The sequence below is a fragment of the Kosakonia sp. SOY2 genome (genome assembly GCF_027109175.1).
Classification (GTDB): Bacteria; Pseudomonadota; Gammaproteobacteria; order Enterobacterales; family Enterobacteriaceae; genus Kosakonia.
The window spans coordinates 1-115,343 of record NZ_JAPVXH010000001.1; the positions used below are offsets into that span (position 1 = coordinate 1).

Genomic DNA, 115,343 nt, shown 5'->3' on the forward strand with positions numbered 1-115,343 from the left:
CGTAGCGCCGATGGTAGTGTGGGGTCTCCCCATGCGAGAGTAGGGAACTGCCAGGCATTAATTAAGTGAAGAGGCCATCCTGACGGATGGCCTTTTTGCGTTTTTACGCTTCGAACTCACGCCCTGCGATGCCGGATGCCGGATGCTGATTGCCGGTCACCGGTTTTCAGCAGTCCTCTGTGCGTGGCGGAAAAAGCAGCCTGCCTCCGGAGCCAGCGCACAACAGGCGTGACTGCCTGATCAAACAAAGCCTCATGCGAAAGCGCGGGGCTTTTTCAAATTCGCACATGCCTTATTCTGAATTGCTTACCTTGCTAAGTTGAAATGTGATGTGCATCACTTCTGCAATATAACAAATGTGTAACATTTTGATCTTTGCGCTGAGTGGATATGGATATTCACAAGGTTCATATCTCCAAAATCTTTAGCAGGAGTATCAGAAGAATGGCAGAAAGCAGTGTGACAACACGAGACTCGCTCACCAGTAGCGATACCCGACGCAGGGTATGGGCGATCATTGGCGCTTCATCAGGTAACCTGGTGGAGTGGTTTGATTTCTATGTCTACTCCTTTTGCTCCCTCTATTTCGCGCACATCTTTTTCCCCGCAGGCAACACGACAACTCAGTTATTACAAACCGCCGGTGTTTTTGCTGCAGGCTTTCTGATGCGACCGATCGGAGGCTGGTTATTTGGCCGTATCGCTGACAGGCGCGGACGTAAGGCATCGATGCTCATCTCGGTGTGTATGATGTGCCTGGGATCGCTGGTCATCGCCTGCCTGCCCGGTTATGACTCCATCGGTACCTGGGCACCAGCATTATTACTGCTGGCGCGCCTGTTCCAGGGACTATCAGTGGGGGGTGAATATGGCACAAGCGCGACTTATATGAGCGAAGTTGCAGTGGAAGGGCGTAAAGGATTTTACGCATCATTTCAGTATGTCACGTTGATCGGCGGGCAATTACTGGCTCTATTGGTTGTGGTTGTATTACAGCAGGTTCTGAGCGACGAAGATTTACGTGCCTGGGGATGGCGTATTCCGTTTGCGCTCGGTGCCGCACTGGCTATTGTTGCGCTGTGGCTACGCCGACAACTTGATGAAACCTCACGGCAGGAGGTACGGGCCCTGAAAGAAGCGGGATCGCTAACAGGGCTGTGGCGTAATCGCAAGGCTTTCATTATGGTGCTTGGCTTTACGGCTGGCGGCTCACTGGCGTTCTACACCTTTACCACCTATATGCAAAAATATCTGGTAAATACCGCCGGAATGCATGCCAACGTTGCCAGCGTCATTATGACAGTTGCGTTATTTGTCTTTATGCTGATTCAACCCGTTATCGGCGCGCTGTCGGACAAGATAGGCCGCCGTTCCTCAATGTTGCTGTTCGGCGGCCTTGCCACGCTCTGTACTGTCCCGATTCTCAGCGCACTGCACAGTGTCACTTCGCCTTATGCCGCGTTCGCGCTGGTCATGCTGGCATTAGTGATTGTCAGTTTCTACACCTCAATCAGTGGGATCCTGAAAGCCGAGATGTTCCCGGCGCAGGTTCGTGCGCTAGGTGTTGGGTTATCTTATGCCGTGGCGAATGCGCTGTTTGGTGGTTCGGCAGAGTATGTTGCGCTGTCGCTCAAATCGGCCGGTTTTGAGAGCAGCTTTTTCTGGTACGTTACGGTGATGGGCGCATTGGCATTTCTGGTTTCCCTGATGCTGCATCGTAAAGGGAAAGGCATCCGGCTTTAGTGTCTATCTTGCCAGTTGCCACACGGCAAAACCGGTTGTGGCACCGGCAACATCCCATGCGAAATCTTTCCAGCTCCAGCCGCTCCCTGCCGGGCGGCTATCCCATAACTCTTTCGATGCCCCAAGGCTGACAGAAAACATCAGGCCGTATACCGCACTTCGGTCACGGCTGATGCCCTGACGTTGCGCGTATTCATTCCCGGCTGCGGAAAGCATGGCCGAACCAAGAAAATGTTGTGCTTTATCCTGCCCGCTCCAGCTATCGTTCGCCATATGGCTACAGCCTGTCAGCAGCAGTGTTGTTGCCAGCAAGGTGTATTTCATTGGAAGACCTGAAAAAAAGCCCCATCGCAGAGACGGGGCTTAAGGTTAAAGAATGCGGCTAATCAGCTTATCAATGCGGATACGGCGCAGGCGGCGTATCAGCTTACGTACTTTCACCGGGTAATCCGCAATGCTCTGCAAATCGCGGTAATGATTTACCACTGTGGTGTGCGTGCGAATAAGCTCCAGCTCTTTATCGCGCTGTGCGGCCAGCTCATGTTTTGGATCGTGGATGAGCACCGCGTTTTCCAGATCCAGACGCCAGGCGCGCGGGTTCAGGTTGTTCCCGGTGAGCAGGATCCACTCATCGTCGACCCACATTCCTTTCAGGTGGTAACTGTTATCGTCATCTTTCCACAGGCGAACGACAAGTTGGTCGGTATTCACATAATATTGCAGGCGGCTTAAGAAACGACGCAGGTTTATCTCATACAGATAAGGCAACGCGCCAATAATCTTAAACGGCTCATCTTCAGGAATGAAAAAGTCATTGGCCGTCTTATCGCCAACGATGATTTCGACTTTTTTCCCCTCGCGCAGCAATTGAATAATATTGCGTACCAGTACCGCAGGCAGGTTGAAATAGGGTGTACAAATCGTCAGCTTGTGCTCTGCGCACGGCATCAGATGGAAAATCGTCTTATTCAGCAGGCTGGATTTACCCAGACCAACCAGCGGAGTCACTGCCAGCTGTTCGTTATCTGCATCGCCCTGGAAATGGTACGACGCATCGCGCAATTCCTGGCGGAACAGGCGGATATCATTTTTGATTTCCGGGCTTTTAGGACGCAGCGGATCGTCAAGGCGGTTCACGCCACGACCCTGAATCAGATTCTGCTCAACCCAGCCTTGCATGACGTCTGCCATCTGCGGATTGCGGATCAACTGATAACGGTCATAGCGGTATTTATCGTGCTGATGCAGGTAAACATCGTTAAGGCTCGCGCCGCTATACAGCACGCAGTCATCAATAATAAAGCCTTTGAAGTGGAGCACGCCAAGCGCTTCGCGGGTATTAACCGGCACGCCGTAAACGGGAACGACAACGCCAGGGTTTTCCTGCGCCAGACGGCAGTACCAGTCCGCATTGGTATTCGACGCTGCTGCGCCAATACGGCCGCGCTGAGCGCGATGCCAGTCAACGAGGACGCGAACATCCAGCTCCGGGCGCTGGCGTTTTGCTTCATACAGCGCGTTCAGAATTCCTTTCCCGCCATCATCCTGCTCAAGATACAGGGCAATGATATAGATCCGGCGCGTTGCGGTGGCTATCTTCGCAAGCAGCGTCTCCCTGAAATCAGCAGGAGCATAGAAGAACTCTATATCATCAGCTGACTGAGAAATCTTGGGTAATTGGGCAAGGTGTTGTTGATGTTTATTACGCTTAAATTTTGACAACATCACAGTGCGTTTCTTCTCTGTTTATTGAAGGGTCTTCTGTTGCATGCAGACGACATAAGCGGGCAATAATAACACCGAGCCTGCTAAAGTGGTCAACATTTCCAGTACCTTACTCGGGATTACTCTGTCTGTGTCAGATGGAGCGACAAACCGACTATGCCATCTTCCAGTTGGATATCGACATCGAATCCCAGTTTACGCGCCAGTGTCACCATGCCGCGATTGTTGGGCATAGTAATACCATTCAAGCGCTTAAGTCCGTGATCCCGGGTATAACTGATGAGCTTTTCAAGTAAACGTCGTCCGAGCCCGAGCCCTTTCAAATCGGATCGCACCAGCACGGCAAATTCAGCGTCGATATTATCCGGATCGGAAATAGCGCGGGTTACGCCCAAAATCTCTTCGCCCTGATCGGTGCTGCGCACGGCCACGAAGGCCATTTCCCGATCGTAGTCGATCTGCGTCATATTCGCTAAATCATCGTGGGTAAATTCGTTGATCTCGCTAAAGTAGCGATAATAGAGATCTTCTTTTGTCACCCTGGCAATAAATGCCTGCAACTGAGGTTCGTCCTCGGGAAGAATCGGGCGGAACAAGCACTGTTCGCCATTTCTCATCTCAACATGTTCTTCCAGATGCTGCGGATAGGGGCGAATCGCAAGACGCGTCTCACCGTTCCCGGCGCTGGGCGCAATAGACATTGTGACATCCAGCGCCGTGAATTCGCTGCCGGAAGCCAGCAAAGGGTGAATGTCGAGCCGTTCGATTTCCGGGCAATCGACAATCAAATTTGAGACCTGAACTAAAAACTGGCTCAGGCCAGCGATATCCAGCGTGCGTAATGCGCTGCGCCCGCGGATCTTTTTACTTTTGATCGCCTGAATGACCAGGTAGCGCGCCAGATTCATGTTCAGTGGCGGAAGCGCTACAGCGGCTTGATCCTCTGCCCGCCACTCAACGCCGCCTTCACCTAACATGATCAGCGGGCCAAAAACCGGATCGTGTTCTACCACGACACGCAGTTCCTGTGCGCCAGCACGGTTCGCCATGCTCTGCACTTGCAAACCGTGGATGCGCGCCTGCGGCCAGTTCATTTTGACGCGATCGATAATCGCATCAGCAGCCTGCTGCACCTCTTTCGCGGTACGCAGATAAAGCATTACCCCCTGGACTTCCGACTTATGCGGGATATCGGGAGAGCGTAATTTCAGCGCGACCGGGTAGCCAATCTGTTCGGCAATATGCACGGCTTCCGCACTGTCGCTGGCAATCCAGGTCGGCAGCGTTTGCAGCCCCCAGGCGCGTAAAATTGGCTGCACTTCATGGGTATCCAGCGTTGATGCGCCATCGGCCAGTGCCTGTTGCAGAAGGTTGTGTGCTGCGGCGGTATCTGCTGTCAGGCTCACTGAGATCGCTGGCGTTTCACGTAGCTGTTTCTGGTTTCGCCGATATTCCACCATATGCATAAAGGCCGTGATGGTGCCTTCAGGCGTTCGGTAAGTTGGCAACCCGGCTTCGCTGAACAGACGCCGCGCTTCCTGCGAGGAAAACTCTCCGCACCAGTTGGTCAATACGGTAACGTATTTCCCGCGTGGATGTTTTTTCAGTGCGTCAATTAACGCCACCGCGCTTTCGCTGCCGGGCGCTGCGGCGCTGGGCGCGTGGATGACCATCAGCGCATCGTAATCCTGGCTGTCGAGCAGAATATTCAACGCGGCGATGTAACGCTCGCTGCTGGCGTCATCGCGCAAGTCCAGCGGGTTAGCGGGTTCCACATACTCCGGCAGCACGTCGCGCAACTGCGTTATCGTCTCTTCACTCAGTGTGGCCAGCTTACCGTTGCGTGACCACAATTCGTCCAGTGCCAGCGCGGCGGGGGCCGCGCCATTACTGATGATCATCAACCGTTCGCCGCGCAACGGGCGCATATGACTGAGCGTTTCGACGGCGGAAAAAAGTTCATGGGTATCCTGTACCCGCAATAAACCGGCGCGCTGAATTGCCGCATCCCAGGCCGGATCGAGTCCCGCATGGGAATGCAGCAGACGCTGCGCTTCCGGGCTGCGACCGCTTTTTATGACCAGAATCGGTTTATTACGTGATGCGCTACGTGCGGCGGAAACAAAGCGACGGGCGTCACTTAGCTGTTCCAGATAGAGCAGGATAGCGCTGGTTTTACTGTCGCGCGCCAGGAAATCGAGCAGTTCATCAACATCAATATCGAGGCTATCGCCGAGGGCGATGAAATAAGAAAACCCCATTTCCCGCTGCTGCGCCCAGTCGAGGATGGTATTGGAGACGGCGGCAGACTGGGAAATAAACGCCAGTTTGCCGCGTGTAATCGGCACCGGCGAAAAACTGGCGTTAAGGCCTTGCCAGGGGGCGAGCAAGCCCAGGCTGTTCGGGCCAAGCAACCGCATCTGATAGCGGCCAGCGCAGGCCAGCAAATCGGCATGCTGCTCGGGCGGAGCGGAAAGAATAATGCAGGTTTTACACCCCTTTTGGCCGAGCGCCTCAAGCAGCGTCAAATTACGTTTAGCGTGGGTACACAACACCGCAAGATCGGGCGTGAAAGGCAGACTGGCGACATCCGGCCACGCCAGAACACCCTGAACTGCTTTATAGGCGGGCGTTACCGGTAAGACAGGACCGGCGAAACCGCCTGCCAGTAAATTGCGCATCATTAAAAAACCCGCGCGATCCGGCTTCATGGATGCACCCACCACCGCAATCGATCGGGGACGTAATAACGCTTCCAGCCCTCGTTGGCTCATACCGGCCTCCGCAAAAGAGTGACCCGATGATATTAAACGTTTTCTACGGCGTTTGCTGTGATGGTGGATGGATGATGCGGTTTCCCCGCCAGGTAACGCTCGCGGAACAGGGTGAAGTGATCGCTGAGCGCTTGCGCTGCGGTGCTGTCGCCAGCGAGATCCAACAGGGCAATGGCCACTTCCGCCGTGCAGTATTGATCGTCTGCATGCGCTTCCCTTAAACGATAGGCAGACACGCGTGACAGATCGACGGAGATAACCGGTAATGCATCCAGATAGGGACTTTTGCGAAACATTTTACGCGCTTCGGTCCAGGTGCCATCCAGCATAATAAACAGTGGCGGTTTGCCGGCGGCGGGAGCGCTCAACACCTGACGTTCGCTGCCCGCATAAGACGCCGGGAAGACAACCATCGGTTGGTATTCGTCACTGGTACATAAATCAATAAGCGCTTGCGGTGGTTCGGTACGCGACCATTGAAAAGCCTGCGTATCGGGCAGGATATCGGCAATCAAACGCCCGGTGTTACTGGGTTTCATTGGCTCGGTGTCGAACATGACCAGGCAAAAACGGCTATTGGCGCAAGCCGGTTTTAAGGTATCACACAGACAGTTTTTCAGCGGCAGCAAGCAGCGCTGGCAGCGGCGAATACGGTTGCCACGCGCCAGAAACGGGCGCGTCGAGCGGGCAAGGCGCTCAGCACGGAGTTGGAGAACAGCGTTATTGGTCATGAAGGTCGCGCAAGAAAAACGCCATTGTCGCAGAGCTGAAAACGGGGCACAAGATGCGCCCCGAAAGGATTACAGTGATTCGTTAAGCCAGCTGTCGAACGGCGCTTTTGGCATCGCGCCACTTAGCATGTCCACCACTTCGCCATTTTTGAACAGCATAATGGTTGGAATACTGCGAATGCGGAAACGCGCACTGAGCTCGCGCTCGGCTTCGGTGTTAACTTTTACAAAGCGTACTTTACCGCTGCGTTCTTCTGCGACATCTTCGAAAATCGGCGCGAAGTTGCGGCACGGGCCGCACCATGGCGCCCAGAAATCGACAACCACAGGCAGGTCATCTTTCAGCAGCTTATCCAGGGTTTCGCCAGTCGCATTGATTACATCTCCATCGAACAGCTCATGTCCACAGCGCCCACATTTCGCGCCGTCGTTCATTCTTTCTTCAGGAATGCGGTTCAGCGCCTGACAGCTTGCACATACGGTATTCATAACTAACCTCAGGGAAGCGATGGTACAAAGCGGCGTTTCGCCGGTATGTTTCTTCAATGTTACATATTATTGATAAGAAGGTTTTAAACGACAACGCGTTTTATTCAATGAGTACAATAGCCGATAACTTTTGAACGAATTAATGGCTAAGCGCCAGCACATCAGGTAATCTGCGCGCTTCGCGCAGCGCTGGTGGAGAAAAGCATGAACGATGAATTAAAGAATAAAAGCGGCAAGGTCAAAGTGATGTATGTCCGCAGTGATGATGATTCCGATAAACGTGGCTATAACCCGCGCACCGGGAAAGGGCCAGCGCGTAGCGGAACGTCTTCGCGCGGTGGCGATGACCGTCGCACCTCCCGCGATGATAAAGGTCGTGCTGGCCGTGACGACAGAAGTCGTTCTGCTCGCGATGACCGGGGCCGCCCTGCTCGTGATGACAGAAGCCGCCCGCAGCGAGACAATTTCAGTAACCAGAGTGATTCGCCGTGGCGTACCGTTTCCCGTGCGCCGGGCGACGAAACGCCGGAAAAACCGGATCACGGTGGTATTAGCGGTAAAAGTTTTATCGATCCGGAAGTGCTGCGCCGTCAGCGCGCGGAAGAGACGCGCGTCTATGGCGAAAATGCCTGCCAGGCACTGTTCAGCAGCCGTCCTGAATCGATTGTCCGCGCCTGGTTTGTGCAGAGCGTGACCCCGCGTTTTAAAGAAGCTCTGCGCTGGATGGCCGCGAACCGTAAAGCGTATCATGTGGTTGATGAAGACGAACTGGCGAAAGCCTCCGGTACAGAACATCACGGCGGCGTATGCTTCCTGATCAAAAAGCGTAATGGTCTTAGCGTCCAGAAATGGGTGGCGAATGCCGCAGAAGAAGATTGCGTGCTGGCGCTGGAAGATGTGGGCAACCCGCACAACCTCGGCGCAATTATGCGTAGCTGCGCACATTTCGGTGTGAAAGGCGTGGTATTGCAGGATGCGGCAGTGGTTGAATCTGGCGCGGCTGTCCGTACGGCTGAAGGCGGCGCGGAACACGTTCAGCCGATCACCGGCGATAGCTTTGTCGATGCGCTGGAAGAGTTCCGCCAGGCGGGTTACGCGCTGGTGACGACTTCCAGCCACAACGGAACGCCGCTGTTTAAAGCTGAGTTGCCGAAAAAGATGGTGCTGGTGCTGGGTCAGGAGCGTGATGGTTTGTCTGATGTGACGCTGTCTCGTTCAGATTTAAGCGTCTCAATTGAAGGCACCGGCAACGTTGAAAGCCTCAACGTGTCTGTCGCAACCGGTGTGTTGCTGGCAGAGTGGTGGCGTCAAAATAAAGCCTGATAGCGCAACGCCATATGCAATAAAAAATGCCAGCGTAATGCTGGCATTTTTTTATTCTACTCGCTGAAAATCACACCCTGTGGGTATGGTCATCAACACCTTTTGGGCTCTGCTTTATTGCTGTTGGATTTCAATTTCACAAGCCTGGCAGAGGCTTTTTTCAAGTCCTTCCAGGGGGCAATTAACGCCGTCTTTTCTGGAGGCTGATTTTTACTTACTCTCTGCCGGGAGTGTCGGCATCCAGTCGATTGGCGTTTCGCCCTGTTTTTCCAGCCATTGATTCGCCAGGACAAAATGGTTACAGCCGAAAAATCCACGGTGCGCGGAGAGCGGTGACGGATGCGGTGCTTTCAGAACATGATGGCGTTTTGTGTCGATAATCGCCCCTTTTTTCTGTGCGTGCGAACCCCAAAGCAGAAAGACCACGCCTTCGCGGTGCTCATTAATCAGGCTAATCACTTTATCGGTGAAGGTTTCCCAGCCGAGGCTTGCGTGCGAGTGCGCCTGACCGGCGCGTACGGTGAGTACGGTATTAAGTAGCAGCACGCCCTGACGCGCCCAGCTTTCGAGATAACCATGTTGCGGGCGCACAAAACCCGGGATGCTGGCTTCCAGCTCTTTATACATATTCAGCAGAGAAGGGGGAGGTGCAATGCCCGGAAGAACAGAAAACGCCAAACCGTGAGCTTGTCCCGGGCCGTGGTAGGGATCCTGGCCGAGGATCACAACTTTGACATCGCCAAGCTCAGTGAAACGAAAGGCGTTGAACACATCTTTCTGCGGCGGATAGATGGTTATTCCGGACTGACGTTCAGCCGCCACCGTGCTAAGGGTATTAATAAAGTACGGCTGCTGTTTTTCTTCTGCCAGCACATCATGCCATGTTAATGAAGTGGTCATCCCGCTCTCCTGCGAAGTTCGTTCCCCGTAGCTTAACTGCTTATTTCCCCGGAACAAAATTCACTGTCGCCCGTGAACGAAAATCCTAAAAATATTTTTAAAATTTACAAAAATTTTAAGTTGGTGTGACTGGCGTAACTTGATATAAAACAAGTATATTCCCCAATAGCCATTTTTACTGTGTGGTTTTTATTGATTTAAATCAAAGAATGCCGCATGTCGGACTGGTATATAAACAATCAGACAACAATGGTTTTACCAATTGGCCGGAAAGAATCCGGCTAATCAAATAATGTGCCTAAGGGAGGCTATTCATGATTACTGGTATCCAGATTACTAAAGCTGCCAATGACAACCTGCTGAATTCGTTCTGGCTGCTCGATAACGACAAAGGCGAAGCTCGTTGCGTATGTGCCAAAGCGGGTTATGCAGAAGATGAAGTGGTTGCGGTTAGCAAACTCGGCGATATCGAATACCGTGAAATTCCGATGGAAGTGAAACCGGAAGTGCGCGTTGAAGGCGGCCAGCACCTGAACGTTAACGTGCTGCGTCGCGAAACACTGCTTGATGCCGTTGAACACCCGGAAAAATACCCACAGCTGACGATTCGTGTCTCCGGTTATGCTGTGCGTTTTAACTCTCTGACGCCAGAACAGCAGCGCGACGTTATTGCTCGTACCTTTACTGAAAGCCTGTAATTTCAGGCACACATAAAAACGCCGGGATACCCCGGCGTTTTTTTACTCTTCTGTATTTTGCGGCGCAGTACTTGCAGCGCTCGGCTTACGTCGTTTACCAATGTTTTTGGTGTCACGATGGCGTTGCTTCACGCGCGGTTTCTCTTTTTCTTTCTCTTTTTTCTTCTCTGCGCGCTTCGCCAGCACTTTCTTCGACGGTTTGCCTGTCAGCTTTTCACTGGGAGCGCGCGTTTTCGCACGCAATTCATCTATTACGCGCGGCTTCAGCGGCTCTTCAACATAACGGCCAATTTTACCCAGCAGCAGATGATCGTGCGCCTCGACCAGCGAAATCGCGGTGCCTTTACGACCCGCGCGGCCTGTACGACCGATGCGGTGCAGGTAGGTATCGCCGCTGCGCGGCAGATCGAAGTTAAAGACGTGGCTGACATCATCGATATCAATGCCGCGAGCGGCGACATCGGTGGCGACCAGCACATTCACACGACCTTCTGTCAGGCGTTTGATCGCTTCGTTACGCTTCGCCTGTACCATCTCACCTTCGAGATAGCAGTTGTTGATACCCGCTTCACGCAGCCAGTTCGCCAGCTCATGCACACGTTCGCGTTTGCGCACAAACACGATAGAGCGGCTAACTTCAGGTTGCTTGAGCAGATGTACCAGCAGCGCGGTTTTATGGGCGACGTCATCGGCACGGTAGTACCACTGGTGAATTTTCTTGCGCTCACGCGTTGATGGCGTGGCGGAAACTTCGACAGGATCTTCCAGCAGGCGCTCAGCAAAATTTTTAATGGCCTCGCCTTCCAGCGTCGCGGAGAACAGCATGGTCTGCTTACGCCAGCGGGTTTCACCGGCAATATGCTCGATATCTTGTGCGAAGCCCATGTCCAGCATGCGGTCTGCTTCGTCAAGGATCAGCGTTTCTACCGCGCGGCAGTCGAAGTTCTCTTCTTTAATATATTGCAGCAGGCGGCCAGTGGTCGCGACCACGATATCCTGGTTTTCGCTGAACACTTCCGCGTGGTTCATATACGCTACACCGCCGGTAATGGTGGCGATATCCAGATGCGTGTTCGCGGCAAGTTCACGCGCGTGATCGGCAACCTGCATCGCCAGTTCGCGGGTCGGCGTTAGGATCAGGATACGCGGCGGGCCGGATTTTTTACGCGGGAAGTCCAGAAGGTGCTGCAACGCAGGCAGCAGATATGCCGCCGTTTTACCGGTGCCGGTAGGGGCGGAACCGAGGACATCACGCCCTTCAAGCGCAGGCGGAATGGCGGCGGCCTGGATGGCGGTCGGGCGTGTAAAGCCTTTACTCTGGAGCGCGTCCAGCAGGCTGTCGTCAAGTTCGAGTTCGGAAAAAGTCGTTACAGTCATGATCTACCTCTGTGTGGGGCGCCGATTATAGACGTTACGGCTGCAATCTTCATCTGTTGTCTGCTTATTGCTTTTCCGGCGCTTTGCTTTCCCCTATGCTACACCGGTTTCCGAATCGAGGTTGTAAAGATGTCCCAGTCAAAGGCTCAGTTGCGCCGTGACGGCTTCACGTTTAAAGAATTCTTTGTTGCGCACGATCGCTGTGCCATGAAAGTGGGCACCGATGGGGTGATGTTAGGCGCGTGGGCACCAGTTTCCAAAGCGCGGCATGTGCTGGACATTGGTACCGGCAGTGGGCTGCTGGCGCTGATGCTGGCGCAACGCACATCGCCAGAAGTAACAATTGATGCCGTCGAGCTGGATGAGCAAGCTGCGGGGCAGGCGCAGGAAAATGTCCAGGCCTCGCCGTGGGCGGAGCGCATTACCGTACATCAGGCGGATATCTGCCAGTGGAGCACGGAAAACACCGCGCGCTACGATCTGATTGTCAGCAATCCCCCCTATTTTGACGAAGGGGTGCAATGCGCCACGCCAGAGCGCGATAAAGCGCGCTATACCACAACGCTTGATCATCAGTCCTTGCTGGAAATTGGCGCAACGCTGATTACGGAAGAGGGATTTTTCTGCGTCGTTCTGCCGATTGAAATCAGCGAAGCCTTTGTCAGCAAAGCGCAAACGCTGGGCTGGCATCTGCGTTTGCGTACGGATGTGACTGAAACAGAAAGCCGCTTGCCGCATCGGGTCCTGCTGGCTTTCTCACCGCGAGATGGCGAAATGTTTGCCGATCGTCTGGTGATCCGTGGGCCAGATCAGCGTTACTCAGAGAGCTACACTGCGCTGACCCAGGCGTTTTATCTGTTTATGTAGTTTTGTGGCGAGAGCACTGTCGGGCCGGATTCCGGCAGTAAATCGGGGTAATCCAGCGTGAAATGCAACCCGCGGCTCTCTTTGCGCGCCATCGCACAGCGGACAATTAACTCCGCGACTTGCACCAGGTTGCGCAATTCCAGCAGGTTATTCGAAACACGGAAGTTCGCGTAGTATTCATCGATTTCCTGCTGCAACAACGTAATACGGCGCTGCGCCCGTTCAAGGCGTTTAGTGGTGCGCACAATGCCGACGTAATCCCACATAAACAGCCGTAATTCGTGCCAGTTGTGTTGCAGAATCACCCGTTCATCGGCATCGTCCACGCGGCTTTCATCCCATGCTGGCAACGTCGTGACCGCCTGGGCATGCGGTATCCGGTGGGCGATATCTTCCGCTGCAGACCAGCCATAGACCAGGCACTCCAGTAGCGAGTTCGACGCCATGCGGTTTGCTCCGTGCAAACCGCTATAGCTCACTTCCCCAATGGCATACAGCCCGTCGACGTCGGTACGCCCGCGATCGTCAATCATGACGCCGCCGCAGGTGTAATGTGCCGCGGGGACAATCGGAACAGGCTCTTTGGTTAAATCAATGCCAAGCCCGAGCAACTTTTCATAAATCATCGGGAAATGGTGACGGATAAATTCAGCCGGTTTATGGCTGATATCGAGATACATGCAATCGACGCCGAGGCGTTTCATTTCATGATCGATCGCACGGGCGACCACATCGCGTGGCGCTAACTCGCCCCGCGCGTCAAAATCTGGCATGAAACGGGTGCCGTCCGGGCGTTTCAAATGTGCGCCTTCACCGCGTAACGCTTCCGTGAGCAGGAAGTTGCGCGCCTGCGGGTGGAACAGGGCGGTAGGGTGAAATTGATTAAACTCCAGGTTCGCCACCCGACAGCCCGCACGCCAGGCCATGGCGATACCGTCCCCGGAGGCGATATCCGGATTGGTGGTGTACTGATAGACCTTCGAGGCACCACCGGTTGCCAGTACCACGGCTTTTGCCTGGCAGGTTTCCACCTGTTCTTTATTACGGTTCCACACCCACGCGCCCACCACACGGCGCGTTCCGGCCAGGCCAATTTTGTCGGAGATAATCAGATCTACCGCATTGCAGCGCTCAAGCACGCGAATGTTCGGATGGTTAATCGCCTGGGTAACCAGCGTGTTTTCGACCTCTTTGCCGGTCGCGTCGGCGCTATGCAGAATGCGGCGGTGGCTATGCCCGCCTTCGCGCGTGAGGTGGTAACTGGCTTCGCCGTTGGCAGCGACTTCGGTATCAAACAACACGCCTTGATCAATAAGCCACTGGACACACTGGCGCGCGTTGCTGGCGACAAACTCGGCGGCGTGGCGCTCCACAATCCCGGCACCGGCAATCAGCGTGTCTTCCACATGCGATTCGATGCTATCGGTTTCATCAAATACCGCAGCGATACCGCCCTGCGCATAAAATGTCGAACCTTCGCTAATGGGACCCTTGCTTAAAACAATGACCTTATGTTTGTCTGCAAGCCGTAAAGCCACCGAAAGACCGGCCGCGCCGCTGCCGATGACCAGTACATCACAGGAGAGTTCAGGAGTCGTTTTCATGGTTTGTTTAATTTACTAAACAGTGTTTGCGCAGCATAGCACCGTAAGCGGCAATTGATCACTGTTTTTTGTTTCTCTTGTATTAACGGCTAAACATGTCTGCGAGGATGAAAAGAGGTAACCGGAAAAAAAAGCTATTAATAAGCAGTTTGTTAGCGAGGGCGTATTAGAGATGAAAAAAAAGCGGTATTGCGTTACTCTCTGGCGGTCTTAAGGTCTTTTCTTTGAGAAAACACATTGTTCAAAGTTTGCAGACTTATAATGAGTGAGAATGAAAAGTCTGTGGAACGATGCACAAAAACAAAGGCGTAACGGAACTTTATCACATACTGCCCCTCTAACTGGCTGCTTGCTCATATAGTGCAGTATTGGAGTGGCGTTCTGGATACGCGTGGAAATTGGTTTTGGGGAGACTTTACCTCGGATGAGCGAGCAGTTAACGGATCAGGTCCTGGTCGAAAGGGTCCAGAAAGGAGATCAGAAAGCGTTTAACTTACTGGTGGTGCGCTACCAGCATAAAGTGGCGAGTCTGGTTTCCCGTTATGTCCCTTCGGGCGATGTGCCTGATGTCGTACAAGAGTCATTTATAAAAGCCTATCGCGCGCTTGATTCATTCAGGGGGGATAGCGCTTTTTATACCTGGCTGTACCGAATTGCGGTTAATACAGCGAAAAATTACCTGGTTGCCCAAGGGCGCAGGCCGCCATCCAGTGATGTCGACGCAATTGAAGCAGAAAACTTCGAAAGTGGCGGTGCACTGAAAGAAATTTCGAACCCTGAGAACTTAATGTTGTCAGAAGAACTGCGACAAATAGTTTTTCGTACCATTGAGTCACTCCCGGAAGATTTACGTATGGCAATTACGTTGCGGGAGCTGGATGGCCTGAGTTATGAAGAGATTGCGGCCATAATGGATTGTCCGGTAGGTACCGTTCGTTCGCGTATCTTCCGTGCGCGGGAAGCTATTGATAATAAAGTTCAACCGCTTATCAGGCGTTGACGATAGCGGGATACTGAAAAAGGTATTAGGCATGCAGAAAGAACAACTTTCCGCTTTAATGGATGGTGAAACGCTGGATAGTGAGCTGCTCGTTGAGTTGTCTCAGGATCCGGAAATGCAGAAAACCTGGGAGAGCTACCATCTCATCCGCGATTCCATGCGTGGTGATACCGCCGGTCTCCTCCATTTCGATATCTCAGCCCGAGTAATGGCCGCGATTGAGAATGACGCTGTTCAGGCGCCGGCGCCATTGATTCCTGAAGCTCAGCCCGCTCCTCACCAATGGCAGAAAATGCCGTTCTGGCACAAAGTTCGTCCGTGGGCCAGCCAGCTTACCCAGATGGGCGTTGCGGCATGCGTATCGCTTGCTGTAATTGTTGGCGTCCAGCACTATAATGGCTCGGCTGAATCAACCCAACAGCCCGAAGCGCCAGTGTTTAATACGCTGCCGATGATGGGCAAAGCCAGTCCGGTGAGTTTGGGTGTTCCGTCTGATGCGACGGCAAATGCCGGTCAGCAACAGCAGGTGCAGGAACAACGTCGTCGCATTAATGCGATGCTGCAGGATTACGAACTGCAACGCCGTCTGCACTCCGAACAGCTTCAGTTTGAGCAGGCGCAAACACAGCAAGCAGCTGTTCAGGTGCCAGGAAATCAAACTTTAGGAACGCAATCGCAGTAATGAAGCAACTTTGGTGTGCCATGTCTTTTGTGGCTACTGGCTTGTTCTTCTCTGTCAACGCCTCGGCTGATGTTTCGTCCGGGGCGTTGCTGCAGCAAATGAACGTGGCGAGCCAGTCGCTCAACTATGAACTCTCTTTTGTCAGCATCAATAAGCAGGGTGTTGAATCGTTACGCTACCGCCATGTGCGTCTTAACGATCAGCCGCTTGCACAGTTGTTGCAAATGGACGGCCCCCGCCGCGAAGTGGTACAGCGTGGCAATGAGATCAGCTACTTCGAACCGGGCCTTGAGCCTTTCACGCTCAACGGCAACTTCATCGTTGATTCACTGCCGTCGCTGGTTTATACCGACTTCAAACGTCTTTCTCCCTATTACGATTTCATCTCCGTGGGACGCACGCGCATTGCTGACCGGCTGTGCGAAGTGATCCGCGTTGTGGCGCGTGATGGCACCCGTTACAGCTATATTGTGTGGATGGATGAAGAAACCCGCCTGCCGATGCGCGTTGATTTGCTTGATCGTGATGGTGAAACCCTTGAACAGTTCCGCGTTATTGCTGTCACCGTCAACGGCCAGGTGACCAACAGCATGCAAACACTGGCGAAAGCCAGTTTGCCGCCGCTGCTTTCACTTCCGGCTGGCGATAACGTCGTGTTTAACTGGGAACCGGCCTGGTTGCCACAAGGGTTTAGCGAAGTCTCCAGCAGCCGTCGCCAACTGCCAACCATGGATATGCCCGTTGAATCCCGCCTCTATTCCGACGGCTTGTTCAGCTTCTCCGTTAACGTTAACCGTGCTAATCAGAATAGCGCCGATCAGATGCTGCGCACCGGTCGACGTACCGTGAGCACGACGGTTCGTGATAACGCTGAAATCACGGTTGTCGGTGAATTGCCGCCGCAAACCGCAAAACGTATTGCGGACAGTCTCAAATTTAAGGCCGCACAATGATAAAAGAGTGGGCGACCGTCGTTTCCTGGCAAAATGGTAACGCGCTGGTCGAATGTGATGTCAAAGCTTCCTGTAGCAGTTGCGCTTCGCGTGCCGGTTGCGGCAGCCGTGTGCTGAATAAACTCGGTCCGCAAACCACGCATACCATTGCCGTGCCCAGTGCCGAGCCGTTAGTTGCCGGGCAGAAAGTTGAATTAGGCATCGCCGAGAGCAGCCTGCTGGGCTCCGCGGTACTGGTCTATATGTCGCCGCTGGTAGGCCTGTTTGTCATGGGCGCCATTTTCCAGGCGCTCTTCGGCCAGGATCTCGCAGCGCTTTGCGGCGCAGTGCTTGGCGGCGTTGGCGGTTTTTTACTGGCCCGTGGTTTGTCGCCAAAGCTTGCCACGCGCAGCGAATGGCAGCCGGTTATTCTCAGCGTCGGCCTGCCTCCGGATCTTATCCGCGTCGACAACGCATCCGCTGAACGCCAGCCGTAATATCCTCTTTAAGTCTTACGATAATAGCGATACTTTTCTGCCTGGTATCAGCATTTCCCCGCATTGTTGTTGTAGTGTAGAATGCGGCGTTTCAGTACATTGACGTCAGGCGCGTACAGGCCTCTTAGTTACTCGTAAGGCATAAAAACTCACTATATGAAGAATATTCGTAACTTTTCGATCATCGCTCACATCGACCACGGTAAGTCGACGCTGTCTGACCGTATCATCCAGATTTGCGGTGGTCTTTCCGATCGCGAAATGGAAGCCCAGGTTCTTGATTCCATGGATCTTGAACGTGAGCGCGGCATTACCATTAAAGCGCAAAGCGTCACGCTGGATTACAAAGCCAACAATGGCGAAACCTACCAGCTGAACTTTATCGATACCCCCGGTCACGTTGACTTCTCCTACGAGGTTTCCCGTTCGCTCGCCGCCTGCGAAGGCGCACTGCTGGTGGTGGATGCGGGCCAGGGCGTGGAAGCGCAGACGCTGGCAAACTGCTATACCGCCATCGAGATGGATCTGGAAGTCGTACCGGTACTGAATAAGATCGATCTGCCAGCCGCCGATCCTGAGCGTGTTGCAGAAGAAATTGAAGACATTGTTGGCATCGACGCCACCGATGCGGTGCGCTGCTCGGCGAAAACCGGCGTGGGCGTGCCCGATGTGCTGGAACGCCTGGTGCGTGACATTCCGCCGCCGGAAGGCGATCCGGAGGCGCCGTTGCAGGCACTGATCATCGACTCCTGGTTCGATAACTACCTTGGCGTGGTTTCTCTGGTGCGTATCAAAAATGGCACCATGCGCAAAGGCGACAAAATTAAGGTGATGAGTACCGGGCAGGTTTATAACGCCGACCGCCTGGGGATTTTCACGCCGAAACAGGTTGATCGCACCGAACTGAAGTGTGGCGAAGTAGGCTGGCTGGTTTGTGCGATTAAAGACATTCTCGGCGCGCCAGTGGGCGATACCCTGACTTCCTCCCGCAACCCGGCAGATAAAGCGCTGCCAGGCTTTAAGAAGGTCAAACCGCAGGTTTATGCCGGTCTGTTCCCGGTCAGCTCTGACGATTACGAAAACTTCCGCGATGCGCTCGGCAAACTGAGCCTCAACGACGCCTCGTTGTTCTATGAACCGGAAAGCTCCACCGCGTTGGGCTTTGGTTTCCGCTGCGGCTTCCTCGGTCTGCTGCATATGGAGATCATCCAGGAGCGTCTTGAGCGTGAATACGATCTGGATCTGATCACAACCGCACCGACCGTGGTCTACGAAGTGCAGACCACCAATAAAGAAGTGGTTTACGTCGATAGCCCGTCTAAGCTGCCGCCGCTGAACAACATTGACGAACTGCGCGAGCCTATCGCCGAGTGTCACATGCTGCTGCCGCAGGAGTACCTTGGCAACGTTATCACGCTGTGCGTAGAGAAACGTGGTGTGCAGACCAACATGGTTTACCACGGCAACCAGGTTGCGCTGACTTACGAAATTCCGATGGCGGAAGTGGTGCTGGACTTCTTCGATCGTCTGAAGTCAACGTCGCGCGGTTATGCGTCACTCGATTACAACTTCAAGCGTTTCCAGGCCTCTAACATGGTGCGTGTGGACGTGCTGATCAACGGTGAGCGCGTGGATGCGCTGGCGCTGATCACCCATAACGATAACGCCCCGTACCGTGGCCGTGAGCTGGTCGAGAAAATGAAAGAACTGATCCCGCGTCAGCAGTTTGATATCGCGATTCAGGCGGCGATCGGTAACCACATTATTGCCCGTTCGACAGTCAAACAGCTGCGTAAAAACGTGCTGGCGAAATGCTACGGCGGTGACGTGAGCCGTAAGAAAAAGCTGCTGCAGAAACAGAAAGAAGGTAAGAAACGCATGAAGCAGGTCGGCAACGTCGAACTGCCGCAGGAAGCGTTCCTTGCCATTCTGCATGTGGGCAAAGATAGCAAATAATCCTAAGGAGTTGGCATGGCGAACATGTTTGCCCTGATCCTGGTGATCGCGACACTGGTGACGGGTTTTTTATGGTGCCTGGATAAATTTATTTTTGCACCAAAACGCCGGGAACGTCAGGCCGCTGCGCAAGTTGCGACAGGCGATGCGCTTGATGCAAAAACGCTGAAGAAGATCGGTCCGAAGCCTGGCTGGCTGGAAACCGGTGCGTCCGTATTCCCGGTGCTGGCTATTGTGCTGGTGGTGCGTTCGTTTATTTACGAACCGTTCCAGATCCCATCTGGTTCAATGATGCCAACGCTGCTTATCGGTGATTTCATTCTGGTGGAGAAGTTCGCCTATGGAATTAAAGATCCGATCTACCAGAAAACGCTGATTGAAACCGGTCATCCGAAACGTGGTGACATTGCGGTATTTAAATACCCGGACGATCCGCGTCTGGATTACATCAAGCGTGTGGTTGGCGTACCGGGCGATAAAGTGACCTACGATCCGGTGACTAAACAAGTGACCGTGCAGCCGAACTGCAGCTCTGGTCAGGCTTGCGGTAGCGCTTTGCCTATCACTTACAGCAACGTTGAAGAGAGCGATTTTGTGCAGACCTTCGGACGTCGCTCCGGTGGTGAGGCAAGCAGCGGTTTCTTCCAGTTACCGAAAGGCCAGTCCCTGCCGGATGGCGTACGTTTAACCGAGCGTAAAGAGACGCTGGGGGATGTGACGCACCGCATTCTGACCGTGCCTATCGCGCAGGATCAACTGGGGATCTACTATCGTCAGCAGAGCCAGCCGCTGGCTACCTGGATTGTGCCGCCGGGTCATTACTTTATGATGGGCGACAACCGCGATAACAGCGCAGACAGCCGCTACTGGGGCTTTGTGCCGGAAGCGAACCTGGTTGGCCGTGCCACGGCAATCTGGATGAGTTTCGAAAAACAAGAAGGTGAATGGCCGACAGGCGTGCGCCTGAATCGTATCGGCGGAATTCATTAATTAACCAGGGCGCAATCACCGCGATTGCGCCCTTAATTATTTCCAATATTATTCCCACCAGACTAACGACAACCCCGGTCGTTGCGTATAGAATATTCCCCCGAAGTTTAAGGCTGGTTCCCCCGGGCGCCACAGCACACGAAACCGCGTTGGTTTTCTCAGGTCGGTTTCGTGTGCTGCATTGTTGACGCATTTATTTATTGGTATCGCATGAACCCCATCGTAATTAATCGGCTTCAACGGAAGCTGGGCTACACTTTTCAACATCAGGATCTGTTGCAGCAGGCATTAACCCACCGCAGCGCCAGTAGCAAACATAACGAGCGTCTCGAATTTCTCGGTGACTCTATTTTAAGTTATGTGATTGCTAACGCGCTCTATCATCGTTTCCCGCGTGTGGACGAAGGTGATATGAGCCGCATGCGCGCGACGCTGGTGCGTGGAAATACGCTGGCGGAGATTGCCCGCGAATTCGAACTGGGTGAATGTCTGCGCTTAGGACCGGGCGAACTGAAAAGCGGCGGTTTTCGCCGTGAATCCATTCTGGCAGACACCGTTGAGGCGTTAATTGGCGGGGTGTTTCTTGATAGCGATATTCAGACCGTCGAACAATTAATTCTGAGCTGGTATCAAACGCGCCTTGATGAAATCAGTCCTGGCGATAAACAAAAAGATCCGAAAACGCGCCTGCAGGAATTTCTGCAGGGTCGTCATCTGCCGCTGCCGTCTTATCTGGTGGTGCAGGTGCGCGGCGAAGCGCACGATCAGGAATTTACTATCCACTGCCAGGTCAGCGGCCTGAGTGAACCGGTGGTTGGCACAGGTTCCAGCCGTCGCAAGGCGGAGCAGGCTGCCGCCGAACAGGCGCTGAAAAAACTGGAGCTGGAATGAGCGAAGAAAAAACCTATTGCGGATTTATTGCCATCGTCGGACGTCCCAACGTTGGCAAATCCACCTTGTTGAATAATCTGCTTGGGCAGAAGATTTCCATCACCTCTCGTAAGGCGCAGACCACGCGCCACCGCATCGTCGGTATCCATACTGAGGGCGCGTATCAGGCGATTTACGTCGATACCCCAGGCCTGCACATGGAAGAGAAACGTGCCATCAACCGTCTGATGAACAAAGCTGCCAGCAGCTCCATCGGCGACGTTGAACTGGTCATTTTCGTTGTGGAAGGCACCCGCTGGACGCCGGATGACGAAATGGTGCTGAACAAGCTGCGTGACGGCAAAACGCCGGTGATCCTCGCGGTCAACAAAGTGGACAACGTGCAGGAGAAAGCCGATCTGCTGCCGCACCTGCAGTGGCTGGGCAGCCAGATGAATTTCCTCGATATCGTGCCGCTGTCTGCCGAGACCGGTCTGAACGTTGATACCATCGCGGGCATCGTGCGTAAGCATCTGCCGGAAGCGGTGCATCACTTCCCGGAAGATTACGTGACCGACCGCTCACAGCGCTTTATGGCCTCGGAAATCATCCGCGAAAAACTGATGCGTTTCCTCGGTGCGGAACTGCCGTACTCGGTCACCGTGGAGATCGAACAGTTCGTGACCAACGAACGCGGCGGTTACGACATCAACGGGTTGATCCTTGTTGAGCGCGAAGGGCAGAAGAAGATGGTGATTGGCAACAAAGGTGCCAAAATCAAAACCATCGGTATTGAAGCCCGTAAAGATATAGAAGAGATGTTCGAAGCCAAAGTTCACCTGGAACTGTGGGTGAAAGTGAAATCCGGCTGGGCCGACGACGAACGCGCGTTGCGTAGTCTCGGTTACGTAGACGATCTCTAAGAGCCTGCTCTCTATGGCTCCCGGGTTGCAGGCAAACTGCCAGGCTTTGAGTGTTCAGGTGCTTGCCCGAATAAACGCTCTGGATGCGCGGATGAAGCCAGCGCTGCTGCGGCCTGAAAGACGACGAGAATAATATGGAAGGCTGGCAGCGCGCTTTTGTTCTGCATAGTCGCCCGTGGAGCGAAACCAGCCTGATGCTGGACGTCTTCACGGAAGAGTCTGGTCGTGTGCGCCTTGTCGCCAAAGGCGCACGTTCCAAACGTTCTAATCTGAAGGGCGCATTACAGCCTTTTACTCCTCTGCTGGTGCGCTTTGGCGGGCGTGGCGAAGTCAAAACGCTGCGCAGTGCGGAAGCGGTATCGCTGGCACTGCCGCTCAGCGGCATCACGCTCTACAGCGGTCTCTACGTTAACGAACTTATCTCCCGCGTGCTTGAACACGAGACGCGCTTTTCTGAACTGTTTTTTGATTACCTGCACTGTATCCAGGCCCTGGCGGGCGTCACCAGCACGCCGGAACCGGTGTTGCGCCGTTTTGAGCTGGCGCTGCTCGGGCATCTGGGTTATGGCGTTGATTTTCTCCACTGCGCCGGCAGCGGCGAGCCGGTCGATGATGTAATGACTTATCGTTACCGGGAAGAAAAGGGCTTTATTGCCAGTGTCGTGATAGATAACAGCACCTTTACCGGGCGGCATTTACGCGCACTGGCGGAGAGGGAGTTCCCGGATGCCGACACGCTCCGCGCTGCAAAGCGCTTTACCCGTATCGCGTTAAAGCCGTATCTTGGAGGCAAACCGCTGAAAAGCAGGGAGCTGTTCCGGCAGTTCGTGCCAAAAAGATAGCAGAATAACAACCGGACTGACGCGGCGAAGCGCGCGTCAGTGCCTTTGAGAACATTGAGGATTGTCATGGCTGAATTACTGTTGGGCGTCAACATCGATCACATCGCCACACTGCGTAACGCGCGCGGGACGGCCTATCCGGACCCGGTGCAGGCCGCTTTTATCGCCGAGCAAGCAGGCGCTGATGGCATCACGGTGCATTTGCGTGAAGATCGTCGTCATATTACTGACCGCGACGTGCGCATTCTGCGCCAGACTTTGCACACCCGAATGAATCTGGAAATGGCGGTGACCGAAGAGATGCTGGCGATTGCCTGTGAAACCAAACCGCATTTTTGCTGCCTGGTGCCGGAAAAACGCCAGGAAGTCACCACCGAAGGTGGGCTGGATGTGGCCGGGCAACGCGAGAAAATGCGCGACGCCTGCCAGCGTCTGGCGCAGGCGGGCATCCTGGTGTCGTTGTTTATCGATGCTGATGCTGAGCAGATCAAAGCGGCGGCAGAGGTTGGCGCACCGTACATCGAAATTCACACTGGTTGCTACGCGGATGCTAAAAGCGATGCCGATCAGGCAAAAGAGCTCGAACGCATTGCTAAAGCGGCGACCTACGCAGCAAGCCTTGGCCTGAAAGTTAACGCCGGACACGGCCTGACCTATCACAACGTCAAAGCCATTGCCGCGCTGCCGGAAATGCACGAGCTGAACATCGGCCACGCCATTATTGGCCGCGCGGTGATGAGCGGCCTGAAAGAGGCGGTAGCAGAGATGAAACGGTTGATGCTGGAAGCGCGCGCGTAATGGCGATTCTGGGATTAGGTACGGATATCGTCGAGATAGCCCGCATCGAAGCGGTGGTCGCCCGCAGTGGCGATCGCCTGGCTAAACGGGTGCTGAGCGACAACGAGTGGGTGCTGTATCAGGCGCATCAGCAGCCGGTGCGGTTTCTGGCGAAACGCTTTGCGGTCAAAGAAGCGGCGGCAAAAGCCTTAGGCACGGGGATCCGTAACGGGCTGGCGTTTAATCAGTTCGAAGTGTTTAACGATGCGCTGGGCAAACCGAGCCTGCGCCTTTGGGATGAAGCACTGCGGATGGCGGAGCAGATGGGCGTGCGCGCAATGCACGTGACGCTGGCGGATGAACGCCATTACGCCTGCGCGACAGTGATTATCGAGAGCTAAATCTTATCTGCGTGGTGCATCAGGACAAACTTGTCCCACAGCTGTTCTTCAGTTTCCACATGCGCCGGATCTTTGAGGATGGTATTGGGTATCGGGCACACTTTCTGGCAAGTCGGGGTTTCGTAATGGCCGACGCACTCGGTACACCGATCGCTGTTGATTTCATAAATGCTGTCGCCCATCGAAATGGCTTCGTTCGGACATTCCGGTTCGCACATGTCGCAATTGATGCAGCGTTTTGTAATGAGTAAAGCCATTTCAAAGAATTACCGTCAAATCTGGATGCTATCTGGAAACTACTGGATGTTAACCGGCGCACTTTACCACAGAAACCGGATAGCCCCAATCACGATGATCTTTTTGCGCACAAAAGTGGCGCGGGACAATCTTTCTACTCCCTCCTGAGACGTTTTGGCGAATGTTCTTAATCAAACATAAGAAAAGCGTCATTGACCGGAGAATATTTCTGCGCTGAAAATATAAATAACACACGGGCAGAATAGAGTGCGGTGTCTTTTTATTGATTAAGAATGATCACCACGTCTCTGATATATGAATGTTGCTCTATTTTAGCGCGGCCTGGCAGGGATAATTAATAAGGGATTATAATGAAAAGAGCGAAATTATATATCGCATTAATTGCCAGTATCACAAGCGGGCTGGCGAATGCGGCGAATGAGTATATCTATACAACGCCGGTACCGCCTGCGTATGAATCCTCCGCAAACCAGCGTGCGTTGCGGACAAACGACGAGACGTCAACCTATATCAAATGTGTGTATAACATCGATAATCAGGATCAAAGTAATCCTGCCTCATCCTGGATATGGGCACGTGACGGGAGTAACTACCTGAAGCTGCGCGGATATTGGTATAGCACCACGCCGCTGGCAAATATGTTTTATAGCGAATCATCCTACGCAAACCTGGTAAATATCTGCCGGAGCACGTTGAAGGCCAGCAATATTAATGCGCAGACCGTTATTCCTTATGCTTCCGATTACGCGCTCTCCTGGTATTATATGATTTGGCATCAGGGGCAGGCGCAGCCGGCGATACTGTTTGGCAATAATAAAATTGATCGCATGGTCATATTTGGCGATAGCCTTAGCGATACGATTAATGTTTATAACGGCTCATACGGCACGGTTCCAAATCACGCATCGTGGTTTCTTGGTCATTTTTCTAATGGCAAAGTCTGGCACGAATATCTGGCCGGTTCACTTAATTTACCGGGCTATGTATGGGCGACAGCCAATGCGGAAAGCGGTGAGAAACCGTTATTTAACGGTTTTGATAAGCAGCTGGATTCTTTCAGCGCTTATCTGAGTAAAACAGAGAATTATGACATCGCGCAGACCCTGTTTACGGTGCTGTTTGGCGGTAATGATTTTATCACTGGCGCAAAAACGCCGGACGATATCATCGCTACTTACCGCATACAGCTGGCGCGTCTGGCGGCACTGGGAGCGCAGCATATCGCGATATTCAGGCTGCCTGATTTCTCTGTCATTCCTGGTGTCGCTACCTGGACACCAGCGGAAAAAGAGGCGCTAAAAAACAAATCAGAGAAGTTTAACCAGCAGCTGGACCGCCTGCTCGGCGAATTACGCACCGCGTATCCGAAAGCGAATTTTTTCACCGTCAAACTGGATAGCGCATTTAATGATCTGCTCAGTGAAAGCGGTAAATATGGCTTTGTTAATACCAGCGAAACTTGCCTGAATATCTCCGCTTCCGGCATCTCTTACGCCACAGGTGTCGCGGTGAAGCAGGCATGTAAAACGGCGAACGGGGCGTTTGTTTTCTGGGACAATATGCACCCGACCACCAAAACCCATGCTCTGCTCGCAGAAATGATACGCGAGGAGATAGTGCAACATCTGACCAGCGACGGCGAGTAACCGCGCTAAGGCACCTCGTCCGTCAGGACGGGAGGCTACACCAGTTTTTTCACCAGTTCTTCGCTATGGCGAATACGCTCCGGCGCATGCTCAAGATCCTGCTGTACCAGCGCCATAAACAGTAAATCCGTGAGCATCATTTGCGCGCTGGTGGAAGAAATCGCCGCGCTGCGTGTCGCTTGCTCTTCCGCGATGGTGTACAGGCAGTGCGTGGCCCGCTGCTGTAATGCGTTCGGCGTGAAGCCGGTTATGGCGAGGATCTTGCCGCCAACGCGCAGTGTCTCATCGGCCGCCATGTTGATTTCTCGGCGTTCGCCGCTATAAGAGACCGGCAGCAACAGATCGCCCGGCTCCATCGCCTGCACGGTTGCCAGCAGCGCGTGCATATCCTGCTCGACCACGGCGTTAACGCCGATTTTCATCAGTTTCCAGCCAAAATTACGGGCGACCAGCCCGGAAGCGCCGATACCCGTCAGGATAATACGCCGCGCTTCGCGCAGCAGCCGCACGCTCTCCAGCAGTTTCTCCTCGCTGTTAACATCGAGCGAGGCATGCATGGCGCTCTGGTACTCTTTAATCAGCTTTTCGCCCACCACCCGCAGCGGATCATCACCACGGATCTGGTTATGTACCGGCACAGACCACGGATTGCTATTGCTGGCTAACGCTTCGCTGATCGCCAGTTTCATCGCCGGAAAGCCTTTGAAATCCATCTTCTGGGCAAATTTCACCACGCTGGACTGGCTGACGCCTGCTTCGGCGGCCAGCTGTTGCGAACTCAAATGACGGGCGCGATCGGGATTTTCCAGCAGAAATTCCGCCAGCTTTTTATCGCTCTGCGCAAGGCCTGGGTAGCGCTGGCGAATGCGGATTAGACAATTCATAAGATCTCCGGGAGCAAACCCATCCGCGATATTTTGCCGATGAATGAATTTAATATTCCAGTAATAGATTGCGATTATGAATTAAAAATTCTTTTAGCACAAAATATCCCTGAATGGGTTTTGACAGCGATCAAGAGGATCCGCTGAGGCTGCGTTGTTTAACCTTCGGTGAATTATCGAGCAGACGAATTGCCGGAATAAAACTGGCACCTGCGCAGGCAATGACCACCGCGATTGCCGAGGCGATCAGCACGTTGCTGCTACCAAAGTGCGTCGCCAGTGGCCCGGCGGCCAGCTCACCAACCGGAATAGCGATAAATGACCCCATTGCATCGTAGGCATAAACACGCGCCAGCTTCTCTGGCGGAATATGTGTTTGTAATGACTGCGCCCACGCCACACCGAACAGGCCGAAACTGACGCCAGCGAGGAAAAACGCCGCCAGCAACCACGTTGTAGAAACATTTTGGCTGAGGAGATAGATCGGCACCGCGCATACGGCAACCAGCATCACGCCGATAAACAGGTCGCGTCGCGGACGCCAGCGCAGCGCGAGGAATGAACCGACAATCAAGCCCACGCTCTGCGCGGCGACAATCATTCCCCAGCGCGTGCGGCCAAACGAGGTATCGGCAATGATCGGGCCGAGTACCATCACCACGCCGCTGAACGCGGCATTAATAATGGTGAACTGCACGACAATAGCCCACACCCAGGCGCGGCTGATGAACTCTTTCCAGCCATCGCGCAGATCTTGCAGGATATTGCTTTGCGCCGCTGTCTCCTGAATAGCGCCCATGCGAATGGCGAGATAAAGCGGAGCCGAGGCGGCAAAGCCCAGTGCGTCAATCGCCAGCCCCCAGCCAGGCCCGACAGCGCTGGTGAGGATGCCACCGAGCGACGCGCCGACGACCGTTCCGCTATAAATACCAAGCTGGATAAAGGCATTGGCTTCGCGCAGGTTATGCGCTGGCACCGTTTGCGGCACCAGCGCGGACGAAGCCGGCAGCGCGATCCCCGCCGCCGCGCCGTTAATGGTGCCGAGTATCGCGAGGTGCAGCACCGTCGCTGAACCGTCCAGCACCAGCCAGGCGACAACGCCTTGCGAACAGGCGGCGACCAGCGACGACAGCACCAGCACCTGGCTGCGTGAATAGCGATCGGCCAGCACACCGCCGACCAGCAAAAACCCCACGTTAAACAGTGAGCGAGCGGCCACCACAATACCGAGTTCGGTGGCGGAACCGCCAATGTCCAGCACCGCAAAAGCCAGCGCAATGGGGGCAATGCCGTTACCGAGCACCGTCAGCAGACGGGCAAAAAACAGATGGCGAAACGGGGTAAAATGAAAGGCGCGCGTATGTTGTGTTGTCATCAGGATCGCGGTGAAGTAAAGGTTCGGGCCAGTGTAAAGCATCCCGGCCTTGCCAACATAGCCGCTGATTATTACAGGTATCGGTGACCGATTGTTACCGGAAAAGTGAGGGGCTATCTGTTAGGCTATTGAAAGAGCGATCGCCAGAAGGAGAGGCCCGGCGGTCGAAGGTTAACCAACAGAGGACTCCCATTTGGCTAACAGCGAGCGCCGCGTCGTCTTTTTTGATCTGGATGGTACCCTGCATCAGCAGGATATGTTTGGCACGTTTCTGCGTTACGTTTTGCGTCATCAGCCGTTAAATGCGTTGCTGGTGCTGCCTTTGTTGCCGGTGATTGCGGGCGGATTATTACTCAAAGGACGCGCCGCGCGCTGGCCAATGAGCTTGCTGCTGTGGGGCTGTACGTTTGGCCATAGCGAACGGCACCTGAATGCGTTGCAGCAGAAATTTGTCAGCTGGTTTCGTGAGCATGTTACCGCCTTCCCGGTCGTGCAAACGCGGTTAACCAACTATCTGGCGGCGTCCGATGCGGATATCTGGCTGATTACCGGCTCGCCGCAGCCGCTGGTGGAGCAGGTCTATTATGATACCCCGTGGCTCCCGCGCGTTAATCTGATAGCCAGCCAAATCAGCCGCCGCTACGGTGGCTGGGTGCTGACTATGCGCTGTCTCGGTCATGAAAAAGTCGCCCAGCTTGAACGCAAAATCGGTACCCCGTTGCGCCTCTACAGCGGTTACAGCGACAGCAAGCAAGACAACCCGTTGCTCTATTTTTGCCAGCACCGCTGGCGCGTGACGCCGCGTGGCGACTTGCAACAGCTCGAGTAGTGTCGAACCGATAACGGCTGTGTATAATGCGCTCCGCCTGAATTACTGGAGTATCTCGCTTTGTCCATTCCTGAACTGAATCACGACGTCTGGATGCGTCATGCGCTCACGCTGGCGAAACGTGCCTGGGAAGAGGGCGAAGTGCCGGTAGGCGCGGTGCTGGTGCATAACGGTCAGGTGATCGGCGAAGGCTGGAACCGGCCGATTGGCCGCCACGATCCTACCGCGCATGCGGAAATTATGGCGTTGCGCCAGGGTGGGCTGGTGCTGCAAAACTACCGTCTTATTGATACCACTTTATATGTCACGCTGGAGCCATGCGTTATGTGCGCGGGTGCCATGGTGCACAGCCGTATCGGTCAACTGGTTTTTGGTGCGCGGGATGCGAAAACCGGCGCGGCGGGATCGCTGATTGATGTGTTGCACCATCCGGGCATGAACCATCGGGTGGAGATAACCGAAGGCGTGTTACGCGATGAATGTGCCGCGATGCTGAGCGATTTCTTCCGCCAGCGTCGGCTGGAGAAGAAAGCCCTGAAAAAACCGGCTGGCGATCTTACTGCTTTCTAGGGCGTAGTGGCGTTAAGCGCTAGCGGTTAACTTTTAGCGGGTTTTGCACCAGCGCGTCGGACACCAGCAGCGGGTTACGCGGGAAGGCTTCATTAGCGGTTAATGCGCTAAAGGGCAGCACGCCGTAAGCCGGGCGATTTAATTCTTCTGTCGATACCGCCGGGTAACTCCTGGCCAGCTTCACTGCTTTTGCGGCCTCTTTCTCTTTTTCCAGCAAATAACCGACCAGGCTAATTTCATACTTACGAATATTTTCTACATAGGCATAGGCTTCGTGTCCGCGAGCGTAGCCGTACGTCAGCTTGCTGTAGTACTGTTTCTGACTTAATAACGGCAGGCGCTGTTTCACGTCTGCCCAACTGTCCGGGTTGCCTTTGGTTTTCGCCGTTAACGCGCGGGCATCCAGCATGTGCGCGTAGCCCATATTGTAAGCCGCCAGCGCGAACCAGATTTTTTCATCCTGCGGTACGGTGTCCGGCACTTTGCTCATCATGTCCACCAGGTAACGCGCGCCGCCGCTGATGCTTTGCTCGGCGTCAGTGCGATCGCTTAAACCTAAGCTCTGCGCCGTATTACGCGTCAGCATCATCAAGCCGCGAACGCCGGTGGGTGAAGTGGCCTGGGAGTCCCAGTGTGACTCCTGATAAGAGATGGCCGCTAACAGTCGCCAGTCGATCGCCTGGGCGTATTTTTCAAACAGCGGTTGCAGATCCGGCAGCACGCTATCGACGGCGCGTAAAAAGGTACGCGTGTCGACATAGTCAAAATCCTCGCCATGGCCGAGATATTTCTCCTCCAGCCGCGCAAGTGTGCCGTCTTCATTCATATAATTGAAAAAATCGAGCATCGCGGCCGACAGCGTATTATCGTCATCGCGCTTGCTAAACCAGGTGACGGGTTGCTCATCGGTAATATCCAGCGCCACCGCCAGCTCGGGGTGCACGCGCTGGAACAGGCTAATGGCGACCGAATCAGCGACGGTGTAGCTCAGTTTCCCGTCGACCACTTGTTGCAGCAACGCGGTCGTGCCGAGCTTTTCATCCACCGTCCAGCTTAACTCCGGGTACTTCTTCTCTTTTAATTCACGCAGATCGTCCAGGGCGACATGACCGGGAGCGATGGTTAACTGGCTGGCATTAACGGATTCCAGCGTACGGGGGCGGTAGCTGCCCACGCGGTACACCAGTTGCTGAGAAACCGAGTAGTAGACCGGCCCGGTTTGATAGTTCTTCACCCGTTCGCTGTTGTAGACCAACCCGGCGGCGAGCATATCGGCGTCGTCATTATCAAGGTCATCAAACAGTTGGCTGATATTCTGGCGCACCGTGACTTTCAGTTTGACGCCAAGGTAATCGGCGAAATGCTGCGCGAGATCGTAATCCAGCCCATACGTTTTGCCATCAACGGTGTTGTAAGTGAGCGGTGTGGCAACCGTACTGACGCGCAGCTCCCCACGAGCTTTGATCGCCGCGATGCGATTGTCGGCTTTGCCGAACCAGGGGATAGAAGGCCACAGGGCCGCTGCCAGCAGCAGGGTGACAATGCCGATGAGCAGATAATTAATCTTAAATTTTTTCAAGGAGTTAATTCTCTGCGCCGTGCTTTGCCTCAGAAGATTCTCGTGATGATAACAGTAAGGTTTGTCGGTGATTGAGCGGCATTCTGCGCAACAAAACGCCAGTTGGCAACTAATTAGAGCATTCGGCGACAGCTATTGTTAAAAATTGACGGCGATTTTATTTCGACGCAAACGGTTTCGTCGGCGCGCAGGATTCTCTATAATGACGCCCGTTTTCCCCTGGTGCACACTTAAAGCGTCCCCGACGCTTCGTAATCGAAGACGAGAGACTTATGATGGAAATTCTGCGTGGTTCGCCTGCATTGTCCGCTTTCCGTATCAACAAACTGCTGGCACGTTTTCAGGCCGCCAACCTCCCGGTAAGCAACATTTACGCCGAATACGCTCACTTCGCCGATCTCAATGATGGGCTGACAGAAGATGAATACGCGCGGCTCCAGCGCTTGCTGAAATACGGCCCGAGCCTTAGCAGCCATACCCCGACCGGAAAATTACTGCTCGTCACTCCTCGTCCCGGCACCATCTCTCCCTGGTCTTCTAAAGCTACCGATATTGCTCACAACTGCGGCCTCAACAAAATCAATCGCCTTGAGCGCGGCGTCGCCTATTACGTTGACGCAGCCGGGCTGACTGACGCCCAGTGGAACGACGTTGCCGCAGAGCTGCATGACCGCATGATGGAGAGCGTATTCACGTCACAAGCCGACGCCGAACGCCTGTTTGAGCACCATCAGCCTGCGCCGGTACAGAGCGTGGATCTGCTGGGTGAAGGCCGTCAGGCGCTGATTGATGCCAACCTGCGTCTGGGGCTGGCGCTGGCGGAAGACGAAATCGACTATCTGCAAGAGGCGTTTACCCGCCTGGGGCGCAATCCGAACGACATCGAGCTTTATATGTTCGCGCAGGCGAACTCTGAGCACTGCCGCCACAAAATTTTCAACGCCGACTGGGTGATTGATGGCAAGCAGCAGCCGAAGTCGCTGTTCAAAATGATCAAAAACACCTTCGAGCAAACGCCGGATTTCGTGCTGTCGGCCTATAAAGATAATGCCGCAGTGATGGAAGGTTCCGAAGTGGGTCGCTTCTTCGCCGATCGCGGGGAAGGGCGTTACGACTACCATCAGGAACCGGCGCATATTCTGATGAAGGTGGAAACTCACAACCACCCGACGGCGATTTCGCCGTGGCCGGGGGCGGCGACAGGTTCCGGCGGCGAGATCCGCGACGAAGGCGCAACCGGCCGTGGCGCGAAGCCAAAAGCGGGGCTGGTGGGCTTTTCCGTTTCTAACCTGCGTATTCCTGGCTTTGAACAGCCGTGGGAAGAGGATTTCGGTAAACCGGATCGTATCGTTACTGCGCTGGACATTATGACCGACGGCCCGCTGGGCGGCGCGGCGTTCAATAATGAATTTGGTCGTCCGGCGCTGAATGGTTACTTCCGTACTTATGAAGAGAAAGTGAACAGCCACAATGGCGAAGAGCTGCGCGGCTACCACAAACCGATCATGCTGGCGGGCGGCATCGGCAACATCCGTGCCGATCACGTGCAGAAAGGTGAAATCACCGTTGGCGCGAAACTGATCGTGCTGGGCGGTCCGGCGATGAATATCGGTCTGGGCGGCGGCGCGGCCTCTTCAATGGCATCCGGTCAGTCCGACGCGGATCTTGATTTTGCCTCCGTACAGCGTGACAACCCGGAGATGGAACGTCGTTGCCAGGAAGTTATCGACCGCTGCTGGCAGCTGGGTGATGCCAACCCGATCCTCTTTATTCACGACGTTGGCGCGGGCGGCCTTTCTAACGCCATGCCGGAGCTGGTGAGCGACGGCGGTCGCGGCGGTCGTTTCGAGCTGCGCGATATTCTGAGCGATGAGCCGGGAATGAGCCCGCTTGAGATCTGGTGTAACGAATCGCAAGAGCGCTACGTGCTGGCGGTTGCCGCCGATCAACTGGCGCTGTTTGACGAGCTGTGCCGCCGCGAGCGCGCGCCGTACGCGGTGATTGGTGAAGCGACGGAAGCTCAACATCTGACGCTTAACGACAGCCACTTTAACAACCAGCCGATCGATATGCCGCTGGATGTGCTGCTGGGTAAAACGCCGAAGATGACCCGCGATGTCGCGTCTCGTCAGGCGGCTGGCGAAGCGCTGAACGTGCAGGGCATTTCCATTGCCGATGCGGTTAACCGCGTGCTGCACCTGCCGACCGTGGCGGAAAAAACTTTCCTTGTGACCATCGGCGACCGCACGGTGACCGGCATGGTTGCGCGCGATCAGATGGTTGGCCCGTGGCAGATTCCGGTGGCGAACTGTGCAGTCACCACCGCCAGCCTTGATAGCTACTACGGTGAGGCGATGGCGCTGGGCGAACGCGCGCCGGTGGCGCTGCTGGGCTTCGCCGCTTCCGCCCGCCTGGCGGTGGGGGAAGCGCTCACTAACATCGCTGCAACGCAGATTGGCGATATCAAACGTATTAAGCTGTCGGCGAACTGGATGGCCGCCGCCGGGCACCCGGGTGAAGACGCCGGGCTGTATGCCGCAGTGAAAGCGGTGGGTGAAGAGCTTTGTCCGGCGCTCGGTTTAACTATTCCGGTGGGTAAAGACTCCATGTCGATGAAAACCCGCTGGCAGGAAGGCAGCGAGCAGCGCGAAATGACCTCGCCGCTGTCACTGGTGATCACCGCGTTTGCCCGTGTTGAAGATGTTCGCCGCACGGTTACCCCACAGCTTTCCACGGAAGATAACGCCCTGCTGCTGATTGACCTGGGTAATGGCAATAACGCACTGGGCGCCACAGCGCTGGCACAGGTTTACCGCCAGCTTGGGGACAAACCGGCTGATGTGCGTAACGTTGAGCAACTGAAAGGTTTCTTTGATGCTATCCAGGCGCTGGTGGCGGACCGCAAACTGCTGGCCTATCACGATCGCTCCGATGGCGGCCTGCTGGTCACGCTGGCAGAGATGGCCTTTACCGGTCACTGCGGCATCAACGTTGATATCGCGTCTCTGGGCCAGGATCGTCTGGCGGCGTTGTTTAATGAAGAGCTGGGCGCGGTGATTCAGGTGCGCGCGGCCGATCGCGAAGCGGTAGAAAGCGTACTCGCGGCTTATGGTCTGGGGGATAGCGTTCACTATCTCGGTACTGCCGTTGCTGGCGATCGCTTTGTGATTGAAGCTGATGGCCAGGCGGTGTTTAGCGAAAGCCGTACTCAGCTGCGCATGTGGTGGGCGGAAACCACCTGGCAGATGCAGCGCCTGCGTGATAACCCGGAGTGTGCGGATCAGGAGCATCAGGCGAAAGCCAATGACAACGATCCGGGCCTTAACGTGAAGCTCTCTTTTGATATCAACGACGATATCGCTGCACCGTTCATTGCTACCGGTGCGCGGCCGAAAGTGGCTGTGCTGCGTGAGCAGGGCGTCAACTCGCACGTTGAAATGGCGGCTGCATTCCATCGCGCCGGTTTTGATGCCATTGACGTGCATATGAGCGATCTGCTGGCAGGGCGCACTGGCCTTGAGCACTTCCAGGCGCTGGTTGCCTGCGGCGGCTTCTCGTATGGCGATGTGCTGGGTGCAGGTGAGGGTTGGGCGAAATCGATTCTGTTCAACGAGCGTGTGCGTGACGAGTTCGAAACCTTCTTCCACCGCCCGCAGACACTGGCGCTTGGCGTGTGTAACGGTTGCCAGATGATGTCTAACCTGCGTGAACTGATCCCGGGCAGCGAGCTGTGGCCGCGCTTTGTGCGTAACCACTCCGACCGCTTTGAAGCGCGCTTCAGCCTGGTGGAAGTGACGCAAAGCCCGTCGCTGCTGCTGAGCGGTATGGTCGGCTCGCAGATGCCAATCGCCGTTTCCCATGGTGAAGGTCGCGTAGAAGTGCGTGATGGCGCGCATCTGGCGCAGCTGGAAAGCAAAGGACTGGTGGCGTTGCGCTACGTGGATAACACCGGGGTCGTGACGGAAACTTATCCGGCGAACCCGAACGGCTCACCGAACGGCATTACGGCTGTGACCAGCGAAAGCGGGCGCGTAACCATTATGATGCCGCACCCGGAGCGCGTGTTCCGCACCGTTTCCAACTCCTGGCATCCGGAAAACTGGGGCGAAGACAGCCCGTGGATGCGTATCTTCCGCAACGCCCGTAAACAGTTGGGTTAATTTCGTCATCATCAGTAAGCCCTCTTCTTTGTAAGAGGGCTTTTTTTCGTCTGAGCAAAAGTGTCTGCATTTCCCGACATAGGGTATTAAGTTGTGTCTCCAAAAAGAGACATTTAATTTATTGATTATAAATGATTTATTTTTAATGCTATCAGTGTGTTGCTAAATAGCGACAGGTTGTTGAAATGATAAGCACATCACACTTTCATTTTTAAAATATTAAATGATTAAAAATCAATAGCTTTAATTAATTGTTGGCGTGTTGGCACAATACCTGCATAATATTACGCAGTGGCTCATTCACCTCCTTATGTCAGCCCCTTCGGGACGCGCTACATAAACTTCGAATGACGCACTTAAAGGTGCCTGCCGTCCACCTGCTGATAATTGCGTTGCTTTATCAGGCATCGGGCGAAACGTCGAGTTAGGCACCGCCTAATTTCATAACAAAGCCGGGTTAATACCCGGCTTTGTTGTTTCTGGCTTTTGGTAAATCAGTTAGCATCTCCATACCTTTTTTTGCGAGAGAAGTGCATTGAAACGCTGGCCTGTTTTCCCCCGCTCGCTTCGCCAACTGGTCATGATGGCGTTTTTGTTAATCCTGTTGCCGCTGCTGGTGTTAGCCTGGCAGGCGTGGCAAAGCCTGAACGCACTCAGTGCGCAGGCGTTGCAGACTAACCGCACAACGTTGATTGACGCGCGTCGCAGTGAAGCAATGACCAATGCCGCACTGGAAATGGAGCGTAGCTACCGGCAGTACTGTGTGCTGGATGATGCCACCCTGGCGCGCGTGTATCAGAATCAGCGTAAGCGTTATAGCGAAATGCTTGACGCCCACGCGGGCGTGCTCCCTGACGATAAACTTTACCAGGCGTTGCGCCAGGATTTAAACGCGCTCGCCCAGTTGCAATGTAAAAATAGCGGCCCGTCTGCCGAGGCTTCTGCGCAGCTTGAAGCGTTTGCCGCCGCCAATACCGAGATGGTGCAATCGACGCGGGCGGTGGTCTTTTCCCGCGGGCAACAGCTTCAGCTGGAAATTGCCGAACGCGGTCAGTTTTTCGGCTGGCAGGCGCTGGTGTTGTTCCTGGTGAGCTTGGCGCTGGTCCTGCTGTTTACCCGCATGATCATCGGTCCGGTGAAGGGCATCGAGCGGATGATTAATCGCTTGGGCGAGGGGAGAACCCTGGGCCGTAGCGTTGTCTTTAAAGGCCCGCGCGAACTGCGTTATGTTGGGGAACGGATCCTCTGGCTGAGCGAAAGACTCGCCTGGCTTGAATCACAGCGTCATCAATTCTTACGCCATCTTTCCCATGAGCTTAAAACGCCGCTTGCCAGCATGCGCGAAGGTACCGAGTTGCTGGCCGATCAGGTTGTCGGACCGCTGACGATGGAACAGAAAGAGGTGGTGGAGATCCTCGATGCCAGCAGCCGCAATCTGCAAAAACTGATTGAGCAATTGCTGGATTACAACCGCAAGCTGGCGGAGGGTTCGGTAGAGCTGGAAACCGTGGAACTTGCGCCACTGGTAGAAATGGTGATCTCTGCCCACAGTTTGCCGGCGCGAGCTAAAATGATGCATACCGATGTCGCCCTTGATGTGGCGACCTGCCAGGCCGAACCGATGTTGCTGATGAGCGTGCTGGATAATCTTTACTCCAACGCGGTGCACTATGGTGCTGAATCCGGTAACATTTCTCTGCACAGCTATACTGCCAACGCGCGGCTCTGTATCGAAGTGGCAAATACCGGTACGCCGATCCCTGAAACGGAGCGTGAAATGATCTTCGAACCGTTCTTCCAGGGTAGCCACCAGCGAAAAGGGGCGGTGAAAGGCAGCGGGTTGGGGCTAAGCATTGCCAGGGACTGCATTCGCCGTATGCAAGGCGAGCTGCATCTGGTGGCGAGCAGCAAAGCTGATGTCTGTTTCCGTATTGAGCTACCTCTCAATGCGCCGGAAAAATCCACTCAATGAATCTAAATCTGGTGAGTATGTCGCATGTTTTTTCCCGCGTGATTAACGCGGTTACACAGCAAAACGCCTGGCTTCGCGTGTTTCCTTGTCTGCTGCTGGCGGGGTGTGTTGCACAAAAACCGCAAAGCGCGATTCATGACCTCCAGGAAGAACGGCTCCCTGAACATCAACTGGCCGATTTCTTGTCCACAGATTGCGACGATATCTGGTCGCTGTCCGGGCAAAACGTCGACACCAACCCGCTTTACTGGCTGCGCGGTATGGACTGTGCGCAACGTTTATCGCCTGCCGCCGCGCGTGCTGAAGCACGTACCTGGTCTGACGATAACTGGCAGGCCACGTTCAGGCGCGGCATTTTGCTCTCTAACGCCAAAATTTCGCCGCTTGAGCGTCGTGAATACACCGAGCGGCTGGGCGCATTAAGCCCCACGATCCCTGCGCAGGTTCGTCCACTGTTTGAGCTGTGGCGCGATGGTGAAAAAGCCCAATTACAACTGGCGGAAGAGCGCGCCCGTTACGCGAAGTTACAGCAATCCGCGGACAGCGAGCTGGATAGTCTGCGCCAGCAACAACAATTCCTGCGCGAACAACTGGAAACAACTACCCGTAAACTGGAAAACCTCACCGATATCGAACGGCGTCTCTCCACGCGCAATAAACCCGCCGCTACTGACCTGCCGGACAGTTCTCACCCGTCTAAAAGCGACGGCACTCAGGAGGATGTGAAACCATGACCAGCCGTAAACCTGCCCATCTGTTGCTGGTGGATGACGATCCGGGGCTGTTAAAACTGCTGGGGCTGCGCCTCACCAGCGAAGGCTACAGCATCGTCACGGCGGAAAGCGGGCAGGAAGGGTTACGCATTCTCGCGCGGGAAAAGGTCGATTTGGTAATAAGCGATCTGCGCATGGATGAGATGGACGGTATGCAGCTGTTTGCCGAAATCCAGCGCGTACAGCCGGGCATGCCGGTGATTATCCTGACGGCCCACGGCTCGATTCCCGATGCGGTGGCCGCGACCCAGCAGGGCGTGTTCAGCTTTCTGACCAAACCGGTGGACAAAGACGCGCTGTATAAAGCGATTGACGATGCGCTGGAGCACAGCGGTTCGGCGATGGATGACCAGTGGCGTGAAACCATAGTCACTCGTAGCCCGGTAATGCTGCGTCTGCTGGAGCAGGCGCGGATGGTGGCGCAATCTGACGTGAGCGTGCTGATTAACGGCCAGAGCGGTACCGGGAAAGAGGTGCTCGCGCAGGCGATTCATAACGCCAGTCCGCGCAGCAAAAGTGCGTTTATCGCCATTAACTGCGGCGCGTTGCCGGAACAGTTACTGGAATCTGAACTGTTCGGTCATGCGCGCGGTGCGTTTACCGGCGCAGTCAGTAGCCGGGAGGGGCTGTTCCAGGCGGCGGAGGGCGGCACGCTGTTCCTTGATGAGATTGGCGATATGCCAATTCCGTTGCAGGTCAAACTGCTGCGTGTATTGCAGGAGCGCAAAGTGCGCCCGCTTGGCAGTAACCGCGATATCGATATTAATGTGCGCATCATTTCAGCCACGCACCGTGATTTACCGAAAGCGATGGCGCGCGGCGAGTTTCGCGAAGATCTCTACTATCGGCTGAATGTGGTGAGCCTGAAGATCGCGGCGTTAGCTGAGCGTGCGGAAGATATTCCGCTGCTGGCCAATCATTTGCTGAAACAGTCGGCAGAGAGACATAAACCGTTTGTTCGCGCGTTTTCCACCGATGCCATGAAGCGGCTGATGACCGCCGGCTGGCCTGGCAATGTGCGCCAGTTGGTTAACGTCATTGAACAGTGTGTGGCGCTCACCTCATCGCCGGTTATCAGCGATGCGCTGGTGGAGCAGGCGCTGGAAGGGGAAAATACGGCGTTGCCGACCTTTGTTGAGGCGCGTAACCAGTTTGAACTGAACTACCTGCGCAAGCTGCTGCAAATCACTAAGGGTAATGTCACGCATGCCGCGCGCATGGCGGGGCGCAACCGCACCGAGTTTTACAAATTACTCTCCCGCCATGAGCTCGACGCCAACGACTTTAAAGAGTAATGGTGAAATGATTATGGTACTGTGAGCAACCGATTACGATGCAGCAGACTGGCAAGAGCGTGTAAGGAACGACCATGAAAAAGATTGATGCGATTATTAAACCTTTCAAACTGGATGATGTACGTGAAGCGCTGGCTGAAGTCGGCATCACCGGGATGACGGTAACGGAAGTGAAAGGTTTTGGTCGCCAGAAAGGCCACACTGAACTTTACCGTGGCGCGGAGTATATGGTGGATTTTCTGCCGAAGGTGAAGATTGAAATTGTCGTGACTGACGACATCGTTGATACCTGCGTGGACACCATTATCCGTACTGCCCAGACCGGTAAAATCGGCGACGGTAAGATCTTCGTCTTTGATGTCGCACGCGTGGTGCGTATCCGTACCGGCGAAGAAGACGACGCCGCAATCTGATATTTTCCCTCACCCCTCAGGGTGAGGGTGCCTGTTTTACAACACTTTATGCGGGCCAAAGCATTCGTAATGAATGCTCTCTTTGTTCACGCCAAGTGTGACCAGCTGTTGCGCGACAAACTGCATAAAACCGACCGGGCCGCAGAGATAAAACTGCATCGCCGGATCGCTGAACTTCCCTTCCAGCGCGTGCAAATCCATCAACCCTTCACTGTGATAGCGACCGTTGTTCACCTCAGCCGCCGCAGGCTGTTGATACCAGACATGCTGGTAAAAATGGTTCAGCGACGCACCCAGTTTGCTTACTTCATCGGCAAAGGCATGCACCTCGCCATTCATCGCGGCATGGAACCAGTTTACCTGCGCGGCATGTTGCGATTTTGAAAGGCTGTCGAGCATCGCCAGCATCGGTGTTTGACCGACACCCGCGGAGATCAGCGTGACCGGCGTGTTGCTCTGCACATCAATAAAGAAATCCCCGGCAGGCGCTGCAAGATGCACGATATCGCCCACTTTCGCACTGTTATGCAGCCAGTTAGAAACCTGCCCACCCGCTTCGCGTTTTACCGCGATACGGTAGCTTTTGCCGTTGGGCTTGCGGGTCAGTGAATACTGGCGGATCTCCTGATTGGCGAAACCTTCAGGCTTCAGCCAGACACCCAGATATTGCCCCGGCTGATAAGCGGCGACCGGCTGACCGTCGACGGGTTCAAATTCAAAGCTGGTGATAAGTGCGCTCTGCGGTTTTTTCTCTACCAGGCGGAACGGGCGCGTGCCTTGCCAGCCGCCGACTTTTTCAGCGTGTTCGCTGTAGATTTGCGCTTCACGGTTGATAAAGACACCCGCCAGTACGCCGTAGGCTTTTCCCCAGGCGTCTAACACTTCTTGCCCCGGGCTGAACATCTCATCCAGCGTCGCCAGCAGGTGTGTGCCAACAATGTTGTACTGTTCCGGCTGGATCTGGAAGCTGGTGTGCTTCTGGGCGATTTTTTCTACCGCCGGCAGCAGCGCGGCAAGATTATCAATATTGCTGGCGTAAGCGGCAATGGCGTTGAACAGCGCTTCACGCTGATCGCCATTGCGCTGGTTGCTCATATTGAAAATCTCTTTCAGTTCCGGATTGTGAGTGAACATCCGGTCGTAAAAATGAGCGGTGAGTTTTGGGCCGGTAGCCGCCAGCAAGGGAAGAGTGGATTTGACCGTAGCGATGGTTTGGGCGTCGAGCATGATTGCTTCCTTTTTTACAGATTATTTAAAGTTGTATTTTAAATGAATCTTATAGCGCGGCGACCTGGCTTGTAAAGAGCGGACAATGTAAAGGGATTTACATCGTGAATAAGGTGCATCACAAACCTGAAAAGAAATCCGCTTTAACAGGGAAGTGTCTTATCGCTCAAACCCTTGTCTGACGCGGAGCCAATCGTTTGCGTAAAAACCTTTGTCAAGACCTGTTATCAGAATATTAATCAGTTATACTGTGGGCCGTTCCCCAAATTTGGGCCCTCATTTAGAGTTGTTTTGTTAGCTGAGTCAGGAGATGCGGATGTTAAAGCGTGAAATGAACATTGCCGATTATGATGCCGAACTGTGGCAGGCTATGGAGCAGGAAAAAGTACGTCAGGAAGAACACATTGAACTGATCGCCTCCGAAAACTACACCAGCCCGCGTGTAATGCAGGCTCAGGGTTCTCAGCTGACGAACAAATACGCCGAAGGTTATCCGGGCAAACGCTACTACGGCGGTTGCGAGTATGTGGATATCGTTGAGCAACTGGCGATTGATCGCGCGAAAGAACTGTTTGGCGCGGATTACGCTAACGTGCAGCCGCACTCCGGCTCGCAGGCGAATTTCGCGGTCTACACCGCGCTGCTGCAACCGGGCGATACCGTTTTGGGTATGAACCTGGCGCAGGGCGGCCACCTGACTCACGGCTCCCCGGTTAACTTCTCTGGCAAACTGTACAACATCATCCCTTACGGTATTGATGAGTCCGGTAAAATTGACTACGAAGACATGGCGAAGCAGGCGAAAGAGCACAAACCGAAGATGATTATCGGTGGTTTCTCTGCTTACTCCGGTATCGTTGACTGGGCGAAAATGCGTGAAATCGCCGACAGCATCGGTGCTTACCTGTTCGTTGATATGGCACACGTTGCGGGTCTGATTGCCGCAGGCGTTTACCCGAACCCGGTTCCGCATGCGCACGTTGTGACCACCACGACCCACAAAACCCTGGCGGGTCCGCGCGGCGGCCTGATCCTGGCGAAAGGCGGTGACGAAGAGCTGTACAAAAAACTGAACTCCGCTGTTTTCCCAAGCGCGCAGGGCGGCCCGCTGATGCACGTTATCGCGGCAAAAGCGGTGGCACTGAAAGAAGCGATGGAGCCAGAGTTTAAAGTTTACCAGCAGCAGGTTGCCAAAAACGCCAAAGCGATGGTGGAAGTGTTCCTGAACCGTGGCTACAAAGTGGTATCCGGCGGGACTGAAAACCACCTGTTCCTGCTGGATTTGGTGGATAAAAACCTGACCGGTAAAGAAGCGGATGCCGCGCTGGGCCGTGCGAACATCACCGTGAACAAAAACAGCGTGCCGAACGATCCGAAGAGCCCGTTTGTCACTTCCGGTATCCGTATCGGTTCTCCGGCTGTGACTCGCCGCGGCTTCAAAGAAGCGGAAGTAAAAGAGCTGGCTGGCTGGATGTGCGACGTGCTGGACAACATCAATGACGAAGCAGTTATCGAGCGCGTCAAAGGTAAAGTCCTGGATATCTGCGCCCGTTTCCCGGTTTACGCCTAAGTTTATTCCGCTTTGAAAAACCCGCTGCGGCGGGTTTTTTTATGTCTTAGTGCAGCGCGCTATAGCCGTGAATGCCCATATAAACGCCGACGAGCGCGATAAGTGCGCTGGAAAAATAGGGTGCCTTACGCGCCAGCGTGTTAAAGCCGGACCAGCGTTTTGCCGCTTGCTGGACGCTGATTGCCGCGCCAACGCCAACCGCAACCAGTGTGAGTGCAAGCCCGATACTGAAAGAGACCACTAATGTTGCGCCCAGCGTGATGGCTTTTAACTGAATACAGATCAGCAAAATGGTGATCGCCGCAGGGCAGGGGATAAGCCCGCCGGTTAAACCGAATAGCAGGATCTGACCGTTAGTCACCTCGCCGCCGGTAAAACGCCGCTCAATATCCCGTGCATGTGCCCGCTCGTGCGCATCCTGATACTCCTCTTCTTTAGTCACTTTTCGCAGCGACAAGATCGTTGGCTGCGCGGTGACACGAGCTGGTTGTACCGGCTGAAGTACCAGGCTTGGAGCACGGTGCGCGTGGCCGTGGTCATGTTCATGGTGATGATGATGCCCGGCGTGCCACGAACGTTCACCTTGCCAGGTGCGCAGAAACATCCACACCGCCGTACCAAAAATGATCGCCGCAGATACCATTTGCAGCCAGGGTTCAACGGCTTGTGCGGTGAACTGGCTGCTGAGATACATACCCCCGAGCGCAATCAGCCACACCACCACCGTGTGGGATAGCGTGGCGGCGAGACCCAGCATCACGGCCTGTTTAACCGTGCCTTTGATGGCGATGATAAATGCCGCCATCATGGTTTTAGAGTGCCCCGGTTCGAGGCCGTGCAGCGCGCCGAGCAGGATGGCGCTTGGAATAAAAAACCAGGCGTTCCCTTGCTGAAAAAGCGTGGTGAAGTCATTCATGAGAATAATTCTCGGTAAAAATTTGTGCGCTCAAATCTACTCCCCCCCAGTAGTAAATACTACCCCCCAGTAGAAATAAACTCCCCCCCAGTTGATGCATGGTATGCTAAGGTTCGTTTAAGCACGGTCGATTTGAGGTCTGTATGTCGCACACCATCCGGGACAGGAAAAAGCTAAAAGCGCGGGCGAGCAAAATAGAAGGGCAGGTCGCCGCGCTGAAAAAAATGCTCGATGAGCCTCATGAATGCGCCCAGGTTTTGCAACAAATCGCGGCGATCCGCGGCGCAGTAAACGGGTTAATGCGCGAAGTGATCAAAGGCCATCTGACCGATCATATCGTGCATGAGAACGACGAAATTAAGCGTGAAGCGGATCTGGATGTGGTGCTGAGCGTGCTGGATTCTTATATTCGCTAAGCAACGGCGAGCAACCTGAGGGCAGATATTCGCCTGCAAACGTTGGGTAAGCGCATGTGTTGCCAGATTGTTACTTGCCAGTCCTGCTATTTATCGCCAGACTATCGCCTCCATTCAGGAGGAAATCATGGTCTTGCAGTCCACGCGCTGGCTGGCGCTCGCTTATTTCACCTACTTTTTTAGCTACGGCATCTTTTTACCTTTCTGGAGCGTCTGGCTCAAAGGCGTGGGGCTGACCCCCGAAATCATCGGTATGTTGCTCGGCGCAGGTCTTGTCGCCCGCTTCCTTGGCAGCCTTTTCATCGCCCCGCGCGTGAGCGATCCTTCCCGCTTGATTACGGCCCTGCGCTTGCTGGCGCTGGCAACGTTGCTGTTTGCGCTGGCGTTTTATGCCGGAACGCATGTGGCGTGGCTGGCGGTCATAATCATCGGTTTCAACCTCTTCTTTTCACCGCTGGTGCCGCTCACCGATGCGCTGGCGGGCACCTGGCAAAAACAGTTCCCGATGGATTATGGCCGCGTGCGTCTGTGGGGATCGATTGCTTTTGTGATTGGTTCGGCGCTCACCGGCAAGCTGGTGAGCCTGTTTGATTACCAGGCGATTCTGGCGTTGCTGACGCTGGGCGCGGCATCCATGTTGCTCGGTATGTTGCTGCGTCCTTCCATTTTGCCGCAGGGTGAAAATCGCCAGCAGGAGGGCGCAGGCTGGCAGGCGTGGCGGGTATTGATTGCACAGAACTGGCGTTTTCTCGCCTGCGTGTCGCTGCTGCAGGGCGCACATGCGGCTTACTACGGCTTCAGCGCCATTTACTGGCAGTCGGCGGGGTATTCTGCTTCAACGGTCGGGTATCTGTGGTCGTTGGGCGTGGTGGCGGAAGTGGTGATTTTCGCGCTCAGTAACCGTCTGTTCCGCCGCTTCAGCGCACGCGATCTGCTGCTGCTTTCCGCCGTTTGCGGGCTGGTGCGCTGGAGCCTGATGGGCTGGACGACCGAGCTTCCGTGGCTGATTATTGCCCAGATCCTGCACTGCGGCACGTTTACCGTTTGCCATCTTGCCGCCATGCGCTATATCTCAGCGCGGCAGGGCAGCGAAGTCATCCGCTTACAAGCGGTCTATTCAGCGGTCGCGATGGGCGGCAGTATTGCGCTGATGACCATGATCGCCGGTTTTCTGTTTGAACATCTGCATCAGGGGCTGTTTTTTGTCATGGCCGTGCTGGCCATTCCGGCCGTGTTCCTGCGCCCGAACGTCGCCGTGCAGGCCCGCTAGCTTTCCAGCATGTCGCGGATATGCCGCTGTTGTTGCCCGCTCAGCGGACCGTCGGTGTGGATCAGCGGCGGAGAGAACAGCGGCAGCGGCGTTGTATAAGGCGTGATAATTAATGTCACGTCTTTCGGTGCGCCGGCCTTACGAAATTCCGCCAGTGGCAGATATTTAATACTGAGCGGCAGCAGCGTTAATTCGCGCAGTTGCTGCTCAATCTGCTGCTCGCGGGTACTGTCTTCGCCAGTAATCAACACCACCTGTTTCTCATGCATATCGCTGTCCTGCATCAGCCAGGCGCCGAAAATCACCGCCACCAGCCCCGCCTCTTCATCGCTGAAGCGCAAATCATACTCGTCTTCCAGCTCCTGCAAGGCATCGCGGGTGGTTCGCATCAGACGCGGGTAAAGCTGGTTGATCTCTTCGGGCAGGCTGTTATCAATGCCAATACCAAACAAGCTGCGATCCAGCGCCTGGGCAATGTGAATATAGAGCTGGGCACTTAAACCCTGCTCATCGCTGAAACGCAGCCCCGCCAGAGCGTGAAAGCGGGCAATCATCCGGCGGATGGCTTTTTGCAGACGGCGATCCTGGTGTTGCTGGTCACGCAGCGGATCGGGCGTGCGCACCAGCATAAACAGCAGCGACAAAAACAGGTGCTCATTCTGCTGCGGATAGTCGACAACGCGACGCTGCCAGTGGCGCACAATCTCCTGCGCCACCTGATACTCGGCGCGCATTTGCGCCCACTCTTGCTGAACCGGGTTAAATTCCGGGGTATGTCCGTGGTGATGCTGCAGTAAACAATATTGCAAATAGAGACGCAGAAACTGCATATCCCGGCATTCAAAGACGCGCTGCAGCCGGCGCGAACAGAGGTTAATCAACGCCAGCAGATTTGTATCGTCGTATAACGTTCGGGCAATGCCTTGCTGTTTAAGCGCGGTTTTTAACGCCGGGGTAAACTGCTGCGTGATAAATTGCGGGCACAGCCGCAGCGCACGGCGAAGCCAGTGCAACAGGCATAAACGTTGATCGAGTGGAGCGCCCTCAATCCGAAAGCCGCCGTTAGGATGGGGAACGATAGAGAGCCGGTGGTAGCGCTGAATTTCACTTTCCGTTTCAGCGATATCCCGGCGAGCCATGGCGTCGTCCACTCCATTCATAGCGCTGATATGTTCCATGGTGACGTGTTGCCCCGGCAAGGCGAGCATCAAAAGCACCTGGCAGCGGCGCTGCGGACTGGAGAGCGCAGATGGCGGTGTCATTACAGTTGTCATCTGTCAGGTTCCAGTTGGGGTTTTTGATAAGCGTAGTTAAAGGTATGCTCAGCGATAGCGCAGCGGCAGCTCTTTCATTCAGGATTGCCGGGGAGCATCACAGAATTTTTCTCGTGAGGAATACATGCAAGCAGTTAAACAATGCGCCAGTGGCCTGTTTCTCGCGCTTTTATCGTTTTCAGCGACGGCGCATCCGCACAGTTTTATCCGCATGAAAACGCAAGTGTTGATCGACAACGGGCAGTTCACCGGGCTGAAAATGCGCTGGACGATGGATGAGATCACTTCGGCGGATCTGCTGTATGACGCGGGCAATGCAAAACCTGGCGATGAGATCTGGAAAAAACTGGCGGCGGAAGTGATGGCAAACGTGCTGGGGCAACACTATTTCACCGAAGTCTGGCACAACGGGCAGAAAGTGAAGTTTCTTAACCGACCGACGGAATATGGCATGGAACAGGTCGCGCACCAGGCGGTGCTGACGTTTGTTTTGCCGCTCGCCGAACCGCAGGTGCTCAGCGGCCAGCGGTATACTTTTTCCACTTTCGATCCCACCTATTTTGTCGATATGAGTTACGCAAAAGCGAGCGACGCGGCATTGCCTGCCGCCGCACCGCAGGGCTGCAAACTGGCGGTACAAACGCCCAAACCCGGCGAGGAAGTGCTGAATTATGCCCAGTCGCTGGATAAAGCCGATGCGCCGGCAGAAGATATGGAACTCGGTAAACAATTTGCCCAGACGGTGACGCTGACATGTCCGTGATGGTGAGCGCTACGGCGCGAAAACGACGCTTATTGCACTGGTGGCCGCTGGTGCTTTTTATGCTGTGTGCGCTGGCCGCCGCGTTGTGGCTGTGGCAGATCTGGCCGCAGGTGATGGTGAAAAGCGTTATCTGGCAGCGCGATGTGAATATGAAAATGAGCGGCTTACTGAAAGCGGTGGCAGAAAACCCGCGCCAGGCCGGTGGGGCGCTACTGTTGTTCAGTTTTATCTATGGCGTGCTACATGCGCTTGGGCCGGGACATGGCAAAGTGGTGATCACCACCTGGCTTGCCATGCATCCGTCAAAACTGAAACCGGCGATTGGCTTAACGCTGGCCTCTTCTTTGTTGCAGGGGCTGGTGGCCATTGCGCTGGTGGTGGTTGTGCTGAGTATTCTGGCGCTGCCCGCGCGGCAGCTGCATTTGAGCAGTTACTGGCTGGAGAAGGGCAGTTATTTACTGGTAGGTGTGCTGGGAGTGCTTTTGTGCTGGCGAGCGTTGAAAAAGCTGCGTGCGCTTGTACAAACGCCGAAATTCCGCGCCTTTACGCCGCACCATGTGCATCACGAAGGATGCGGTTGCGGTCATCAGCATTTACCCACGGCCTCACAGTTGCAGAGCGGTGATGACTGGCGCGCACGGTTAATGATTATTTTGTCGATGGGGATGCGCCCCTGTTCCGGTGCGATCATGGTGCTGCTGTTCAGTAAAGTGATTGGCGTGTTTAGCTGGGGTGTGGCCTCCGCGCTGGCCATGGCGGTCGGAACGTCGCTGACCATCAGTTCGCTGGCGTTGCTGGTCCATGGTTTTCGCCAACTGGCAGTGAAATTAAGTGGGGATCGTGCGCCGGTATTGTGGCGACAGGTTGGCTGGACCACGCTGGCTCTGGCCGGTGGCGTGTTGTTAATTAGCGCGTCGGTAATAATGTGGGTCAGTGCGTTACCGCCGGGCGGCGGATTACGGCCGTTTTGATAGCACCCGGTGGCGGCGAACCACCGCCGGGTACAGCCAGACTTAGCGTTTCAGCGCGTCGCTCAGCTCTTCACGCATATTCGCCAGCATCGCTTTAACTACGCGCGGGTTACCCGCCACGATGTTGCCGGTCATCATATAGTTGTGACCACCGGTGAAATCGCATACCAGACCGCCAGCTTCACGCACCAGCAGTTCACCGGCGGCGAAATCCCACGGTTTCAGCGCGATTTCGAAGAAACCATCCACGCGGCCAGCGGCAACGTAGGCCAGATCCAGCGCAGCGGAACCCGTGCGGCGGAAGTCCGCGCATTCGGTGAACAGTTTGCCGACGATATTGATGTAGGTGGTGGCGTGCTGTTTGGCTTTGAACGGGAAGCCGGTCGCCAGAATGGTGCCATCCAGATCGCGAGCCGTGCTGCCGCGCAGGCGGTAGCCGTTCAGCTGTGCGCCCTGACCGCGAGTGGCGGTGAACAGTTCGTTACGCATGGGATCGTAAACCACAGCGACTTCTGTGCGGCCTTTGATTCGTACGGCGATGGATACCGCGAAGTGCGGCAGGCGTTTGACAAAGTTGGTGGTGCCATCCAGCGGATCGATAACCCATTGCACATCCTGGTCAGTGCCTTCGTGCTCACCACTCTCTTCGGTGATGATGGTGTGTTGCGGGTAAGATTTGCGGATTGTTTCGATAATCAGCGCTTCGGCTGCTTTATCAATGTTGGTCACGAAATCATTGCTGCCTTTCTGGCTGGTTTCTACGGTGTCCGGAGTTTCGTAGTTTTTGGCAATTAAATTACCCGCCTTGCGCGCAGCACGCACGGCGATGTTCAGCATCGGATGCATCGGTCTCTCTCACTGGATGTTAAAGAACGGAAAACGGCGCATATCATAGCAGCGAATTCGGATTATGTCTTTGCTTTATGATAATATGCGCGAATATTCTTTAGCCGTTGAAAATCTATGCTGCAAAATATTCGAATCGTACTGGTGGAAACCTCCCACACCGGCAACATGGGCTCTGTTGCTCGTGCAATGAAAACAATGGGTTTAACGAATCTCTGGCTGGTGAACCCGCTGGTAAAACCGGATTCACAGGCTATCGCGCTGGCCGCAGGTGCCAGCGATGTGATTGGCAATGCGCAAATCGTCGACACGCTGGATGAAGCGCTCGCCGGTTGCAGCCTGGTTGTTGGCACCAGCGCACGTTCCCGCACGCTGCCGTGGCCGATGCTCGATCCGCGTGAATGCGGGCTGAAAAGCGTTGCCGAAGCGCAACACGCGCCCATCGCGCTGGTGTTTGGTCGCGAACGCGTTGGCCTCACCAATGATGAGCTGCAAAAGTGCCACTACCACGTGGCGATTGCCGCCAACCCGGAATACAGCTCGCTGAACCTGGCGATGGCGGTGCAGGTTATTGCTTATGAAGTGCGCATGGCCTGGCTGGCAGCGCAAGAGAGCACTGCCCCGGCGGTTCATGAAGAGACGCCGTACCCGCTGGTCGATGATCTGGAGCGTTTTTACGGGCATCTGGAGCAAACGCTGCTGGCGACCGGTTTTATTCGTGAAAACCACCCCGGCCAGGTGATGAACAAACTGCGCCGTCTGTTTACCCGCGCGCGCCCGGAAAGTCAGGAGCTTAATATCCTGCGCGGCATCCTGGCGTCGATCGAACAGAAGCATAAAGAGTAATGCGCGAGGCCGGGAAATGGCCTTTTTTCGGCCTAACTCTATGAAAGCACTAAACGACAAATACCTGACTAAAACAGTCAACTAAATAGTTGACCAATTTAGTCGGGAATGTCAGACTTGCGTCTGCTATGCAACATTAACATATTAATAATACACCCCGGGCAGGGGCGAGTTTGAGGCTTGTAAGACATGAGACTGACATCTAAAGGGCGTTATGCCGTGACCGCAATGCTGGACGTTGCACTCAACTCCGAAGCGGGCCCGGTTCCGTTGGCTGATATTTCCGAGCGTCAGGGAATTTCCCTCTCCTACCTGGAGCAGCTGTTCTCCCGTCTGCGTAAAAATGGCTTAGTCGCCAGCGTACGTGGCCCGGGCGGCGGTTATCTGCTGGGTAAAGACGCAAATACCATTGCCGTTGGCGAAGTGATTAGCGCAGTTGACGAATCCGTAGACGCAACCCGCTGCCAGGGTAAAAGCGGCTGCCAGGGTGGTGATAAGTGCCTGACCCATGCGCTGTGGCGCGATCTGAGCGATCGTCTGACCGGTTTCTTAAACAACATCACGCTGGGCGAACTGGTAAACAACCAGGAAATCCTCGATGTGTCCGATCGTCAGCACAGTAACGAATCCCATCGCACCACCCGCGCTCAAGACGCTATCGACGTCAAACTGCGCGCATAATAAAAAACAGAATTCAGAATCGGGCCAGGGCACAAAACAGTGCCCTGTTAACGCGGTCGTACATCCAGCCGGTTGCCTGATTCCTTGCATTAGAGCGATGTACGGAGTTTAAAGAGCAATGAAATTACCGATTTATCTCGATTACTCCGCAACCACGCCGGTGGATCCGCGTGTTGCCGAGAAAATGATGCAGTTTCTGACCCTGGACGGGACCTTTGGTAACCCTGCTTCCCGTTCTCACCGTTTTGGCTGGCAAGCTGAAGAAGCGGTAGATATCGCCCGTAACCAGATTGCAGAACTGGTCGGTGCGGATCCGCGTGAAATCGTCTTCACTTCCGGTGCAACCGAATCCGATAACCTGGCGATCAAAGGTGCAGCCAACTTTTATCAGAAAAAAGGCAAGCACATTATCACCAGCAAAACCGAACACAAAGCCGTGCTGGACACCTGCCGTCAACTGGAGCGCGAAGGCTTCGAAGTGACCTATCTTGCTCCGCAGAGCAACGGCATTATCGACCTGAAAGAGCTGGAAGCGGCGATGCGTGAAGACACCATCCTTGTTTCCATCATGCACGTGAACAACGAAATCGGCGTGGTACAGGATATCGCAGCCATCGGCGAAATGTGCCGTGCCCGCGGCATTATCTACCACGTTGACGCCACCCAGAGCGTGGGCAAACTGCCTATCGACCTGAGCCAGTTGAAAGTGGATCTGATGTCCTTCTCCGGCCATAAAATTTATGGGCCGAAAGGCATCGGTGCGCTCTACGTTCAGCGTAAACCGCGTGTGCGTATCGAAGCGCAGATGCACGGCGGCGGTCATGAGCGCGGTATGCGTTCCGGTACTCTGCCTGTCCACCAGATCGTCGGCATGGGCGAAGCGTACCGCATCGCAAAAGAAGAGATGGCGAGCGAAATGGAACGCCTGCGCGCGCTGCGTAACCGTCTGTGGAACGGCATCAACGACATTGAAGAAGTTTACCTGAACGGCGATCTCGAGCACGGCGCACCGAACATCCTCAACGTCAGCTTTAACTACGTTGAAGGCGAGTCGCTGATCATGGCGCTGAAAGATCTGGCTGTATCCTCCGGCTCTGCCTGCACCTCTGCAAGCCTGGAACCGTCCTACGTGCTGCGCGCACTGGGCATGAATGATGAGCTGGCACACAGCTCGATCCGTTTCTCTTTAGGTCGTTTTACCACCGAAGAAGAAATTGACTACACCATCGCGCTGGTACGTAAATCCATCGGCCGTCTGCGTGAACTTTCTCCGCTGTGGGAAATGTTCAAACAGGGCGTGGATTTGACCACCATCGAATGGGCTCATCATTAATAGTTGCGCAAGCAGGAGAAGAAAAAATGGCTTATAGCGAAAAAGTAATCGATCACTACGAAAACCCGCGCAACGTTGGCTCGTTCGACAACGACGACACGGTTGGTAGCGGCATGGTTGGCGCACCGGCGTGCGGCGACGTGATGAAACTGCAGATCAAAGTTAACGATAAAGGCATTATCGAAGACGCGCGTTTTAAAACTTACGGTTGCGGCTCTGCAATCGCTTCCAGCTCGCTGGTCACCGAATGGGTGAAAGGCAAGTCACTGGACGAAGCGCAGGCGATTAAAAACACCGATATCGCCGAAGAGCTGGAACTGCCGCCGGTGAAAATTCACTGTTCTATCCTGGCGGAAGACGCGATTAAAGCCGCAATTGCGGATTACAAAAGTAAACAAGAAGCGAAATAAGGCGGGAGGTTGTTGTCATGTCCATTAGCCTGAGCGACAGTGCTGCCGCGCGAGTCAATACCTTCCTGGCCAACCGTGGTAAAGGGTTTGGTCTGCGCCTGGGGGTGAGAACCTCCGGCTGTTCTGGTATGGCTTATGTCCTTGAGTTTGTCGATGCGCCGAACGAAGAAGACACGGTGTTTGAAGACAAAGGCGTGAAGGTTGTGGTTGACGGCAAAAGCCTGCAATTCCTCGACGGCACTCAACTGGACTTCGTCAAAGAAGGCCTGAACGAAGGGTTTAAATTCACCAACCCGAACGTTAAAGACGAGTGCGGTTGCGGCGAAAGCTTCAACGTTTAATCGCCACCATCCGATGACCCCACCGCAGCGTCCTGCGCGTGGGGTTTGTTTCGATTGCACACCCGGAATTGTTATGGATTACTTCACCCTCTTTGGGTTGCCGGCCCACTATCCGCTCGATGTTCAGGCGCTGGCGACACGTTTCCAGGATCTGCAACGTCAGTTCCACCCGGATCGCTTCGCAAACCGCCCGCAGGCGGAACAACTGGCTGCCGTCCAGCAATCCGCTACCATTAACCAGGCATGGCAAACGCTGCGCAACCCGCTAACGCGCGCAGAATATTTGCTGTCGCTGCACGGTTTTGATTTAGCCTCCGAGCAACACACGGTGCGCGATACCGCCTTCTTAATGGAACAACTTGAGCTGCGTGAAGAGCTGGACGAGATTGAAAAAGCGCAAGACGCGACCCGTCTGGAAGCATTTCAACAGCGTGTGAAAGAAATGTATGACACCCGCCATCGGCAAATGGTGGAGCAATTAGATAGCCAGACGTGGGACGCGGCGGCGGATACCGTGCGTAAACTGCGTTTTCTCGATAAACTGCGCAGCGCAACAGAACAACTCGAAGAAAAACTGCTCGGTTTTTAATTTTTTGGAAGCACATCATGGCCTTATTACAAATTAGTGAGCCCGGTCTGAGCGCCGCGCCGCACCAGCGTCGTCTGGCGGCGGGTATCGACCTCGGCACCACCAATTCATTGGTTGCCACCGTGCGCAGCGGACAGGCGGAAACGCTGGCCGACAGCGCCGGACGTCACCTGCTCCCTTCGGTGGTTAACTACCAGGCCGACAGCCATGTTGTCGGTTACGATGCGCGCGCCAACGCCGCGCAGGACTCCGTAAACACCATCAGCTCGGTGAAACGCCTGATGGGGCGCAGCCTGGCCGACATTCAGACGCGTTACCCGCACCTGCCGTGGCAGTTCCAGCCGAGCGAAAATGGTCTGCCGATGATTGCCACGCGTGGCGGCCTGGTTAACCCGATTCGCGTCTCTGCGGATATCCTCAAAGCCCTTGCCGCGCGCGCGCAAGAGACGCTTTCCGGCGAGCTGGACGGCGTGGTGATCACTGTTCCTGCCTATTTTGATGACGCACAGCGTCAGGGCACCAAAGATGCGGCGCGTCTGGCGGGCTTGCACGTATTGCGTCTGCTGAACGAACCGACCGCTGCGGCTATCGCCTACGGTCTGGACTCCGGCAAAGAAGGCGTGATTGCGGTTTATGACCTCGGCGGCGGCACCTTTGATATCTCGATTTTGCGCCTGAGCCGTGGCGTTTTCGAAGTGCTGGCGACCGGCGGTGATTCCGCGCTCGGCGGCGACGATTTCGACCATCTGCTGGCGGATTACATTTGCGAACAGGCGGGAATTGCCGATCGCAGCGACGCGCGCCAACAGCGCGAATTGCTGGATGCGGCGATTGCCGCAAAAATCGCCCTCAGCGAGGCCGACAGTGTCACCGTTGAGGTGGCGGGCTGGCAGGGCACCATTGCACGTACCCAGTTTGAAGCGTTGATTTCAACGCTGGTCAAACGCACCTTACTCTCTTGTCGTCGCGCACTGAAAGATTCGGGTGTCGAAGCGCAAGAAGTGCTGGAAGTGGTCATGGTCGGTGGCTCGACGCGCGTGCCGCTGGTGCGCGAGCGGGTCGGCGAGTTCTTTGGTCGCACGCCGTTGACGTCGATTGACCCGGATAAAGTGGTGGCGATTGGCGCGGCAATCCAGGCCGATATTCTGGTTGGCAACAAGCCGGACAGCGAAATGCTGCTGCTGGATGTCATCCCGCTCTCGCTGGGGCTGGAAACAATGGGTGGCTTGGTAGAAAAAGTGATCCCGCGTAACACCACCATTCCGGTGGCGCGCGCGCAGGAGTTCACCACTTTCAAAGATGGCCAGACAGCGATGTCTATCCATGTGATGCAGGGCGAGCGTGAGCTGGTGGCAGACTGCCGTTCACTGGCGCGTTTTGCACTGCGCGGTATCCCGGCGATGCCGGCGGGCGGGGCGCATATTCGCGTCACCTTCCAGGTGGATGCTGACGGTCTGCTCAGCGTAACCGCGATGGAAAAATCCACCGGCGTGGAAGCCTCCATTCAGGTGAAACCGTCGTACGGTCTGACCGATGGCGAAATCGCCGACATGATCAAAGACTCCATGAGTTTCGCCGAGCAGGACGTGAAAGCGCGCATGCTGGCGGAGCAGAAAGTGGAAGCCGCGCGCGTGCTGGAAAGTCTTGCCAGTGCGCTTGCCGCTGACGCCGCGCTGTTAAGCGCCGCAGAGCGTGCGGAGATCGACGACGCAGTCGCGCAGTTACGCGCGGTTGCCGACGGCGATGACACCGACGCGATAGAACAAGCCATTAAAAATGTAGATAAACAAACCCAGGAATTCGCCGCACGCCGTATGGATCAATCCGTACGTACCGCGCTGAAAGGCCATTCCGTCGACGAGGTTTAATATGCCTAAAATTGTTTTTCTGCCTCATCAGGATCTCTGTCCGGATGGCGCAGTTCTGGAAGCTAAGAGCGGTGAAACCATTCTTGATGTCGCCCTGCGCGGCGGGATTGAGATTGAGCATGCCTGCGAAAAATCCTGCGCCTGCACCACTTGCCACTGTGTGGTACGTGAAGGTTTTGACTCGTTGCCGGAAAGCAGCGAGGAGGAAGACGACATGCTGGATAAAGCATGGGGTCTGGAGCCGGAAAGCCGCTTAGGCTGCCAGGCGCGTGTTACCGATGAAGATCTGGTGGTTGAAATTCCGCGTTACACCATCAACCACGCGCGGGAGCACTAATATGGGGCTGAAATGGACCGATAGCCGCGAAATCGGCGAGGCGCTGTACGACAGCCGCCCGGACGTAGATCCGAAAACCGTGCGTTTCACCGATATGCACCAGTGGATCTGCGAGCTGGAAGAGTTTGACGATGATCCGAATGCATCGAATGAAAAAATTCTCGAAGCGATTCTGCTAGTCTGGTTAGACGAAGCATCGTAATCATCAAACGGGCTGCCTTCGGGCGGCCCGTTTTCATGAACAGCCATAAGGATAAAAATAATGACAGAAGCTATGAAAATTACGCTGACAACGCAAAGCGCCGACGCGCGCTGGGGTGAAAAAGCCGCTTACAGCATCAATAACGACGGCATCGCACTGCATCTGACCGGGAAAGATGACTTAGGCCTGATCCAACGCGCCGCGCGTAAAATCGACGGCATGGGCATCAAGCATGTTGCCCTGAGCGGTGAAGGCTGGGATGCGGATCGCAGCTGGGCGTTCTGGGCCGGTTATAAAGGGCCAAAAGGCACGCGCAAAGTCGAATGGGCGCAGCTTAACGACGCAGAGCAAAAAGAGCTGGATAGTCGCCTGCTGGTGATCGACTGGGTGCGCGACACCATCAACGCCCCGGCGGAAGAGTTAGGGCCGGAGCAACTGGCGCAGCGCGCGGTCGATCTGCTGCACAAAGTCGGTGGCGATAACGTCTCGTATCGCATCACCAAAGGGGAAGATCTGCGCGAGCAGAATTATCTCGGTCTGCATACGGTTGGCCGTGGTTCCGAGCGCCCGCCGGTACTGCTGGCGCTGGACTTCAACCCGACCGGTAACCCGGACGCGCCGGTTTATGCCGCGCTGGTGGGCAAAGGCATAACCTTCGATTCCGGCGGTTACAGCATTAAGCCGACTTCCTCAATGGATTCCATGAAATCCGATATGGGCGGCGCGGCGCTGGTGACCGGTGCGCTGGCGTTTGCCATCCATCGCGGGCTGGATAAACGCATCAAACTGTACCTGTGCTGTGCCGATAACCTGATTAGCGGCAACGCCTTCAAACTGGGCGATATCATCCGTTATCGTAACGGTAAAACCGTCGAAATCATGAATACCGATGCGGAAGGGCGTCTGGTGCTGGCCGATGGCCTGATCGACGCTTCTGCGCAGAAACCAGAGCTGATTATTGATGCGGCAACGCTGACCGGTGCGGCGAAAACCGCGCTGGGCAATGATTATCACGCGCTGTTCAGCTTTGACGATGCGCTTGCCGGGCGTCTGCTCAGCAGTGCCAGCGCGGAAAACGAGCCGTTCTGGCGCTTGCCGCTGGCCGAATTCCATCGCAATCAACTGCCGTCTAATTTCGCAGAACTGAACAACACCGCGGGTGGTTCATTCCCGGCAGGGGCGAGCACGGCGGCCGGTTTCCTGTCGCACTTTGTTGAAAACTACCAGCAGGGCTGGCTGCACATCGACTGCTCAGCTACCTATCGTAAAGCGGCGGTTGAGCAGTGGGCCGCAGGGGCAACCGGCCTTGGCGTGCGTACCCTGGCGAATCTGTTAACCGCGAAGTAATCTTTTTTCCTCTCCCGCGAGGGGGAGGAAACTCTCTGGAACCACTATGTCAGAAAGCAAAAACGAATTAGAAACCCTGCTGGAACAGGCCGCGACTGAGCCTGCGTATCGTCCGGCATTTTTCCGCACGCTGCTGGAATCCACGGTTTGGGTGCCAGGCACGGCGGCGGAAGGTGAAGCCATTGTTGAAGACAGCGCGCTCGATTTACAGCACTGGGAAAAAGATGACGGCACATCCGTGATCCCGTTCTTTACCTCGCTGGACGCGCTGCAACAGGCAGTAGAAGAGGAGCAGGCGTTTGTGGTGATGCCCGCGCGTACGCTGTTTGAAATGACGCTCGGCGAGACGCTGTTCCTCAATGCCAGGTTGCCGACCGGCAAAGAGTTCACCCCACGTGAAATCAGCCACCTGGTGGGCGAAGAGGGCAGCCCTCTAAGCCAGCAGGAGGTGCTGGAGGGCGGCACGGCGCTGCTGCTTTCCGACGTGGCTGAACCGCCCGCGCAAATGGTGGATTCACTGACCACGCTGTTTAAAAGCATCAAAACCGTGAAGCGCGCGTTTCTCTGTTCAATCAAAGAGAAGGCCGATGAGCAGCCCAATCTACTGATTGGTATCGAAGCCGAAGGTGATATCGAAGAGATTATTCACGCCGCGGGCAGTGTGGCGACCGATACGCTGCCCGGTGATGAGCCGGTAGATATTTGCCAGGTCGTTGAAGGTGAAAAAGGAATTAGCCATTTTATGATGGCGCATATTACCCCTTTCTACGAACGACGCTGGGGAAGTTTCCTGCGTGACTTTAAGCAAAATCGCATTATTTAATTATCGGGCGGTATGTTATGTACCGCCTTCTATTATTTAAAAAATTGAATTATTAGCCTTTCATTAATAACGTCGTACGGCTTTCGCTGTAAATTCCATAAATTATGTATTAATCCCATACCTGTGATACGGTTCGTTTTTACGTTTCTTTACGGTTACTTTTTATGGACAAAAAAAGCCTGCTGTACTGCTTCGGCGTACCGTTAATTCTTTTCTTCTACGCCTGCTGGCAGAATATCCGTATTAACGAAGTGGATGTTTATCAGGTCACGCAATATGGTTTTGTCGGTCACAGTGTATTTGCCGATATGTCGCGCCAGATCCTCGCCAAAGCCGGTATGTTGTTTTCCCTGTTGGGCTTGATTGCCAGTACCAGCGCGGTAATTCTCTGTATTTTAAGCGTACGGAAAGCCCGTATATCTGCGGAAAAGCTCATTGCTGCGTTTACCCTTTGTCGCAAGTTACTGCCATTTATTATGGTTGGCGTAATGGCGTCGATTGGTTTCGCGCTGGTCTGCGTACTGTTATATGAAGTGTGCTGGATCTACACGCTCGGCAGGGCGAGCGCCTTTAATATCAAACTGGTGATATTTGTTTTGCTGATCATTGGTTCGCTGGTATTTATGGTGCTGAAAAGCCTGTTCTTACTAAAACGCTGCTTTGCGCTGTTTGAGCCACAAGATATGCAGGTTCATGGTGCAGCTGTTTCTGAGGCCGACGCGCCGGAACTGTGGCGCTGGGTCAGAGAATTAGCCCAGCGCGGGCAGGCTATTGTGCCGGATAATATTGTTGTCGGTTTATTTGAGGGTTTTTACGTCACCGCAAGCCCGGTGCAAATTGAAAATGGCGCGCGGTTAACCGGCAACACGCTCTATTTCCCGCTCAGCTACGCCGCGTTTATGAATAAAGACGAAGTGGCTGCCGTGATTGGTCATGAGTTGGGACATTTTTCCGGTAATGACACCGTCTACACCCTGCATTTCGCCGGGCTGTATGCCGGTATGGAAAACAGTCTCGACTACTTTTATCGCGATGTGGCGAGCAGCGGCTGGCTTGAGCGGCTGGCGCTCAACCCGACTATTCATCTCGGCCTCTGGTTTTACCGTCAGTTCCATGAAACGGTCAATGGCTGGAGCCGCGTACGCGAACTGGCGGCGGACGCTGCGGGCGCGCGTACCAGCTCGCCGCAGGCGCTGGCGGCCTCGCTCCTGCGTTTTTCTGCGCTCAATGAACGCTTTAACGCGCCGATGGAGCTGTTCTTTAATCGCAAACTTGAGACGCACGATCTGGTGCACAGCCTGTTTGCTTCGCTGCGTGAGGGCGGACGTTTTGATGTTGCCGCCTCGCTTGAGCAGGAACTGGCGCATCCAACAGACAGCCACCCGCCGACGCGCGTGCGTATCGAGCAACTGAATGTGCCGCTGGATGAAACGCTGCTGGCCAGGGCGTCGCGCCCGGCGGATGAGGCGGATTACCAGTGGATGCGCAGTTTATTCCGTGATGCTTCGGCTTTATCAGCCGCGTTAACCGCTGGCATGGCGAGCAATGTGGAAGCACATTATGACGCTTATCAGGCCGAATTAGAGAATCTGGCAGCACACTCCACGGAAAGCGTCGTTGTCTCGCTGCGTAAGAAAAATTTCTGGCTGTTCCTGGTGCTGTCGGTGCTCTGTGTTGCCGGTGCCGGTTTAGTCCTCACGCTGAGCATCCAGTGGAACGCCACCGCCAATCCCTCAATGGAGAAGATAATTTTTGGGCTGGCCGTTGGCGGGCTGATCTTTGGGCTGGGAAGCTGGACGATGTATACGCGCGTGCGCCAGCCGCTGTTCACACTGACGGCACAAGGCATCGAAAGCTATCAGCTCAGCGCGCCGCTGTTGCTGGCGGAGATTGAAAACATTGATATTCGTAGCGTTAATGACTGGGTATTTATCGATCTCTACTGGCGGGAGGGTTATCAGCCACCTACCTGCACCGTGGGGCGTTTGTTCCGCAATTTTGTTGTTGATCCGAAGAAGCGCAAAGTGGTGATAAGCCTGCCCGGCGGGGTGTTGAAAGGCGCACAGCGGGAAAAAATGCCGATTGAGGAGCTGTATGTCGCGCTTCATGAATACATTCAGACGGCCTGGGCGCGGCGTGAACTGAGCCATTCGTAATGCGCGCATTTGTTGATGCTTGCCGCATAGCGGCAAGCCTTATTGCGTCGCTTCCAGCAGCAACAGATCCATCAGCAGCACCAGATTTGACTCGAACGAGGTGATCCCGGCGGCTTCAGCGGCAAAATGCACCGCTTCGTCGTACAGCGCGAAATGGATATCCGCCATCTCCGCCAGCGGGTTTACCGACGCGCGGGTAAATGCCACCACCGTCATACCGACCGTGCGCGCAATACGCGCTTTATCCAGCACTTGTTCCGTTTCACCGCTGCGGGAGACGGCAATAAACACCTGGTAGCGCGCCGCGTTACTGAGAAAGATATTCCGGCTGTCGCCCGGCCCGGAAATAAACGCCGTCTTGCCCAGCACCTGTAATTTCTTGGTCAGATACTCAGCAAACAGATAGGAAAACCCGGCACCATACAGAAAAAAGCTCTCCTGCTCATGCAGCAGGGCGGCAAAATGCTGCCGTTTTTCCGCGCTCACCCACTGAAACGTGCGCTGATAATTCGCCATAAACTGCGCGAAAGCGGCGGGTAGCTCGGCGGGTTCACTGTGTGGCCCGGTAATGTGCGGCGTGTCTGCCAGCCGCTGTTTGCAGTGCCAGATAAACTCGCTATAGCCACTGAAACCGAGCTTCTGGCACAGGCGAATAATGGTGGCGGTGGAGACAAATGTCGCCTGCGCCAGTTCGCGTACCGTGATGTTCCCCACCAGCAACGGGTGTTCCGTCAGATGCGCAAGAACGCGATATTCCGCGCGGGTCAGCGATTCCCCGCGCGTCAGCAGTGGTGCCAGTCGGTTGTCCATTTACGCCGTTTCGATGGGTAAATCGTCGCGCGCGCCCCATTCACTCCAGGAGCCGTCATACAGCGTCACGTTACTTGCACCAAGCGTTTCCAGTGCAAGGATCACCACCGATGCCGTCACGCCGGAGCCGCAGCTGGCGATAATCGGTTTGTGCAGATCCACACCCTGACGGCGGAAAATCGCCGCCAGCTCATCGGTGGTTTTCAGTTCACCTTCAACGACTAAATCGACCCACGGTACATTCAGCGCGCCGGGGATATGGCCGCGCTTCAGGCCCGCGCGCGGTTCATCCACTTCGCCATTAAAACGCGGAGCAGGGCGTGCATCGACAATTTGTGCCGTGCCTTCGTGGCTCGCCAGCAGCACGTCGGTCAGTTTTTTCACTACGTGAGGGTCGAAATTGGCATTGAAGTCGGACTCCGGCAGCGGCACGTCGCCTTTTTGCAGCGGCAGGGCATCGCGCTGCCAGCCTGCCAGCCCACCGGCCAGAATCGAGACATTTTCCACGCCGTGATTACGTAACATCCACCAGGCGCGCGGGGCAGAGAAGAGATTGCCTTCGTCATACACCACCAGATGTTTATCCTGGCTGATGCCCAGTTCGCGCATCGCCACGGCGAACGCTTCCGGGCGCGTCAGCATATGCGGCAGCGGCGTGGTGTGATCGGAAAGGGCTTCGATATCAAAAAAGACCGCACCGGGAAGGTGCCCGGCGCGGTATTCCGCTCTCATGTCACGATGCTCCTGACCCACTGGCGCCATCCGCGCATCAATCAGCTGGATTTCGGGATCATCGCTGTGCTCTATCAGCCAGTCGGCCGCGACAAAAAACGAGGTGGACATGGTTGTCTCCGTGTCATCAACAGTAACCTGAATTGTTAACGTTTTTTCATGACCCGACAAGCCGACTTCGCTAACGCCGCGAGCGACCTCGTTATTTTTATGCTGGTTTGCCGTTTTCCCATGCTTTTTGCAGCGCTGGCCAGTAGTCACGGTTGGCTTCGATCATCTCATCAAGAATCGCTTTCGCGTGCTGCATGGTCGGTACGGTGCGGTTGAGGGTAAATGCCTGTAGCGCTTTCTCGTAACTGCCTTCAATGGTGGCTTCTACCAGCAGTTGTTCCGACGCCAGTTGTTGCATCAACAAGGTCTGATGAAACAGCGGCACCGCGCCCATCCGCACTGGCTCCGGCCCTTCACTGGTGATATAAGCCGGGACTTCCACCATCGCATCGTAAGGCAGGTTAGCAATCGCCCCTTTGTTTTCCACAATCACCAGGTGACGCTGGCGCAGGTCAAAAGCCAGCGAACAAGCGACATCGACGATAAACGCGCCGTGTACGCCAACATGGAACGCATCCGGCAGAATGCCGGTGCGCTGATATTCCGCCGCGGCGGCAAACAGTTTTTTCTCGCGCCCGTCCATCACTTCATTGGCTCGGGTGTAATCAGCGTTTTGATGCGCAACGATGTCGTTTGGCATCAGGTAATACTGCAAATAGGGGTTCGGCAAAAATTCCGGGAAGTGATCCATGATCGGCTTGATGTTGCGCCAGGTTTTTACCCACGACGGATCCGAGTGTTGCGGATCGGTTTGCGCGGCATCTTCAGTTAACAGACCAAAACGGGCGACGTGCTCGCGCAGCTCCGGCAGCCGGTCTTCACCATCGACCCGCACTTTGGTAAACCAGCCAAAGTGATTCAGACCGAAGTAATCCACCTCCAGTTTGTGGCGATCAACGCCGAGGATCGCGCCCATATTGCGCATTGCCGCCACCGGCATATCACAAATATTCAGCACGCGTGCGTCGGGACGCAGACGGCGCACCCCTTCGGCGACAATCGCTGCCGGGTTCGAGTAGTTAACGATCCAGGCGCTTTTATCGGCGTAACGTTCCACCAGATCTATCAGTTCTACCATTGGCAAAATGGTACGCAGCCCGTAAGCCAGCCCGCCAGGCCCGCAGGTTTCCTGACCCACCACGCCATGGCGCAGCGGGATCTTTTCATCCTGCTCGCGCATTTTGTACTGCCCGACGCGCATCTGCGCGAAGACAAAATGTGCGCCGCGAAACGCCGTTTCCGCATCACGGGTGACGGTAAATTTAATGCTCTGGCTGTGGTCACGGATCACTTTTTCCACCACCGGCGCGATGGTGTTTTGCCGGGTTTCATCGATATCGTAAAGGCGGATTTCCGCCAGCGGAAAATCTTCCAGTCTCACCATCAGGCTTTTGACAATGCCCGGGGTGTAGGTGCTGCCGCCACCGGCGATCGATAAAATAAACGGGGGTTTAATCATTTCTGGACTCCTTTAGAGAAACATCTCAACCGCTTCTCGCATTTTTTTGACATGCAGCCCGTAGACCACCTGAACGTTATTACCTTGTTTAATCACGCCTTTCGCGCCTGTCGCTTTTAGCTGCGGCTCATTAATTACCGCGGTGTCTTTCACCGTGACGCGCAGGCGGGTGTAGCAGTTATCCACCACTTCAATATTGGCGCGCCCGCCCAGCCCTTCGATAATCGCTTCGCCAACTGCGTCGTTATTGCCTTTTGCCTGGTAATCCTGCTTGCTGTAAAGGCGCGTCTCTTCGCTGTCATCCTCACGCCCTGGCGTTTTCATATCGAAGCGCAAAATCAGGAAGCGGAAGATAACGAAGTAGAGGGCGAACATGATGAGCCCGACGAGGATGTACATCGGCCAGTTGGATTTCACGGTGCCGAGCGGCAGGTTGTAGAGAATGAAATCGATAATGCCATTCGCGCCGATGGCGTGAACGCCAAACAGGGAAAACAGCATCATGCCAATGCCGGTCAGTACGGCGTGAACCACAAACAGCAGCGGCGCGACAAACAAGAACGAAAACTCAATCGGTTCGGTCACACCCACCAGCAACGAGGTGAGCGCAGCGGGGATCAAAATGGCTTTTGCTGCGGCTTTGCGTTCCGGTTTCGCGGTGACATACATCGCCAGCGCGGCGGCGGGCAGGCCGAACATTTTACTGATGCCGCGTGCATCCCACACCGCCGTGCTGCTTAATTGCGTAACGCTCGGGCAGGCCATTTCCGCGAAATAGATATTGCGTGCGCCCTGGTAGGTGCTGCCGCAAACATCTGCCGTACCACCTAACTCCGTGTACAGAAACGGTGTGTAAACCAGGTGATGCAGCCCGGTCGGCACCAGAATGCGCTCCAGAAAACCGTACACCGCCACACCAAATGGCCCGGCACCTTTGATCGCCAGCGCCAGCGTGCTGATGCCGTGCTGGGCAAAGGGCCATAACTCACTCATCACCACGCCGAGCACGATGGATACCGGCAGCATAATAATGGCGACAAAACAGTGGCCGGAGTAAATCGCCATCGCGCCGGAAAACTGTACGCCGGAATATTTATCGTACAGATAGCCCGACAGCGCGCCGGTGAGTATGCCAGCGAAAACGCCCATCTCCAGCACCTGCACGCCCAGCACCATGCTTTGCCCGGCGGCTTTCATCTGCGCGGCCGGAGCCAGCGCCCCCTGCATCTGCAGAGTGACATTCATGGCGTTGATGAAAACAATAAACGTCACCAGACCAATTAACGCGGCATAGCCTTTATCCCGCGAAGCCAGCCCGACCGGGATGCCGACAGCAAACACCAGTGCCAGGTTAGCCAGCACGGAGACGGCGGATTTGGCAATGAGCTGACCGACGTTTTGAATAAACGGATGACCAAGAAAGGGTAAATATTCGGCCAGGTTGCCGTTGCCAAAGATATTTCCGAAGGCAATAAACAAACCGACGATGGGCAAAATGAGCACCGGACCAAAGAGGGACTTACCAAAATTTTGTAGGGCATTCACGGCTCTGGACATAATGTTCTCTCTTATTAGAACCGCGCACAAAGGTGCACAGACCGCTTAACGTTAGCAGCCAGTGGTAAGAAATATCCAGCTATCTTATTGTTTTAAAAACAAATGACTCATAAGGTAACATGTTACATTACGGGCTGTGATCGGCTTAACAGCGAGGGTGAAGAACGTTAAGTGCGCTTTGCGAGGCGCTTTCCAGAATTCATCGACGCTTTTGTAATTGTCACGGTTGCGCATAATAATGTGTGAGCCTCTTTCAACAGGTTACTTAACCAGGGATAACGAATGAAACCGCTACGTCTTGCGGCGCTGACTCTTGCGCTCGTCACCACTTTTACGCTCGCGGGCTGCGATGATAACGATAAGCCTAAGGCCGCCAGTGCTCCCGAATCGAAGGCTGCGCCTGCGCCAGAGCAAAAAACACCGGCGGCGATCCCACAGGATAAAGCAAAACTTGCTGAGCTTGCCGCACGCAGCGAAGGCAAACCGTTAACGCTGCTGGATGCCTCAGAAGTGCAGCTTGACGGCGCAGCGACGTTGGTACTGACCTTCTCGGTGCCGCTGGATCCAGACCAGAACTTTGCTTCCGCTGTGCATCTGGTGGATAAAAAAAGTGGCAAAGTGGATGGTGCCTGGGAGCTGGCGCCTAACCTGAAAGAGTTGCGCCTGCGCCATCTCGAACCAAACCGTGAGCTGCTGGTATCGGTCGATAAAGGGTTGCTGGCGCTTAACAAGGCTACGTTCGGTAGCGATTACGAAAAAACAATCACCACCCGCGATGTGCAACCGAGCGTCGGTTTCGCCAGCCGTGGTTCGCTGCTGCCAGGCAAAGTAGTGGACGGGCTGCCGGTGATGGCGCTGAACGTGGACAACGTTGACGTCAATTTTTACCGTGTGAAACCGGAATCGCTGGCCGCGTTTATCAGCCAGTGGGAGTACCGCAGTTCGTTGTCGAACTGGGAATCGGAAACGCTACTGAAAATGGCCGACCTGGTTTATACCGGTCGTTTTGATCTCAACCCAACCCGCAACACGCGTGAAAAACTGCTGTTGCCACTGGGCGGTATTCAGCCGTTACAGCAAACCGGCGTTTACATCGCGGTGATGAACCAGGCCGGACATTACAACTACAGCAATGCCGCCACCCTGTTCACCCTCAGTAACATTGGCCTTTCTGCGCACCGTTACCACAACCGGCTGGATATCTTCACCCAGGGGCTGGAAAACGGCGCTGCGCTCTCCGGCATTGAAGTGATGTTGCTGAACGAGAAAGGGCAAACCCTGGCGCAGGCCACCAGCGATAGCGATGGTCATGCCACGCTCAGCACCGATAAAGAAGCGGCGTTGATCCTCGCGCGCAAAGCGGGTGAAACCACGCTGCTGGATCTGAAATTACCGGCGCTGGATCTCGCCGAGTTCGCCATCGCAGGCGATCCTGGCTACAGCAAACAGTTCTTTATGTTTGGCCCGCGCGATCTCTACCGCCCGGGTGAAACGGTGATCCTTAATGGCCTGTTGCGCGACAGCGACGGCAAGCCGCTGGCAGAGCAGCCGGTAAAACTTGAGGTGGTAAAACCGGACGGGCAGGTGATCCGCACGGTGGTTAGCCAGCCGCAAAACGGGCTGTACCAGTTTACTTACCCGCTGGAAGCCAGCGCGCAAACCGGTATGTGGCATATCCGTGCGAACACTGGGGATAACCTTTCCCGTGAGTGGGGTTTCCACGTTGAAGATTTCATGCCAGAGCGCATGGCGCTGAACATTACGCCGCAGCCAGAGCCTGTTGAGCCCGCCGCAGATGTGGTGTTTAACATTGATGGTCACTATCTGTATGGCGCGCCGGCCAGCGGGAACAGTCTGCAAGGCCAGCTGTTCCTGCGCCCGCTGCGCGAAGCCGTTCCGGCACTGCCGGGCTTCCAGTTTGGCGACATTGCCGAAGAGAATCTAAGCCGCAGCCTGGACGAAGTGCATCTGACGCTGGATAAACAAGGGCAGGGCGAAATCACCACGTCGAGCCAGTGGCAGGATTCGCACTCACCATTGCAGGTGATTTTACAAGCCAGCCTGCTGGAGTCTGGCGGTCGCCCGGTGACACGCCGCGCAGAACAGGCTATCTGGCCCGCGCAAGTGCTGCCGGGCATTCGCCCACAGTTTGCCTCCAAAGCCGTATATGACTATCGCACTGACACCACCGTGAACCAGCCGATAGTCGATGAGGGCAGCAATGCCGCTTTTGACATCGTCTATAGCGATGCCAGTGGCGCGAAAAAAGCGGTCAGCAATTTGCAGGTGCGCTTGATTCGTGAACGCCGCGACTACTTCTGGAACTGGTCGGAAAGCGAAGGCTGGCAATCACAATTCGACCAGAAAGATCTGGTCGAGGGCGAACAAAGCCTGACGCTCAAGGCAGATGAAACTGGAAAAGTCAGTTTCCCGGTGGACTGGGGTTCCTATCGTCTGGAAGTGAAAGGGCCGGATGACACCATCAGTAGCGTGCGCTTCTGGGCCGGTTACAGTTGGCAGGACAACACCGATGGCGCCGGTGCGGCAAGGCCGGATCGGGTGACGATGAAACTGGATAAACCGGCCTACAAACCGGGCGATACCATCAAATTGCACGTCACCGCGCCTGCCGCTGGTAAGGGCTATGCAATGATCGAATCCAGTGAAGGTCCGCTGTGGTGGAAAGAGATCGATGTGCCGGCAGAGGGCGTTGATCTGAGTATTCCTGTCGATCAGAAGTGGCAGCGCCACGATCTCTATATCAGCACGCTGGTGGTGCGCCCTGGCGACAAATCGAAATCCGCCACGCCAAAACGCGCGGTAGGTTTACTGCATCTCCCGATGGGCGATGAGAACCGTCGCCTTGACGTGACGCTCAGTGCGCCGCAAAAAATGCGTCCTAATCAACCGCTGACGGTGAAAGTCAAAGCGGCGGTGAAAAACGGCGCCACGCCAAAACAAGTTAACGTGCTGCTTTCTGCTGTGGACAGCGGCGTGCTGAACATTACCGATTATGTGACGCCGGATCCGTGGCAGGGCTTTTTCGGCCAGAAACGCTACGGTGCGGATATTTACGATATTTATGGTCAGGTGATTGAGGGGCAGGGACGTCTGGCGGCGCTGCGCTTTGGCGGCGATGGCGACGAGCTTAACCGTGGCGGCAAACCGCCGGTCAACCATGTCACCATTATTGCTCAGCAGGCACAGCCGGTAACGCTTGATGAAAATGGTGAAGGGACGGTGAGCTTGCCGATTGGCGATTTCAACGGCGAGCTGCGCGTAATGGCTCAAGCCTGGACGGCGGAAGACTTTGGTAGCACCGAAAGCAAAGTGATTGTGGCCGCGCCAGTGATTGCCGATCTCAATACCCCCCGTTTCCTTGGCAGCGGCGATACCTCGCGCCTGACGCTGGATCTGACTAACCTGACCGATCAACCGCAAACGCTCACTGTCGCGCTGACGGCGAGCGGCCTGCTGGGACTGGAAAGCGGTCAACCGGAGCCGGTTAAGCTCTCTGCCGGCGAGCGCACCACGCTGTTTATTCCGGTGCGTGCGCTGGAGGGATTTGGCGATGGCGAGATTAGTGCGCAAATCAGTGGCCTGACCCTACCGGGTGAAACGTTCGCACCGCAGCAAAAGCAGTGGAAAATCGGTGTACGTCCCCCGTTTGCGGCACAGACTGTCAATAGCGGTGTGATGCTCAATCCGGGCGAGAGCTGGCATACGCCTGGGCAGCATCTTGCCAATATTTCACCGGTGACCTTGCAAGGTCGCTTACTGCTTAGCGGCAAGCCGCCGCTGAATCTGGCGCGCTACATCGAAGAGCTGCGTGCTTATCCGTACGGCTGTCTTGAACAGACCACCAGCGGGCTGTTCCCGTCGCTTTATACCAATGCCGCGCAGTTGAAAGCGCTGGGTATCAAAGGCGACAGCGATGAGCAGCGCCGCGCGGCGGTGGATTTGGGTATCTCCCGCCTGCTGCAGATGCAGCGCGAAGATGGCGGTTTCGCGTTGTGGGATAAGAGCGGGCCGGAGGAGTACTGGTTGACGGCCTACGTCACCGACTTCCTGGTAAGCGCCTCTGCGCAGGGGTATAGCGTGCCTATGGACGCACTGAATAACGCCAATAATCGCCTGCTGCGTTATTTGCAGGATCCGGCGGCTATATCCATTCGCTATAGCGATGACGTTCCGGCAACCAAGTTCGCGGTACAAAGCTATGCCGGTCTGGTGCTGGCGCGCCAGCAGAAAGCACCGTTAGGCGCACTGCGTGAAATCTGGCAACGTCATGAGCAGGCTAAAGCGGCGCTGCCGCTGATGCAGCTGGGTGTGGCGCTAAAACTGATGGGCGATGCGCAGCGCAGCGAACAAGCGTTAGCATTGGGGCTGAAAACGTCTCGCCTGCAGTCCGGGCTCTGGCTGGCGGATTACGGCAGCGAACTGCGTGATAACGCATTGATCCTGGCGCTACTGGAAGAGAACAACCTGCTGCCACAGGAGCAGCCGCGTCTGCTGGCGACGCTCGCCGAGCAGGCTTACGGTCAGCGCTGGTTGTCGACACAGGAGAGCAATGCGCTATTTATGGCCGGGCGTAACCTGCAAAACGCCACTGGCGCGTGGCAGGCACAAACCTCTCTGGATGCCGCGGGGCTCAGTGGCGATCGTCCGCAGAGCCGTAATCTCAGTGCCGATCAACTGGGGGCATTGCAGGTTACCAATAGCGGCAGCACACCGCTATGGTTGCGTCTCGACAGTACCGGTTATCCGGAGCAGGCACCCGCGCCGTCCGGGAAGGTATTAAAAATTGAGCGTACGTTCCTCGGAACCGATGGCCGCAGTAAATCACTTTCGTCACTGAAAAGCGGTGAACTGGTGCTGGTGCGTCTCGACGTGAACGCCAGCCAGAACGTACCGGATGCACTGGTGGTTGATTTACTACCCGCCGGGCTGGAGCTGGAAAACCAGAACCTCGCCGATAGCAGCGCCAGTCTGCAAGATAGCGGCAGTGAAGTGCAGGATCTGCTTAATCGCATGCAACAAGTGGATATTCAGCATATGGAGTTTCGTGATGACCGATTTGTTGCAGCGGTGCCGGTAAACGCAGGGGAGTGGGTCACGCTGGTTTACCTGGCGCGCGCGGTCACGCCAGGCTCTTATCAGGTTCCCGCTCCGCAGGTGGAGTCAATGTATGTTCCGCAGTGGCGGGCAACCGGTGCGACCAGTGGTCCGCTGATTATCGTACCGTAACGTGAGGATCGTACGTCTGATACGCACCCGCTGGCGCTGGCTGGTGGGTGGTCCGCTGCTGTTGGTGTTGGGCGTTATGGCTGCCGACAAGATCTGGCCGCTGCCGCTGAGCGAAGTCGATCCGGCGCGGGTGGTGGTGGCCGAAGACGGTACGCCGCTGTGGCGCTTTGCCGATGCCGATGGTATCTGGCGCTACCCGGTCACTATCGAAGAGGTATCGCCCCACTATCTGCAGGCGCTGATCCAGTATGAGGATCGCTGGTTCTGGGCGCATCCCGGGGTGAATCCCCTGTCGATTGCGCGCGCAGCCTGGCAGGATCTGCGTTCCGGCCATGTCGTTTCCGGTGGCAGCACGCTGACCATGCAGGTTGCTCGCCTGCTCGATCCGCATCCGCGCACCTTCGGCGGCAAGGTACGCCAGCTGTGGCGGGCGCTGCAACTGGAGTGGCACCTCTCAAAACGTGAAATACTCACCCTTTATCTGAACCGCGCCCCGTTTGGCGGCACGCTGCAGGGCGTGGGCGCAGCGAGTTGGGCTTATTTGGGTAAACCGCCTGCGAAACTCAGCTATTCCGAAGCGGCGCTGTTAGCGGTTTTGCCGCAGGCACCCAGCCGTTTACGTCCGGATCGCTGGCCGCAACGTGCGCAGGCCGCGCGCGACAAAGTGCTGGAGCGCATGGTGTCGCAAAAGGTGTGGTCGGCAACGCAGGTGGCGGAGTCCCGCGAGGAGCCGGTCTGGCTGGCGCCGCGTCAGATGCCGCAACTGGCACCGCTATTCGCCCGGCGGATGCTTGGTGAAAGCAAGGCACTGAAAATCACCACCACGCTGAATGCCAACCTGCAACGTCAGCTTGAAGATCTGGCGTTAAATGTGAAAAGCCGCCTGCCGGCGCGCAGCTCGCTGGCGATAATCGTCGTTGACCACACGGATATGAAAGTGCGCGGTTGGGTTGGCTCCGTGGATATCAATGACGACAGCCGTTTCAGCCATGTGGATATGGTTAGCGCCGTTCGTTCGCCGGGCTCGGTGTTAAAACCTTTTATTTATGGCCTCGCGCTGGATGAAGGGCTGATTCATCCGGCCTCACTGTTACAGGATGTGCCGCGCCGGGTGGGCGATTATCGGCCCGGTAATTTTGACAGTGGTTTCCATGGCCCGGTAAGCATGAATGAAGCGCTGGTACGCTCCCTTAATTTACCGGCGGTGCAGGTGCTGGAAGCCTACGGGCCGAAAAAATTTGCCGGAAATCTGCGTAACGTTGGTTTGCCGCTGATTTTGCCGACCGGGGCGGAACCAAATCTGTCGCTCATCCTTGGCGGCGCGGGTGCGCGGCTGGAAGATATTGCGGCTGCTTACACCGCGTTTGCCCGTGAGGGGAAAGCGGGAAGCCTGCGCCTGACCCCCAACGCCCCGCTGATGGAGCGGCGATTGATGTCGCCGGGCGCGGCGTGGATTATTCGCCGCATTCTCGCCGGAGAAGCACAACCGGTGCCCGACGAAGCGTTGCCGCAGGTGGTGCCGCTGGCGTGGAAAACCGGTACCAGTTATGGCTATCGCGACGCCTGGGCGATAGGGATTAATGCCCGCTACGTGATAGGCATCTGGACGGGCCGACCTGACGGCACGCCCGTTGCCGGGCAGTTCGGTTTTGCCAGTGCGGTGCCGTTACTTAACCAGGTCAATAATCTGTTGCAGCCGCGCTCAGCGCTTGAACAGGCGAGACTGCCGCGCGACCCGCGCCCGCAAACGGTCAGCAGCGGCGTCATCTGCTGGCCGGGTGGGCAAAGCCTGCCGCCTGGTGACAGCAATTGTCGCCGTCGACTTACCACCTGGCTGTTGGACGGTAGCCAGCCGCCAACGCTGCTATTGCCGGAGCAGGAAGGCGGGCATGGGATCAATTTCCCGCTCTGGCTGAATAAAGAGGGGCGCAGGGTTGCCGCAGATTGCCCGGAGGCGCAGCAGAAAACATGGATTGCCTGGCCGCTACCGCTGGAGCCGTGGTTACCTGCCGGTGAACGCCGCGCTGCCCGTTTACCAGCGGCGGATAAACGCTGCCCGCCTCGTGACGATAACGCACCGCCGCCACTGTTATTAAGCGGCGTGCGTGAGGGTGCGGTTATCAGACGCATACCCGGCCAGGCGTTTGCCTTGCTGCCGCTACAAAGCAGCGGCGGCGAAGGCAGTCGCTGGTGGTTTTTGAATGGCGAACCGTTAGCCTCGCATAACAACTTATTGAGCCTGAAACTTGATAAAAGCGGGGAGTATCAGTTATTGGTTATGGATGACGCAGGGCAGATTGCGACAGTACAGTTTGCGGTGCAATAACCAATGAAATGGCGCTGTTGGCGGGGAGTGTTGCTAAAAATAGTCTCATTTTAAAAAAATGTTACCTTCATCCATAGGCAACGCCCGTATTGCTCTTTATAATCCGCGCCACACCTATTCAGGGCAACAGAACAACTTACAGAGGTAAACATGGCTATTGAACGTACTTTTTCCATCATTAAACCGAACGCGGTGGCAAAAAACGTTATTGGCAGCATCTTCTCTCGCTTTGAAGCGGCAGGGTTCAAAATTGTCGGCACCAAAATGCTGCACCTGACCGTTGAGCAGGCGCGCGGTTTCTATGCCGAGCACGAAGGTCGCCCGTTCTTTGACGGTCTGGTTGAGTTCATGACTTCCGGCCCGATCGTGGTTTCCGTACTGGAAGGTGAAAACGCGGTGCAGCGTCACCGTGACCTGCTGGGCGCAACCAACCCGGCTAACGCGCTGGCAGGCACGCTGCGTGCTGATTACGCAGACAGCTTCACTGAGAACGGCACCCATGGTTCTGACTCCGTTGAATCCGCTGCGCGTGAAATCGCCTACTTCTTCGCCGAAGGCGAAGTGTGCCCGCGCACTCGTTAATCACTCGTTAAACGTGTAACGAGGTTTACACTTTAATTTGTGAAAAGCCGCGTGCAAACGTGGTATCTGTGCGTCAGAATTTGTACAATGCTGCGCCCCAGGATGAGCCGATGCTTTCCTGGGGCGCTTCTTTTTAACCCTCCACGGGCCACAACGTGTAATAACGAGGCCGGAATACATTATGACTGAACAAATTGTCATGCCTGAGAACGACGCTCTCACGGTGCCAAACAAAGATGCAAAAATTAACCTGCTGGATTTAAACCGTCAGCAGATGCGTGAATTTTTCAAAAACTTAGGCGAAAAACCCTTCCGCGCCGATCAGGTGATGAAGTGGATGTACCACTATTGCAGCGACGACTTTGATGAGATGACCGACATCAACAAAGTGCTGCGCAACAAATTAAAAGAAGTCGCCGAAATTCGTGCGCCGGAAGTGGTGGAAGAACAACGTTCCTCCGACGGCACCATCAAGTGGGCGATTGCCGTGGGCGATCAGCGCGTTGAAACCGTCTACATCCCGGAAGAGGATCGCGCGACGTTGTGCGTCTCTTCCCAGGTAGGTTGCGCGCTGGAGTGCAAATTCTGCTCCACGGCTCAGCAGGGCTTTAACCGTAACCTGCGCGTTTCGGAAATTATCGGCCAGGTGTGGCGCGCGGCGAAAATTATCGGCGCGGCGAAAGTCACCGGCAGCCGCCCCATTACCAACGTGGTGATGATGGGCATGGGCGAGCCGCTGCTCAACCTGACCAACGTCGTTCCGGCGATGGAGATTATGCTGGATGATTTCGGCTTTGGTCTCTCCAAACGTCGCGTAACGCTCTCCACCTCCGGCGTGGTTCCGGCGCTGGATAAACTGGGCGATATGATTGACGTTGCGCTGGCTATCTCTCTGCATGCGCCAAATGACGAAATTCGCGATGAAATTGTACCGATCAACAAAAAGTACAACATCGAAACTTTCCTCGCCGCCGTTCGCCGTTATCTGGAAAAATCCAACGCTAACCAGGGCCGCGTGACCATCGAATATGTGATGTTGGATCACGTCAACGATGGCACTGAACATGCGCACCAGTTGGCGGAGTTGCTGAAAGATACACCGTGCAAGATTAACCTGATCCCATGGAACCCGTTCCCGGGCGCGCCGTATGGCCGCAGCTCTAACAGCCGTATCGATCGCTTCTGTAAAGTGCTGATGAGTTATGGTTTCACCACTATCGTGCGTAAAACGCGTGGCGATGATATCGATGCCGCGTGTGGACAGCTGGCGGGCGATGTGATTGACCGTACCAAACGTACGATGCGTAAGCGTATGCAGGGCGAGCCTATTGAGATCAAGGCACTATAATCATAAGTTGCAGCGCGAAGAATATGCTGCATTTTGTGAAAATGTCGACTATTTGGCCTGTACACATACAGGCCATTAATAATTACGGTGCGTTTCTCCTGACTTTAAGGCAGTATGTAGTGATGGAACAATGGTTTAGCAAAAAGTGCTGAAAGCTGTTCTGTTATGACGAGCCTGACAGTCCTATACTGTGGGCCAGGTTTAACCGACCCGGTTTTTTCGCGGCGCGTGTAGGCATTGCGGTTATGCGCGCCTGAATGTTTAATTTTCACGTACCAGTAGTTGTAGCGAATGAATACTGAAGCCACTCACGACCAAAATGAAGCACAAACCACTGGCGTACGTCTGCGCAACGCCCGTGAACAACTTGGACTCAGCCAGCAAGCGGTTGCAGAGCGCTTGTGCCTGAAGGTCTCCACGGTACGCGATATCGAAGAGGACAGGTCCCCCGCCGATCTGGCTTCGACTTTTGTACGCGGTTACATCCGCTCCTATGCCCGCCTTGTGCACATCCCTGAAGAAGAACTGCTGCCGATTCTTGAAAAACAAGCGCCGGTCAGAGCGGCGAAAGTTGCGCCAATGCAGACTTTTGCTTTAGGCAAACCGCGTAAAAAACGCGGTGGCTGGATGATGAGTTTTATCACCTGGCTGGTGTTTCTGGTCGCAATCGGCCTGACAGGCGCATGGTGGTGGGATAACCACAAAGCGCAGCAGCAAGAGATCACCAACATGGCCGATCAATCTTCTGCGGAATTGAACGCGGGCAACAGCAACGCGCAAAGCGTACCGCTGAATAACGACACGGCTGCAGCAGACCCGGTTGATAATTCCGGCACGCCTGTTGAAGCGCCAGCCCCGTCGGCGACGGCACAAACACCAGCCGCCAGCGCGCCGCAAACCCCTGCTACTACCGCAAACCAGAACACCGTTGTTGCACCGTCGCAGGCGAATGTCGACGCCATGCAGCAGCCTGCCGCTCCAGCGAATACTGCACAGCTCCCGACCAGCCAGGCCGGTGTCGCAGGTGCGCAAGCAGATACTAACGCACTGGTGATGAACTTTACTGCCGATTGCTGGCTGGAAGTGAGCGATGCCACCGGGAAGAAATTATTTAGTGGCTTGCAACGTAAAGACGCCACGCTCAATTTAACCGGTCAGGCGCCATATAAGCTGAAAATTGGCGCGCCGTCAGCCGTTCAGATTCAGTATCAGGGTAAACCTGTCGATCTGAGCCGTTTTATCAGAACTAACCAGGTTGCGCGTCTGACCCTCAATGCCGAACAATCAGCAGCACAGTAACAGACGGGCAACGCGGGAGATTTTTCATGCATAACCAGGCCCCGATTCAGCGTCGGAAATCGAAACGGATTTACGTTGGTAATGTGCCCATTGGCGATGGCGCGCCCATCGCCGTACAGTCCATGACAAACACCCGTACCACGGATGTTGAAGCTACGGTCAATCAAATCAAAGCGCTTGAGCGCGTCGGCGCGGATATCGTCCGCGTCTCCGTCCCGACCATGGACGCGGCGGAAGCATTCAAGTTGATCAAACAGCAAGTGAGTGTCCCGCTGGTTGCGGACATCCATTTTGACTATCGCATTGCGCTGAAAGTCGCCGAATATGGCGTTGACTGCCTGCGCATTAACCCCGGCAATATCGGCAACGAAGAGCGAATTCGCACCGTTGTTGATTGCGCGCGCGATAAAAATATCCCTATTCGCATTGGTGTTAACGCCGGTTCGCTGGAAAAAGATCTGCAGGAAAAGTATGGCGAGCCAACGCCGCAAGCGCTGCTCGAATCCGCCATGCGTCATGTCGATCATCTCGATCGCCTGAATTTCGATCAGTTCAAAGTCAGCGTGAAAGCGTCGGACGTATTCCTCGCTGTTGAATCCTATCGCCTGCTGGCAAAACAGATCGATCAGCCGTTGCATCTTGGCATCACCGAAGCCGGTGGCGCACGTGCAGGTGCGGTCAAATCTGCAATCGGTCTGGGCTTACTGCTTTCAGAAGGCATTGGCGACACGCTGCGTATTTCGCTGGCTGCCGATCCGGTGGAAGAGATCAAAGTCGGTTTTGATATCCTGAAATCGCTGCGCATTCGCTCGCGCGGCATTAACTTTATCGCCTGTCCGACCTGTTCCCGCCAGGAATTTGACGTTATCGGTACGGTCAACGCCCTTGAACAGCGGCTGGAAGATATCATCACGCCGATGGATGTCTCCATTATCGGTTGCGTGGTAAATGGCCCAGGCGAAGCGCTTGTTTCCACGCTGGGTGTGACCGGCGGCAACAAGAAAAGCGGCCTGTACGAAGATGGTGTGCGCAAAGACCGCCTGGATAACAGCGATATGATTAGCCAGCTTGAAGCGCGCATTCGCGCGAAAGCATCAATGCTGGATGAAGCGCGTCGTATCGATGTGCAACAGGTAGAAAAATAAGGTTGCTGGGAAGCGGCAGGCTTCCCGTGTATGATGAACCCGCCCGGCGCGACCCGCAGTTCGTCGCGGCCCTGAGGGTTCATTTTTTGTATTAATAAAGAGAATAAACGTGGCAAAAAATATTCAAGCCATTCGCGGCATGAACGATTATCTGCCTGGCGAAACCGCCATCTGGCAGCGCATTGAAGGCACTTTAAAAAACGTGCTCGGCAGCTACGGTTACAGTGAAATCCGTTTGCCGATTGTAGAGCAGACCCCGCTGTTCAAACGCGCGATCGGTGAAGTGACCGACGTGGTTGAAAAAGAGATGTATACCTTTGACGATCGCAACGGCGACAGCCTGACATTGCGTCCCGAAGGTACCGCGGGCTGCGTACGCGCCGGCATCGAGCATGGTCTGCTGTACAATCAGGAGCAGCGCTTGTGGTACGTTGGGCCGATGTTCCGCTACGAGCGTCCGCAGAAAGGGCGCTACCGTCAGTTCCATCAGCTGGGTGTGGAAGTGTTTGGTCTGCAAGGGCCGGATATCGATGCCGAGCTGATTATGCTGACCGCACGCTGGTGGCGCGAGCTGGGCATTGCTTCGCACGTTGCGCTCGAGCTCAACTCTATTGGCTCTCTTGAAGCGCGCGCGACCTATCGCGATGCGCTGGTGGCTTTCCTTGAGCAGCATAAAGATAAGCTGGACGAGGACTGCCTGCGTCGTATGTATACCAACCCGCTGCGCGTACTGGATACCAAAAACCAGGACATTCAGGCGCTGTTGAACGATGCACCGAAACTGGGTGATTACCTTGATGACGAGTCCCGCGAACACTTCGCAGGTCTTTGCGCATTCCTTGATGCGGCGGGTATCGCTTATACGGTGAACCAGCGTCTGGTGCGCGGTCTGGACTACTACAACCGCACTGTTTTCGAGTGGGTAACCACCAGTCTTGGCGCGCAGGGCACTGTTTGCGCAGGTGGTCGTTATGACGGCCTGGTTGAGCAGCTTGGCGGTCGCGCGACCCCGGCGGTTGGCTTCGCAATGGGTCTTGAACGACTTGTTTTGTTAGTTCAGGCAGTTAATCCGGAATTTAAAGCAGAATCCGTTGTCGATATATACCTGGTGGCGTCTGGCGCCAATACGCAATCCGCTGCTATGCAGTTGGGTGAACAGGTGCGCGATGCGTTACCTGGCGTACGGCTGATGATGAACCACGGCGGCGGCAATTTTAAAAAGCAATTTGCCCGCGCGGACAAGTGGGGCGCTCGCGTCGCACTGGTGCTCGGTGAAACTGAAATTGCCGACGGTAATGTTGTGGTGAAGGATTTACGCTCTGGTGAGCAGAGTACGGTAACGCAGGAGAGCGTTGCGGCGCATTTGCGCACACTACTGGGCTAATCTCCCCGGTGAATTATCGTTAAGGAGAAGGACTGCGTGGAAATTTACGAAAACGAAAACGACCAGGTAGACGCGATTAAGCGCTTCTTTGCCGAGAATGGTAAAGCGCTGGCCGTTGGCGTCGTTTTGGGTATTGGTGCGCTGGTTGGCTGGCGCTACTGGAACGGCCATCAGGCGGACACGGCGAGAGCCTCTTCACAGGCTTATGAAAACGCGGTTGCCGCGCTTTCGGCGGACAAACCAGAGTCGTTCACCGCGGCGGAAAAATTCGCGGCTGACAACAAAAACACCTACGGCGCGCTGGCGTCGCTGGAGCTGGCGCAGCAATACGTTGAAAAGAACGAACTGGATAAAGCCGCCGCTCAGCTGCAGCAAGGGCTGGCTGCGACGAATGATGAAAATCTCAAGTCGATAATCAATGTGCGTCTGGCGCGCATTCAGGTACAGCAAAAGCAACAAGACGCTGCGCTGAAAACGCTGGATGCTGTCAAAGCGGAAAGCTGGTCAGCGATTGTTGCCGATCTGCGTGGCGAAGCACTGCTGAGCAAAGGCGATAAACAAGGTGCGCGCACCGCATGGGAAAACGGCATTAAAAACAATGCTTCTCCTGCGCTGAGTGAAATGATGCAGATGAAAATCAATAATTTGTCCATCTAAGAGGGACCCGATGCAATTGCGTAAATTACTTCTGCCAGGGCTGCTTTCCGTCACGCTTTTGAGCGGCTGTTCCCTGTTTAACAGCGAAGAAGATGTTGTCAAAATGTCCCCGTTGCCGGTGGTTGAAAACCAGTTCACCCCGACCACGTCATGGAGCACCTCCGTGGGCAACGGTATTGGTGACTTCTACTCTAACCTGCATCCGGCTTTTGCTGATGGCGTGGTTTACGCCGCCGATCGTCACGGTGTGGTGAAAGCGGTTAGCATTGAAGATGGACATGAAATTTGGTCGGTTAACCTGGCTGAAAAAGATGGCTGGTTCTCCACTCGCGCTGCACTGCTTTCTGGCGGTGTGACCGTTTCCGGTGGTCATGTTTATGTGGGCAGCGAAAAAGCGCAGGTTTACGCACTGAACACCAGCGATGGTTCGCAGGCGTGGAAAACGAAAGTCGCTGGCGAAGCGCTTTCTCGCCCGGTAGTAAGCGACGGTTTAGTGCTGATCCATACCAGCAACGGTCAGTTGCAGGCGCTGAACGAAAGCGATGGCGCAACCAAATGGACCGTCAACCTCGATATGCCTGCGCTTTCTCTGCGCGGTGAATCCGCTCCGACTACCGCCTTTGGCGCTGCCATTGTCGGCGGTGATAACGGTCGCGTAAGCGCGGTATTGATGCAGCAGGGCCAGATGATTTGGCAGCAGCGCATCTCCCAGGCTAATGGCCCGACAGAGATCGATCGTCTGAGCGATGTCGATACCACGCCGGTTGTTGTTGGCAACGTGGTTTACGCGCTGGCCTATAACGGCAACATGACCGCGCTGGATCTGCGTAGCGGCCAGATTATGTGGAAACGCGAGCTGGGCTCAGTGAGCGATTTCGTGGTTGATGGTAACCGCATCTATATGATCGACCAGAGCGATCGTATTCTGGCGCTGACTACCGACGGTGGCGTAACCCTGTGGACGCAAAGTGACCTGCTGCACCGTAACCTTACCGCTCCGGCGTTGTATAATGGTTACATTGTGACAGGCGATAGCGAAGGCTACGTGCACTGGATTAACGTCGAAGACGGGCGCTTTGTCGCGCAACAGAAAGTCGACAGCTCCGGTTTCCTGACCGAGCCGGTGGTTGCCGGTGGCAAACTGCTGATCCAGGCGAAAGACGGTACAGTGTACGCCCTTTCGCGCTAAGCGCGTCGGGTTTGTCGTTCCTGAAGACGGCTCCTGTTGCAGGAGCCGTTTTCCTGTTTTTAAAACGGCGCGCAATCCGCGACGTTTTGCTAATGAATTTTCTGTAATGAGGCTTTAAACATGGTACCTGTGGTCGCGCTTGTCGGGCGCCCTAACGTTGGAAAATCCACGCTATTTAACCGTTTAACACGCACCCGTGATGCGCTGGTGGCGGATTTCCCGGGTCTGACTCGTGACCGTAAGTACGGTCGTGCTGAAGTTGAAGGCCGCGAATTTATCTGTATCGATACCGGCGGTATTGATGGCACCGAAGACGGCGTGGAAACGCGCATGGCGGAACAGTCGCTGCTGGCGATTGAAGAAGCTGATGTCGTGCTGTTTATGGTCGATGCGCGCGCGGGGCTGATGCCTGCCGATTCGGCCATTGCCAAACACCTGCGTTCACGTGAAAAACCGACCTTCCTGGTGGCGAACAAAACCGACGGTCTGGATCCGGATCAGGCAACGGCCGATTTTTACTCCCTCGGTCTGGGTGAAATCCACGCTATCGCCGCCTCCCACGGGCGCGGTGTGACCAGCTTGCTTGAACATGTGCTGATGCCGTGGATGGACGAGCTCAACCCGCCGGAAGAGGTGGATGAAGACGCCGAATACTGGGCGCAGTTCGAAGCTAACGAAAACGGCGAGAAAGAAGAGCCGGAAGACGATTTCAACCCGCAGGATCTGCCGATCAAACTGGCTATTGTCGGGCGTCCGAACGTCGGTAAGTCCACACTGACTAACCGCATTCTCGGTGAAGAGCGTGTGGTGGTGTATGACATGCCGGGCACCACGCGCGACAGCATCTACATTCCAATGCAGCGCGATGAGCGTGAGTACGTACTTATCGACACCGCTGGTGTGCGTAAACGCGGCAAAATCACCGATGTGGTAGAAAAGTTCTCAGTTATCAAAACGCTGCAGGCTATTGAAGACGCAAACGTCGTGCTGCTGGTTATTGATGCCCGTGAAGGTATCTCCGATCAGGATTTATCGCTGCTCGGCTTTATTCTTAACAGCGGTCGCTCGCTGGTTATCGTCGTCAATAAATGGGACGGTCTGAGCCAGGAAGTGAAAGAGCAGGTGAAAGAGACGCTGGATTACCGCCTGGGCTTTATTGATTTCGCCCGCGTGCACTTTATTTCTGCGCTGCACGGCAGCGGCGTTGGCAACCTGTTTGAATCCGTTCGCGAAGCTTATGACAGCTCCACTCGCCGTGTCAGTACCGCATTGCTGACCCGCATCATGAACATGGCGGCGGAAGATCATCAGCCGCCGCTGGTGCGTGGTCGTCGCGTGAAGCTGAAATATGCCCACGCCGGTGGTTATAACCCGCCGATTGTGGTGATCCACGGCAATCAGGTAAAAGATTTGCCGGATTCTTACAAACGCTATTTGATGAACTATTTCCGCAAATCGCTGGATGTGATGGGTACGCCAATCCGTATTCAGTTCAAAGAAGGGGAAAACCCGTTTGCTGAAAAGCGTAACACCCTGACCCCGAACCAGATGCGTAAACGTAAGCGCCTGATTAAGCACATCAAAAAAAGTAAGTAATCACTTGCTTCAAACCCGCCGCCTGGCGGGTTTTTTGTTTGCCAGAATTGGCTCACCTACAAAATTCAGGTGCTGTTTCAGCCTGTCGATAGCAGTACACTCTTTATAGCTATAAAAACAACGGGTTAATAACTGGCTTCAATAAATAATTTCAAAAGGGATATGAAATGAAGAAGGTTTTACTGTTAATACTGCTGGGCAGTGTAATGACAGGTTGCACACCGCTTCACCCCTCCGGTTGCCATAAAACCACTGCGCTTGGTAGTTGCGACTCAGGGCGCTTTACCGATCAGGATGAGTACGGGAAACAGGCCCGCGCGATAAAAAACGCTATCGAATCACGACTTGCCGATCGCTCTGAATGGAAAGGGAAAAAATGCCGCTTACATATGGAATTTGCCTATGATGGCAAACTGAACAATATCGAGACGAGGGAAGGGAATAGAGCTTACTGTGCAGCGCTGAAAACCGCAGCGCAACGGGCGACATTCCCGGCATTTCCTTCTCAGCGGATTTATCAGGCATTCGAGAGCTCCCGCTTCGTGATGGTGGGCGAATAGCAAACCAAACCTGACGCGGCACTTAACCCGTCTGCAGGCGAGTTTTTTGTCGCCAGCGGTGTATGATAAACCCCGTGAAAAATTAAGGAGCGCCTTATGGAACTTACCTGCCCGACTTGCCATAACCCGCTGCAAGTAGTGGGAACACATGCTCACTGCGACGGCTGCGGCAAAGACATTGAAGTACAAGCACATTGCCCGGAGTGCCACCAGCCTCTGGAAGTGTTAAAAGCCTGTGGCGCGGTGGACTTTTTCTGCCAGCACGGCCACGGGCTGATTTCGAAAAAACGCGTCGAGTTTACGCTGCTCTAAGGTTTGCAAATACAGTCTTCCCCTTCGCGCCACAGTTCGACAAACGACGGTGGCGCTTTGCTTTCCGGGATAAGCAGCAGCACATCCGTTTGCTGGGCGGTCCAGGTGATCTGCAAACGGTAGAAGCGCTGATCGCCGCTGCCCGGAGAGTCCGGCTGGCCTGGTGGCTCAGCGAGCGGGAGCGTCTGGTGCAAGATGTCCACCAGCCGCTGGCGCTGCTCCGCACTGAGCTGGGCGATGACGATTTTTCGCGCGCCGCTCAGTTTAGGAATGTAAGCCAGCCCGCCTTCACGGGCTAACTCGACTACCGCGTCGTCGGTTAATTCGGGTTCGTTCATCATAAAACTCCGACATCTTTCCACGCCTGTTCGATAGCAGCGGCGACTTTCTTGCCGGACCGTTTTTCGCCATGTTTGATGGTGAATTTGGCGAAGGTGGCGAAGTCGGCATTTTGCGCCAGTGACTTATCACACACCGTGTCATACCAGGCGTATCCGGCTTTTTCCCATGCATAGCCACCTATAGCGGTTGCCGCCAGGTAAAATGCCCGGTTAGGAATGCCGGAATTCAGGTGTACGCCGCCGTTATCCTCACGCGTTTTAATAAAATCTTTCATATGCGCAGGCTGCGGATCTTTACCCAGTAACGGATCGTCATAAGCCGTTCCCGGCTTCGACATCGAACGCAGCCCCTTGCCATGAATGCCTTTTGCCAGCAAGCCTTCGCCAATGATCCAGTCCGCCTGATCCGCCGTCTGCTGCTGGTGGTACTGTTTTACCAGCGAACCGAACACATCGGATAATGACTCATTTAATGCGCCAGCTTGTTCAAAATAGATCAGCCCGGCTTCCGTTTCTGTGACGCCGTGGCTCAGTTCATGCGCTACCACGTCAATGGCAATGGTAAAACGGTTGAAGATCTCACCATCACCATCGCCAAACACCATCTGCTGACCATTCCAAAAAGCGTTCTGGTAATCCTTGCCGTAATGCACGGTGCCGCTGAGGATTAGCCCCTGGTTATCCAGCGAGTTGCGCTGATAAACCTGCCAGAAGAAATCATGGGTGACACCCAGGTAGTCGTACGCTTCGGTGACGGCGACATCACCCGTCGGTGGCTGGCCCTCATAGCGTACCTGCTCACCGGGCAATGTCTCTTTTTGCTGAGCGTCATAAATATCGCGTACCAGTTCGCCGGGCGAAGTGACCAGCGGCGCATCGACTTTGCCGTGGCTGTGCGCCATCAACGTTTGTACATGCGTTAAGGTCTGGCGGGCGCAGCGTTGCTGGAGTTCAGAGCCATTGTCGATAATGCGGCGCAGGATATAAGGCGGGATAACACTGTATGGATGACGTGCATTCATGTTGATCTCCTTGATAAAACAAAAAAGAACAACAAAAAGTATAGGTTCGTCTGATTTATTGAGCGCGCTAATTAAGAGGATTTACGTTGGCGCGTTTTTTTCACGGGCGTAACGGCACTGACTTCACTCTCTACCCAGCCGTCGTTCAGCCGCGTGGTCAGTTTGTCGCCCGATTTTACCTGTTTGGTCTGTTTCAGCACTTTGCCGTCGATTGCTGTGGTTACGCTGTAGCCACGCGCCAGCGTTGCCAGCGGGCTGACCGCTTCAAGGTGAGTGATTGCCGTACCAAAACGTTCACGTGTGCCGCTCAGGCGGTCACGAATATTCTGGCTCAGACGATATTCCAGTTGCTGAATGCGGCTTTGCGCCCGGTGAATACGCGGCTGCGGGTTTTGCTGATTCAGACGCTGTACTGTTCGCTGCTGGCGCACGGAAGCGCGTTTTAACTGATTATCCAGCGCGTTATGCATGCGCTGTTGCAGGCGTTCCAGCACAGTTTGCTGGCGCGCCAGACGCAGTTGCGGATGCTGTTGTTGCAGACGATGGTGGACCTGGGCAAAACGGCGACTACGGCCTGCCAGATAGTAATCCATCGACATTTCTAAACGCTGTTGCATCGCCTGAACCTGGCGTAGCAGCTCCAGTTGGTTACGGCTGACAATTTCCGCCGCCGCAGAGGGCGTTGGCGCGCGCAGGTCGGCAACAAAATCGGCAATGGTCACATCGGTTTCATGCCCAACGGCGCTGACTACCGGAATGCGGCTGGCAAAAATCGCCCGCGCCACGCGCTCGTCGTTAAAGCTCCACAAATCTTCCAGCGAACCGCCGCCGCGACCAACAATCAGTACGTCGCACTCTTCGCGGGCGTTAGCCAGCTCAATGGCGCGCACAATCTGCGCGGGCGCATCTTCGCCCTGTACTGCAGTCGGGTAAATCACCACCGGCAGTGACGGGTCGCGGCGTTTCAGTACATGCAGAATATCGTGCAGCGCGGCGCCGGTTTTAGACGTGATAACACCAACGCAATGGGCGGGCGAGGGCAGCGGTTTTTTGAATTGCTGGTCGAACAGCCCTTCGGCCGCAAGCTTAGCTTTAAGTTGCTCATACTTCTGTTGCAGCAAACCTTCACCAGCCGGTTGCATGCTCTCGACAATAATCTGGTATTCGCCGCGCGGTTCATACAGCGTGATATTGGCGCGTACCAGCACTTGCTGGCCGTGCTGCGGGCGAAACGTGACGCGACGGTTGCTGTTGCGGAACATCGCGCAGCGCACCTGGGCGGTATCGTCTTTTAAGGTGAAGTACCAGTGACCGGAAGCGGGCTGGGTAAAGTTGGAGATTTCCCCGCTGATCCACACCTGGCCGAGTTCGCGTTCCAGCAGTAAGCGCACCGACTGATTAAGGCGGCTAACCGTAAAAATTGAGGGGGATTGGAACGACGACATGTGAGCCAGATCAAATTCTAAATCAGCAAGTTATTCGTTCGATAGTAACCCGAAACGAGGGGATGGCAAGTATTTTTCTTAAAAAAGTGTGGATGCAATCGGTTACGCTCTGTATAATGCCACGGCAATATTTAACCCCCCAGGTCAGAGATATTGCCCATGCTACGTATCGCTAAAGAAGCACTGACGTTTGACGACGTCCTCCTCGTTCCCGCTCATTCCACCGTTCTGCCGAATACTGCCGACTTGAGCACGCAGCTCACTAAAACCATTCGCCTGAACATTCCTATGCTCTCTGCGGCGATGGATACCGTGACGGAAGCGCGCCTGGCAATTGCCCTGGCACAGGAAGGCGGCATTGGCTTTATTCACAAAAACATGTCGATTGAGCGCCAGGCGGAAGAAGTTCGCCGCGTGAAGAAACATGAATCCGGCGTGGTTAAAGACCCGCAAACCGTTCTGCCGACCACCACCCTGCGCGAAGTGAAAGAGCTGACCGAACGTAACGGCTTTGCCGGTTACCCGGTTGTGAATGGCGACAACGAGCTGGTTGGCATCATTACCGGTCGTGACGTGCGTTTCGTTACCGACCTGAACCAGCCTGTTAGCGTGTACATGACGCCGAAAGAGCGTCTGGTCACCGTACGTGAAGGTGAATCGCGCGAAGTTGTGTTCGCTAAAATGCACGAAAAACGCGTTGAGAAAGCGCTGGTTGTCGACGAAAGCTTCCACCTGCGCGGCATGATCACCGTTAAAGATTTCCAGAAAGCTGAACGTAAACCAAACGCCTGTAAAGATGAGCAGGGCCAACTGCGCGTTGGCGCCGCGGTTGGCGCAGGTGCGGGCAACGAAGAGCGCGTTGACGCGCTGGTTGCCGCAGGCGTGGACGTGCTGCTGATTGACTCCTCTCACGGTCACTCCGAAGGCGTGCTGCAGCGCATTCGCGAAACCCGTGCTAAATACCCGGATCTGCAAATCATCGGCGGTAACGTCGCAACTGGCGCAGGTGCTCGCGCACTGGCAGAAGCTGGCGTCAGCGCGGTGAAAGTCGGTATCGGCCCTGGCTCCATCTGTACGACGCGTATCGTGACTGGTGTGGGCGTTCCGCAGATCACCGCCGTTTCCGACGCGGTTGAAGCGCTGGAAGGCACCGGTATTCCGGTTATTGCCGATGGCGGTATCCGTTTCTCTGGCGACATCGCCAAAGCCATCGCCGCAGGCGCTGCCGCGGTGATGGTTGGCTCAATGCTTGCCGGGACCGAAGAATCCCCGGGCGAAATCGAACTCTACCAGGGCCGCTCTTACAAATCCTACCGTGGCATGGGCTCGCTGGGCGCGATGTCCAAAGGCTCTTCTGACCGCTACTTCCAGAGCGATAACGCCGCCGACAAACTGGTGCCGGAAGGTATCGAAGGCCGCGTGGCTTACAAAGGCCGCCTGAAAGAGATCATTCACCAGCAGATGGGCGGCCTGCGCTCCTGTATGGGTCTGACCGGCTGTGGTACTATCGACGACCTGCGCACCAAAGCGGAATTCGTGCGCATTAGCGGCGCGGGCATTCAGGAAAGCCACGTTCACGACGTGACCATCACCAAGGAATCCCCGAATTACCGCATGGGTTCTTAATGATTTTCGCGCCCGGTGCTCTCACCGGGCGCTTTCGTAACTTGCCTCGGAAGTAACGTCAATGACGGACAACATTCATAAACATCGTATTCTTATCCTCGATTTTGGTTCTCAGTACACCCAACTGGTTGCGCGCCGCGTGCGTGAACTGGGCGTTTACTGCGAACTGTGGGCGTGGGATGTCACCGAAGCGCAGATCCGCGACTTCAATCCAAGCGGCATCATCCTCTCCGGCGGCCCGGAAAGCACCACTGAAGACAACAGCCCGCGCGCACCGCAATATGTGTTCGAAGCTGGCGTGCCGGTGCTGGGCGTCTGCTACGGCATGCAGACCATGGCGATGCAGCTCGGCGGCCACGTTGAAGGTTCTAACGAGCGTGAATTCGGCTACGCGCAGGTTGAAGTACAGACCGACAGCGCGCTGGTTCGCGGTATTGAAGATTCGCTGACCGCAGAAGGCAAAGTGCTGCTGGACGTGTGGATGAGCCACGGCGACAAAGTGACGGCGATCCCGTCTGACTTCGTCACCGTAGCCAGCACCGAAAGCTGCCCGTTCGCCATCATGGCGAACGAAGAAAAACGCTTCTATGGCGTGCAGTTCCACCCGGAAGTGACCCACACCCGCCAGGGCCTGCGTATGCTGGAGCGCTTTGTGCGCGATATCTGCGAATGTGAAGCGCTGTGGACGCCGGCAAAAATTATCGATGACGCCGTTGAGCGCATCCGTCAGCAGGTTGGCGATGACAAAGTGATCCTCGGCCTCTCCGGCGGCGTGGATTCTTCAGTGACCGCGATGCTGCTGCACCGCGCCATTGGCAAAAACCTGACCTGCGTATTCGTTGATAACGGTCTGCTGCGTCTGAACGAAGCTCAGCAGGTAATGGACATGTTTGGCGACCACTTCGGTCTGAACATTGTTCATGTTGAAGGGGAATCCCGTTTCCTGGCCGCACTGGCCGGTGAGAACGATCCGGAAGCAAAACGTAAGATCATCGGCCGCGTGTTCGTGGAAGTGTTCGACGAAGAAGCACTGAAGCTGGAAGACGTGAAATGGCTGGCGCAGGGCACCATTTACCCGGACGTGATCGAATCCGCTGCTTCGGCAACCGGTAAAGCGCACGTTATTAAATCTCACCACAACGTGGGCGGCCTGCCGAAAGAGATGAAGATGGGGCTGGTTGAACCGCTGCGTGAGCTGTTCAAAGACGAAGTGCGTAAAATTGGTCTGGAACTGGGCCTGCCGTACGACATGCTGTACCGCCATCCGTTCCCGGGGCCGGGCCTCGGTGTTCGCGTGCTGGGCGAAGTGAAGAAAGAGTATTGCGACCTGCTGCGCCGCGCGGATGCGATCTTTATCGAAGAGCTGCATAAAGCCGATCTCTACAACAAAGTGAGCCAGGCTTTCACCGTGTTCCTGCCGGTTCGCTCCGTGGGCGTGATGGGCGACGGTCGTAAATACGACTGGGTTGTTTCTTTGCGTGCAGTAGAAACCATCGACTTTATGACCGCACACTGGGCACATCTGCCGTACGATTTCCTCGGCCGCGTCTCCAACCGCATCATCAACGAAGTGAACGGTATTTCCCGCGTGGTGTATGACATCAGCGGTAAACCGCCAGCTACGATTGAGTGGGAATAAGATTTAGTTCCTGCTGAATATTAGAAATATTAAGCCCGCGAAAGCGGGCTTTTTTGTTTATGGCGTTTTTGCGGAACTTATTGGCAATTAACTCAATATCTTTGTCCCGTTGTGAGGAGGCTTAATAGTATAAGTGCTATCAGGTATTTTTTATATAACCTCTTGTCGATGCTTCATATTTATTTGGTGTGATTGATTAAGAATATAAGCACTCAAATGGAAATTAAGATTATGAAAAGCTCTTTAAACACCGCTTTGATATTTATAAAAATGATTTAATCAGAAAACACAGTTAGAAGTTTAATTTAACGTTTTTATTCCCTTTTTCTTCCTTATAGCGATGGAAAAGCCTCTTCTGTTTCGAATTCCGTGCTTTTAAATTATCAGCCACCTGTACCTGTATTTCTCCTCCTGCGCATAAATTCCTTTTTCTGCCTTCCATTTGATGCCATGAATGTGCGTTTTTTGAACAAATTCGGTTCATCGCCAGGATGAATAGCTATTCCATGAAACGACATATTTGAAACGTTAGTTTGAATAAATTGGTGAATCCTAAGCATATTTTCTTTCTCACAAGTACCTTCTTTCTAACTCTTTGATTCAAATGTGTAATGTGATTTAAATTAAATTTTAACGCCAGATTGCCGATAAGTTGTCTTCGGTATGCTTCTTTCAAAGGGAGCAGAAATTCATGAAATCACCTCAACCCTGGGTAATAAATATGTCAGTTAGGCGTTTTTCATTTCTCGTTTTTAGTCTGTTACTTGGTATTTTTCTCATCAGCTCGGCTTCTAACCTTTGGTCACTTACTCACAGCAACCAGTCGCTGGATAACGTGAACAAAGAGATCAGGGTCGTGTTGTCGGTTATTGACCCGATTAACCATAGCCGCACACTGCGTGTGCGCCTGATGGAAGCCATGATTAACGCCTCCCTGGGCGACAAACAGAAAACGGATGCGTCGCTTGAGAGCGCGAAAGCGGTGATGCAAAAAGCCACCGATGCGTTCAACAACTACAAGGCTGCGCCACCTGTCGAGGGCGAAGAGGCGCTTTCCGCGCCTTACAGCCAGGCCTGGCAAACGTATGTTGATCAAGGGTTGCGACCGTTGATGGACGCCGCGAGCAACAACGACACGGCGCGTTTCAACCAGCTCGTCAGCACCACCATCCCGCAGCTTGATCGTCAGTTTGAAATCACTCTCGATAACCTGCTGGCCTTTCGCGAAAAGTACGCCCAGCGCCTTAACAACGACGCGCAGAATCGCTTCGTGAACAGCATGGTGACCATTGGTGTTTTCGCCTTACTGTTTACCTTGATCATTGTCGCTATCTTTATCCTGCTGCGTCGCCGTGTTCTTTCGCCGCTGGATGCCGCACGTTTGCACTGCCAGAAGATGGCGGCAGGGGAGCTGCACACTCCTGTTGTTTACGGTTCTAAAGACGAGATTGGCGACATGCTCGGTTCGCTGGAGCAAATGCGTCTTGCTCTTCTGGAAATCATTGCTCAGGTGCGTAATTCCAGCCAGAGCGTGGCTCATGCGGCAGAAGAAATCGCTGCCGGTAATACCGATCTCTCGGCCCGTACCGAAGAGCAGGCGGCTTCTCTTGGGCAGACCGCTGCCAGCATGGAACAGCTGACTTCAACGGTTAAGCACACCTCCGAAAACACTCAACAGGCAAATACCCTTGCGACGGCGATGCGCAGCTCCGCGCAGGAAGGGAATACGATTGTTGAAAAAGCAGTGATGTCGATGAAAGAGATCGAATCCAGCGCCGGCAAAATCGACACCATCATTTCCTTAATCGAAGACATTGCTTTCCAGACCAATATCCTGGCACTCAACGCAGCGGTTGAAGCGGCAAGAGCCGGCGAGCAGGGGCGCGGGTTTGCCGTCGTGGCAAGCGAAGTCCGTAATCTGGCGCAGCGTTCGTCACTCGCGGCGAAAGAGATCAAAGAGCTTATTGAGGAATCCGGCCGACAGGTGCTGCTGGGTAGCGAAAGGGTGTCGCAGGCGGGCGAAAGCATGCAACGCATTATCAGCACCGTTAAGCAGGTTTCTGAACTGATGGCGGAAATTGCGCTCTCGACCGGTGAACAGAGTCGCGGTATTGAGCAGATAAACCAGGCTGTTGCGCAGATGGACACGGTAACGCAGCAGAACGCCGCGTTAGTCGAAGAAGCATCTGCAGCAGCGCATTCGCTTAAAGAGCAGTCTCAATTGCTGGAAGAGACGGTAGCCGTTTTTAAACTGAGCTAACGTTTTGTCAAAAAAAACAAGGCAGGTTTATGCCTGCCTTGTTTGCGATTCTTTAATGGTTCGTCGTTACCCGGTTACCCGCTATTCAACGTATTGGTCGACAGTACAGAAGCGCTCATGAAAGGCGCGGACGTGGCCACATCGCTGCTGCTGTTCCAATATAGCGCTGCTCAGTACATCCACTTTTCCACAACGTCATCACCCAGGTGTTCGCGCAGCAGATCTTCGTTATCTTCCTCGCCGTGGGCTTCCAGCAGGCATTTGAACATCAGCATGTCGAGGTACTGCCCCACGTCGGCGAAAACCTGCGTCAACATCGGCGAGCTGTCGTGATCGAAATACCACACTTCGCCGGTTTCCCGGTGAAAGCACCACAAATTGCCGTTGCCCAGGTAGTCGCCAAAGACGATTAACTGATGGACCAGCGCCCATTGCGACGCTGCGTCTGCCGCACTTTCGAGAATGTCATGAATGCCGGGATAAGCCGCTAACAGCGGTTCAATGCTGGCGTATTTCGCGGGCGTGATACTGCACAACCTTTCGGCCAGTTCGAGTGCGCCGAGCGTTTCATGATAACGGCGAAGCAGCGGCGGGAGCGCGCAGCCCAGACGTTGTTCAAGCGCTGCAATCTCTTTGGCGTTAACCGGAGCCACTGGCGCAGGGTTATTCCACTGTTCGCGCCAGGCCTGTACGCAGGCGCGCCACCAGGCCAACCGTGCTGTCTCATCGGTAAATTCTGGCCACGCTAAGGGCGGCAGTTCACTGCTATCTGGATTCATTTTTTTCCCCTGCTGATTTACTCCGGCGGCTCACAGGATCGCTTATATTCGCCATGTGGGCCACTGCCATTAGTGATGGCTTTACGCTATGTTCTTCATCACGTTAAGGTGGTAATTCGTACATATCAACGGTGCTGAACGGGGAGCGCGATGCAGTCAGTAAAGCTAATGGGGGATGGCTATGAGCCGCAGGTCTGGCAGGAAGGCGATAAACTGACATACTCGTTGCCGGTCGATTCCGGGTTTGTCAGCTTCGATTTTCGTTTTGTTATTCGCCAAAGCGATCTGGATGTTCTGCTTGCCGATAATTACCGACGCGCCGTGCTCGAAATCATTGCGCACACCCTGCTTCAGCATTCCACGCTAAAGGGAAATGCCCGTTTCACGCAAAGCGATTTCGATAAACTGCTTGCGGATACGCTCCACGCAACGAACGATTCCCTGCAGACTTTTATTGCGCGCATCAATCGGGAACATCACATTGCAATTGAGCATTATGTGCAAGAGATCCTCACCCGTCGCGCTGTTGCGGATTAAAGCAACGCATGCGCAGTGAAAGCGTCGTGCGCATTGCTCACTGAAGCGCATCGGGCTTTTCTCCTCAGACAACCCCCACTAAATCAGGTAGTTTGCTTCCGGCTTGCGGTGCCGGAGGCGTTATAGTGCTGTTTTATTGCAAAAGGCGTCACAAGCACAAAGAAGGGATTCACATGTCGGGTAGCCAAAAATTCGTTTTACTCCTCCTTGCGTTGGCGTTGTGCTTCGTGGTGGGAACCGGGCTCTATTCCTCGTGGTTTAATGCGGCTTCAGTTGCCGTGTTTATCTGCCTGATGATCTATTTCACGCGCCCGTTGCTGATGCCAGCCGGGTATGGTGCGAACAAGATACGCGCGCTGGTGCTGGTGCTCGGGTTCGGCATCATTGGCAGCGGTTCCAGCGCGTTAAATACGCTGTTACCGACTATCTGGACATTGCCGGTGCTGCAAAATGCTCCTGCGTGGCTGAAGAATATCCAGCTAATCAGCCAGCCTTCGCCGTGGATCCTTGCCAGTGTTGTCATCATCGTTGGTATTGTGTTCTTTTGCCTGCGCGATCGAAGCGTCGGCGGTGGGCATCCGACGCCGCTGAAAAAGGATTTCCCGGAAGATCGTTTTGCACGAAAGCTGGAGGTGTTCTGCAACATGCTGCAGCAGGATCTCACCTCGATTGACGTGAGCAGTAACTGGAGCCCTGAGTACTACACCGAACTGGAAGCCGAGGTTGAGATCCGTAAAGCGAAAGGTCTCGTTTCCCGTAGAAAGATCCTTGGGCTGCAAGACGCGATCCGCAAAGACAGAACCTCACGGTCGTTTTTGATTCTGGGCGCACCGGGTTCCGGCAAGAGCGTGGCGCTGCGCAAACTTGCCAGAGATATGCTGGCGGAGGTTAAAAAGACGCACCGCGTGCCGATTTACATCAACCTGCGCGAGTGGGTACCTGACAGCATTGTCACTGGCGGTCGCAAAGAGTTTTCTGTCGAAGATCTGGAAGCGTTTGTCATTAAAAACCTCGTCCGGCGTGGTGACGCCTACACGCGAGATTTTGTTAATGACTACTTTCACGACCTGTGGCGTACCGGTCGCTTATTTTTTATCTTCGATTCGTTTGATGAGATCTCCGAGTTGCTGGACGCCAGCGAAAACTCGACGGTCATCGATTCGTTGTCCACGGTTATCTCGCGCTTTATTACTACGCAAACGGCCTCACGCGGGGTTTTAGCTTCGCGCGTATTCCGCCAGCCGACGCGTGCGTTTCTGGCGGATAAAGTGCTGGAGATCCGCCCGCTTTCCGAAGCCGGTATTTCAGAAGCGCTGAGTCGGTATCCGCAATTTACTGATCAGGTGCGAAATACGTTATTCAGCCACCGACTGGATCTGATCCCGCTGGTGCGTAACCCGTTTATGATGGCGCTTCTTGGCGAATGGATCGCGGTTAACGAGACATTGCCGATCAATCAGGCTGAGATTTATAAAAACTATATCGACAGCCGGATACAGCTCTGCAAGCAGGAGCTGCGCGATACGGGGATCTCCTCTCGTGAGGTGATCGAGGTTGCGACGGATATCGCGTGGTTTGTTTTTCGCTCCTCGACGTTTGGCCTCGAAGCGCCGGTGAAAGTGATCCGCAGCTATTTCAATTCAGAACACGTGGACACGGTGCTGGAACTCCTGCGTTTTGCCCGTATTGCCAGAGTCACCCCTGGCGATGAGAAGTCGTTTGCGTTTGTGCATCGACGCTTTCTGGAGTATTTCGTCACCACCCGCTTTTTGCAGCAACCTGCGGAAGTGCCGGATTCGCACATTCCTACGGATTCACGCGGTCGCGATGCGCTGGTGCTGTATGCCCAGTTGTGTAGCGAAGCCGAAGCAAAACGGCTGGCGGAACTCTGCTGGGGTGAGATCCAGCACCATTTTGCGGATGCAGGTCAGCGCATTCGCGCTATTCACTGCCTGCGCTTTTTAATCGACGCATTTGGCTCCCGCCGCGAGGTGCTGCAACCGTTCGAAGAGGATCTCTCTGCCTTTGTGATACAGCACGTTAAAACGGGCGATAACATTCTGCTGGCGAAAATTTGCCTGGAAGCGACCGGGCTGCTCTCCGAATCGCGTGCCGCGCCGGTGCTGACCACCGCGATTGCTGGTGAGGATGGCTGGTTACAGGAGACCGCGTTTCGCGCCTGTCGTCATCTGCCGAAAATGAATGATGAGCTGGAAGAGGGGATGAAGAAATACGTGCTGAATATTTCGGAAACCAACTTCTGGCGCGGGCGCAAGAATATCCTGCTGAGCTTATCATTATCCGATGCCTTAAGCGGGGTTTATCGCGTTGCGAAGATGCGTTTATGGAGCATGAAAGCAGCACTTGCCAGCACGTTGTTACTGGCCATTGCACTGCCGTTTATTACCCTTTTCAGCGTGAGTTACGCGATGGCGGTGACCGCACCAATTTTGCTGTTCGGCAAAGCGGGGCGTACGGCGCAAACAGAGAAAGCGAAAAAAACGGGCAGTGATAGTCCCGCTCCGCGCGCTGCTGCGTCATTTATTGATAAGGGTTTTATATCCGGCACCTTTGTACTGTTTCGCGTGATGAGTTTTGTCATCCTGCTGGTGATCAGTATTGCCGGGCTGTTCTCCCCGGCGCTGTCGCTGGCGGCGATACCGTTTTACACCTATAGCGGATACGCCATTTATAACGGCTGGCTGGCCGCCGCGAATGTAGTGTTAGGGTTGATGTTGCTTGATTGGGTGGCAATCTGTCGGTTTGTTCGCAGTAAAATTCATGATTTGCTGAACCCCAAAAAATGGCTGGCGGCGCTGTCGGTTCTTGCGGCATCCGCTGCGGGGGTAGGCATTATTTTCAGCCTCATCCATTATATCTCCCGCTATCCGATGGCGGAGCCGGTCTTTAAGGCCACCTTCTCTGTGCTGATTGCATTGATGGCGGCATACGTGGTGTTCACCTTTATTCAAGCTGTGCGCGGGGGGATTAAAGATCTGCGGAGGCTGCGGAAATTGGCCTTTGGCTCAGTCATTAAACGTGCGCAAATCGCGAAGATCATGGCGGAATGCGTGTCGGATTATGGGCGTTTGCAGTTTGTTCTGCGGCTTGAAAGTGAAGGTATTTCCGCCACTGGTCACTGGCCGGAAGGGTTCAAACTGGCGGTTGGGCTTGGCGAAGCCTACACGGCGCTGGCGCGGCTGGAAGAGCGCTGGTTAAACCTCGACAGATAAGCAACGCGTTTGTGCAATGGGGCGAATACCGTTGCACAGACGAGCGCAAACCCACGCGGTAAAGCGTGTAAGCAAAATCGGATAAACTTTAGCGTCGTGCGGTGGGGTCGATAGTCTGACTGATTTGTTGCGACTGGCTTTTGTCCTGATGGTGGTACCAGGCGCCAATAGAGGAATAGACGAAGCGGCCGAAGAAAAAGATAAAGCTGATAAGAAGTACGATACGGGTCATGCGACTGTCAAATCGATGTCGTTTTCGCATACTGGTTGCCTGACTCACAATGTTTCCTTTAGGAATACCCGATTTACGGGCGACAGCGACATTAATGCACACTCTTTTTGTCAGGTCAATTAAGCCTGGCGCAAAATCACAATGATTAAATTATCACCAGGGATTATATAAGATAAATTAAATATTTACGTGAGCAATGAAAAATGGACGATAATGCGCATTAAGCCGGTAATTAAAGCTGGCTGGCGCGCTTTTTTTGATGCAAATCAATTAACAGATATTGTCCGGAATTAGAATTTCTGTTTGTTAACAAACTGGCACTTCACCGTTGCACAGCACAGTCGGGTCGGATACCTGCCTGAAACACCCGCCAGGATCTGGGTTGGGTAACCGAGCATCTATGACACTTATTCAAAAATATTATCGCCTGAAAGATCAGTGGTGGGCTTTGCCGCTCATCACGCCTGTTATTTTGTACCCACTGTTTAGCCTCGCTAATACATTTACTACCGTTTCTGGTCAGACGGTCATTCTCTATTATCTGCCGATGGCGTTGCTGATCGCCCTGATGATGTTTTATGGCTGGGCGGCGCTGCCGGGCATTGTGCTGGCGCTGATTTGCCATTATTGGCCCGCACCGCCGCTGGAAATGGTCAGTAAAGGCGTGCATTTGCTGCTGCCTGTAATACTTAGCTGGGCCGGTTACCGTATTTTTGTCACTCGCCGCCACCGGGTGGCTTATGGCACGGCATTGCTGGTTTCGCAGCGTATTTTCTGGCAGGTGCTCTGCCCGGCGTCGATTTATCTGATTATTCTTGAGCTGGGCGTCTGGCTGAATCTTTACGATCGGGCAACAAGCGACGGCGGCGCGCTGGCGTGGAATGTGCCGATGCTCATCAATTACCAGGCATTACTGGTCGGGACGATGACCGGCGTGCCGTTTAGCTATTTGTTGATCCGCGTTATTCGCCATCCGCGTTACGCGATGTCGTGGTTATCGCAAATGCGCCACGAGTTTGATCGTAAAGTTACGCGCATTGAGATTGGGGTCTGGTTCGCCGTGGTGATTGGCATTTTGCTGCTGTTACTGATGCCGCTGAATAAAAACAGTTCCATTTTCAGCACCAACTACACGCTTTCACTTCTGTTACCGGTGATGCTTTGGGGATCAATGCGCTACGGCTATCGTTTTATGTCGCTGGTCTGGACACCGCTACTGGTCATCTCTATTCACTTTTTTTACCGTTATTTGCCATGGTTTCCCGCTTACGACGTGCAACTCGCGATCGCCTCATCAAGTTACCTGGTCTTTTCCTTCATCATTCTCGCCATGGCGATGATGGCGACGCGTCAGAGACTGGTGCATGATCGCGCCCGCCGTCTGGCGTTTATCGATCCGGTTGCCAACATGCCCAATCTTCGTGCGTTGAGCCGGGCTATGGCGGATACGCCGTGGTCGGTGCTCTGTTTTCTGCGCGTGCCGGAGCTGGAACTGCTGGGGCGTAACTATGGCGTGCTGCTGCGCATTCAGTATAAACAGCGCATGGCGGACTGGCTCAGGCCGCTGCTGTCGGCGGAAGAGAACGTGTATCAACTTTCCGGGCACGATCTGGCGATCCGCCTGAATGCCCAGTCGCACCAGACACGCATTGAGGAACTGGACGCGCGCATCAAGCAGTTCCGCTTTATCTGGGATGATATGCCGCTGCAGCCGCAGGTGGGGTTAAGTTACTGCTACGTACGTTCACCAGTGAAGCACCTCTATTTACTGCTCGGTGAAATGAGCACCATCGCCGATTTGTCGCTGGCGACCAACCACCCGGAAAATTTGCAAAACCGGGGCGCGGCGAATCTGCAACGCAGCCTGAAAAGCAAAGTGGATATGATGAATCGCCTGCAACTGGCGCTGGAAAAAAATCACTTTATCCTGATGGCTCAGTTAATTCATGGCGTGCGCGGCGATGACTACTACGAGATCCTGCTGCGCATGCGGGAAGAGAACGGCGACAACATCAGCCCGGATGCGTTTTTGCCTGTCGCGTATGAATTCGGCTTGTCGTCGCGCATCGATTTATGGGTGATCGAACATGTGCTGATGTTTATGGCGCAAAACCGCGAAAAACTCCCCGCTCAGCGTTTTTCCATTAACCTCTCTCCGGCCTCAATTTGCCGCACGCAGTTTGCCCAGGAAGTCCGGCGTTTATTGCGCAAATACCGCATCGAAGCCTGGCAGTTAATCTTCGAGATCACCGAAAGCAACTCAATGACCAATCTTCAGCAGGCCAACCAGACGCTGGGGCAACTGCAACAGATGGGGTGCCGGGTGGCGATCGATGATTTTGGCACCGGTTATGCCAGCTATGCGCGGCTGAAAACCGTTAATGCCGACATCCTGAAAATCGATGGCAGTTTTATCCGCAATATTGTCTCGAACAGCCTGGATTATCAGATTGTGGCGTCGATTTGCCATCTGGCACGGATGAAAAAAATGCTGGTGGTGGCAGAGTATGTGGAAAGCGAAGAGATACGCAGCGCAGCAATCGCGCTGGGTATCGACTATTTACAGGGGTATCTGATTGGTAAGCCAGCGCCGCTGGAGACGCTGGTTAACGAGTAGCGAACGGGCGGCTCAGGCCGCCACTTCGGGAGAGTGCTCTTCTTCGATTTTCAGTCGCCAGCCGGTCACGGCTTCCCAGTATTCCTGCTCTTTTTCCAGATCCAGCAACACCAGCGCGTTCTGGCTGAACCAGTCGTGCGGGAAGCTGAGCGTCCAGTGATTAGCATCGGTAGTCAGGCGCAGCGTCGGCGGCGTGGTGGTTGCCTGGCGCTGGTTATTCAGCAGCACGCCAAGCCGTAAGATTTGCACCAGCGGCAAATACTGCTTCTTTTTAAACAGCGTAAAGCGCGGCAAATCATCAAGCTTGATAGCCTTACGGTGGCAGCGCACCAGCGTCGCCATCATCAGCTGTTGCTCCTGATTAAAACCGGGCAGATCGCTGTTTTGCAGAATGTACGCCGAATGGCGGTGCATCCCGCTGTGGTTAATATTAAGCCCTACTTCGTGCAGCATCGCTGCCCATTTCAGCAACGCCGCCAGTTGCGGGTTAGCGAGCTTCGGGTTTTGCTCCAGCCACTGATCGTAAATCTGGGTGGTGGTTTCCAGCACGCGACGCGCCTGCTCGCGGTCGATATTGTACTGGCTGGCGAGGCTCTGCGCGGTGCGGCTGCGAATATCCTGGTGGCGGAAACGACCTTCCATCTCATACAGCACGCCTTCACGCAGCGCGCCGTCGGAAAGGCGCAGCTCGCGGATCGCCAGCGCATCGAACACGCCGCAAAGAATAGCCAGCCCCGGCACAAACACCGCTTTACGCTCTTCGGAAAGGCCTGGCAGGCTCAGTTCGCTGAAACTTTTGTACTTCAGCACTTCGGCGACCAGCTTCTCCAGCCGTTCCGGGGTGATAAAGCCATCTTTCTCGCCGGAGGCGATCAGCACTTCGTGGGCGGCTTTAATGCTACCGGATGCGCCAAGCGCGACATTCCAGCCCTGAATGCGGAACTGCCACGCCAGCGACTCCAGCTTTTGTGTTGCCGCCATGCGCGCGCGGCGGAAGTTTTCGCCGTTAATCGTGCCGCCCATAAAGTACATCTGCGCAAAGCTTACGCAGCCCATACGGCGGCTTTCCACCAGCTTCGGCTCGAAATCTTCACCGATCACCAATTCGGTAGAACCGCCGCCGATATCGATTACCAGCTTGCGACCTTTTTCCGGCTGTGTATGTTCCACGCCCATAAAAATCAGGCGTGCTTCTTCATTGCCCGGAATGATTTCAATCGGGTAGGGGATAACCTTTTCCGCGCGTTTAAGAAATTCTGTGGCGTTCAGTGCCTGGCGCAACGTGTGCGTACCGACAATGCACACGCTTGCCGGATCAAAGCCCTGCAAGCGTTCGGCGAACAGCGACAGGCAAGCCAGCCCGCGCTCCATTGCCTCTTCGCTCAGCATGTTATTGCTGTCCAGACCATCAGCCAGGTGCACGCGCTGTTTCAGGCGGCCGATGATCTGCATTGCGCCGTCGACCACACGCGCAATGACCATATGGAAACTGTTTGAACCCAGATCGACCGCGGCAAATTCCTCCGGTCGTGGCGTCTTTTCTTGTATCGGCATAGGTTAGTCGGGCTGTTCGAGTGATTTGATGTAGTCGTAAATCGCCAGTTGTGCGCGCACTTTACGACGGTTGCCGCGCGGCACATAGCGATTACTCAGTTCTTTATCGATGTACCTGGCTTTCACGGTATCACTTAAAAGCAAATCAATGATATCCAGAACGCGCTGTTTAAGGCGCGGATCGAGCAGCGGTGCGGCCACTTCGATACGGTAATCGATGTTACGTGTCATCCAGTCTGCGGAGGAGAGATAAACGCGTTTATCGCCGCCGTTCTCAAAAATATAGATGCGATCGTGCTCAAGATAACGATCAACGATACTGGTGACACGAATATTTTCGCTGATGCCTTCCAGTTGCGGAATAAGTGAACACATGCCGCGCACCAGCAGGTTCACCGGCACGCCGGAACTGGAGGCGGTATACAGCCTGTCCACCAGCCCTTTATCGACAAGGTTATTCAGCTTCAGCGTAATGCCGGAAGGTTTACCTTCCTGCGCGTTAGCAATCTCCGTATCGATCATATCGTATAACAGGCGGCGCGAGTTCTGCGGCGACACCAGCAAATAATCGAAGCTCACCGGGCGGTAGGGGTTTTCAATAAAGTTGAATACCCGGCGCACTTCATTGGTGATGCGCGCATCGGCCGTGATCAGTGAATAATCCGTATAAAGCCGCGCGGTTTTTTCGTTAAAGTTGCCGGTACCGATGTGCGCATAGCGCACGATCTCTTCCCCTTCCATACGGGAAATGAGGAACAGTTTGGCGTGAATTTTTAAGCCCGGCGCCGAGAAGATCACCTGCACGCCCGCTTCCGTCAGCCGCTTCGCCCAGTGGATGTTGGCTTCCTCATCGAAACGCGCCTGCAACTCCACCACCACGGTGACTTTTTTACCGTTATGCGCGGCGTGGATCATCGAATCGATAATGCGCGAATCTTTCGCCACGCGGTAAATGTTGATTTTGATCGCCAGCACGCTCGGGTCGAACGACGCCTGGCGCAGCAGCTCCAGCACGTGTTCAAAGGTGTGGTACGGATAATAGAGCAGCACATCGCGTTCGCGAATGGCGTCAAAACCGTTGCGGAACTTATCAAACCCAATGTGGCGCAGACGCGGCATCGGTTTGTTGACGAGGTTGGCTTTGCCGACATTCGGAAAACCAATAAAGTCTTTGAAGTTGTGATAACGCCCGCCGGGAATAATGGAGTCATAACGGGAGATAGTCAGCTTTTCACGCAGCATCTCGACCATGGCATCGGGCATATCGCGCTGATAAACAAATCGTACCGGCTCGGCGGTCAGACGCTGTTTCAGGCTGGAGGACATCAGCTCCATCAGGCTCGACTCCATTTCGTGCACCAGGTCATATTCGGCGTCACGGGTCATTTTCATCGAGTAGGCGTTCAGCGCGTCATAATCGAAGAAGCCTTTAAAGATATCATCCAGGCAGTAACGCAGAATGTTATCCAGCAGGATCATCGGTTTGCGACGGCGCGGCGTTTCCGGCGGCAGGTTAACAAAGCGCGGCACTTTATCTGACGGGATCTCCAGCAGCGCGTAGCGGATTTCGTCGCCGCGAATAATCTCTACCGCCAGGTAGGTGTAATCATCTTTTAAGAAGCGTACCAGGTTGGTTTCGCGGTTAATCAGCGTCGGGGTAATGTGCTGGCGCAAATATTGTTTGAAGTAATTGCGCAGCCAGCTCTGCTGGTTTTGCGAAAGCTGACGTTCGTTAATCAGGAAAATTTGATTACGCGCCATCTCCAGCAGCAGGTCGTTGTACAGACTGTCGAACTCCTGATCGGCTTTCAGTACGCGAGACTGGATCTTGCCCAGCAGATGGCGGGAATTCGTGGTAACGCCTTGCTCTTCGCTAATGATTAAGCGGCGTTTCAGTTCAGCAAAACGGACTTTATAAAATTCGTCGAGGTTGTTGGAATAGATCCCCAAAAAACGCATGCGTTCGATAAGCGGGTTACTTTTGTCGGCGGCTTCCTGGAGAACACGTTCATTGAAGCACAACCAGCTTAGTTCTTTTTCGAGATATAACTTTTCCTGACCCATTCCTGTTTACACTCCGGTTCTTGCTCGGGACACGGCAAATCCTTCTCGCTCTCGCGGTGCCCTGACTGACAGGTGAACGTTGCTGGCGTCCCTTCGTATGACACAACTTATTATGGCGAGCTTTGCCGTCAGATGTCCAACTGTGCCAAAAAAGTATGACAGTAATCCGTTTTTCGCATCTAAGGTGATGGAAATAAAGTAACTTTTTCTTTTAGCAGGGGAAGAGGAAAGAAACCCTGCCGCGGCGGGCAGGGTGAAAAGCGATAAATTGCAGTAATTATTCGTCGGCCGCATAGCCTTCAGGCGGTAGGCGCACACCATCCAGCCACGCGCTGTTGCTGTCCATTTTCAGGCGGCCATCAACAAACCAGCTGACCACCAGCGGGTAAATCGCATGTTCCTGTGACTGCACGCGTTCGGTGATCTCTTCTTCCGTATCACCTTCGAACACCGGCACTTTTGCTTGCAAAATCACCGGGCCACCGTCCAGCTCATCGGTAACAAAATGCACGCTGGTACCATGTTCTTCATCACCGTTTTCCAGCACCTGGCGGTGCGTGTGAAGACCGGGATATTTTGGCAACAGGGAAGGGTGGATATTCAGCAGACGTCCGGCGTAATGCGCGACAAACGCCGGGCTGAGGATACGCATATAACCCGCCAGCACCACCACATCCGGGGCGTAGGCGTCGATTTCCTGCATCAGCTCGCGGTCAAACGCATCACGGCTGGCGAACTGATCTGCGCTCAGCGCATGGGCGGGAATATTGGCTTCCCGCGCACGTTCAAGGCCGAACGCGTCGGCCTTATTACTGAATACTGCCCGCAGGGTGCCGTTGATTTTCTTCTGTTTGCAGGCGTCGATAATTGCCTGCAAATTGCTTCCGTTACCGGAAATCAGCACCACGATGTTTTTCATTCAATAACCACACGCTCACTGGAATCGGATGCTTTGATGATACCGATTTTCCACGCCTTTTCACCTTTCGCATTCAGCAGAGTGATGGCTTTATCGGCTTCAGCCGCAGGCAGCGCAATCACCATACCAACGCCGCAGTTAAAGGTGCGGTACATTTCGTGGCGGCTCACGTTACCGGCGTTTTGCAGCCAGTTAAACACGGCCGGCCACTGCCAGGAGGACTCATTGATTACCGCCTGGGTGTTATCCGGCAGTACGCGCGGAATGTTTTCCCAGAAACCGCCGCCGGTCAGGTGGGCGATAGCGTGGACATCGACATTTTCAATCAGCTCCAGCACGGACTTCACATAAATGCGGGTCGGTTCCAGCAGGTGATCGGCCAGCGGTTTGCCTTCCAGTTGCGTAGCCAGCGGATCGGCACCGCTCACTTCGAGCACTTTACGCACCAGCGAATAGCCATTGGAGTGCGGGCCGCTCGAAGCCAGTGCGACCAGCACATCGCCGTCAGCCACTTTCGAGCCGTCGATGATTTCTGATTTTTCTACCACACCGACGCAGAAACCGGCGACATCGTAATCTTCACCGTGGTACATGCCCGGCATTTCCGCCGTTTCGCCGCCAACCAGCGCACAGCCAGATTGCAGGCAGCCTTCGGCGATGCCGTTGATCACGCTGGCGGCAGTATCAACATCCAGCTTGCCGGTGGCGTAATAGTCGAGGAAGAACAGCGGCTCAGCGCCCTGTACCACCAGATCGTTAACGCACATTGCCACCAGATCGATACCGATGGTGTCGTGACGTTTCAGATCCATTGCCAGACGCAGTTTTGTGCCCACGCCGTCAGTGCCGGAAACCAGTACTGGCTCACGATATTTTTGCGGCAGCGCGCACAGCGCACCGAAGCCGCCCAAACCGCCCATCACTTCCGGGCGACGGGTTTTCTTCACCACGCCTTTGATTCGGTCAACCAGAGCATTGCCCGCGTCGATATCAACACCGGCATCTTTATAGCTGAGAGAGGTTTTATCGGTCACTGCTTGGGTCCCCACGCGTTTACTTGCGGTAGAAATAAAATTCGGCGCAATTCTAACAGCCAAGGCAAACGTTTGCGAGTCCATTATTTAAGGGCGCGGCGGATTCTTGCGATATACTCTTTTCCAGTCTGATTGATCGCGATCAAGCGCCTTCCTGTAGCGCAACGGAGAAAAAGCGGTATAATCCGGCGATTTTTTTTGTGGCTGCCACCTGTCAGGGGAAAGGAGAAGAGTATGAAGGTCGTGGAAGTAAAACACCCACTCGTCAAACACAAGCTGGGCCTGATGCGAGAGAACGACATCAGCACCAAACGCTTTCGTGAACTCGCCTCAGAAGTGGGCAGCCTGCTGACCTATGAAGCAACGGCCGATCTGGAAACAGAAAAAGTGACCATCGAAGGCTGGAACGGCCCGGTACAGGTTGATCAAATTAAAGGTAAGAAAATCACCGTAGTGCCGATCCTGCGCGCAGGTCTGGGCATGATGGAAGGCGTGCTGGAGCACGTACCGAGCGCGCGCATCAGCGTAGTGGGTATCTACCGTAATGAAGAGACGCTGGAGCCGGTACCGTACTTCCAGAAACTGGTATCGAACATCGACGAGCGCATGGCGCTGGTTGTTGACCCGATGCTGGCGACCGGTGGTTCGATGATCGCTACCATCGACCTGTTGAAAAATGCCGGTTGCCACAGTATTAAAGTGCTGGTGCTGGTTGCCGCGCCGGAAGGGCTGGCGGCGCTGGAAAAAGCGCACCCGGATGTTGAGCTGTACACCGCGTCGATTGACCAGGGGCTGAATGAGCACGGATACATTATTCCGGGCCTCGGCGACGCCGGCGACAAAATCTTTGGTACGAAGTAACTGATAAGAAATCGAAAGCCGACTTTGATAGTCGGCTTTTTTTTGGAGTTCATAACACTGCCCGCCGTTTTGGACGGGTGGACAACAACAACACTCAGAGGAAAACACTATGACGCGCCGTGCTATCGGGGTAAGTGAAAGACCGCCGCTTTTGCAGACGATCCCGCTTAGTTTACAGCATCTGTTCGCCATGTTCGGCGCAACCGTGCTGGTGCCAATCCTGTTCCACATTAACCCGGCCACCGTGCTGCTGTTCAATGGTGTCGGAACGCTGCTGTATATCTTTATCTGTAAAGGGAAAATTCCGGCCTATTTAGGCTCCAGCTTTGCGTTTATCTCCCCGGTACTGCTGTTGCTGCCGCTGGGCTACGAAGTGGCGCTCGGCGGGTTCATTATGTGCGGCGTGCTGTTCTGCATCGTCTCGTTCATTGTGAAAAAAGCGGGCACCGGCTGGCTGGATGTGATGTTCCCGCCTGCGGCGATGGGCGCAATCGTTGCCGTCATCGGTCTGGAACTGGCGGGTGTGGCGGCGAACATGGCCGGCCTGCTGCCTGCGGAAGGGCAGTCTGCGGATTCCAAAACCGTGATTATCTCGCTGGTGACGCTGGGCGTGACGGTGTTTGGCTCGGTGCTGTTCCGCGGCTTTCTGGCGATTATCCCGATCCTGATTGGCGTGCTTGCGGGTTATGCTCTCTCCTTCGCGATGGGCGTTGTCGATACCACGCCGATTGCTCAGGCACACTGGTTCGCGCTGCCAACGTTTTACACGCCGCGTTTTGAGTGGTTTGCCATTTTCACCATTCTGCCTGCGGCGCTGGTGGTGATTGCCGAGCACGTCGGTCACCTGGTGGTGACGGCGAATATCGTCAAAAAAGATCTGATCCGCGATCCGGGTTTGCACCGCTCCATGTTCGCCAACGGCCTTTCAACCATCATCTCCGGTTTCTTCGGCTCTACGCCGAACACCACCTACGGTGAGAACATCGGCGTGATGGCGATTACCCGCGTCTACAGCACCTGGGTGATTGGCGGCGCGGCGATTATCGCCATTCTGCTCTCCTGCGTCGGTAAACTGGCGGCGGCTATCCAGATTATCCCGGTGCCGGTAATGGGCGGTGTTTCCCTGCTGCTGTATGGGGTAATCGGCGCTTCCGGTATCCGCGTGCTGATCGAATCGAAAGTGGATTACAGCAAAGCGCAAAACCTGATCCTCACCTCCGTGATCCTCATCATCGGCGTTAGCGGCGCGAAAGTGCACATTGGCGCGGCTGAATTGAAAGGCATGGCGCTGGCGACGATCGTTGGTGTGGGTCTGAGCCTGATCTTTAAACTGATTAGCGTACTGCGCCCGGAAGAAGTGGTGCTGGACGCGCCAGAAGATGACGTCGCGAAGTCGTAAACATCGTGCAGAATTGAACCGGGCCTCGCGCCCGGTTCAAACCTTGCAACATTTTGTGATAGACTCACTGCGTTTTTTGTAAGCCTTGTTGAGGTACCTCTGAACACGCCGGCACAGCTCTCCCTGCCATTGTACTTACCCGATGATGAAACCTTTGCGAGTTTCTGGCCGGGTGATAACCCCTCTTTACTGGCGGCACTGCAAAACGTTCTGCGCCAGGCGCACAGCGGATACATCTATTTCTGGTCACGTGAAGGCGCGGGCCGCAGCCATTTGCTGCATGCCGCGTGTGCCGAACTCTCCCAGCGCGGCGATGCCGTAGGCTATGTGCCGCTCGATAAGCGCACCTGGTTTGTACCGGAAGTGCTGGATGGGATGGAGCAACTCTCGCTGGTGTGTATCGACAATATCGAATGCGTCGCCGGTGACGAGCCGTGGGAGATGGCGATTTTCAACCTCTACAATCGCATTCTGGAACAGGGCAAAACCCGCTTGCTGATAACCGGCGACAGACCGCCGCGCCAGCTCAATCTGGGGTTGCCGGATCTGGCCTCAAGGCTGGACTGGGGGCAAATCTACAAGCTGCAACCGCTCTCCGACGAAGACAAATTACAAGCCTTACAGCTGCGGGCGCGGATCCGCGGGTTTGAACTGCCGGAAGACGTGGGGCGGTTTTTGTTAAAGCGGCTGGACAGAGAAATGCGCACGCTGTTCGATACGCTGGATGAGCTGGATCGCGCGTCGATCACCGCCCAGCGCAAGCTGACCATTCCGTTCGTCAAAGAGATCCTCAAACTCTGAACCCTCGCCACGCGGCGAGGGTTTTTTAATGCTACAAAATCTCCAGCACCTTCTCCGGCGGGCGACCGATTCGCGCTTTGCCGTGGCTAACGACAATCGGGCGTTCAAGCAGTTTCGGGTTATCCACCAGCGCCTGCACCAGTTGCGCTTCCGTCAGTGCGCTATCGCTAAGCTGTAATTCTTTATAGAGATCTTCTTTGCTACGCATCAGTTCGCGCGCGCTGGACATACCGAGCATTTTCAGCAGTTTTTGCACCGTCGCCACGTCCGGCGGGGTCTCGAGGTAGAGCACCACTTCTGGCTCAACGCCGTTTTCCTTCAGCAGCGCCAGCGTTTCGCGGCTCTTTGAGCAGCGTGGGTTATGGTAAATCTTCACCGTCTCTGACATCTCTTCTCCTTATTACATTTTCTGGTACGGCTTGAACCGTTGCTGCAACTCGCGTAGCTGGTCAATTCGCGCATCGTAACGCGCCTGTTGCAGGCTGCCGAGTTTCACCTGCGAACTGGCGCTGCTTAGCAAGGTGATCGCCTGATCCAGTTTGCCTACCAGCGCTAACCCTTCGGCACGCGCGGCCAGTTCCTGATCGCGGTTATTCAGTGCCGCTTCGGCCTGCGCCAGTAAATCCCAGCCGTTGACATCCTCTTTATTCGTAAAGGTGTAACGGTTAAGAATGCGCGCGGCTTCCGCAGGCTGACCACCTTCCAGGTAAGCGTTCGCCAGGTTGAGTTGTAGCACCGGGTTAGTTTTCAGTTCGCTGGCACCATTGAGGCGTTTAATGGCGTCCGCGCTTTTGCTCTGTCCTAAATCGATATCGGTCGCCAGGTCGATATACCAGGCATTGTTCGGGCTGGCGTTCAGCAGCGGCTGCAAGATTTTTGCCGCCTCGGCGTAATTTTTCGCTTCCATTGCCTGTAACGCCCGACCATATTGCGCCGCGCGTTGTTCACGCACGTTGCCTTTCGACCAGCCATCCAGCAGGTCACTGGTGAGCTGGTTACGCCCGGAGTTGTACATGCCCAGCGTTCTGGCTTTCGCCATGTAGAACTCTTCGGATGATTGCACCACCACCGGACGCATCTGGTTGGCGCGGTTGCGCGCATCCGACAAGCGGCTTTCCGGCAACGGGTGCGTCAGCAAAATTTCCGGCGGGCGCGTGGAGTAGCGCGACTGATCCAGCAGTTTTTCGAGGAAGGTCGGCATCGCTTGCGGATCAAACCCGGCGCGTTGCAGCACCTGAATACCGATGCGGTCCGCTTCCTGTTCGTTCTGCTGGGTAAAACTGATAAGCCCTTGCTGTGTTCCGGCCAGCGTGCCGGTGAGCGCGCCCATCCCGGCTTGCGGGTTAGCCATCGCCAGCAAAATAGAACCCAGCACGCCCGCCCAGGTCAGCGGCGCGTTGCGTTTTTGGTCTTCCATCGCGCGCGCCAGGTGGCGCTGGGTGACGTGGGAGATTTCGTGCGCCATCACCGAGGCCAGTTGGCTCTCGTTATCCGTATAACGGAACAGCGCGGAGTGCAGCACCACATTGCCACCAAAAAAGGCGAAGGCGTTGATCTCATCGTTATTGACGAGATAGAAGTGGAAAGGGGTTTTGACCGAATCCGCGTGCGCCACCAGACGCATACCGAGGGAATTAATGTACTGCACCAGCAGCGGATCATTAATCAGTGGCGCGCTGCCGCGAAGCTGGCGAACGTAATAGTCGCCCATCTGCATCTCCTGACCAATGGAGAGCGTGCTTCCCGCCGAGGTGCCCATATCCGGCAACGTGCTGTCTATCGAATCAGCCCATGCCGGGGCAACGCTACCTGCACTGAGTGCGGCAATCAGGGTTGCGACCAGCGTTCGTTTCAACTGCCTGAACATAACCTCTTTCCTGTATTTGGGGTGACACACTGTTGACCTGCTTTCGGCGGCGTCGTTCCGGCTCACCGGCCTTCGAGTGTAGCCGCCTTTAGGGATGAAAAACATTGTATTCAGTGGATTGCTATGTTTCCCGCAAAGGATACGAAAAGCGAAGTCTTTTTTGTGACATTTCGATACAATTCCACTCCTTACCCCCGCTCAAGAGGTTCATAAAGGAACGTTATGCTCGAAATGTTAATGCAGTGGTATCGCCGCCGCTTCAGCGATCCGGAGGCGATTGCGCTGCTGGTCATTCTGCTCGCGGGGTTCTGTATTCTCTTCTTCTTCAGCGGCCTTCTTGCGCCGCTGCTGGTAGCGCTGGTGATCGCTTACCTGCTTGAGTGGCCTACCGCACGTCTGCAACGTATCGGCTGTTCGCGTACCTGGGCTGCCACAATAGTTCTGGTGCTGTTTGTCGGCATCCTGCTGGTGATGGCGTTTGTGGTGATGCCGGTTGCCTGGCAGCAGGGGATTTACCTGATCCGTGATATGCCCGGCATGTTAAGCAAACTCTCTGATTTTGCCGCCACCTTACCGCGCCGTTACCCGGCGTTAATGGATGCGGGGATCATCGATGCGATGGCGGAAAACATGCGCTCCCGCATGCTGACAATGGGCGATTCCGTGGTGAAATATTCGCTCGCCTCGCTGGTCGGGTTGCTGACGCTGGCGGTCTATCTGGTGCTGGTGCCGCTGATGGTTTTCTTCCTGGTAAAAGATAAAGAGCAGATGCTCAACGCCGTGCGCCGCGTGCTGCCGCGCAACCGTGGGCTGGCAGGCCAGGTGTGGAAAGAGATGAACCAGCAAATCACCAACTACATCCGTGGCAAAGTGCTGGAGATGATTGTCGTCGGCGTCGCCACCTGGATCGGTTTTATCCTGTTTGGTCTCAACTACTCCCTGCTGCTGGCGGTGCTGGTCGGCTTCTCGGTGCTGATCCCCTATATCGGCGCGTTTGTCGTCACCATTCCGGTGGTTGGCGTGGCGCTGTTCCAGTTCGGTCTTGGCACTGAGTTCTGGAGCTGCTTTGCCGTTTATCTGATTATTCAGGGGCTGGATGGCAACCTGCTGGTGCCGGTGCTGTTCTCCGAAGCGGTTAACCTGCACCCGCTGGTGATCATTTTATCGGTGATTATCTTCGGCGGGCTGTGGGGCTTCTGGGGCGTCTTTTTCGCTATTCCGCTGGCGACGCTGATTCAGGCGGTGATCCACGCCTGGCCGGATTCGCCGCCGGTGTCAGAAGAGTAATCTTGCCGGGCGGTAGCCAGCTTGCCGCCCGGCATTCTCCTCAATGCGTCCCGTTCTGATGACGCAGATAGATAATCCAGTACGTCACCCCCACCAGCACGCCGCCGCCGATAATATTGCCAATCGTCACTGGCAGCAGGTTATCGGTAATCACGTTACTGATGGTCAGCGCCGGGAAGTTATCTGGCGAGCTGTGTACCGCCGTCCAGAAACTCTGTGGTGAAAAGTCACGAATGATCACCGCCAGCGGCAGCAAAAACATGTTGGCGATGCTGTGCTCAAAACCGCTGGCGACAAACATGCCGATTGGCAGCAACATCGCCATGATTTTATCCGTCAACGTATGGCCGGAATAACTCATCCACACCGCCAGACAGACCATTAAATTGCACAGCGTGCCCAGGCACACCGCTTCGATAAAGGTGTGGTGCATTTTATGGTCAGCGGTTTGCAACACATTCAGCCCCCACAAGCCGTTGCTGTTCATGGCCTGGCCGCCAAACCAAATCAACGCCACAAAAAACAGTGCCCCTACGAGGTTGCCGAAATAGACGATCACCCAGTTGGTAAACAGTTGCCGCCAGCTAATCAACCCGCTGGCTTTCGCCATCACCGTCAGCACGGTTGAGGTAAAGAGATCCGCCCCGCAGACCACCACCAGAATCAGCCCGAGGGAAAAACAGACACCGCCCGCCAGCTTCGCCAGCGCGGTCGCAGGCGCAGGCCCGGCGGTAACGGTGATGTAAAACACAAACGCAATCGAGATAAACACGCCCGCAGTAATCGCGAGGAAGAACGACAGCTCTTTTCGTTTGCTGACTTTATACAATCCAGACTGCTCGGCGACTTTTGCCATTTCCGCAGGAAGTCGCAGGTCAAACGCGTTGCCAGTATCCATTTGATTCTCCTGATTCAATGCATAGTAGACACCCGCCGTCTTATGCATAGCGCATACCAGCGACAAACCAGAGAGCGTTAGCGGGTTCACAGAACCCGAAGGGGGTTACAGCACTTCGCGCACGGCGATACCAAGACGTTGCATTCGCGATAACAGCGTGGTGCGTTTCATGCCGAGTTTGGCGGCCGCGCCGCGCGGCCCGGCGACAATGCCGTTGGTTTCGCGCAGCACCTGAATAATTTGCTGGCGTTCCGCTTCGTCATTTTCCGGCGGCTCCGGGCGCATCATCTCCGCCACTTTGGGCAGCGTGAAGGGGAAGGGATCGTGGCTAACCGGCTGCACCATGCTGACGGGCTGGGCGTGCAGATGCAGGTTTAAGGTGTTGTCGCGCGCCAGCAGCACCGCGCGTTCAATGACGTTTTCCAGCTCGCGCACGTTGCCGGGCCACTCATAGCGCATCAGTTGCTGGATGGTGTCGGCGGGAATGGTATCAATGGTGCGATTGAGGCGGCGCGCCAGTTTTTGCGTGAAATAACGTGCCAGCAGCGGAATATCGTCCGGCCGCTCGCGTAGCGGCGGTAGCACCAGCGGAAACACATTCAGGCGGTAAAACAGATCGTTACGGAATTCGCGATCAATCACCATCTGGCGCAGATCGCGGTTGGTGGCGGCAATCACCCGTACGTTAACCGGAATGGTTTTCGTACCGCCGATGCGTTCGATCTCGCGCTCCTGCAACACCCGCAACAGCTTCGGTTGCAGCTCAAGCGGCATATCGCCGATTTCATCGAGGAACAGTGTGCCTTCATCAGCCATCTCAAAGCGCCCGCGATGGGCGTTAATCGCCCCGGTGAAAGCGCCTTTATCGTGACCAAACAGCTCGCTTTCCAGCAGGCTGGCGGGAATGGCGGCACAGTTGATTTTCACCAGCGGTTTGTCTTTGCGCGGGCTCATCTGGTGCAGCGCGCGGGCGATGATCTCCTTGCCGGTGCCGGTTTCACCGAGGATCAGCACCGTACTGTCGCTCAGTGCCACAATATTGACCTGCTGAAGCACGTCGCGCATGGCATCGCTCTGGTAAATGATGTCGCCAAAACTCTGGCTGGAGGCGATTTGCTCGTTCAGTTTGCGGTTTTCGCTGTTCAGATTCTCTTTTAAATGGATCACCTGCCGGTAGGCGTCGGCATTATCGACGGCAATGCCAATTCTGTCGGCAATTTGCTGCAATAATCGACAGTTTTGCTCACTGAAAATCGAGGCGTCCCGGTGCGCCAGCAACAGCACGCCAGGCGCGTGGTGGCTGAAGGTCAGCGGCAAAATAAACACCACGTTTAACCCCTGCATCAATAGCTGTTGCAATACCGGATCGCGCTGCCATAACCCGGCATCCTGCGCCTGGTGCAGCAGCGCACCCTGATTTTCGTTGAGCGCCGCCAGCACCACCGGGCTATCACTGCGCAGCGCAAAGCGCTCGGTTTCCGGCGGGCAGCTGGGAAAGTGGGTGGCATGGCAAATAAGCTGGCGGGAGTGCAGCGTGTCGCGCAGAACCACGCGGACATTATCGATACCGAAAAAGCGGTGAATTTCCTGCGAAACATCGGCGATCAGATCGTCAAGATCCAGATGCGAAAGCACCGAGTTGGTAATGTCCACCAGCACCCGATCATGGTCGCGCTCTTCACGCAGTGTTTCGATCGACTCGCTCAACGCTACCTGAGAAAGTTGTGTTTCCAGCGCCTGGCTTGCCAGCCGCGCCAGCCAGCTAAACATCGTGTTGTCCTGCTCCGTGAACTGGCCGTTATCGGTACGGGCAAAACGCAACTCCAGCGCCTCACTTTGCGCCAGCAGAATAAGGTGCAGCGAACTGTCGCTGACTTTTCCGCCGTATTCACGCTCGCTGGTTTCGACGCTGCCATCATCAAAGCAGCGCCAGAAGTGGGCGTTATTTAAGCGTAATTCGATAAACTGGACGGGGCTGAAAGGCGGCGGTAAAGGGATAAACGCCCGGAGTAACGAAGTGTGAGTATTCTGTTCCAGCAACTGCCGTAAGATCATGGATACGTCGCCCTTAATAGTGAGCGTAAATAGTACATTACCCCTTATTTTTGTAGTGTTACAAGCTTCACGTATAAATCACTGGGGTGACATTTATGTGATGAATCATTCAGCGCAACAGCCGTACCATCAGGTAGATCGCCGGTTCATGCGCCATATCCTGTAAATGTTGCAGCAACTGGCGGCTCCAGCTCCGCCAGGGTTCTTCTGCGGTTTTTGATAACTGCACGCATGTCGGTGCCAGCGTATTCACGTGGCTGGCATCGATGACGATTTCGCCAAAAGTTAATAACCCCTGCATTTTGCGCCTGGCTTCGACGTCGTCGATTAACGTTAGCCAGTGCTGATACTCATCAAGCGGGCATTCGAGCGCCACGTTGAGGCAGTCAATCACCCCAACGTGATGACCAATCGCCAGCGAGTAGTACATCACCTGGCGACTTTTATCTTCCAGTTCGACGCTGTTATCGACAAACTTCTGCCGCAGCATCCAGAACATCACTTTCGCTTGCTGCTCAGACATGGGCACGCTCCAGCTCGTTCATCAGTTGCTGCACGATGGAGGTCAGATGCGGGTCCGCCGCCTGTTGCAGCCAGTTATTTACCCGCAACGTAGCCTGCGCGGGATCGCCTGCGGTTAATAAAGCGAAGAGCTGGTCGGTGATCTCGCGTCCCTGGCGATAACCCGCCAGCTGGCGCGCCAGCCGTTCAAGCGTCACGCGCAATGCCAGTGGCAGTGTCGGCCAGCGTACGCTGGCAATTTCATCTGCCGCTTGTTGATGGTCGACGGCGTGCAGTTTTTGCTCCAGCAAGCCAAGCGCCACCGCGAAACCGTGGATGGTTGCTGCTGGCGTCGGCGGACAGCCGGGGATCCACACATCAATCGGCACAATGGTGTCGCTGCCGCCCCACACGCAGTAGAGATCGTGAAAAATCCCGCCGCCGACGCCGCACGCGCCGTAGGAGATGGCGATTTTATGATCCGGTGCCGATTCCCAGGCGCGCAGGGCAGGCATGCGCATGGCGCGCGTGACCGCGCCGGTAAACAGCAAAATATCCGCGTGGCGCGGCGAAGCCACCACTTTGATGCCAAAGCGTTCCGCGTCAAACAGCGGCGTAATAGCGGCAAAAATTTCGATTTCACACCCGTTGCAGCCGCCGCAATCGACGCGGTAAACGTAGGCAGAACGCTGGATATCGCGCAGCAGTAGCTGTTTCATTTTCTGCGCGGATTCCTCGAGCGGCACCGGCTGGCTGACATGCTGGTTCAGCACTTTCAGGTCGGAACTCATGCTTGCTCCTTCAGGTAATAGTGCACGTTAACGCTGCCGCGATGCTCCAGCGCCGCGCGTCGGCGGCACGCCGGGCAGAGAGAGGCCTGCGCCCGCAGGTTCTCAAGCTGGTGCGGTGCGTTTTGGTTCAGGGCCAGCAGTTCCACCGCCAGCGCCACGGATTTTTCTGGCGCGAACGGCACGCCGCACTCGCTACAGTGCTGCAGGCGGAAGGTGGCGCGCACATACAGATCGGCTTTGTTAGTGACCGCCAGTTCAAACTCTTCCGACAGACGGATCGCCCGCGTCGGGCACACCTCTTCGCAGCGCCCGCAGTAGATGCAGCGGCCGATGAACAGTTGCCAGACGCGGCTGTTCTCCCCGGCATCCGTTTCCAGCGTGAGCGCGTTCGCCGGACAGGCGGTGGTACAGGCGCCGCAAGCGATGCATTGCTGCGGATCCAGTTCCGGTTTGCCGCGAAACCCCGGGCACACCTCCAGCGGTGCGAACGGGTATTTCACCGTCGGCTCGCCCGCTCTGAGAATGGTTTTCAACAATTTCAGCATCGTTTCTTTCCTTACTTCAGCGGCGAGTGGCGACGTTCAATGCCGTAACGTTCGATCTCTTTGTAGGGCACGGTTGTCGATTTACGCTTGCGCACATCCACCAGCGTCACGCGGTCGGTACACGAATAGCAGGGATCGAGGCTGCCGATAATCAGCGGCGCATCGGAAACGGTATTGCCGCGCAGCATATAGCGGAGCACCGGCCAGTTGGCGTAGGTCGCCGCGCGACAGCGCCAGCGGTAAAGTTTCTGGTTGTCGCCGAGCATGCTCCAGTGCACATCTTCACCGCGTGGCGCTTCCACATAACCGAGGGCGAATTTATGCGGCTGATAGCTGAACCCTTCGGTCAGCAGCGGCGTATCCGGCAGGTTATCAAGGGCAAACTCAATCATTGCCAGCGAATCGAACACCTCTTTCACCCGCACCATAACGCGTGAAAAGACGTCGCCATCCGGCCAGGTAAACAGCGTTTTCGGCAGGCTGCCGTAGTCGGCGTACGGATGATCGAAACGTAAATCGCGGGCAAAACCGCTGCCGCGGATCAGCGGCCCGACCGGGCTGAAATCGCGTGCGACCTGGCGGTCAAGAATGCCCACCCCCTGGGTGCGCTGCGCCATGTTGGGCGTGGAGAGCAGCATATCGACCAGTTGCGCCACTTCCGCGCGCATCTCTTTCACCAGT

Annotated in this window: 99 protein-coding genes (1 of these 99 running past the window's edge); 62 read left to right on the plus strand and 37 right to left on the minus strand. The window is 55.0% G+C overall.

All coding sequences use genetic code 11. The features are described 5' to 3' along the window. Nucleotides 1–444: 444 nt before the first annotated feature. Nucleotides 445–1,743: an MFS transporter gene (locus O3S68_RS00005; protein ID WP_045510518.1), complete on the plus strand. Its 1,299-nt coding sequence runs from the start codon at nucleotides 445–447 to the stop codon at nucleotides 1,741–1,743. Between the two features lie 3 nt (nucleotides 1,744–1,746). On the opposite strand, the gene O3S68_RS00010 is transcribed toward O3S68_RS00005, so the two are convergent. The 5 genes from O3S68_RS00010 to trxC form a co-directional block, all read right to left on the minus strand. Then, on the minus strand, nucleotides 1,747–2,067 hold the full coding sequence (locus O3S68_RS00010) for a YfiM family lipoprotein (RefSeq protein ID WP_269230548.1): 321 nt from the start codon (nucleotides 2,065–2,067) through the stop codon (nucleotides 1,747–1,749). Between the two features lie 45 nt (nucleotides 2,068–2,112). Beyond that, entirely contained in the window at nucleotides 2,113–3,468 is a 1,356-nt protein-coding gene (pssA, locus tag O3S68_RS00015; RefSeq protein WP_020454762.1) for a CDP-diacylglycerol--serine O-phosphatidyltransferase, read from the minus strand. A 119-nt stretch (nucleotides 3,469–3,587) separates the two neighbouring features. Continuing rightward, nucleotides 3,588–6,242, minus strand: a complete 2,655-nt coding sequence (locus O3S68_RS00020; RefSeq protein WP_269230549.1) for a bifunctional acetate--CoA ligase family protein/GNAT family N-acetyltransferase — start codon at nucleotides 6,240–6,242, stop codon at nucleotides 3,588–3,590. A gap of 32 nt (nucleotides 6,243–6,274) precedes the next feature. Then, nucleotides 6,275–6,973, minus strand: a complete 699-nt coding sequence (locus O3S68_RS00025; protein WP_269230550.1) for a tRNA-uridine aminocarboxypropyltransferase — start codon at nucleotides 6,971–6,973, stop codon at nucleotides 6,275–6,277. A 69-nt stretch (nucleotides 6,974–7,042) separates the two neighbouring features. Next, complete coding sequence (gene trxC, locus O3S68_RS00030; RefSeq protein WP_020454759.1) at nucleotides 7,043–7,462, minus strand: thioredoxin TrxC; 420 nt, start codon at nucleotides 7,460–7,462, stop codon at nucleotides 7,043–7,045. A 204-nt stretch (nucleotides 7,463–7,666) separates the two neighbouring features. Between trxC and O3S68_RS00035 the strand changes: the two genes are divergently transcribed. Beyond that, nucleotides 7,667–8,785 (plus strand): tRNA/rRNA methyltransferase, encoded by a 1,119-nt coding sequence (locus O3S68_RS00035; RefSeq protein WP_269230551.1) that lies wholly within the window; start codon nucleotides 7,667–7,669, stop codon nucleotides 8,783–8,785. 210 nt (nucleotides 8,786–8,995) lie between these two features. On the opposite strand, the gene ung is transcribed toward O3S68_RS00035, so the two are convergent. Further along, nucleotides 8,996–9,685 (minus strand): uracil-DNA glycosylase, encoded by a 690-nt coding sequence (gene ung, locus O3S68_RS00040; protein ID WP_020454757.1) that lies wholly within the window; start codon nucleotides 9,683–9,685, stop codon nucleotides 8,996–8,998. Nucleotides 9,686–9,999: 314 nt separating this feature from the next. On the opposite strand from ung, the gene grcA reads away from it, so the two are divergent. Further along, entirely contained in the window at nucleotides 10,000–10,383 is a 384-nt protein-coding gene (grcA, locus tag O3S68_RS00045; protein WP_020454756.1) for an autonomous glycyl radical cofactor GrcA, read from the plus strand. Nucleotides 10,384–10,425: 42 nt separating this feature from the next. Here the strand turns inward: grcA and srmB are convergent, their stop codons facing one another. Beyond that, nucleotides 10,426–11,760 carry an ATP-dependent RNA helicase SrmB gene (srmB, locus tag O3S68_RS00050; RefSeq protein WP_097407585.1) on the minus strand — a complete coding sequence of 445 codons (1,335 nt, stop codon included), beginning with the start codon at nucleotides 11,758–11,760 and terminating at the stop codon, nucleotides 10,426–10,428. 129 nt (nucleotides 11,761–11,889) lie between these two features. Here srmB and trmN point away from each other — a divergent pair, with 129 nt between their 5' ends. Continuing rightward, the gene (trmN, locus tag O3S68_RS00055) at nucleotides 11,890–12,627 is read left to right on the plus strand and encodes a tRNA(1)(Val) (adenine(37)-N(6))-methyltransferase TrmN (protein WP_269230552.1); all 738 of its coding nucleotides are present in this window, start codon (nucleotides 11,890–11,892) and stop codon (nucleotides 12,625–12,627) included. Here the strand turns inward: trmN and nadB are convergent. After that, nucleotides 12,612–14,231, minus strand: coding sequence for an L-aspartate oxidase (gene nadB, locus O3S68_RS00060; RefSeq protein WP_269230553.1), 1,620 nt, complete (start codon nucleotides 14,229–14,231; stop codon nucleotides 12,612–12,614). The genes trmN and nadB overlap by 16 nt on opposite strands. A gap of 424 nt (nucleotides 14,232–14,655) precedes the next feature. Here nadB and rpoE point away from each other — a divergent pair, with 424 nt between their 5' ends. From rpoE to acpS, 11 genes are all read left to right on the plus strand, one after another. Continuing rightward, nucleotides 14,656–15,231: an RNA polymerase sigma factor RpoE gene (gene rpoE / locus O3S68_RS00065; RefSeq protein ID WP_000003307.1), complete on the plus strand. Its 576-nt coding sequence runs from the start codon at nucleotides 14,656–14,658 to the stop codon at nucleotides 15,229–15,231. 31 nt (nucleotides 15,232–15,262) lie between these two features. Then, the gene (rseA, locus tag O3S68_RS00070; RefSeq protein WP_269230554.1) at nucleotides 15,263–15,913 is read left to right on the plus strand and encodes an anti-sigma-E factor RseA; all 651 of its coding nucleotides are present in this window, start codon (nucleotides 15,263–15,265) and stop codon (nucleotides 15,911–15,913) included. Beyond that, nucleotides 15,913–16,866 carry a sigma-E factor regulatory protein RseB gene (gene rseB / locus O3S68_RS00075; RefSeq protein ID WP_020454751.1) on the plus strand — a complete coding sequence of 318 codons (954 nt, stop codon included), beginning with the start codon at nucleotides 15,913–15,915 and terminating at the stop codon, nucleotides 16,864–16,866. The genes rseA and rseB overlap by 1 nt, the downstream gene beginning before the upstream one ends. Then, nucleotides 16,863–17,342 (plus strand): SoxR-reducing system protein RseC, encoded by a 480-nt coding sequence (gene rseC / locus O3S68_RS00080; RefSeq protein WP_020454750.1) that lies wholly within the window; start codon nucleotides 16,863–16,865, stop codon nucleotides 17,340–17,342. Before rseB ends, rseC begins: the two co-directional genes overlap by 4 nt. A gap of 156 nt (nucleotides 17,343–17,498) precedes the next feature. Further along, entirely contained in the window at nucleotides 17,499–19,298 is a 1,800-nt protein-coding gene (gene lepA, locus O3S68_RS00085) for a translation elongation factor 4 (protein WP_020454749.1), read from the plus strand. A gap of 15 nt (nucleotides 19,299–19,313) precedes the next feature. Continuing rightward, on the plus strand, nucleotides 19,314–20,288 hold the full coding sequence (gene lepB, locus O3S68_RS00090) for a signal peptidase I (RefSeq protein ID WP_020454748.1): 975 nt from the start codon (nucleotides 19,314–19,316) through the stop codon (nucleotides 20,286–20,288). A gap of 210 nt (nucleotides 20,289–20,498) precedes the next feature. Beyond that, entirely contained in the window at nucleotides 20,499–21,179 is a 681-nt protein-coding gene (gene rnc, locus O3S68_RS00095; protein WP_044489704.1) for a ribonuclease III, read from the plus strand. Further along, entirely contained in the window at nucleotides 21,176–22,081 is a 906-nt protein-coding gene (gene era / locus O3S68_RS00100) for a GTPase Era (protein WP_269230555.1), read from the plus strand. Before rnc ends, era begins: the two co-directional genes overlap by 4 nt. Before the next feature lie 134 nt (nucleotides 22,082–22,215). After that, nucleotides 22,216–22,923 carry a DNA repair protein RecO gene (gene recO, locus O3S68_RS00105; RefSeq protein WP_017459036.1) on the plus strand — a complete coding sequence of 236 codons (708 nt, stop codon included), beginning with the start codon at nucleotides 22,216–22,218 and terminating at the stop codon, nucleotides 22,921–22,923. A gap of 66 nt (nucleotides 22,924–22,989) precedes the next feature. Continuing rightward, nucleotides 22,990–23,721, plus strand: coding sequence for a pyridoxine 5'-phosphate synthase (pdxJ, locus tag O3S68_RS00110; RefSeq protein WP_017459035.1), 732 nt, complete (start codon nucleotides 22,990–22,992; stop codon nucleotides 23,719–23,721). Continuing rightward, nucleotides 23,721–24,101 carry a holo-ACP synthase gene (gene acpS, locus O3S68_RS00115; protein ID WP_045510492.1) on the plus strand — a complete coding sequence of 127 codons (381 nt, stop codon included), beginning with the start codon at nucleotides 23,721–23,723 and terminating at the stop codon, nucleotides 24,099–24,101. The genes pdxJ and acpS overlap by 1 nt, the downstream gene beginning before the upstream one ends. Here the strand turns inward: acpS and O3S68_RS00120 are convergent. Continuing rightward, complete coding sequence (locus O3S68_RS00120; RefSeq protein ID WP_017459033.1) at nucleotides 24,098–24,358, minus strand: YfhL family 4Fe-4S dicluster ferredoxin; 261 nt, start codon at nucleotides 24,356–24,358, stop codon at nucleotides 24,098–24,100. The two genes, acpS and O3S68_RS00120, sit on opposite strands and share 4 nt — an antisense overlap. A 351-nt stretch (nucleotides 24,359–24,709) precedes the next feature. Here O3S68_RS00120 and O3S68_RS00125 point away from each other — a divergent pair, with 351 nt between their 5' ends. Beyond that, nucleotides 24,710–26,005 carry an SGNH/GDSL hydrolase family protein gene (locus tag O3S68_RS00125; protein WP_269230556.1) on the plus strand — a complete coding sequence of 432 codons (1,296 nt, stop codon included), beginning with the start codon at nucleotides 24,710–24,712 and terminating at the stop codon, nucleotides 26,003–26,005. Nucleotides 26,006–26,040: 35 nt separating this feature from the next. On the opposite strand, the gene O3S68_RS00130 is transcribed toward O3S68_RS00125, so the two are convergent. Then, a complete protein-coding gene (locus O3S68_RS00130) occupies nucleotides 26,041–26,889 on the minus strand; it encodes a MurR/RpiR family transcriptional regulator (protein ID WP_017459031.1) in 849 nt (282 codons plus the stop codon). A 130-nt stretch (nucleotides 26,890–27,019) separates the two neighbouring features. Further along, a complete protein-coding gene (locus O3S68_RS00135) occupies nucleotides 27,020–28,264 on the minus strand; it encodes an MFS transporter (RefSeq protein ID WP_269230557.1) in 1,245 nt (414 codons plus the stop codon). A gap of 193 nt (nucleotides 28,265–28,457) precedes the next feature. Between O3S68_RS00135 and yfhb the strand changes: the two genes are divergently transcribed. Together yfhb and tadA are read left to right on the plus strand one after the other, a co-directional pair. Further along, on the plus strand, nucleotides 28,458–29,093 hold the full coding sequence (yfhb, locus tag O3S68_RS00140) for a phosphatidylglycerophosphatase C (protein WP_020454742.1): 636 nt from the start codon (nucleotides 28,458–28,460) through the stop codon (nucleotides 29,091–29,093). 45 nt (nucleotides 29,094–29,138) lie between these two features. Then, nucleotides 29,139–29,663 (plus strand): tRNA adenosine(34) deaminase TadA, encoded by a 525-nt coding sequence (tadA, locus tag O3S68_RS00145; protein ID WP_269231642.1) that lies wholly within the window; start codon nucleotides 29,139–29,141, stop codon nucleotides 29,661–29,663. A 19-nt stretch (nucleotides 29,664–29,682) separates the two neighbouring features. Here the strand turns inward: tadA and mltF are convergent, their stop codons facing one another. Next, entirely contained in the window at nucleotides 29,683–31,275 is a 1,593-nt protein-coding gene (gene mltF, locus O3S68_RS00150; RefSeq protein WP_238328396.1) for a membrane-bound lytic murein transglycosylase MltF, read from the minus strand. A 239-nt stretch (nucleotides 31,276–31,514) separates the two neighbouring features. Here mltF and purL point away from each other — a divergent pair, with 239 nt between their 5' ends. The 5 genes from purL to glnB all read left to right on the plus strand — a co-directional run bounded on the left by purL (nucleotide 31,515) and on the right by glnB (nucleotide 39,855). Beyond that, nucleotides 31,515–35,402 carry a phosphoribosylformylglycinamidine synthase gene (gene purL, locus O3S68_RS00155; protein WP_269230558.1) on the plus strand — a complete coding sequence of 1,296 codons (3,888 nt, stop codon included), beginning with the start codon at nucleotides 31,515–31,517 and terminating at the stop codon, nucleotides 35,400–35,402. Between the two features lie 535 nt (nucleotides 35,403–35,937). Then, nucleotides 35,938–37,374: a two component system sensor histidine kinase QseE/GlrK gene (gene qseE / locus O3S68_RS00160; RefSeq protein WP_071925215.1), complete on the plus strand. Its 1,437-nt coding sequence runs from the start codon at nucleotides 35,938–35,940 to the stop codon at nucleotides 37,372–37,374. Continuing rightward, complete coding sequence (gene qseG / locus O3S68_RS00165) at nucleotides 37,371–38,108, plus strand: two-component system QseEF-associated lipoprotein QseG (RefSeq protein WP_020454737.1); 738 nt, start codon at nucleotides 37,371–37,373, stop codon at nucleotides 38,106–38,108. The genes qseE and qseG overlap by 4 nt, the downstream gene beginning before the upstream one ends. Beyond that, entirely contained in the window at nucleotides 38,105–39,442 is a 1,338-nt protein-coding gene (gene glrR / locus O3S68_RS00170; RefSeq protein WP_269230559.1) for a two-component system response regulator GlrR, read from the plus strand. Before qseG ends, glrR begins: the two co-directional genes overlap by 4 nt. 74 nt (nucleotides 39,443–39,516) lie before the next feature. Then, nucleotides 39,517–39,855 carry a nitrogen regulatory protein P-II gene (gene glnB, locus O3S68_RS00175; protein ID WP_002438074.1) on the plus strand — a complete coding sequence of 113 codons (339 nt, stop codon included), beginning with the start codon at nucleotides 39,517–39,519 and terminating at the stop codon, nucleotides 39,853–39,855. 36 nt (nucleotides 39,856–39,891) lie between these two features. Here glnB and hmpA read toward each other — a convergent pair whose 3' ends face one another. Beyond that, nucleotides 39,892–41,082, minus strand: coding sequence for an NO-inducible flavohemoprotein (hmpA, locus tag O3S68_RS00180; RefSeq protein ID WP_269230560.1), 1,191 nt, complete (start codon nucleotides 41,080–41,082; stop codon nucleotides 39,892–39,894). A 316-nt stretch (nucleotides 41,083–41,398) separates the two neighbouring features. On the opposite strand from hmpA, the gene glyA reads away from it, so the two are divergent. Beyond that, on the plus strand, nucleotides 41,399–42,652 hold the full coding sequence (gene glyA, locus O3S68_RS00185; RefSeq protein WP_008502165.1) for a serine hydroxymethyltransferase: 1,254 nt from the start codon (nucleotides 41,399–41,401) through the stop codon (nucleotides 42,650–42,652). Nucleotides 42,653–42,698: 46 nt separating this feature from the next. On the opposite strand, the gene O3S68_RS00190 is transcribed toward glyA, so the two are convergent. After that, entirely contained in the window at nucleotides 42,699–43,568 is an 870-nt protein-coding gene (locus O3S68_RS00190) for a nickel/cobalt efflux protein RcnA (protein ID WP_269230561.1), read from the minus strand. Between the two features lie 143 nt (nucleotides 43,569–43,711). On the opposite strand from O3S68_RS00190, the gene rcnR reads away from it, so the two are divergent. Continuing rightward, nucleotides 43,712–43,984 (plus strand): Ni(II)/Co(II)-binding transcriptional repressor RcnR, encoded by a 273-nt coding sequence (gene rcnR / locus O3S68_RS00195; RefSeq protein ID WP_160269130.1) that lies wholly within the window; start codon nucleotides 43,712–43,714, stop codon nucleotides 43,982–43,984. A gap of 127 nt (nucleotides 43,985–44,111) precedes the next feature. After that, nucleotides 44,112–45,254, plus strand: coding sequence for a 3-phenylpropionate MFS transporter (locus O3S68_RS00200; protein WP_269230562.1), 1,143 nt, complete (start codon nucleotides 44,112–44,114; stop codon nucleotides 45,252–45,254). On the opposite strand, the gene csiE is transcribed toward O3S68_RS00200, so the two are convergent. Next, nucleotides 45,251–46,528 (minus strand): stationary phase inducible protein CsiE, encoded by a 1,278-nt coding sequence (gene csiE / locus O3S68_RS00205; RefSeq protein WP_045510455.1) that lies wholly within the window; start codon nucleotides 46,526–46,528, stop codon nucleotides 45,251–45,253. The genes O3S68_RS00200 and csiE overlap by 4 nt on opposite strands. Before the next feature lie 124 nt (nucleotides 46,529–46,652). Between csiE and O3S68_RS00210 the strand changes: the two genes are divergently transcribed. Together O3S68_RS00210 and O3S68_RS00215 are read left to right on the plus strand one after the other, a co-directional pair. After that, nucleotides 46,653–47,291, plus strand: coding sequence for a DUF1007 family protein (locus O3S68_RS00210; RefSeq protein WP_269230563.1), 639 nt, complete (start codon nucleotides 46,653–46,655; stop codon nucleotides 47,289–47,291). Then, nucleotides 47,282–48,262, plus strand: a complete 981-nt coding sequence (locus O3S68_RS00215; protein WP_269230564.1) for a nickel/cobalt transporter — start codon at nucleotides 47,282–47,284, stop codon at nucleotides 48,260–48,262. Before O3S68_RS00210 ends, O3S68_RS00215 begins: the two co-directional genes overlap by 10 nt. Before the next feature lie 42 nt (nucleotides 48,263–48,304). On the opposite strand, the gene suhB is transcribed toward O3S68_RS00215, so the two are convergent. Continuing rightward, a complete protein-coding gene (gene suhB, locus O3S68_RS00220; protein WP_097407568.1) occupies nucleotides 48,305–49,108 on the minus strand; it encodes an inositol-1-monophosphatase in 804 nt (267 codons plus the stop codon). 117 nt (nucleotides 49,109–49,225) lie between these two features. On the opposite strand from suhB, the gene trmJ reads away from it, so the two are divergent. From trmJ to O3S68_RS00280, 12 genes are all read left to right on the plus strand, one after another. Continuing rightward, nucleotides 49,226–49,954, plus strand: a complete 729-nt coding sequence (gene trmJ / locus O3S68_RS00225; RefSeq protein ID WP_269230565.1) for a tRNA (cytosine(32)/uridine(32)-2'-O)-methyltransferase TrmJ — start codon at nucleotides 49,226–49,228, stop codon at nucleotides 49,952–49,954. Between the two features lie 189 nt (nucleotides 49,955–50,143). Then, the gene (gene iscR / locus O3S68_RS00230) at nucleotides 50,144–50,635 is read left to right on the plus strand and encodes a Fe-S cluster assembly transcriptional regulator IscR (RefSeq protein WP_020454728.1); all 492 of its coding nucleotides are present in this window, start codon (nucleotides 50,144–50,146) and stop codon (nucleotides 50,633–50,635) included. Nucleotides 50,636–50,753: 118 nt separating this feature from the next. Continuing rightward, nucleotides 50,754–51,968, plus strand: a complete 1,215-nt coding sequence (gene iscS / locus O3S68_RS00235; RefSeq protein WP_020454727.1) for a cysteine desulfurase — start codon at nucleotides 50,754–50,756, stop codon at nucleotides 51,966–51,968. 26 nt (nucleotides 51,969–51,994) lie between these two features. Further along, nucleotides 51,995–52,378, plus strand: a complete 384-nt coding sequence (iscU, locus tag O3S68_RS00240) for a Fe-S cluster assembly scaffold IscU (protein ID WP_017459010.1) — start codon at nucleotides 51,995–51,997, stop codon at nucleotides 52,376–52,378. A gap of 17 nt (nucleotides 52,379–52,395) precedes the next feature. Then, on the plus strand, nucleotides 52,396–52,719 hold the full coding sequence (iscA, locus tag O3S68_RS00245) for an iron-sulfur cluster assembly protein IscA (RefSeq protein WP_017459009.1): 324 nt from the start codon (nucleotides 52,396–52,398) through the stop codon (nucleotides 52,717–52,719). 73 nt (nucleotides 52,720–52,792) lie between these two features. Next, complete coding sequence (gene hscB / locus O3S68_RS00250; RefSeq protein WP_160269133.1) at nucleotides 52,793–53,308, plus strand: co-chaperone HscB; 516 nt, start codon at nucleotides 52,793–52,795, stop codon at nucleotides 53,306–53,308. A gap of 17 nt (nucleotides 53,309–53,325) precedes the next feature. Continuing rightward, the gene (gene hscA / locus O3S68_RS00255) at nucleotides 53,326–55,176 is read left to right on the plus strand and encodes a Fe-S protein assembly chaperone HscA (RefSeq protein ID WP_269230566.1); all 1,851 of its coding nucleotides are present in this window, start codon (nucleotides 53,326–53,328) and stop codon (nucleotides 55,174–55,176) included. Nucleotide 55,177: 1 nt separating this feature from the next. Continuing rightward, the gene (gene fdx, locus O3S68_RS00260; protein ID WP_017459006.1) at nucleotides 55,178–55,513 is read left to right on the plus strand and encodes an ISC system 2Fe-2S type ferredoxin; all 336 of its coding nucleotides are present in this window, start codon (nucleotides 55,178–55,180) and stop codon (nucleotides 55,511–55,513) included. Nucleotide 55,514: 1 nt separating this feature from the next. After that, complete coding sequence (iscX, locus tag O3S68_RS00265; protein WP_007370809.1) at nucleotides 55,515–55,715, plus strand: Fe-S cluster assembly protein IscX; 201 nt, start codon at nucleotides 55,515–55,517, stop codon at nucleotides 55,713–55,715. A 60-nt stretch (nucleotides 55,716–55,775) separates the two neighbouring features. Further along, on the plus strand, nucleotides 55,776–57,062 hold the full coding sequence (gene pepB / locus O3S68_RS00270; protein ID WP_045510439.1) for an aminopeptidase PepB: 1,287 nt from the start codon (nucleotides 55,776–55,778) through the stop codon (nucleotides 57,060–57,062). A gap of 46 nt (nucleotides 57,063–57,108) precedes the next feature. Then, nucleotides 57,109–57,885 carry an enhanced serine sensitivity protein SseB gene (sseB, locus tag O3S68_RS00275; protein WP_269230567.1) on the plus strand — a complete coding sequence of 259 codons (777 nt, stop codon included), beginning with the start codon at nucleotides 57,109–57,111 and terminating at the stop codon, nucleotides 57,883–57,885. Between the two features lie 164 nt (nucleotides 57,886–58,049). After that, nucleotides 58,050–60,041, plus strand: a complete 1,992-nt coding sequence (locus O3S68_RS00280; RefSeq protein ID WP_269230568.1) for a M48 family metallopeptidase — start codon at nucleotides 58,050–58,052, stop codon at nucleotides 60,039–60,041. A gap of 39 nt (nucleotides 60,042–60,080) precedes the next feature. Here O3S68_RS00280 and O3S68_RS00285 read toward each other — a convergent pair whose 3' ends face one another. From O3S68_RS00285 to O3S68_RS00300, 4 genes are all read right to left on the minus strand, one after another. After that, nucleotides 60,081–60,851, minus strand: a complete 771-nt coding sequence (locus tag O3S68_RS00285) for a MurR/RpiR family transcriptional regulator (protein WP_020454721.1) — start codon at nucleotides 60,849–60,851, stop codon at nucleotides 60,081–60,083. Further along, complete coding sequence (gene sseA / locus O3S68_RS00290; protein WP_045510426.1) at nucleotides 60,852–61,694, minus strand: 3-mercaptopyruvate sulfurtransferase; 843 nt, start codon at nucleotides 61,692–61,694, stop codon at nucleotides 60,852–60,854. 97 nt (nucleotides 61,695–61,791) lie between these two features. Further along, nucleotides 61,792–63,153: a 6-phospho-alpha-glucosidase gene (locus tag O3S68_RS00295; protein ID WP_269230569.1), complete on the minus strand. Its 1,362-nt coding sequence runs from the start codon at nucleotides 63,151–63,153 to the stop codon at nucleotides 61,792–61,794. 12 nt (nucleotides 63,154–63,165) lie between these two features. Beyond that, complete coding sequence (locus tag O3S68_RS00300; RefSeq protein WP_045510423.1) at nucleotides 63,166–64,710, minus strand: PTS transporter subunit EIIC; 1,545 nt, start codon at nucleotides 64,708–64,710, stop codon at nucleotides 63,166–63,168. A 282-nt stretch (nucleotides 64,711–64,992) separates the two neighbouring features. On the opposite strand from O3S68_RS00300, the gene O3S68_RS00305 reads away from it, so the two are divergent. The 12 genes from O3S68_RS00305 to O3S68_RS00360 all read left to right on the plus strand — a co-directional run bounded on the left by O3S68_RS00305 (nucleotide 64,993) and on the right by O3S68_RS00360 (nucleotide 82,355). After that, complete coding sequence (locus O3S68_RS00305) at nucleotides 64,993–69,957, plus strand: alpha-2-macroglobulin family protein (protein ID WP_269230570.1); 4,965 nt, start codon at nucleotides 64,993–64,995, stop codon at nucleotides 69,955–69,957. A 1-nt stretch (nucleotide 69,958) separates the two neighbouring features. Continuing rightward, nucleotides 69,959–72,283, plus strand: coding sequence for a peptidoglycan glycosyltransferase PbpC (pbpC, locus tag O3S68_RS00310; protein WP_269230571.1), 2,325 nt, complete (start codon nucleotides 69,959–69,961; stop codon nucleotides 72,281–72,283). 150 nt (nucleotides 72,284–72,433) lie between these two features. After that, complete coding sequence (gene ndk, locus O3S68_RS00315; protein ID WP_017458995.1) at nucleotides 72,434–72,865, plus strand: nucleoside-diphosphate kinase; 432 nt, start codon at nucleotides 72,434–72,436, stop codon at nucleotides 72,863–72,865. A gap of 181 nt (nucleotides 72,866–73,046) precedes the next feature. Beyond that, nucleotides 73,047–74,213, plus strand: coding sequence for a bifunctional tRNA (adenosine(37)-C2)-methyltransferase TrmG/ribosomal RNA large subunit methyltransferase RlmN (locus tag O3S68_RS00320; RefSeq protein WP_045510414.1), 1,167 nt, complete (start codon nucleotides 73,047–73,049; stop codon nucleotides 74,211–74,213). Nucleotides 74,214–74,504: 291 nt separating this feature from the next. After that, complete coding sequence (rodZ, locus tag O3S68_RS00325) at nucleotides 74,505–75,512, plus strand: cytoskeleton protein RodZ (RefSeq protein ID WP_020454714.1); 1,008 nt, start codon at nucleotides 74,505–74,507, stop codon at nucleotides 75,510–75,512. 26 nt (nucleotides 75,513–75,538) lie between these two features. After that, nucleotides 75,539–76,657, plus strand: a complete 1,119-nt coding sequence (ispG, locus tag O3S68_RS00330) for a flavodoxin-dependent (E)-4-hydroxy-3-methylbut-2-enyl-diphosphate synthase (protein WP_017458992.1) — start codon at nucleotides 75,539–75,541, stop codon at nucleotides 76,655–76,657. 109 nt (nucleotides 76,658–76,766) lie between these two features. Next, complete coding sequence (gene hisS, locus O3S68_RS00335; protein ID WP_020454712.1) at nucleotides 76,767–78,041, plus strand: histidine--tRNA ligase; 1,275 nt, start codon at nucleotides 76,767–76,769, stop codon at nucleotides 78,039–78,041. A 36-nt stretch (nucleotides 78,042–78,077) separates the two neighbouring features. Beyond that, nucleotides 78,078–78,698: a YfgM family protein gene (locus O3S68_RS00340; RefSeq protein ID WP_017458990.1), complete on the plus strand. Its 621-nt coding sequence runs from the start codon at nucleotides 78,078–78,080 to the stop codon at nucleotides 78,696–78,698. 10 nt (nucleotides 78,699–78,708) lie between these two features. After that, entirely contained in the window at nucleotides 78,709–79,887 is a 1,179-nt protein-coding gene (bamB, locus tag O3S68_RS00345; RefSeq protein ID WP_020454711.1) for an outer membrane protein assembly factor BamB, read from the plus strand. Between the two features lie 120 nt (nucleotides 79,888–80,007). Continuing rightward, nucleotides 80,008–81,483 carry a ribosome biogenesis GTPase Der gene (gene der / locus O3S68_RS00350; protein ID WP_020454710.1) on the plus strand — a complete coding sequence of 492 codons (1,476 nt, stop codon included), beginning with the start codon at nucleotides 80,008–80,010 and terminating at the stop codon, nucleotides 81,481–81,483. A 167-nt stretch (nucleotides 81,484–81,650) separates the two neighbouring features. Then, the gene (locus O3S68_RS00355; protein ID WP_269230572.1) at nucleotides 81,651–82,043 is read left to right on the plus strand and encodes a cell envelope integrity TolA C-terminal domain-containing protein; all 393 of its coding nucleotides are present in this window, start codon (nucleotides 81,651–81,653) and stop codon (nucleotides 82,041–82,043) included. Nucleotides 82,044–82,139: 96 nt separating this feature from the next. Then, nucleotides 82,140–82,355: a zinc ribbon domain-containing protein gene (locus O3S68_RS00360; RefSeq protein ID WP_020454708.1), complete on the plus strand. Its 216-nt coding sequence runs from the start codon at nucleotides 82,140–82,142 to the stop codon at nucleotides 82,353–82,355. On the opposite strand, the gene O3S68_RS00365 is transcribed toward O3S68_RS00360, so the two are convergent. The 3 genes from O3S68_RS00365 to xseA form a co-directional block, all read right to left on the minus strand. Then, nucleotides 82,352–82,693, minus strand: coding sequence for a protealysin inhibitor emfourin (locus O3S68_RS00365; protein ID WP_044489702.1), 342 nt, complete (start codon nucleotides 82,691–82,693; stop codon nucleotides 82,352–82,354). The genes O3S68_RS00360 and O3S68_RS00365 overlap by 4 nt on opposite strands. Next, nucleotides 82,693–83,718, minus strand: a complete 1,026-nt coding sequence (locus O3S68_RS00370; RefSeq protein WP_020454706.1) for a M4 family metallopeptidase — start codon at nucleotides 83,716–83,718, stop codon at nucleotides 82,693–82,695. Before O3S68_RS00370 ends, O3S68_RS00365 begins: the two co-directional genes overlap by 1 nt. A 71-nt stretch (nucleotides 83,719–83,789) precedes the next feature. After that, nucleotides 83,790–85,163 carry an exodeoxyribonuclease VII large subunit gene (gene xseA, locus O3S68_RS00375; RefSeq protein ID WP_269230573.1) on the minus strand — a complete coding sequence of 458 codons (1,374 nt, stop codon included), beginning with the start codon at nucleotides 85,161–85,163 and terminating at the stop codon, nucleotides 83,790–83,792. Nucleotides 85,164–85,322: 159 nt separating this feature from the next. On the opposite strand from xseA, the gene guaB reads away from it, so the two are divergent. From guaB to O3S68_RS00390, 3 genes are all read left to right on the plus strand, one after another. Further along, entirely contained in the window at nucleotides 85,323–86,789 is a 1,467-nt protein-coding gene (gene guaB, locus O3S68_RS00380; protein WP_017458982.1) for an IMP dehydrogenase, read from the plus strand. Between the two features lie 61 nt (nucleotides 86,790–86,850). Beyond that, nucleotides 86,851–88,428 (plus strand): glutamine-hydrolyzing GMP synthase, encoded by a 1,578-nt coding sequence (gene guaA / locus O3S68_RS00385; protein ID WP_020454704.1) that lies wholly within the window; start codon nucleotides 86,851–86,853, stop codon nucleotides 88,426–88,428. Between the two features lie 721 nt (nucleotides 88,429–89,149). Continuing rightward, nucleotides 89,150–90,688, plus strand: a complete 1,539-nt coding sequence (locus tag O3S68_RS00390) for a methyl-accepting chemotaxis protein (RefSeq protein WP_045510386.1) — start codon at nucleotides 89,150–89,152, stop codon at nucleotides 90,686–90,688. Between the two features lie 170 nt (nucleotides 90,689–90,858). On the opposite strand, the gene O3S68_RS00395 is transcribed toward O3S68_RS00390, so the two are convergent. Continuing rightward, a complete protein-coding gene (locus O3S68_RS00395) occupies nucleotides 90,859–91,467 on the minus strand; it encodes an SMI1/KNR4 family protein (protein ID WP_269230574.1) in 609 nt (202 codons plus the stop codon). Between the two features lie 150 nt (nucleotides 91,468–91,617). Between O3S68_RS00395 and O3S68_RS00400 the strand changes: the two genes are divergently transcribed. Both O3S68_RS00400 and O3S68_RS00405 read left to right on the plus strand, forming a co-directional pair. Beyond that, nucleotides 91,618–92,004: a hypothetical protein gene (locus O3S68_RS00400; protein ID WP_045510380.1), complete on the plus strand. Its 387-nt coding sequence runs from the start codon at nucleotides 91,618–91,620 to the stop codon at nucleotides 92,002–92,004. A 173-nt stretch (nucleotides 92,005–92,177) separates the two neighbouring features. Then, nucleotides 92,178–95,237 carry an NACHT domain-containing protein gene (locus tag O3S68_RS00405; protein WP_269230575.1) on the plus strand — a complete coding sequence of 1,020 codons (3,060 nt, stop codon included), beginning with the start codon at nucleotides 92,178–92,180 and terminating at the stop codon, nucleotides 95,235–95,237. 88 nt (nucleotides 95,238–95,325) lie between these two features. Here the strand turns inward: O3S68_RS00405 and O3S68_RS00410 are convergent, their stop codons facing one another. Further along, a complete protein-coding gene (locus O3S68_RS00410) occupies nucleotides 95,326–95,517 on the minus strand; it encodes a YfgG family protein (protein WP_071925214.1) in 192 nt (63 codons plus the stop codon). A 352-nt stretch (nucleotides 95,518–95,869) separates the two neighbouring features. Between O3S68_RS00410 and O3S68_RS00415 the strand changes: the two genes are divergently transcribed. Then, nucleotides 95,870–98,086 (plus strand): EAL domain-containing protein, encoded by a 2,217-nt coding sequence (locus O3S68_RS00415; RefSeq protein ID WP_269230576.1) that lies wholly within the window; start codon nucleotides 95,870–95,872, stop codon nucleotides 98,084–98,086. A 12-nt stretch (nucleotides 98,087–98,098) separates the two neighbouring features. On the opposite strand, the gene ppx is transcribed toward O3S68_RS00415, so the two are convergent. From ppx to purM, 4 genes are all read right to left on the minus strand, one after another. Then, complete coding sequence (ppx, locus tag O3S68_RS00420; protein WP_097408024.1) at nucleotides 98,099–99,640, minus strand: exopolyphosphatase; 1,542 nt, start codon at nucleotides 99,638–99,640, stop codon at nucleotides 98,099–98,101. A 3-nt stretch (nucleotides 99,641–99,643) separates the two neighbouring features. Then, entirely contained in the window at nucleotides 99,644–101,704 is a 2,061-nt protein-coding gene (gene ppk1 / locus O3S68_RS00425; RefSeq protein ID WP_017458969.1) for a polyphosphate kinase 1, read from the minus strand. A 277-nt stretch (nucleotides 101,705–101,981) separates the two neighbouring features. Beyond that, nucleotides 101,982–102,623, minus strand: coding sequence for a phosphoribosylglycinamide formyltransferase (gene purN, locus O3S68_RS00430; protein WP_045510372.1), 642 nt, complete (start codon nucleotides 102,621–102,623; stop codon nucleotides 101,982–101,984). Continuing rightward, nucleotides 102,620–103,657, minus strand: a complete 1,038-nt coding sequence (purM, locus tag O3S68_RS00435) for a phosphoribosylformylglycinamidine cyclo-ligase (RefSeq protein WP_044489701.1) — start codon at nucleotides 103,655–103,657, stop codon at nucleotides 102,620–102,622. The genes purN and purM overlap by 4 nt, the downstream gene beginning before the upstream one ends. Before the next feature lie 234 nt (nucleotides 103,658–103,891). Between purM and upp the strand changes: the two genes are divergently transcribed. From upp to O3S68_RS00450, 3 genes are all read left to right on the plus strand, one after another. After that, the gene (upp, locus tag O3S68_RS00440) at nucleotides 103,892–104,518 is read left to right on the plus strand and encodes a uracil phosphoribosyltransferase (RefSeq protein WP_017458966.1); all 627 of its coding nucleotides are present in this window, start codon (nucleotides 103,892–103,894) and stop codon (nucleotides 104,516–104,518) included. A gap of 109 nt (nucleotides 104,519–104,627) precedes the next feature. Continuing rightward, nucleotides 104,628–105,917 (plus strand): uracil permease, encoded by a 1,290-nt coding sequence (gene uraA, locus O3S68_RS00445; RefSeq protein ID WP_045510364.1) that lies wholly within the window; start codon nucleotides 104,628–104,630, stop codon nucleotides 105,915–105,917. Nucleotides 105,918–106,016: 99 nt separating this feature from the next. Next, nucleotides 106,017–106,718 (plus strand): DnaA inactivator Hda, encoded by a 702-nt coding sequence (locus tag O3S68_RS00450; protein WP_065370367.1) that lies wholly within the window; start codon nucleotides 106,017–106,019, stop codon nucleotides 106,716–106,718. A 31-nt stretch (nucleotides 106,719–106,749) separates the two neighbouring features. Here the strand turns inward: O3S68_RS00450 and arsC are convergent, their stop codons facing one another. Together arsC and bepA are read right to left on the minus strand one after the other, a co-directional pair. Then, nucleotides 106,750–107,106, minus strand: coding sequence for an arsenate reductase (glutaredoxin) (gene arsC, locus O3S68_RS00455; protein WP_269230577.1), 357 nt, complete (start codon nucleotides 107,104–107,106; stop codon nucleotides 106,750–106,752). 12 nt (nucleotides 107,107–107,118) lie between these two features. Then, entirely contained in the window at nucleotides 107,119–108,585 is a 1,467-nt protein-coding gene (gene bepA / locus O3S68_RS00460; protein ID WP_269230578.1) for a beta-barrel assembly-enhancing protease, read from the minus strand. Nucleotides 108,586–108,807: 222 nt separating this feature from the next. Here bepA and O3S68_RS00465 point away from each other — a divergent pair, with 222 nt between their 5' ends. Continuing rightward, nucleotides 108,808–109,872 (plus strand): AI-2E family transporter, encoded by a 1,065-nt coding sequence (locus tag O3S68_RS00465; protein WP_017458961.1) that lies wholly within the window; start codon nucleotides 108,808–108,810, stop codon nucleotides 109,870–109,872. A gap of 40 nt (nucleotides 109,873–109,912) precedes the next feature. Here the strand turns inward: O3S68_RS00465 and focA are convergent, their stop codons facing one another. From focA to O3S68_RS00495, 6 genes are all read right to left on the minus strand, one after another. Next, nucleotides 109,913–110,770 (minus strand): formate transporter FocA, encoded by an 858-nt coding sequence (gene focA, locus O3S68_RS00470; protein ID WP_269230579.1) that lies wholly within the window; start codon nucleotides 110,768–110,770, stop codon nucleotides 109,913–109,915. 105 nt (nucleotides 110,771–110,875) lie between these two features. Then, nucleotides 110,876–112,825 carry a sigma 54-interacting transcriptional regulator gene (locus tag O3S68_RS00475; protein WP_114413884.1) on the minus strand — a complete coding sequence of 650 codons (1,950 nt, stop codon included), beginning with the start codon at nucleotides 112,823–112,825 and terminating at the stop codon, nucleotides 110,876–110,878. Between the two features lie 109 nt (nucleotides 112,826–112,934). Beyond that, nucleotides 112,935–113,348: a formate hydrogenlyase maturation HycH family protein gene (locus O3S68_RS00480; protein ID WP_269230580.1), complete on the minus strand. Its 414-nt coding sequence runs from the start codon at nucleotides 113,346–113,348 to the stop codon at nucleotides 112,935–112,937. Further along, nucleotides 113,341–114,117, minus strand: a complete 777-nt coding sequence (locus O3S68_RS00485) for an NADH-quinone oxidoreductase subunit B family protein (RefSeq protein WP_269230581.1) — start codon at nucleotides 114,115–114,117, stop codon at nucleotides 113,341–113,343. Before O3S68_RS00485 ends, O3S68_RS00480 begins: the two co-directional genes overlap by 8 nt. Next, complete coding sequence (gene hyfH, locus O3S68_RS00490; RefSeq protein ID WP_020454686.1) at nucleotides 114,114–114,662, minus strand: hydrogenase 4 subunit H; 549 nt, start codon at nucleotides 114,660–114,662, stop codon at nucleotides 114,114–114,116. The genes O3S68_RS00485 and hyfH overlap by 4 nt, the downstream gene beginning before the upstream one ends. Nucleotides 114,663–114,673: 11 nt before the next feature. Continuing rightward, on the minus strand, nucleotides 114,674–115,343 hold the final stretch of the coding sequence (locus tag O3S68_RS00495) for a hydrogenase large subunit (RefSeq protein ID WP_097407693.1). 1,040 nt of this gene lie beyond the right edge of the window; the window shows 670 of its 1,710 coding nt (coding positions 1,041–1,710); its start codon lies beyond the right edge, outside the window — the gene reads right to left on this strand; it ends in the stop codon at nucleotides 114,674–114,676.

Bases quoted from the DNA above. Each gene is read 5' to 3' on its own strand.
- trmN (WP_269230552.1), top strand. From the start codon at position 11,890: ATGTCCCAGTCAAAGGCTCAGTTGCGCCGTGACGGCTTCACGTTTAAA.
- ndk (WP_017458995.1), top strand. From the start codon at position 72,434: ATGGCTATTGAACGTACTTTTTCCATCATTAAACCGAACGCGGTGGCA.
- pssA (WP_020454762.1), bottom strand. From the start codon at position 3,468: ATGTTGTCAAAATTTAAGCGTAATAAACATCAACAACACCTTGCCCAA.
- rodZ (WP_020454714.1), top strand. From the start codon at position 74,505: ATGAATACTGAAGCCACTCACGACCAAAATGAAGCACAAACCACTGGC.
- rcnR (WP_160269130.1), top strand. From the start codon at position 43,712: ATGTCGCACACCATCCGGGACAGGAAAAAGCTAAAAGCGCGGGCGAGC.
- sseA (WP_045510426.1), bottom strand. From the start codon at position 61,694: ATGTCCACCTCGTTTTTTGTCGCGGCCGACTGGCTGATAGAGCACAGC.
- hmpA (WP_269230560.1), bottom strand. From the start codon at position 41,082: ATGCTCGACGCCCAAACCATCGCTACGGTCAAATCCACTCTTCCCTTG.
- O3S68_RS00400 (WP_045510380.1), top strand. From the start codon at position 91,618: ATGCAGTCAGTAAAGCTAATGGGGGATGGCTATGAGCCGCAGGTCTGG.
- iscU (WP_017459010.1), top strand. From the start codon at position 51,995: ATGGCTTATAGCGAAAAAGTAATCGATCACTACGAAAACCCGCGCAAC.
- O3S68_RS00125 (WP_269230556.1), top strand. From the start codon at position 24,710: ATGAAAAGAGCGAAATTATATATCGCATTAATTGCCAGTATCACAAGC.
- O3S68_RS00360 (WP_020454708.1), top strand. From the start codon at position 82,140: ATGGAACTTACCTGCCCGACTTGCCATAACCCGCTGCAAGTAGTGGGA.
- O3S68_RS00210 (WP_269230563.1), top strand. From the start codon at position 46,653: ATGCAAGCAGTTAAACAATGCGCCAGTGGCCTGTTTCTCGCGCTTTTA.
- iscS (WP_020454727.1), top strand. From the start codon at position 50,754: ATGAAATTACCGATTTATCTCGATTACTCCGCAACCACGCCGGTGGAT.
- bamB (WP_020454711.1), top strand. From the start codon at position 78,709: ATGCAATTGCGTAAATTACTTCTGCCAGGGCTGCTTTCCGTCACGCTT.
- rpoE (WP_000003307.1), top strand. From the start codon at position 14,656: ATGAGCGAGCAGTTAACGGATCAGGTCCTGGTCGAAAGGGTCCAGAAA.
- grcA (WP_020454756.1), top strand. From the start codon at position 10,000: ATGATTACTGGTATCCAGATTACTAAAGCTGCCAATGACAACCTGCTG.
- O3S68_RS00005 (WP_045510518.1), top strand. From the start codon at position 445: ATGGCAGAAAGCAGTGTGACAACACGAGACTCGCTCACCAGTAGCGAT.
- recO (WP_017459036.1), top strand. From the start codon at position 22,216: ATGGAAGGCTGGCAGCGCGCTTTTGTTCTGCATAGTCGCCCGTGGAGC.
- O3S68_RS00300 (WP_045510423.1), bottom strand. From the start codon at position 64,710: ATGTCCAGAGCCGTGAATGCCCTACAAAATTTTGGTAAGTCCCTCTTT.
- fdx (WP_017459006.1), top strand. From the start codon at position 55,178: ATGCCTAAAATTGTTTTTCTGCCTCATCAGGATCTCTGTCCGGATGGC.
- iscA (WP_017459009.1), top strand. From the start codon at position 52,396: ATGTCCATTAGCCTGAGCGACAGTGCTGCCGCGCGAGTCAATACCTTC.
- guaB (WP_017458982.1), top strand. From the start codon at position 85,323: ATGCTACGTATCGCTAAAGAAGCACTGACGTTTGACGACGTCCTCCTC.
- O3S68_RS00120 (WP_017459033.1), bottom strand. From the start codon at position 24,358: ATGGCTTTACTCATTACAAAACGCTGCATCAATTGCGACATGTGCGAA.
- xseA (WP_269230573.1), bottom strand. From the start codon at position 85,163: ATGTCGTCGTTCCAATCCCCCTCAATTTTTACGGTTAGCCGCCTTAAT.
- O3S68_RS00200 (WP_269230562.1), top strand. From the start codon at position 44,112: ATGGTCTTGCAGTCCACGCGCTGGCTGGCGCTCGCTTATTTCACCTAC.
- hyfH (WP_020454686.1), bottom strand. From the start codon at position 114,662: ATGCTGAAATTGTTGAAAACCATTCTCAGAGCGGGCGAGCCGACGGTG.
- O3S68_RS00465 (WP_017458961.1), top strand. From the start codon at position 108,808: ATGCTCGAAATGTTAATGCAGTGGTATCGCCGCCGCTTCAGCGATCCG.
- lepB (WP_020454748.1), top strand. From the start codon at position 19,314: ATGGCGAACATGTTTGCCCTGATCCTGGTGATCGCGACACTGGTGACG.
- O3S68_RS00295 (WP_269230569.1), bottom strand. From the start codon at position 63,153: ATGATTAAACCCCCGTTTATTTTATCGATCGCCGGTGGCGGCAGCACC.
- pdxJ (WP_017459035.1), top strand. From the start codon at position 22,990: ATGGCTGAATTACTGTTGGGCGTCAACATCGATCACATCGCCACACTG.
- der (WP_020454710.1), top strand. From the start codon at position 80,008: ATGGTACCTGTGGTCGCGCTTGTCGGGCGCCCTAACGTTGGAAAATCC.
- csiE (WP_045510455.1), bottom strand. From the start codon at position 46,528: ATGACAACTGTAATGACACCGCCATCTGCGCTCTCCAGTCCGCAGCGC.
- focA (WP_269230579.1), bottom strand. From the start codon at position 110,770: ATGGATACTGGCAACGCGTTTGACCTGCGACTTCCTGCGGAAATGGCA.
- O3S68_RS00395 (WP_269230574.1), bottom strand. From the start codon at position 91,467: ATGAATCCAGATAGCAGTGAACTGCCGCCCTTAGCGTGGCCAGAATTT.
- O3S68_RS00035 (WP_269230551.1), top strand. From the start codon at position 7,667: ATGAACGATGAATTAAAGAATAAAAGCGGCAAGGTCAAAGTGATGTAT.
- rnc (WP_044489704.1), top strand. From the start codon at position 20,499: ATGAACCCCATCGTAATTAATCGGCTTCAACGGAAGCTGGGCTACACT.
- rseA (WP_269230554.1), top strand. From the start codon at position 15,263: ATGCAGAAAGAACAACTTTCCGCTTTAATGGATGGTGAAACGCTGGAT.
- srmB (WP_097407585.1), bottom strand. From the start codon at position 11,760: ATGACTGTAACGACTTTTTCCGAACTCGAACTTGACGACAGCCTGCTG.
- O3S68_RS00285 (WP_020454721.1), bottom strand. From the start codon at position 60,851: ATGGACAACCGACTGGCACCACTGCTGACGCGCGGGGAATCGCTGACC.
- O3S68_RS00215 (WP_269230564.1), top strand. From the start codon at position 47,282: ATGTCCGTGATGGTGAGCGCTACGGCGCGAAAACGACGCTTATTGCAC.
- O3S68_RS00415 (WP_269230576.1), top strand. From the start codon at position 95,870: ATGACACTTATTCAAAAATATTATCGCCTGAAAGATCAGTGGTGGGCT.
- nadB (WP_269230553.1), bottom strand. From the start codon at position 14,231: ATGAAAACGACTCCTGAACTCTCCTGTGATGTACTGGTCATCGGCAGC.
- upp (WP_017458966.1), top strand. From the start codon at position 103,892: ATGAAGGTCGTGGAAGTAAAACACCCACTCGTCAAACACAAGCTGGGC.
- O3S68_RS00190 (WP_269230561.1), bottom strand. From the start codon at position 43,568: ATGAATGACTTCACCACGCTTTTTCAGCAAGGGAACGCCTGGTTTTTT.
- O3S68_RS00025 (WP_269230550.1), bottom strand. From the start codon at position 6,973: ATGACCAATAACGCTGTTCTCCAACTCCGTGCTGAGCGCCTTGCCCGC.
- rseB (WP_020454751.1), top strand. From the start codon at position 15,913: ATGAAGCAACTTTGGTGTGCCATGTCTTTTGTGGCTACTGGCTTGTTC.
- glnB (WP_002438074.1), top strand. From the start codon at position 39,517: ATGAAAAAGATTGATGCGATTATTAAACCTTTCAAACTGGATGATGTA.
- hscB (WP_160269133.1), top strand. From the start codon at position 52,793: ATGGATTACTTCACCCTCTTTGGGTTGCCGGCCCACTATCCGCTCGAT.
- glrR (WP_269230559.1), top strand. From the start codon at position 38,105: ATGACCAGCCGTAAACCTGCCCATCTGTTGCTGGTGGATGACGATCCG.
- pepB (WP_045510439.1), top strand. From the start codon at position 55,776: ATGACAGAAGCTATGAAAATTACGCTGACAACGCAAAGCGCCGACGCG.
- O3S68_RS00390 (WP_045510386.1), top strand. From the start codon at position 89,150: ATGTCAGTTAGGCGTTTTTCATTTCTCGTTTTTAGTCTGTTACTTGGT.
- bepA (WP_269230578.1), bottom strand. From the start codon at position 108,585: ATGTTCAGGCAGTTGAAACGAACGCTGGTCGCAACCCTGATTGCCGCA.
- O3S68_RS00485 (WP_269230581.1), bottom strand. From the start codon at position 114,117: ATGAGTTCCGACCTGAAAGTGCTGAACCAGCATGTCAGCCAGCCGGTG.
- era (WP_269230555.1), top strand. From the start codon at position 21,176: ATGAGCGAAGAAAAAACCTATTGCGGATTTATTGCCATCGTCGGACGT.
- purL (WP_269230558.1), top strand. From the start codon at position 31,515: ATGATGGAAATTCTGCGTGGTTCGCCTGCATTGTCCGCTTTCCGTATC.
- O3S68_RS00305 (WP_269230570.1), top strand. From the start codon at position 64,993: ATGAAACCGCTACGTCTTGCGGCGCTGACTCTTGCGCTCGTCACCACT.
- arsC (WP_269230577.1), bottom strand. From the start codon at position 107,106: ATGTCAGAGACGGTGAAGATTTACCATAACCCACGCTGCTCAAAGAGC.
- guaA (WP_020454704.1), top strand. From the start codon at position 86,851: ATGACGGACAACATTCATAAACATCGTATTCTTATCCTCGATTTTGGT.
- suhB (WP_097407568.1), bottom strand. From the start codon at position 49,108: ATGCATCCGATGCTGAACATCGCCGTGCGTGCTGCGCGCAAGGCGGGT.
- ppk1 (WP_017458969.1), bottom strand. From the start codon at position 101,704: ATGGGTCAGGAAAAGTTATATCTCGAAAAAGAACTAAGCTGGTTGTGC.
- trmJ (WP_269230565.1), top strand. From the start codon at position 49,226: ATGCTGCAAAATATTCGAATCGTACTGGTGGAAACCTCCCACACCGGC.
- uraA (WP_045510364.1), top strand. From the start codon at position 104,628: ATGACGCGCCGTGCTATCGGGGTAAGTGAAAGACCGCCGCTTTTGCAG.
- glyA (WP_008502165.1), top strand. From the start codon at position 41,399: ATGTTAAAGCGTGAAATGAACATTGCCGATTATGATGCCGAACTGTGG.
- O3S68_RS00355 (WP_269230572.1), top strand. From the start codon at position 81,651: ATGAAGAAGGTTTTACTGTTAATACTGCTGGGCAGTGTAATGACAGGT.
- lepA (WP_020454749.1), top strand. From the start codon at position 17,499: ATGAAGAATATTCGTAACTTTTCGATCATCGCTCACATCGACCACGGT.
- O3S68_RS00365 (WP_044489702.1), bottom strand. From the start codon at position 82,693: ATGAACGAACCCGAATTAACCGACGACGCGGTAGTCGAGTTAGCCCGT.
- qseG (WP_020454737.1), top strand. From the start codon at position 37,371: ATGAATCTAAATCTGGTGAGTATGTCGCATGTTTTTTCCCGCGTGATT.
- trxC (WP_020454759.1), bottom strand. From the start codon at position 7,462: ATGAATACCGTATGTGCAAGCTGTCAGGCGCTGAACCGCATTCCTGAA.
- O3S68_RS00475 (WP_114413884.1), bottom strand. From the start codon at position 112,825: ATGATCTTACGGCAGTTGCTGGAACAGAATACTCACACTTCGTTACTC.
- rseC (WP_020454750.1), top strand. From the start codon at position 16,863: ATGATAAAAGAGTGGGCGACCGTCGTTTCCTGGCAAAATGGTAACGCG.
- O3S68_RS00480 (WP_269230580.1), bottom strand. From the start codon at position 113,348: ATGTCTGAGCAGCAAGCGAAAGTGATGTTCTGGATGCTGCGGCAGAAG.
- O3S68_RS00130 (WP_017459031.1), bottom strand. From the start codon at position 26,889: ATGAATTGTCTAATCCGCATTCGCCAGCGCTACCCAGGCCTTGCGCAG.
- purN (WP_045510372.1), bottom strand. From the start codon at position 102,623: ATGAAAAACATCGTGGTGCTGATTTCCGGTAACGGAAGCAATTTGCAG.
- O3S68_RS00010 (WP_269230548.1), bottom strand. From the start codon at position 2,067: ATGAAATACACCTTGCTGGCAACAACACTGCTGCTGACAGGCTGTAGC.
- ung (WP_020454757.1), bottom strand. From the start codon at position 9,685: ATGACCACTTCATTAACATGGCATGATGTGCTGGCAGAAGAAAAACAG.
- O3S68_RS00320 (WP_045510414.1), top strand. From the start codon at position 73,047: ATGACTGAACAAATTGTCATGCCTGAGAACGACGCTCTCACGGTGCCA.
- sseB (WP_269230567.1), top strand. From the start codon at position 57,109: ATGTCAGAAAGCAAAAACGAATTAGAAACCCTGCTGGAACAGGCCGCG.
- iscR (WP_020454728.1), top strand. From the start codon at position 50,144: ATGAGACTGACATCTAAAGGGCGTTATGCCGTGACCGCAATGCTGGAC.
- O3S68_RS00370 (WP_020454706.1), bottom strand. From the start codon at position 83,718: ATGAATGCACGTCATCCATACAGTGTTATCCCGCCTTATATCCTGCGC.
- ppx (WP_097408024.1), bottom strand. From the start codon at position 99,640: ATGCCGATACAAGAAAAGACGCCACGACCGGAGGAATTTGCCGCGGTC.
- iscX (WP_007370809.1), top strand. From the start codon at position 55,515: ATGGGGCTGAAATGGACCGATAGCCGCGAAATCGGCGAGGCGCTGTAC.
- hscA (WP_269230566.1), top strand. From the start codon at position 53,326: ATGGCCTTATTACAAATTAGTGAGCCCGGTCTGAGCGCCGCGCCGCAC.
- O3S68_RS00135 (WP_269230557.1), bottom strand. From the start codon at position 28,264: ATGACAACACAACATACGCGCGCCTTTCATTTTACCCCGTTTCGCCAT.
- ispG (WP_017458992.1), top strand. From the start codon at position 75,539: ATGCATAACCAGGCCCCGATTCAGCGTCGGAAATCGAAACGGATTTAC.
- O3S68_RS00405 (WP_269230575.1), top strand. From the start codon at position 92,178: ATGTCGGGTAGCCAAAAATTCGTTTTACTCCTCCTTGCGTTGGCGTTG.
- acpS (WP_045510492.1), top strand. From the start codon at position 23,721: ATGGCGATTCTGGGATTAGGTACGGATATCGTCGAGATAGCCCGCATC.
- O3S68_RS00280 (WP_269230568.1), top strand. From the start codon at position 58,050: ATGGACAAAAAAAGCCTGCTGTACTGCTTCGGCGTACCGTTAATTCTT.
- O3S68_RS00020 (WP_269230549.1), bottom strand. From the start codon at position 6,242: ATGAGCCAACGAGGGCTGGAAGCGTTATTACGTCCCCGATCGATTGCG.